The following is a 112,729-nucleotide window of genomic DNA, read 5'->3' as shown; positions in this document are numbered from 1 at the left end:
GGCGAGGCCGCTGCGGTCGGTGGCGTTGAGAACGTTGACCTTGACCGAGGCGGGCTCGGGGAGTTCGGCGTTCTTGACGCCCTGCTTCGCCGACTTCGCGGACTTCGCGTCGGTGGCGCAGCCTCCGCCCTCCTTGCCTTTCGAACTGCTGCCGGCGGCGTTGGCGGAGCTGCCGCCCGAGAAGATGTCGATGAGTTGGAGAGTTCCCCACCCGCCGAGAGACAGGGCGCAGACGGCGGCGAGAGAGGCGAGCACGATCCTGCGACGGTTTCGGGGGCGGCGCATGCGGGGGTAGCGATTTCCCGTGATGCGGTACTTTCCGCCCATGCCGGGGGGAGTCAGCATGCTCATGGGCGCAGAGTAGTGCGGTATGGAGGCAATGCCTACTAGATGATCAGCGGTTGTGACGTGGCGACCCTGAAAGGGCTAGGGGCTGTCCGGCGGATCCTCGCGGGCTCCTAGATCCGCTGCATACCCCGTCGCGACGGGGGTGTCGCTTCAGTCGAGCTCCAACACGCGCGCGTGCAGCACTTGTCGCTGCTGCAACGCCGCTCGTACGGCACGGTGCAGACCGTCCTCCAGATAGAGGTCGCCGCTCCACTTCACGACATGGGCGAAGAGATCTCCGTAGAACGTCGAGTCCTCCGCCAGCAGGGTCTCGAGATCGAGCTGCCCCTTCGTGGTGACGAGCTGGTCAAGGCGCACCGGCCGTGGGGCGACATCCGCCCACTGGCGGGTGCTTTCCCGGCCGTGGTCGGGGTACGGCCGCCCGTTTCCGATTCGCTTGAAGATCACACGGAAAGCCTACCGGGCCACCGGCTCCGGGCGCAGCTTCCCTTGGTTCTTACAGGTGCCCGTGGCCGCCGTCCGTACGGCACCGCGGCGGCCGTACGGACGGCGGCGGAGCGGCCTCCCGGTGAGGCGGAATCAGACGGCGGCGCCGGAGCATGACGGGGCGTACGCGCCCGGTGCCCGCGCCGCGCGAGGGGTTTCGAGGTGTCGCGCGGGCGGGGCACCGGACGGGGTACGGCGGGACGGCGAACGGACGCGCCGGTCACCGGCTCCGGTGGTCACCGGTTCCGATGCTCAGGCGCGTCCGTTCCCGCGCGGGGCGTTTCCGTTCCCGTGCGGGGCGCCTCCGTCAGGGGAGGTCGCTGACGTCCTGTGAGTAGTGGCCCACGGCGTCGGCGATCACCTTGACGTTCAGGTCGAGCGCCTTCTTGTTGACGTTGCCGAGGTCGTCGCATTCCTGGTGGTAGCAGCCGTCGTACGCGGCACCCGCCTCGCCGCCCCACAGCTTCTGCTCCTCGGCGGACTTGATGCCCTCCGCACCGGTCTTCGAGCCGCCGGCCGGGATGCCCGCGTCGATGAACGGACCGTAGTCGGAGCGGCCGTCGAAGTCGGCGCCGCGGGTCTCCTCGCCCTGCGACTCGATGAAGTCGACGATGCCGCGCTCCAGTTGACCCGAGCCCTCCGGGCCGGGGCCGGAGCCCTCACCGTCGGAGTCGTCGCCGTCGTGGACGAACAGGCCGTAGTTGGGGGAGGCGATCATGTCGAAGTTGAGGTAGAGCGAGATCTTGTCGCGTTCGGCTTGGGAGAGTTCGGAGACGTAGTGATCCGCGCCCCGCAGGCCGACCTCCTCCGCCGTCCACAGCGCGAAGCGGACCTTGTTGCCGTCGTGTCCGCCGCTGCCCTGTCCGCCGCCGTGCCGGGTGCCGCCCGCGGCCGCGAACTGGAGGGCGGTCTCCAGGATTCCGGCCGAGCCGGAGGCGTTGTCGTTCATGCCGGGGCCCTCGGACACCGAGTCGAGATGCGCGCCGAACATCGCCACATGGTCCTCGTCGCCGCCGGGGGTCTCGGCGATGACGTTGGGCGTGCTGCGCTCCTCCTGGAACTCCCGCAGCTCGACGTTGGCGGTGACCTCCTCCGAACCGGCCTGCTCGGCCAGCGCTTCGCCGTCCTCCTGGCTGATTCCGCCCGTCGGGATGCGCCCGTTGGACGGGTCCTCCAGGGTGCCGCTCAGTTCGCCGTCCGTGTTGTTGTAGACGACCGCGGCGACCGCGCCGGCGTCGGCCGCCGCCGCCTGCTTCTCGGCGAAGGTGCAGCCGCCGCGCTGGATCAGCGCGATCTTGCCCTTGTAGTCACCGGACTCGTAGTCGGCCGCCGTGCAGCCCGACGTGGCGTCCTCGTCCTCCGGGACGGGGGCGACGACCGCCTTCGTGCCGCCCTCGGGGGTGCTCTTGGTGTACGTCATCACCTTGACCGGCACGTCGCGCTCGTCGGGCGAGGTGACCGTCATCTTCTCGGCGAGGGTCTCGCGGTAGACGAAGTCGAAGTTCTGGTAGGTGACTTCGTAGCCCGCTGCCTTGAGCAGCGTGCCGGCGTACTTCGCGGAGAGCTCGTGTCCGCGCGAGCCGGCGGCGCGGTTCCCGTCCGTGTGACGTGCGATGGCCTGGAAGGCCTTGATGTGCTTCATGGCCCCCTTGCCGCCCGTACGCCGGACGAGCTTCCCGGCCAGCTCGTCGCCCTCCTTCGCCGCGGAGGCGGACGCCGGCCCGGACGCCGGGTCTCCACGGGACGGGTCCGCCGCCGCGGGTGAGGCGGCGGCGAGGAGCAGCGGCGTGGCGAGCGCGGTCGCGGCCAGCGCGGCGAGGGACCGGCGTCCGGGCCGTCGGCGCGGTCCGGGGGCGGGTCTCGCGGTTGAACCGGCTGTTCGGGGCGGTACGAGCACTGTCGGGGTCCTTCCGGTGCGTACGGCGGCAGGGCGGCACACAAGCGTCCGGTGTGTCCGGCCTGATGTGTGCCATGTCCGGGTTGCGGACGTGTGGTACCGGAAAGCTAGCGGGCCCGGCGCCAACAGGGAACGGATGTGCCGCAGTTGGCGGCAGCCGGCGCCGGGGCCGCTTGTTGCCCGTGCGGGCGGTGGGGCGCCGTACGCCCTGTCAGCCCGTCAGCCCTTCTCGTGCTGGCGTTCGCGTGCTGCGGCCGACGGGTCCTGCCGGAACGCCCACGGCATCCTGGGCTCCATGGAGAAGCGGAAGATCCGCTGTACGGGCCGAGTGCACAGGGCGGTGATCACGCCCGCCGCGAGGCAGGTGACACCGATCGCGCCCAGCGGCGTGTGCACCCAGTCCGCTTCGTACCAGTCCCAGAAGCGCGAGCCCTTGGCGGCGAAGCCGTGCAGGAGATAGCCGTAGAGCGTGCCGGCCCCCAGCACCGTGAACCACATGTGGCGGCCCGGGACCCACGCCAGGAAGCATGCGGTGAGCACCATGGAGCAGCCGAAGAGCGCGAAGGTCATGATCACGCCGATCCACCACGGAGCGCCCATCTCCTGCGCGCTGTTGTAGTGGTAGAACCAGGCGGCGTTCATCCGCTCCACCGCCCAGTAGGCGAAGACGAGCGCGACCGCCGCGACCGGCAGTGCCAGCAGCCGGGCGGAGCGGCGCCGCACCAGGTCGAAGTGCCCGGGCTGGAGGAAGAGCCCGATGACGAAGAACGGCAGGAACTGCAGTACGCGTTGGAGGTCGAGGTCGTCGCCGATGTCCGGGGAGACGCTCGCCAGGACGGCGATCGCCAGCGCCAGCGGGACGGGCCAGCGCACGGCCTTCCACAGCGGCGTCGTCAGCCGCCAGATGAACAACGCGGCCAGGAACCAGGTGAGATACCAGGGGTCCAGCAGGCTGACCGGGTACTGCGGGTCGTCGTCGGCCCAGCGCTTGAAGAGGGTGTAGGCGCCCTCGAAGAGGACGTAGGGCACCGCCACACCTGTCAGCAGCCGCTTGATCTGGTGCGGTCTGCCCTCGAAGCTGCGCGAGAAGTAGCCGGAGATCACCATGAACGCCGGCATGTGGAAGGTGTAGACGAAGATGTAGAGAGCGCCCGCGGCACGCGAACCGTCCCGCAGCGGCTCCCACGAATGACCGAGCGCGACCAGCACGATCGCCAGGTACTTGGCGTTGTCGAAGAACGGGTCGCGCTGCTTCTGCTTGGGCCGTTCCGGGGCCGCCTGCTTGGGCTTGCCGTGCTTCGGTCCGTCCGGCTTCCGGCCGTACGGACCGGCCGGCCGGGCCGGGGGGAGCGGCGTGCGGGCCTTGTCGTGCGTCTGCAGTTCCTGGCTCACGGGACCTCCCGGGGAGGCCGTGACGGACGGGACGCCCGAGCGGGGCAGGTCTGAGCGGGGCGAGTCTGAGCGGAGCCGGCCTGAGCGGGGCAGGCCGGGGCGGAGCGTGGGGAGGGGAGGAGCATCGGCTTCACTGTATTGGCGGCGCAGATGTCCGCAAATTCGCCGCGCCCCGCCGCCTCTTGACGGCCGGCCAGTCGCGCTGCCGCGGCCTCGGACGGGCGGCGGGGCGGGCGTGCGGGGACGGATCGGGTGCGTCTCTTCCGGGGACTGTGGGTTCGTCGCACTCGTGTCAGGGTCATGCAGAACGGGTTCCCCTGAACGCCCGTTCCGTGCACCGCTGTTCAGCCGGCGATCCCGCCCGGGTCAGGCGGCTGCCACCGTCTCCTCGTCTGCCCGGTCCTCACCCTCCGGCGTCTCCCGCGCCCGTGCGAGGCCGAGTTCCGACCGTGCGCTCTCCGTCAGCCGGCGGGCGTGCCGCAACCCGATTGCTTCGAGGGCGAGTTGGAGCTCATCCAGATCGGCCGCGGTGCGTGCGGGCTCGCGCCCGAGGCGGGCGTGTGCCTTGACGAGCCCGAGACGGGCCAGCGCCTCGCCCCTCGGCTCGCCCATGGCGCGGAACTCGGTACGGGCCCGCTCGTACATGTTCCGGGCGGCGGGGTAACGGCGCGCCCGGTAGAGGACGTTGCCCCGCATCTTGTGGTTGTAGGCGAGCGCGCTTGTGAGGTCCATGGTCCGGCACAGCTCGGCGGCCTCGGAGAGCAGGGCGAGAGCGCGTTCCGTGTCGCCGTCCCGTACGGAGACGAGGTCGGCGACGCCGCGCAGCGCCCACGCACGGCCCCGGCGGTCGTCCGCCGTCTCGGCTATCGCCGCGGCCTCTTCGAACATCGCCAGAGCGGAGTCGTACGCCCCGGTGTTGCGCCGCATCTGCGCGATGCCCTCCAGCGCCCACACCATGTGGCGGGCCTCGCCGCGCTCGCGTGCCTCGGCGAGCAGCTGTTCGTGCAGCGCGTCGACCGCCTCGTAGTCGCCCTGGATGCGCCCGGTCTCGGCGAGGCCGGCGAGAGCGTAGCCGCGGGCGAGGACGTCGCCGTCACGTTCGCCCAACTCGGCCGCGAGCGCGAGCAGTCTGCGGGCCAGCGGCATCGCGCCGCGCTGGCGGGCGAGGGTGCCGCCGCTCCATGCCGCCCATGCCATCGCGCCGTGGTCGCCGGCGCCGCGAGCGGTGCGGTAGCTCGCCTTCCAAGCCCGGTCGGCCTCACCGGTGTTGCCCAGCCGCCGGTGCGCCTCCGCGACGGCGAGCGAACAGCGGGCGGCCTCCCCGGGCGTCCCTTCCCGTTCGGCGGTGCGCAACTGCTCCGTCGCACGGGCGAGTACGTCGGCCAGCGAGGAGTTGACCGACAGCGAGCCGAGCGCGCCCTGGTATTCGGGCGCGAATGCCTTGCCGTACATGCGCTTCCCTTCCGCGGTCCTGCTGGGACCGGACAGCCACCTATACACGGCGGGTATACATTGCGTGTATAGACGTCTTCAGGGACGGACGGGTTGCGTGGGGCGGGTGTGAATTTCCAAGTGCCGTACGCGAGTTGGCTCAGGGCGGAGCCATTCCGGCACGGGGTTTGTATGACTGTTTTCCGGGATGGATAGGGCCCTCCGGCGTCGGGTAGTGCTGAGCCGACCTGAGGCGGGACGCGGGCACTGCGGGCCCGCAACAGCCGTGCCGCACGGGCCACTTGGCGCGTCCGGCGCGCCGGGCCGGCCCGGCAGCCCGCGGTGCGGCCCCGTACGAAGCGCGACGTGGGAAAGGCCGGGGCTGATCGGTGACAGCGGGAAACCCCTTCGAACTGCCGGACTTCTACATGCCGTATCCGGCGCGGCTCAATCCGCATCTGCAGCAGGCGCGCGAGCACTCCACGGAGTGGGCACGGGACATGGGCATGCTGGAAGGCTCCGGCATCTGGGACGAGCGTGATCTCGAAGCTCACGACTACGCGCTGCTGTGTGCCTACACACACCCAGACGCGTCGGCCGGCGATCTCTCCCTCGTCACCGACTGGTACGTGTGGGTCTTCTTCTTCGACGACCACTTCCTGGAGAAGTTCAAGCGCACGCCCGACCGCGAGGGCGGCAAGGCGCACCTGGACCGGCTCGCCGAGTTCATGCCGATGGACACCTCCGCCGCGCTGCCCGAGCCTGAGAACCCGGTCGAGGCAGGTCTCGCGGACCTCTGGGCCCGTACGGTGCCGCGCATGACGGACGGCTGGCGGGCCCGGTTCGCCGAGAGCACCGCGAACCTGCTGGGCGAGTCGCTGTGGGAGCTGTCCAACATCGGCGCGCACCGCGTCCCCAACCCCGTCGAGTACATCGAGATGCGCCGCAAGGTCGGCGGTGCGCCCTGGTCCGCCGGCCTCGTCGAATTCGTGACGGGCGCGGAGGTGCCCGTACCGATCGCTGCGTCACGGCCGATGCGCGTGCTGCGTGACGCCTTCTCGGACGCGGTGCACCTGCGCAACGACCTCTTCTCGTACCAGCGGGAGGTCGAGGACGAGGGGGAGAACAGCAACGGCGTGCTCGTGCTCGAACGATTCCTGGAGTGCACGACGCAGGAGGCGGCCGACGCCGTCAACGACCTGCTGACCTCGCGGCTCCAGCAGTTCGAGAACACCGCACTCACCGAACTCGCCCCGCTCTTCGCCGAGTCGGGCCTCGACCCGCAGGCGTGGGCGGGTGTGCTCGCGTACGTCAAAGGGCTCCAGGACTGGCAGTCCGGCGGGCACGAATGGCACATGCGCTCCAGCCGCTACATGAACGAGCGGGGCGGAGCCGGCGACGACGGCGCCCGGAGCGGCGCGCTCGCCCTGCCCGAGCCCTGGCTGCGCCCGGCCGGCCTCGGCACATCCGCCGCACGGCCCGCCACGTTCGCCGGCGCCGTACACACGACCCCGCGGGCGGAGTCGGCCCGCGCACGCAGCTTCACCCACGTCCCGCACCGCAGGGTCGGCCCGTCCCGGCTGCCGGAGTTCTTCATGCCGTTCACGGCCCGGCTCAGCCCGCATCTGGACACCGCCCGCCGCAACGTCGTGGCGTGGGCGCACAGCACCGGAATGCTCCAGCCGCAGCCCGGCGTGCCCTTCTCCCATGTGTGGGACGAGCGCAGGATCACCGACATCGACCTGCCCCTGTGCGCCGCGGGCATCCATCCCGACGCGTCACCGGACGAACTCGACCTCAGCTCCGCCTGGTTGGCGTGGGGCACATACGGCGACGACTACTACCCGGTGGTCTACGGACGCCCCCGCGACCTGGCCGGTGCCAAGGCCGCCACCGACCGGCTCCCGGCTTTCATGCCTGTCGAGGATCCCGCCGCGACGCCGCCGCCCGCCAACGCCCTGGAGCGCGCGCTCGCCGACCTGTGGACCCGTACGGCCGCGCCCATGACCCCGGACGCACGCCACGCGCTGCGCCGGTCCATCGAGGACATGACGGGAAGCTGGCTGTGGGAGCTGGCGAACCAGGCGCAGAACCGCATCCCCGACCCCGTCGACTACATCGAGATGCGCCGCCTGACCTTCGGTTCCGACCTGACGATGAGCCTGTGCCGCCTGGCGCACGGCGCGGGCATCCCGCCGGAGATCTACGGCAGCGGGCCCATGCGCTCCCTGGAGCACGCCGCTTCCGACTACGCGGCCCTGCTCAACGACGTCTTCTCGTACCAGAAGGAGATCGAGTACGAGGGCGAGATCCACAACGGGATCCTCGTCGTGCAGAACTTCTTCGACTGCGACTACCCGGCGGCACTGGCCGTCGTCGACGACCTGATGACCTCACGGATGCGGCAGTTCCAGCACGTCGCGGCCCACGAACTCCCCGTCCTGTACGACGACTTCGGCCTCGACGCCCAGGCGCGCGGCACCCTCGCCTCGTACGTGACCGACCTGGAGAACTGGCTCTCCGGCATCAAGGTCTGGCACGAGGGCTGCCGCCGCTACCGCGAGGAGGACCTCCGGCACGCCCCGGACCCGCAACGCCGCCCCGGCGCCGTCACCGGCCTGGGCACCTCGGCGGCCCGCATCCCCCAGCTCGCGGGTCGCGGGACGTGACCGGAAGCCGGACCGGCTCCCGTACGTCGTGGCGGCCGCCCGTCCGGCTGGGACGGGCGGCCGCGGCTCCCCCCGGCTCCGTTGGCGCCGGCGGTCAGCCCTCGCCGCCCTCGCCGCCGCCGTTCTTCTCGCCCTTGTCCTTGTCGAAGTCCTGCGTCGCGCACCAGGCGCGGACCTTCTTCAGGCCTTCCTCGCGCTCCTTGAGCCTGAGCTTCCGCTCGCCGCGGTCATCGAGGCGTTCGCCGAGGAAGTCCGCGATGACGTCGTGGTTCGCCTTCTTCGCGTTCTCGACGCGCTGCTCCAGACGTTCGATGGAACCGCGTGTCTTCAGACCCCCGTCGAGCCGGCGCTGGACCCGGTCGATCCTCTTGTCGATCTTCGGTGCGCGCTTGCACAGGGCCTTCGAACCGTCGCCCTTCGGCGGATGCTTCGCGTGGCGCTCGGCCTTCGCGTGGCGCTTGGACTTCGCGTGGGCGTCCTTGCCCTTGTCCTTGTCCTTGTCCTTGCCCTTCTGCGCCTGGGGCTGCGTCTGCGAGGTGTCGGCGGACGCCGGGCTCGCGTCGCTGCCGGTCATGGCGACCGCCGTCGCGGCACCTCCCGTCGCGAGCAGTGCGGCGACGGTGGACAGGGCGACGACGGTGCTCTTGGTCTTCCTCATCACGGTCTCTCCTCCTTGTCGGGACGGCACGAGTGCGGATCGCCCGCGCGGCCGCCGACGCTAGAGACCGTCTTTGTGAATTCCTTGTGAGCCGGAGGCCGTTCCGATCAGCCAGTCCCGCTGGGCAGGCAGACGCGGGTCCGCGGTGGTCTCCTCGCGGGGTGCCAGCGGGATGCGTACCTCGACGCGGGTGCCGTGCCGGCCGTCCGGTCTGTCCCGTATCTCGACGGTGGCCCGGTGCAGCGCCGCCTGCTGTGCGACGAGAGTGAGGCCCAGCCCCGACCCGCTGCTGCCAGGGCCGCGCAGGAAGCGCCGGAAGACGGCCGCCCGACGGTCCTCGGGGATGCCCGGCCCTTCGTCGTCCACGGTGAGCACCGCGACGGGCCCCGCGTGCGAGGCGTACGGGCGCACCGCGACCTCGACGGAGGTGTGCGGGCTGCCCTCGCCCGCCGGGGCGTCCACGCCCGCCGGAGCGTCCGTCCGGCCACGGCCGTACGTGCGCCCGTGCGTGAGCGCGTTGCCGATGAGGTTGTCGAGCATCGAGCGCAGACCGGGCTCCCACCCGTGCACGGTCAGTCCGGGCTCGGCGGCCGCCAGCCGCACGCCCGCCGTACGGTCGCGCCGCCGTGCGTCCGCGACCGCCGCCTCGGTCACCTCGCCCAGATCCAGTGGCCCGAAGGCGTCCGCCTCGACGAGGTCGCCCTGGCCCAGTTCGCGCAGCATCACCAGCAGGCCGAGCAGCCGGGAGTGCTCCAGCCGCAGGTCCTCCAGCACCTCGTCGCGGTCGTCACCGGCGAGTTCCGGGTGTGCGGAGAGGATCTCCAGATTGGTCTGCATGCTCATCAGCGGAGTGCGCAGTTCGTGCGCGGCCGCCGAGGAGAAGGAACGGGCGGTGGCCAGCGCCTGTGTCGTACGGGAAGCCTGCTCGTCGTATCGCGCGAGCACCGTGCGCAGGGTCTCGGCGAGGTCGTCGACCTCGGTGATCCTCGTCGGGGCGTGTTCGAGCCGCGAGGTGTCGGAGCGCGGATCGAGACCGCTGGTGCGTTGCTGCAGCCTCCGCAGCGGGCGGCTCGCACGCGACGCGGCCGCCCACGCCAGCAGCGCGGAGACCGGGGCGGCGACGATCGCGACGGCGACCACCCGCTGCCGTACGAAGGCGAGTTGGGCCCTGCCCGTCGTGTCCGGGGCGAACAGCCACAGCGTGCCTTCGACGGCGGGCCGGTCGCCCTGCCCGCCCTGCCTGTCCTGGCCGCCCTGTCCCCCCTGCCTGCCCGGTTTGCCCTTCACCTCCACCGACAGCACGCGCCAGCGCTCCACCCTGCGCTCGCGCGGCATGCCCTCGGGCGTGCCCTCGCCCCGCTCCCGCACGGTGACGGGGCGGGGTGCCGAGTCCGGAAGCCGCGTACGCGCGTCGGGCTGCGGTCCGCCCGAGAAGGTGCCGTGCGGGCCGACGACGCGGATGCCGACGTCCAGCGCCGCCGCGTACAGCCGCCGCTCACGCGCCTGTTCGGCGCGCGGACGGTCCTTGGCCGTCACCCGCAGCAGCCGCCGCGCGTCCTTCTTCACCACGGCGGCGCGCTCGCGCAGATGTGCGTCCTGCTCGGCGTGGAGGTCGCGCGCGACCAGCGCGAACAGCAGCCAGCCGGAGGCCAGTACGAGCACGGGCACGGTGAGGCCGACCGCCAGCGCGATACGTGTGGAGAGCTTCATCTTCACGGGCCTGCCCCTCACTTCTCCTCGCGCAGAACGAAGCCGACGCCCCGCACGGTGTGCAGCAGCCGCGGCCCCCCGCCGCTCTCGGTCTTGCGGCGCAGATAGCTGATGAAGGTGTCCACGGCGTCCGTACGCACCTCGAAGTCGTAGCCCCATACGCGTTCCAGGAGCTGGTCCCTGGTCAGGACGATGCCGGCGTTGCGGGCGAGTACGAGGAGGAGCTCGAACTCGCGGCGGGTGAGGGGGAGGGGTGCGCCGTCGCGGTGCGCCTCGCGCGTCGCGGGGTTCAGGACGAGGCCGCCGACGCGGACGGCGTGGGCGGAGCCAGGGGGACCGGCAGGCCCGTAGGCATGGCCGCCGGGCGGCGACCCGTGCGCTGCGCCGTACGCCCGGCCGTACGCGTGGCCGTCGGCCGCCCCGCCGTCCGACATGCCTTCCGCCCCGGCGTCCGTGCCGGCGCCCGTGACCCTGCCGGGCGTCCGTCTGCGCAGCAGCGCGTCGAGTCGCAGCACCAGTTCCTGCAGTGCGAAGGGCTTGACCAGATAGTCGTCACCGCCCGCCTGCAGGCCCGCTATCCGGTCAGCGGTCTCGTCGAGGGCGGAGAGCATCAGCACGGGTACGTCGTCGCCGTCGTCGCGCAGGGCCTGGCAGACCTGGATTCCGTTCACATCGGGCATGGAGATGTCGAGCACGACGACGTCGGCGGGCTGCTCCCGCATGAGGGACAGGGCCCGGCCGCCGCCCTCGGCCAGCTCGACGGCGAAGCCGTTGAGCCGCAGTCCGCGGCGCAGCGAGCGCCGGATCGCCGCGTCGTCGTCGACGACCAGCACGCGGCCACGGTCACCGGCTGCGGTCTGCGCTGCCCCCGCATTCGCCCCGCCAGGCCTGCCAGGCCCGCCCGGCACACCCCGTCCACCCGCTCCGTTCACGCTCATCCGTCCTCCCTCACCGCCTCCCGCCCCCTCGCCTGCCGCGTCCCGCTCGTCGCCTGCCGCGTCCCGCTCGTCCGTGCAGTCTGGCGTGCGCACCCCGCGCCCCGCGAGCCCCGGTCGCCCGCCCTTCCCCTTGATCGACGTTTGCCGCACCACGATCGTGCGTACAACGGGTTTACTGGACCCGCACCGCTTGCCCGCGAGCCACCGGCCTACCGGCCTACCGGCCGCGCACCCGGAGCGCGCTTCAGGCGCGCCTCAGGCGTGCGGCAGGCGCGCGGCGCGGTGACGGCGTGAGCGGTGGCCGGGCGCACGCACGGCGGCGGACTACAGGCGGCGGAGGTTTTCGGGATGGCAGCAGGACCGCGCGTACTGGGCATCGTGCTGGCGGGCGGTGAGGGCAAGCGGCTGATGCCGCTCACGGCGGACCGCGCCAAGCCCGCCGTCCCCTTCGGCGGCGTCTACCGGCTGATTGACTTCGTACTGTCGAACCTCGTCAACGGCGGGATCACGCGGATCTGCGTCCTCACCCAGTACAAGTCGCACTCGCTGGACCGGCACATCTCCACGACCTGGCGGCTCACCGGCCTGCAGGGCGACTACGTGACGCCCGTACCCGCGCAGCAGCGGCTCGGCCCGCGCTGGTTCATGGGCAGCGCGGACGCCATCTACCAGTCGCTCAACCTCATCCACGACGAACAGCCCGACTACGTCGTCGTGTTCGGCGCCGACCACGTCTACCGCATGGACCCGCGCCAGATGCTCCGGCAGCACATCGCGGGCGGCGCGGGCGTGACCGTCGCGGGCATCAAGGTGCCGCGGGAGCAGGCGAGTTCGTTCGGTGTGATCAGTACGGAGCCGGGCAGCGACCGCGTCAACCAGTTCCTGGAGAAGCCCGAGGACCCGCCCGTACTCGCCGGCGACCCGGACAACGTCTTCGCCTCGATGGGCAACTACATCTTCTCCACCGACGTGCTCCTCGACGCCCTCCGCCGGGACGCGGAGGACGAGGAATCCGTGCACGACATGGGCGGCAGCATCCTGCCGCTGCTCACCGACCGCGGACAGGCGCAGGTCTACGACTTCGACGCCAACGAGGTCCCCGGCGAGCGGGAACGCGACCACGGCTACTGGCGCGACGTCGGAACCCTCGACGCGTACTACGACGCGCACATGGACCTCATCTCGCCCGAGCCCGTCTTCAACCTCTACAACCGCGCCTGGCCCATCTTCACCAACCAGGCGCAGCTGCCGCCCGCGAAGTTCGTCGCGGGCGGCATCGCGAGCGAGTCGATGGTCAGCACGGGCGCGATCATCGCGGGCCAGGTCACCGGCTCGGTGCTGGCGCCGGGCGTCGTCGTCGAGGAAGGGGCGGTGGTGCAGGGCGCCGTGCTGCTTCCCGGCGTACGGGTGGGCCGCGGCGCCGTGGTGCGGCAGTCGATCCTCGACAAGAACGTCGTGGTTCCGGAAGGCGCGACCGTCGGCGTCAACAGCGAACACGACGCCGAGTACTGCACGGTGTCGGACGAGGGCATCGTGGCGCTCGGAAAGGGCCAGCACGTGCGGCTGTGAACCGACGGGCGCGCCCTCGCCGTCGACCCCCAACCTTCCGTGTACGAAGCAGAGTTGACGGTACGAAACGGGGCAGGCGGCGGGCCGCCGTTGCCGCCGCCCGTGTGAGTGCCCGGGCACGTTACCTTCACCGTCCCCCTTCACGGACAGCCCTTTCGTGATCACCATCCGTGGCCCTAAACTGCCGTAACCGCCGGTAAACACCGGTGTCTTCGCAGCCGTTCCGTGTCTCGGTTCCTCAGGCTGCCCGCGTTCACCCCCACTGGAGTACCTTTTGACTTTCGCCCGTCGCCCCGTCATGTCTGCACACTCACACCGCCGTGCGCCGCAGACACTCCGCAACGACTCCGTGCACCAGGGGAGTTCGGGGTTCCTCCGACGGGATTCCATGCGACCGGCCTACCGTACGGGTTCCTCCAGCGAGGCCCTCAGCGCCGCCAGGCGCACCCAGCTCAACCGGGGTCTCGGCCTCGTCCTCGGCGTCTTCGCGCTGTACGCGCTCGTCTCCTGCTTCATCCCCGGCCTGCTGCCCGTGGAGGTCGTCGGGGGCTTTCGCGTCGGCGAACTGGCCGCTTTCGCACAGGTGTTGGTGATCACCGCGGGCGTACTGACCCATGACCGCCACGCCCGGCGGCACATCGAACCCCTCGCGGCGCGCGTCGCGACCCGCGAACCGGCCTTCCACGCCGACGAGTCCCACCGCCCTGTGACCGCTGCATCCGCATCCGATGCGGATGCCGACGTGGCCGCAGAGTTCAACGCCTTCGACTCCTCCCGGGCGTTCGGCGGCCGGCAGACGGGTCGCGCGGTGAGGGCGACCACGTGACGCCACTCGCCGACGAAGGCGCGCTGGCGATCTCCGTCTTCCTGGTCTTCCTCGCGGGCTGCCTCTTCGTCTCCATGCTCGCCAGTCCGGATCTGCACGAGGGTGCGGACGACTTCCTCGCGGAGCAGGGCAACAGGCACCCGCTGCCCCAAGGGCTCGCCCTGACAGGCGACTTCATCTCAGCGGCCGGTGTCCTCTACTTCTGCGGAATCGTCGCGGTCGGCAGCTATGACGGCATCCTCGTCGTCGCCGCGGCCGCACTCTCGCCTCTGCTGCTGAAGGTGCTGCTGGCCGAACGGTTGCCCGCCGGCCCGGGCTGGTCACTCGGCGACGCCTTCGCGCGCCGCCTGCCGGCCGGTCCCGCCCGCCGCGCCGCCGGAATCGCGACGCTCGTGGTGTCCGTACCGCTGCTGATCGCGCAGCTCGTTCCGATCGGCCAGATCACGGCCACGCTGATGGGGCTGCCGGGGCAGCATGGCCAGATCGCAGGAATAGCACTGGTCGGCATCCTGATCGTCTCCTGCGTGGCGATCGGCGGCGTGCGGGGTTCCACGCGTCTCCAGATCGTCAAGACGCTCGGGTTCCTGCTCATCGCGCCGCTGCTGTGCGTACTCATACTCGCCCGCTTCGACTGGGACTACGGTGAGGTGCTGGCCCAAGCCGCGCAGGGCAGCGGCGTCGGCGACGCCTACCTCGCGCCCGGCCGGCTCTTCGGCAGCGACCTCACCGGACGCCTCGACACCCTCAGCCTCGCCGTCACCGTGCTCCTCGGCACAGCCTTGATGCCGCACATGGTGACGCGCCTCTCGACCAGTGGTACGGCGGAAAGCGCACGCCGCGCGACCAGTTGGGCCGTCTTCGCCAGCTGTCTGCTGTGCGTCTCGGCCGCGGTCATCGGGTACGGCATACAGGCTGTCGTCGGCGCGAAAGGGCTCAGCGAGGCAGGCCCGCGGGGCGGCAACAACCTGCTGCTGCTCGCTGCGGCCTTCGACGGAAGCGACCCCAACAGCCCTGGCGATCCAGGCACGTTGCTGACGTTCATCTCCTGCGCGGCCTTCCTCACCGTCCTCGCCTCGGTGTCCGTACTGCTGCTGGCAGGCTCCGCCGCGATCGTCCACGACATGGGACGCGACCGGCACGTGCCCGCGGGGGCGGCGCAGCCCGGGCCCCAGGGCGCAGGGGGAGGCGTCCCGCGCAGGCCGCTGCGGGCGAGAGTCGCCCTCGTGGCCGTGGGCGCGGTCTGCATCGTCATGGCCGTCCTCGGACGCACGGCCGACGCCCAGTTCTGGCTCACCCTCTCCTACACCGAAGCCGCCACTGTCGTACTCCCCACGCTCGCCTGCGCGCTGTTCTGGAGAGGCTTCACTCTGCGAGGGCTGCGCTGGTGCGTGTACGGGGGCACGCTCGTCACGCTCGGGCTGCTGGCCCTCTCACCGGCCGTCTCCGGCAGCCGGGACTCCGTCTACCCGGACGGGGACTGGGCCGTCTTCCCCCTGTACGCCCCGGGCCTGATAAGCATCCCGGTCGCGTTCCTGCTGGCCTGGGCGGGCACCCGTCTCACTCCGGCGGCTCGGGTCACCCCGGCGGCACCCTCCCGGCCTCAACAACCGGGCCCCGCCCACGACTTGTTCAGCGGCAGCGGAGCACCCCGCCGCTGACGGCGTCGACGAATGAGGCCCAGCTCCCGGCGGGGAAGACGAGGGCGGGCCCGTCCGGCACCTTGCTGTCGCGTACGGGCATCACACCGGGGAAGCCGTCGGCGACCTCGATGCAGGCCCCGCCTTCACCGTTGCTGTAGGAGGACTTGCGCCACGCTGCGTCGGTCAAGCCGTGTGAAGTGCTCATGGTGTCGAGTAGTCCTTCATCGCCGATGCGATCACGGGGAGGGATGCCACCGGTGACAGCGCGGCGGCCCTCGCGTGATCGTATGACCTCTGGAACTTGGCGACCAGCGGCGGTTCGTCGACGAGTTGGCCGGTGTGCGCACCCTCGGTGTAGGCCACGGGCGGTGCGTCATCGAAGGTCATGAGGATCGTCGTGCCGTACATGAGTGGATGCGGCCCGGCCGAGAACGGGACGACCTGCACCACTACGGCCATATGACTGTCGGCCAACTCCGCAAGCCGGTCGAGCTGTTCACACATGACAGGTGATCCGCCGACCGGCACGCGCAGCGCAGCCTCATGGATGATTGCCCACAACTCCGGAGTTGTTGGGTCGGCCAGCAGCCGCTGGCGGTCGAGCCGGGCTCGCACGTGCTCCTCGATCTCGTCCCCTGGCGCGAACGGCAACGTCGCCCGCGTCAGCGCCCGCGCATACGCCTCGGTCTGCAGCAGCCCCGGTACCAGCATGGGTGCGTACTCGCTGATCGTGGTGGCGAGCTTCTCCAACTCCGCCGCGTCCGCGAAGTAGTCGGGGTGTTTGGAGCGGCGGGCCAGCCGGCACAGGCGCTGGATGTGCTGTCCGCTGCCCAGCACGTCGTCGAAGAGCTTGGAGACGTCCGTCTGCGGACGGCGTACGGCCGACTCGAACTGCCCCACGTACGTGCCGGAACAGAACACGCGCTCGCCCAACTGCTCCTGCGACAGGCCCGCCTGCTCTCGCAGACGGCGAAGTTCCGCCCCGTAGAAGGCGCGTGGCGAGGTGTAGGGGTCGAGGTTCTTGGGCTGGGTCATGGCCGGTGTCCCGTGGGTCGAGCAGATCGCCTGCTGGGTCGGATTCCCTACTCAGCGTAGCCGGGACGGGTGACGCTATGAGTGCGAGTTGTGACAACCGGCAACCAGTGAAGAGCAACCGGCGAAAGGCGATCACGTCCCATGCACTCCGTACACCCCGACTCCTTCGACGACCGCGCGGTCGAGGCCATCACCACGTCCACCGAAGCCGTCGCCGGCCTCCAGGACGCTCTGACGGAACTCGGCATCACTCTCCCCTCCCTCGGCATCGACCTGCTCTCGTGCAGCCGCCCGGTCGACCCCCGTCCGCTGATCGAGCTGGGCCGCTGCAACCTGGAGACGGCCGCCGCTCTCACCGCCGCCCTCCGCCGGGCGCAGGCGAGTTGAGCCGGGAGACCGCCCCGCCGCCCGCCAGGGGAACCGTCGTCGTGGACGAGGAGCGCGGCCGGGTCGGCGAGGTGATGGACCGGGAAGGCGGGCGGCTGCAGCTGCGCCCCGTACGCGGCGGCCGCGAGTGGGACGCCGACCCCGCCCGCGTACGTACGGCCACACCGGCAGAACGCCTCCACGCCACCCTCGCCGCGGTCAACGCGGCCAGCCGCTGGGAGCCGACGTGAGAGACGTGAGAGGGCCGGCGGGCGGCGGCTCCCATGACGGCGGCGGACCGCCCCGCGGTGTCACGGAAGGGCCGCGGGACGATCCGCCGCCGGGTCCGGAGCGCCGGGCGGTCCCCGGGGCGTGCCCCGAGAGCCGCCTCGGACGGAGGTCCGGACGGGACGCCGGCACGCTCAGTAGGCGTGCCGGTCGGGCTTGTTGGTCCACGCCTCGTACGCCTGGAGGCCGAGCTCGGGGTGGACCTGCTCGATGTGGACCCGCCGTTCGTCCAACGGCTTCTGGAAGTCCTCGTACTGGAAGGAGTCATCGAAGCCTATGCGCCGCGTGTCGTCGAGATCGCAGCTGTAGTACACGTTGTCGATCCGCGACCAGTAGATCGCGCTCATGCACATCGGGCACGGGGCGCCGCTGATGTAGATCGAGCAGTCCTGAAGCATGCGCGCCCGCTCCGGCACGGGGTCGGGCGAGCCCTCGGGACGCGACACGTACTCCAACGTGCTCTCGTTCTGGTGCTTTTCGGAGATGGAGGGCGCCTCGGGATTGAGGTACTGAATCGCTCTGCGTATGGATTCCATCTCGGCGTGCGCGGTCGGGTCCCCGGTCAGCAGTACGCGGTTCTGTCCGCGAGCGATGACATCTCCGTTGTGGGTGATCACGGCACCGAAGGGACCGCCCCAGCCCATTTCCACGGACTCTGTTGCCAGTCGCACGGCTTCGGCGATGAGGTCCTTCTCGCTCGTCTTCTCCTTCTGCTTCATCTTCATGCAGGAACTCCGATCTGCATCGAATTCGCTCTGTGTGATCGTCGGTATTCGCAGGGATATGCCCGAGTTGCACCGAAAATCACATTTGCCTACGCTACCTGAAATGAGCGACCACGCAAGCCGTGATTCCACGGCAGAGAGCGCCACTGTGGTGACCTCACAGAAAGTGCGCACAGGCCGAGTTGACGACTATCAGCGCTGGCAGGACAGGACCAACGACGCGGCCCGCCGGTTCGACGGATTCGAGGGCGCCGAAGTCTTCCCGCCGGAGGGCGGTAACGGCGACGGTGACGGAAACGAATGGGTCGCGGTCTTCCGGTTCTCCGATATCGATCACCTGACGACGTGGCTGGATTCAGGCACTCGGCAGGAGTTGCTGGACGAGGCGCGCCCGCTCTTCGAGGAGTCGCCGACCCAGGAAGTGCTCCGTGGCGGCAGCCCCGTACAGAAGGAGCCGGAGGGCGTCACCGCCGTCATCTCCCATGAGGTGAGGCCGGGGAAGGAAGACAGCTTCGCGCGCTGGCAGGAGAAGATCGAGAAGGCGCAGGAGAGATTCCCGGGGTTCATGGGTTCCGAATCGTTCAAGCCCGTCGAGGGAGTCCAGGACAACTGGGTCGTCGCTTTCCGCTTCGACTCCCGCGAACACCTCGACGACTGGCTCGGGTCCGGCGAGCGCGAAAAGCTCCTGAAGGAGGGAGAGCCGTACATCGTCTCCTACGACGTACGCAAGGTCGGCTCCGCCTTCAGCGGTTGGTTCCGCTTCGACACCGACGCGGAACAGGGCGCACCGGCCAACTGGAAGCAGGCCATGTGCGTCCTGCTCGCCCTCTTTCCCACCGTCTCTGTGCTGAATCTGTCGGTTGGATACGAGCTGAACGAACTCGGAGTGCCCGCGTATCTCGGCCTGTTCATCGGAAACGCACTGAGCGTCAGCGCGCTGACGTGGCTGCTGATGCCGCTGGTGAACAGGGCCCTCGCCTTCTGGCTCGTGCCGGGCCGCGCGAGCAGGCGCCGCGTCCAAGTGACGGGCGTCGCTGCGGTGTTGCTGTGCTACGCCGTCTTCCTGGTGGTCTTCGGTGTGTTCACCCCCGAGTACTGACCTCGGGCAGGCCTCCGGCCGGACCGGGCGCGTTCGCCAGACGAAGCGAGGACATGATGAGCAGCAACCGGAACCGGGAGAACGCGGCGTCCGCGGCACCCGGGGACTCCACGCCGGGCCTCGTCGGCACCGAGGAGGAAGTGATCAGACGCGGCGAGCCGGGCTACGAGAGCGCACGGGCGGAGGCCGTCTGGAACGGGCTCACACCGGACCGGTTCCCCGAGGTGATCGTGCGTGCCGCCGCCGAGCGGGACGTCCCCCGAGTCCTCACCCGTGCACGCGAGGAGGGCCTGCGCGTCTCCGTCCGTTCGGGCGGGCACAACTGGTCCGGATCGCAACTCCGCGACGGCGCCCTGCTGCTCGACCTCTCCCGGCTCCAGCACTGCGCGATCGACCCCGACTCGTCGACGGCCACGGTGGGCCCGGGCGTCACCGGAAGCAACTTCGCCGCCGAACTGTCCCGGTACGGGCTGGCGTTCCCCACCGGACACTGCCCGACCGTCGCCCTCGGCGGCTATCTGCTCAGTGGCGGGCTCGGCTGGAACTCCCGTGAGCTGGGCCCCGCTTGTCAGTACGTCGAGGAGATCGAGGCCGTCACCGCGGACGGCAGCACCGTCACCTGCAGCGAGACCGAGAACGCCGACCTGTTCTGGGCGGCGCGCGGCGCCGGCCCCGGCTTCTTCGCGGTCGTCACCCGCTTCCGGCTGCGGCTGCTCCCGCATCCCGGCGCGATCATGACCGCGTCCTTCACCTTCGCGCTCAACGAGGCCGAGCAGGTGGGGGAGTGGGCGCTGCGTACGGCGCGTGAGTCGCCGCCGAACGTCGAGACCAACCTCGTGCTCATGGCCTCCGGCCCCGCCAGGGGCTCGGCCGGCCCCGGCCCCAGGATCAGGATCGAGGCGACCGCCTTCGCCGCGACGCGGGAGGCGGCAGGGGACGCCCTGGCGCCGCTGGCCGCCTGCCCGTTCGCCGAACGCGCTCTCGACTTGCAGCCCTCCCAGCCGACGGCCTTCAGGTCCCTGTACGAGGGCTCGGGTTCCACATGGCCGCCGGAACACCGCTACGCCGTGGACACGCTGTGGTCGGCGGAGCCGTACGAGACCCAACTGGCCCGCAGCGCAAGGCTGATCGCCCGCTCCCCGTCCGAGCACTCGCTCGTGCTCATCCCCTTCGAGCCGGTCGCCCCGGACCCGGACGGCCTGCGGGACATGGCCTTCTCGGCGCTGGGCGAGTCCTATGTCGCCCAGTTCGCGGTATGGGAGGACCCGGCGGCGGACGAGACCAACACACGCTGGCTGCGCGAGGGCATGGACGAACTGGACCCGAACGGCACCGGCAGCCACTACATCGCCGAGGCGGACCTGGGAGCCGGCGCTTCCCGTTCGCGCCGCTCCTTCGCGCCCGCCGACTGGGAACGGCTGCGGCAAGTACGGGCGCGCTGGGACCCCTCGGGCCTCTTCCAGGACTACCTCACCCCCTGAGCCGCCGTCCGGTGAGGGGAACCGGGGCGGCGGCCCTCTTTCGGCCACGCCCGAAAGGGGCGTGCCCCCGCGCCCGCACACGGCATCCTCCAGGAAGGGCAGCGGTGCTCCGGCGGTTGTCCGGGGGAGGCCGGAGCACCGCGCCCTCGGCCCCCGCGCCGTCGTGGCGGCAGGCGGCTACGCTCGTAACCGCCGGCGGATTCGTCCCTGACGCACCTGTTCCCCCTGATGCCCCGGCTGCCGGGATTGGCGGTGGACGGCATGCCCGAACTGCCTGACGTCGAAGGCTTCCGCAGGATCCTCGACTCCTGCGCCCGCAACCGGCTGATCCAGCGGATCGACGTGTACGACACGGGCGTGCTGCACGGTGTGAGCGCCCCACGCCTCCGCCGTGAACTGGAGGGCCGCAGATTCACCGGGTCCGCCCGCCACGGCAAGTGGCTCCTCGCCCGTACCGGCGGCCCCACCCTGCTGCTGCACTTCGGCATGACCGGACAACTGGTGTGCAGCCGCCCGGCTGACGAGCGGCACGCGCACGACCGCGTCGTCTTCACCGTCGGCCGCGACCGCCAGCTCCGCTACCGCGACCAGCGCAAACTCAAGGGACTCTGGCTCGCCGACGAAGCCGCACTGGCCCGCACCCTCGACGCCCAGGGCCCGGACGCCGCCGCTGTCGGCCGTACGGACTTCGACGCCCTGCTCCGGCGGCGTCGCGGAGCCGTCAAGTCCGCCCTCACCGACCAGTCGCTGATCGCCGGAATCGGCAATCTGCTCGCCGACGAGATCCTCTGGCGCGCCCGCCTGCACCCCTCCCGCCGGGCCGACGGCCTCACCGACCGCGAACGCGCACGCCTGTACAGGGACATGCGCGCCGTCCTCCGCTCCTCGGTACGCGCCGAACGCGTACCGCCCCGCACATCCTGGCTCACCGGCCACCGCGACGACCCGCACGGCACCTGCCCCCGCTGCGGTACGGACCTCAGCCACAGCCGCACCGCCGGCCGCGGCACCGTCCAGTGCCCGCACTGCCAGCCGAAACCCGTCTGACTCGTCGAGTTGCGGAATCTCCGACGGGAATCCCGCAGCTCACAGGCGGTTTCAGCCCTCGACTGGCCGAGTCGCGCAGGGTGCTCCAGACTGCCACGAGGGGATGAAAGCGCCCATACGCATTGCCGGAGGGACATTTCATGAGTGGAAACAAGGCAGTCGCCTACATAGAGCCCGGCGTCGTCGAAGTACAGACGATCGACTACCCCGACCTGGACCTGCACGACGGTCCAGGGGTCGACCCCCACAATGTGGGCCGCCACTGCCGCCACGGGGTGATCCTCAAGGTCCTCGCGAGCAACATCTGCGGCAGCGACCAGCACATGGTGCGCGGCCGCACCACCGCGCCCTCGGACCTCGTACTCGGTCACGAGATCACCGGCGAGGTGATCGAAAAGGGCCCGGACGTCGAATTCATCAGCGAAGGCGACATCGTCTCCGTGCCGTTCAACATCGCCTGCGGGCGCTGCCGCAACTGCAAGGAGCGCAAGACCGGCATCTGCCTCAACGTCAATCCCGCCCGTCCCGGATCCGCCTACGGATACGTCGACATGGGCGGCTGGGTCGGCGGCCAGGCCGAATACGTGATGGTGCCGTACGCGGACTTCAACCTCCTGCGTTTCCGCGACCGCGAGCAGGCACGGGAGAAGCTGCTGGACCTGACGATGCTCTCCGACATCTTCCCGACCGGCTACCACGGCTGCGTCAGCGCCGGCGTCGGCCCGGGCAGCACCGTCTACATCGCCGGCGCCGGTCCTGTCGGCCTCGCTGCGGCGGCATCGGCCCAACTCCTCGGCGCCGCCGTTGTCATCGTCGGCGACCTCAACGAGCAGCGCCTCGCCCAGGCCCGCAGCTTCGGCTGCGAGACCGTCGACCTCACACGCGGCTCCCCGAAGGACCAGATCGAGCAGATCATCGGCGAGCCCGAGGTGGACGCGGCGGTCGACGCCGTGGGCTTCGAGGCCAGGGGCCACGGCAAGGGCGCCGGCGAGGCTCCTGCCACCGTCCTCAACACGATCATGGACGTGGCCAGGGCGGGCGCCTCCCTCGGCATCCCCGGCCTGTACGTGACGGAGGACCCCGGCGGCGTCGACAGCGACGCACAGACCGGCTCGCTCAAGATGCGTCTCGGCCTGGGCTGGGCCAAGAGCCACAGCTTCACCACGGGCCAGTGCCCGGTGATGAAGTACCACCGCCAGTTGGCCATGGCGATCCTCCACGACCGCGTTCAGATTGCGAAGGCGGTCAACGCCCAGGTCATCTCCCTGGACGAGGCCCCGCGCGGTTACGCCGAGTTCGACAAGGGCGCCAGCCGCAAGTACGTACTCAACCCGCACGGCGCGCTGGACCGCTTCAAGAAGGCCGCATAGCTGCTCTCTGACGCCCCGTCGGAAACGGCACGTGCGACGAAACGGCCCCGGAGGGTCTCCCGCCTCGATGCGGCGAGCCCCTCCGGGGCCGCAGACGGCCCGCGAGCATGAGAAAAGGCAGTCCCGGGACCGAGCTTGGGGGCCGGTCCCGGAACTGCCCGAAGGGGCTGTCGCAGACGCTCAGAGAACGCCGATGCTGCCGATGGCGCCGCCGAGACCGCCCTCGCCTTCTCCGGCCTCGTTCTCGGCGTCCTCGTTCTCGAGGCCGCACAGCTGCTGGTTGGCGCTCGAGTCGCCAAGACCGCCGACGAGGGGGCCGTTGATGTTGACCAGGCCGACCTGCTCGACCCCGGAGTCGTCCCCGAGATTCTGAACGCACTTGATGTAGACCGGGCCGTGGTGCTCGTCGTCATCATGAGCGGACGCGACGCCTGTACCGATCATGCCGACGCTGCCGATCATGGCGGCCACAATTGCAGCTTCGCGAAGCTTGGCCATTTCTTCTCCACTTCCGTGAGGGCTTGACACGACCCGTAGCTGATCGTGTGTAGGCAGTGACAGACAGTATTCGGGAAGTCTCCAATCAGGCCCGCAACACGCCGCATTGCGCTGATTATCGAAATCGTGCGGCCGTAGACGCAGTTCAGGGACCGAGTCCATGTACTCGGTCCCTGAACTGCTTTTCGGTTCGGCCCGTGATCAGAGCCCGATGCCGATGTCGCCGATGGCGCCGCCGGCGCCGCCGGTGGCGTCTCCGGCCTCGTTCTCGGCGTCCTCGTTCTCGAGGCCGCAGAGCTGCTGGTTGGCGCTCGCGTCGGCGTCGCCACCGTTGAGGGCGTCGTTGACGTTGATGGTGCCGCTCGTCTGGTTGGTGAGGGTGTTGTCGCCGGTGTCCTGCGTGCACTCGATGCTCACGGAGGGCGGCGGCTCTTCCTTCTCGCCACAGGCGGCGGCGACGCCGGCGCCGATCATGCTGACGCTGCCGATCATGGTGACTACGGCAGCAGCTTCGCGAAGCTTGCGCATTTCATCTCCAGTTCGATGGGGGATGCGAACAGTGTCAGTTTGACTACTCTCGGTGAGAAACAGTATTCACGAAGTCAGCTTTTGTCCTGCAACACGCCGTATTGCCTCATTCATTGAGTTGGGCGGGCAGGCACGGCTCGGGGGCCGAGCGCGCTGGCCCGGCCCCCGAGTGTTTCCGGAGGGCTGTTTCGAGCGATCAGGCCCCATCCTCGATGGGAGGCGCCACCACTTCGCCCACGGAGATGTCGCCGACTCCACCGCCGGCGCCGCCCGTCGCACCGGAAGGCGGTGCGGTGGTGCCGTTGGAGGTGGGGGTGTCGTTCTCCGAGGAGTTCTCGGCGCCGTCGTTCTCGAGGGCGCAGAGCTGCTGGTCGGCGGTCTCCAGGGCGTCGCCGCCGTTGAGGGCGTCAGCGGCGTTGACGGTGCCGCCTTCCGTGTTCGTCACGGTGTTGTTCCCGGCGTCCTGTTCGCAGGTGATGGGGAGTCCCGACTCGCCCTGGGCGGCCGCGATCCCGACGCCGATCACGCTGACGCTGCCGACCACGGCGATCGCGACAGCGGCTGTGCGAAGCTTGTGCATTTCATCTCCAATTCCTGAGGGCGTGAACGCGATCGAATACGGATCGCATGCAAGCGGTGACAGATGGTATTCGCGCCTCTAGTGCTTTTTTGCGGTGCAACACACGGTTTTAGGCTGATTGTTCTCGTCGGAATGGGGCTCGCTCCGTACGTATCGCGGCTTCCACCAATGAGTGGCGCCGCCCGGCTGCCGCCATGGCGGGACAGCGGTACGTGCGGATTCCGGGATGCCGGTTGGAGCGACATGACTGAGGGACCGAGCCATGAGCTCGGTCCCTCAGTCATTTTCTTCCGACAGGTGCCGGTGATCAGACCGCTGCGCCGCCGATGGTGATGCCGGCGATCGCGCCGCCATCGCCGCCGGTGGCGTCTCCGGCGGTGTTCTCGGCGTCTTCGTTCTCGAGGCCGCAGAGCTGCTGGTTGGCGCTCGAGTCGGCGTCGCCGCCGTTGAGGGCGTCGTTGATGTTGGCGAGGCCGCTCGTCTGGTTGGTGGCGGTGTTGTCGCCGGTGTCCTGTGTGCACTCGATGCTCACAGAGGGCGGCGGCTCCTCGCCGCCGGCAGCTGCAACGCCGGCGCCGATCATGCTGACGCTGCCGATCATGGTGACTACGGCGGCAGCTTCGCGAAGCTTGCGCATTTCTTCTCCACTTTCCCTGAGGCTTGACGCGATCAGTGGTCGATCGCATTCAGTCAGTCATCGACGGTATTGCCGGTTGTGCACTTTCAGTCCGCAACACGCCGAATTGGGCGCATTATCCGTGAATGAGCCGGGGGTACTGCCGCTGCTGGTGGGCTCCCGGGCGCCGTACGACGCGACCGGGGGACCGGGCTGAGTGCCTGGTCCCCCGGTTACGGCTTCTCGACTGGCGTCAGTGATCAGAGGCCGATGTCGATGGCGCCGATGGCGCCGCCGGCGCCGCCGGTGGCGTCTCCGGCCGTGTTCTCGGCGTCTTCGTTCTCGAGGCCGCAGAGCTGCTGGTTGGCGCTCGCGTCGGCGTCGCCGCCGTTGAGGGCGTCGTTGATGTTGGCGAGGCCGCTCGTCTGGTTGGTGAGGGTGTTGTCGCCGGTGTCCTGCTCGCAGGTGATGCTCACCGCGGGCGGCGGCTCCTCGCTGCCGTGAGCGGACGCTGCGCCGGCGCCGACCATGCTGACGCTGCCGACCATGGTGACTACGACTGCAGCTTCGCGAAGCTTGCGCATTTCATCTCCACTTCCCTAGGGGCTTGACACGATCTGTAACAGATCGCATGTGAGCAGTCACAGACGGTATTGCCGCATGTCGGGCCTTCCCGCATAACACGCCGTAAAGGGAGAATTCAGCATCTAATGGCGCTGGTCGCGGCTCAGCGCCTGGAGTGACGCAGGGGATCCCGGTGATCATCTCGGGGTGGGCGCGTGGAGGGGTCGACGCGAAGCGTGGACGGGCCAGCAGTGCAGCCCGTCTCAGACTGCGCGATGCGGAATCCGTCTCCCGAAGGGGACTCAACACGGCAGGTCGCGGGGGAAGTTGGGAATCCGCTGGCCGATGTAGGGAGTTCAGGGCCCTGCTTGTGCGCCGTACTGCGCAGGGAACGACGAAGGCCCCGGCCGGCAGCCCGGTCCGGGCCTGAATTCCTGAACTCGGCCGGTGGAGATCTTGAAGGACTCTCTGCGGTGTGGCTGCGGCCCGGATACCTGCCAGATCCGCGGAACAGTCGACTGCGCCAAGCCAACTTCCCTGGTCATCACGCGCGTTGACGGATGAGCGGCGTTGTCCGGCCGCTTCTCCAGCGTCGCGACATTTCACTCGTAGCAGCGCGCGGACGCCCGCTCGAATCTCCTCGGGCGAGAGTTCATAGCACGTCAGTCGAGTGAGGAGAGCGCGGCGCGGGTGCGTTCGGTTGCCGGATGGGTGTGGCCCAGGGCCTCGATCTGGAGGGGAAGCAGAGATGTCAGAGCCTGGTGTGCGGTGAGGTGGTCGCCGCGCCTGAGAGCCAGCGAGGCCAGTGCGTAGCGCGTCGTGAGGGTGTCCGGGTGGGTGGAGCCCAGCGCCTCGGTCTGGGCCGACAAGACTTCGGTGTGGGCCCGTTCGGCCTCGGCCAGATTGCCGGTGGAGCCCTGCAGCTCGGCGATCGCGAAGCGCGTGTAGAGCGTGTTCGGATGAGCGGGGCCGAGCAGGCGCAAACGGGCCTGCAGTACTTCCTGGAACAGGGCGTCGGCCTCGGAGACGCGGCCTCGTGTCACCAGAGTCTCGGCGATCCGGTAGTGCGTGGTCAGGGTGTTGGGGTGGTCCGGGCCCAGGATCTGCAACTGCCGGTCCAACAGGTCGCGGTAGAGCCGCTCGGCTTCGTCGGGGAGACCTAGTTCGCACAGGGTGCGAGCGAGTTCCTGCTGAGTGAAGAAGCCTCCTGGGTGGTCGGGGCCCTGCGTGGCGGTCCAGACCGGCAGCAGCGTCTCGTATCCGGCCCTCGCCTCGGCCAGGCGGCCTTGCTCGGCTGCGCAGCGGGCGAGCTCGTGCCGGGTGAAGAGAGGGTCGGCGTCATCTGAGCCGAGAATGCGGAGCTGATCGGCGAGTACTTCCCGGAAGACCGGTTCGGCTTCGGCATAGCGGCCCCGGAAGCGCAGGGAGACGCCGCGCTCGTACCGCAGTCCGACTACGGAGGGATGGACGGCCGAGAGCTGCGCGACGGCCTCCAACGACCTGACCGCCAGCTGGTCCGAAGACTGATAAAAGCCCCGCCAGACCTGGGCACGTACGAAGAGTCGGCAGGTTTCGGCGAGCACGCTCAGCGCGGCGGGAGTGAGCTCTGGTGCAGCGTGCCGGAGCAGCTCGTCGAGATGGGGCAGCAGGGCGATCCAGGCGGGCCAGTCACGCGGGTTCAACGGATCGAGCGGCCTTATCGCGTTACGCATCAGATCGACGGCGACGGCAGCCGTGGGTTGCTTGGCATCGGTGAGCAGCCGCATCGCTTCGGCCACCAGCGGATGCAGGACCACTCCTTGGCTGTCGGGGCCCGAAGCGTTGCTCATGAGCCCCATCGCCAGCAGCGCTCGCAGCCCGGCAGCCACCCCGTCGGGACCTCGCTCCGCGCACAGGTCCTGCAGTATGTCCAGGTTCAGCAGACTGTCGGGTACCGCAACGGAACCGGCGAACCAGGACACTGCCGCCAGCAGGGACGAGGCGTGCGGCAGATCCCGTGCAGCCAGTTGCTCCAGGGAGATGGCCCAGGTGCTGGTCAGCGAATCGCGCGGGTTCTCCGTGCCGCCGAGCAGGGTGGTGAACCGGCTGTCGAGGGCTGTCCTGTAGGCGGTGAAGGTCCGCTCCCGCGCGAATTCGGAGGCGAGGTAGGAACCAGCCTGGTACAGGGCGAGCGGAAGCCCGCCGAGGCGACGGGACAGCCTGGCGGCCTCCTCGCGCGAACCACAGCGCGGAGCCAGGTCGAGGAGCATCTCGGAGCCGCTGGCTTCGTCGAGCCAGCCGACGGTGTGCACGCGCACCCCTCTGCCCCACGATGCGGCATCGGTGTCCCTGCTGGTCACAAGTACCGTGCCGGCACGGGTCGGGCGCAGCCAGCCGTTGCCGTCCCGTGCTGGTCGCTCCCCTGACCGCAGTGCCAGGACATCGTCCAGGTTGTCCAGCACGAGCATCCAGTCGCTACGTTCCTCGAGCTGGCGCCAGAGCACGTCGGAGGGGTCGCGGCGGCCGGCAAGCGCGGCCTCCACGTCGGAGGTGGACGCACCGAGCTCCTGAGCGAGGAGCAACAGCGACGATGTCAGCGTCGCACTGTCCACGCCCGTGACCCACCAGACCGGATGCCCGAGCCGCATCGCCTCGTCGCACAACTGGAGCGCGATCGTCGACTTGCCCGTGCCCCCGAGGCCGGCGAGTACATGTGTGCGGCCGTCAGGGTCGGTGCGTAATCCGCTGAGTGCCTCGACCAGTTCTGCTCGGCCACGAATCCGCTCCGGGAGACGGCCGAAGGGCGGCGGCATGACACCCCTGAGCGGAGTGCGTTCAACTGACTTGTGAGGCAGATGGATGTGGAGATCGCCGCCCGCGGTGTAGGCGTCGCGACTTGCGGTGATCCGCTGTCCGCGCGGGTTCGGCGAATCCCGCATGCGCCTACCCGGCCCTGCCGCCGCGGTCGATGGTCATGTCGCGGCCTGCGGTGTAGGCGTCGCGCCCTGCCTCGATCCGCTGGTTCACGGCCTGAGCGGGCGCATGGCGACTGGCCCAGTCGGTGAGCTCACTCCCGAACTCGGGATCGCGTTCGGCATACCAGGCGAGTGCGTCGGCGAGCCGGGCAAGGCGGATCGGGTCCTCGGGATCGTCCACCGCATCGGTGAGAGCCGCTGTCGATCTGTTGTCGCCGGTGAATGCGGCAGTGATCCGCGCGCGGATCCGCCCGACGAGGCTGCGGGCACCGTCCTCACTCAATCCCTGAATGGCCCCCGTGGCGGCGATCAGCGCCACAGCCTCGGAGACTCCAGCAACGTCCATGGAAGTCAGCCTAGCCTCGCGCGAAGAGTGCGAAACAGGCCCTGGGCGATTCTCAGCGAGCGTCGTGCGCGGCGGTCACGGCGTTCACATGCGATGCATGCCGAGCACTGTGCCGCGACCGGAGTTGCCTTGCCGGCTTGCTTGCTCTGACCAGACTTCCGGGTGCTACGGGTGACCCGCAGTAGCTCAACTCCCAGCAGGGGGAGGGGAGTCGGCTGGAGGCTGAATCCCCTTCTCGGCTGACTCCTGATCAGGTGCCTACGGACGGCTTCCCTGTTGCAGGTACTGCTTGGCCAGTCGCACTTCCTCGTCCACCTCGGCAGGCGTCCGACGCCGCAGCAGCGGCTCGGCGAGCCACCTCAGCACGGGCCGGAACCGGAAGTTCAGCGTTCGTACCAGTCGTGTCCCGCCTTCGACGGGCGTACAGACAAAGCTGGCGTCGAAATCGGAGGCAAGCCGAGTCAGCCGGTTGGCCGGCGGCGGTGCCAGCACGATGTCTACGCGCTCACCGGGGGTGAGCCGCATCTGCGCCACCGCTGGTGGCGCCGGAAGGCCCGCCAACCTGGGGCGGAAACAGAACTCAGTGAGGCTGCCCTCCCGTCGGGACCACAGAACAGGGCGGATCTTGTGGTCGACCTGTGCGTACCGCTCGACGTCCATCACGAACTCAAGCAACTCATCCGGAGTGCAGGAGATCGTCTCGGTGACCTGGACCGTGAGCATCCCGCCAGGCTAGCCAGCCCAGTACGCGCAGCAAAACCCTTGCTGCACCACCACAGCGATCAACTCGCCGCCGGGGCCGAGAGGCAGCAAGGGCCATGAAGCCAAGTGGTGTACCAAACACGTGAGATGGCACAGGTAGCAGGCCAGCGCCCCCGGACGGTACCGACGGCTCGCTGCCGGGCGCGAGAGGCCGGCCGCGCCCTGCGCGACGAGGGTCTCCCGGTCGCCCGGAAGGGCCGATGCGGATACTCAACGCCGGCTGCATGCCAGTCGACTGGTCATCATGGCGGCAGGGTTGCCCGGCGCAGCGTGGCGATGGTCTGTCCTGTCTCCTCGCGCAGCACCCGGTAGAACTGGGGGTAGCTGCCAAATCCCGCCCGCAGTGCCGCCGTGAGCGCGGGGGTCTGCCGGCCGTGCCCGTAGATCGCAAAGAATCGCTGAAGGCGTTGCTGGTTGCGGTAGCGACTGATCGGCATGCCGACCTGAGCCCTGAACAGCCGGCTCAGGTGTGAAGGACTCAAGTCCACAGCCCTGGCCAGGTGGGGCAGGTCCATCGTGTCCGCCTCGGAGCGCAGGAGTTGGACGGCCTTCTCCACGCCGGGATGTACGACGACGCCTTCCACGGGGCTCCGGCTGTCGAGGAATGCCCGCCAGCTGGTCGCCAGCAGATAGGCGAGGCCCGTGTTGACGACGGCGCTGTCGACTCCCTGAGCTGCTTGGACCTCTTCGAAGAGGGAGCCGAGCCGCTGCGTCTGCGGGTAGTCCAGCCGACGCGAGAACTGACCTGGCGGGTCGTCGTCCAGCAACGAAACGCTCTGCGACGCCTTCGCGATCCGCGCGACGAGGCGGGGACGGAAGACCGCCCACCACAGCACGTGGTCAGCGGACTGGTCGACCAGCACGTGCTCCTGACCCGGGAACAACCACGTCAACGCGCCGGGCGCGAGGTCGTAGCAGCGATCGTTCACCAGGTAGCGGGCGGTGCCCCGCACGACGAGGTTGACCTCCAGCTCCTCGTGACGGTGACGCCGCAGCAGCACTTCGCCCGCACCGTGCCGTACCACCCGACCGTCCAGACCGGGATCGAGAAGCAGGTCTTCGAGCATGGCGCGAAATGATAAGTCACGTGCGGGACGGTGAAAGGACATAGCTGTTCACCACGGGCGATCCTGTGGCGGTCGGTGACGAGAGGAGCACGAGATGACCACCATGAGCCCGCGTATCACGCCTGAGCACCTCCGACGCTTCCGCGATGACGGGTTCTTCGTCCTGGAGAGCGTGCTGACGCCGCCAGAGTTGTCAGCTCTCCGTGAAGAGTGCCGGCGGTTCATCGACGAACGCCACGTGGAGATGGAGCGCCTGGGAGTCGACGTCCTGGACCTCGATCACCGGGGACGTCGCTACTTCGTCCACGCCTACGACGCGAGCCCGGTCGTCCGCGCGTTCCTGAGCGGTGATCTGATGGCCGGCATCGCGAAAGCGGTGCTGGGCGACAGCGTGTACCTGTTCAACGAGCAGTTCGTCGTCAAGGGCGCAGAGCAGGGCATGCGCTTCTCCTGGCACCAGGACTCCGGCTTCATCGACTACCCCCATCCGCCCTACCTGACCTGCTGGATCGCCCTGGACGACGTCACTGAGGCCAACGGAACGGTCTACCTGCTCCCCTATCCCCGCGCCGGGACGCGCGAGGTCGTCGCCCACGTCCACGAAGAGGCGACCAACGACAGGGTCGGCTACTTCGGCGACGACCCTGGCGACCCGGTGATCGTCCCGGAGGGCAGTATCGCCTGCTTCTCCAGCACCGTTCTGCACCGCAGCGGACCCAACACCACGGACCGCATGCGCCGCATCTACCTCGCCCAGTACTCCACAGAACCGATTCTCGACGCCGACCTCGTCCGACCCCGGCACCTGGCCGAACCCGTCGTCCGCAACGGCACGCGCGTGAAGTGACGGCGGTGGCCGGTCTCGGAGACCTGCGACCGAACACGATGGCGAACTGCCGCTGGAGTACTACTGGCTGGTGCCCGCGACGGCGGCGCCCACGGCCGCGGCGCCCACGACGGCGACGAGTTCGTACTGCATTGCCTCCAGGGCCCTGCGTACCGCGGGAGCGGCCCAGTTGTCATGCGCCAGCTTCGCCGTGAGCCGTTCGACCTCCCGGGCCGGGACCCCGGGGAAGGCGCACTCGTACAGACCGGCAGCACTCAGCACAACCGCCAAGCCGACGGTGCGTTCATCCGGTGTCTCGCCCCGTAGCAACACACCGGCCAACCGATCGCGGAGCGCGACCTCCACGGAGCTGTCGAGCGTGGGATAGCGGCGTGTGGTGAACAGCCCCAGCGTCCTGCTCACCTCCTCGCGCACCGTCCCCCTCTCCCGAAGCCGGTCAAGTGCCTTACCCCGAGCGCTCTTACGGAGCTCACGCACCCAACTCTGCGCGGTGGCCGGCTTCTCGCGTGCGGCCAGCACCGCAAGCACGTCGTCCAGTACGGCAGAGCCCACGGGTGTCCGGTCGGCTACGACGACCTTGTGGTCGTCCACGTCGAGCCGCCCTGCCAAAGTCAGTTCAAGGAGGACGGCTCCGGCGGCGGCGCAATCTGTCTGCCACGGCTTCGGAAAGCGCCCCCGAGCGTCAATGGAGAGCAGAACTACCTGCTCATCTAGTGTCATTCGCATACTCACAACACTCCCACACGGCTGGCGGCCTAATGGAGGCCCGATGCTGCCGTGTGCGAGGCAGCAAGATGCCACCAAAATCCCTTCGTTCGGAGATTGACGCATGCCATCGTTTGTGATGCCGGAAGCGAGCAGCCGAGGAATCCAATCGCCATGCTGATGAAGGGATTCCAGATCGCGATTTCCGCGCACTCGGCTTCCGAGTCCGGTGCCACACGAGAAACCACGAAACCACGAAAGACGAGAAAGAAGGAGACACACCCATGCTGCTTGAGAAGGTCAACAACAGTCACCTGCTGGACACCGTACTGAAGGACGCCGCGGACGTGGAGAACCTGTCGCCGGCCGAGCCCGTCCTGTCCACCCCGGCTGCCGTTGCCGGCGGAGCCCTGGTCACCGCGGGTGCGTTCGGAGCCGGCGTCGGGCTCGGGGTCACCCAGGCCCAGGCCGGCTGACAACCGCCACATCAGCGCCCCAAGCAGAATCAAACCGTCGCTCAAGGAGTAAACGTGACTGCAATCTCCACCAAGGTCAACGCAAGCCAGGAACTCAACGGCGTCTCGATCCACGCCGGTGAGAACGAGTGGATCGGCCGGATGTCTCCGGTCCTCGCCACTCCTGCCGCGGTCGGCGCCGGGCTGGCCGGCGCAGCCGCCGTCGCCGGTGCGGCAGCCGGCGGCATCGCGGTCGGAAACGCCGCCGGGCAGGCCGCGGGCGGCTGACCCATGTCGCGCGACGACGCCTCTCGATAACCACCTGCCATCCACGCCGGTGAGAGGCGGCACATGACTCCTATGGCCGGGGAAGGGAAAGGGAAAAGCAAAAATGAACATCTCCTCTGCGGCACGGAGATTGCTCTCCTCCCCGGTCATAGGCCGGGAGCGCGCACTGACCACCGCGGAACAACTCAGTGCGACCGCATATCTCATGAGCAGCCTGGAAATACTGGCAGCCGAACGCGACCGCCAGAAAGGCGGTTTGAACAACTGGGATCTGGCCCGGGACAATTACACATGGGCACCGCCGAAGGTGCGCGAGTCGCTCGACTTCCTCGCCAGGCCGGACGTCACCCGGTGGATCCACGGGGCCCGCGCACTCGCCAGCGCCTCGCTGCTCGTACCGGGCACCAGCCGGCGCCACCGCGCTGCCGCGAACGGCTTCCTCGCCCTCACCTCGGTCGCCACCTACCCGAGGCACCACTACGGCACCGACGGATCGGACCAGCTCTCCTTCCTCGTGCAGTCCGCAGCCATGATCGCCCGACTCGGCCAGCGGCAGCCCGCACTCGTCGACAGCTGCCTGTGGTACGTGGCGCTCCAGGCCACGCTCTCGTACGCCACATCGGGCTATGTGAAGATCGCCAGCCCCGTCTGGCGCTCCGGCGACGCCCTGCCGGGCATCATGCGCACCGAGACCTACGGCGACGGCAAGGTCTACGACCTGATGAAGCGCCATCCCAAGGCATCCCGGAAGCTGGCGCACGCGGTACTCGCCATGGAGTGCGCCTTCCCCGCGGTATTCCTCGCCAAGGGACGGCTCACCCCGGCGATGCTCGCCGGACTCGGCTCGTTCCACGTCGTCAACGCCCGGGTGATGGGTCTGAGCCGTTTCGTGTGGGCCTTCCTGGCGACCTACCCCGCGGTCCTCTACGTCACCCAGAGCCGCGAGTCCACGAAGCCCGGCGGAGGCAGCCGATGACCGCAACCGCGAAGATCACGACGCACCCCGTACGCAACGACGCGCTCCCTCGCATCGCCGGCGGCCTGCTGAGCGCCGTCGTCGCGACCGGGCTGACCGTCCAGCAGCTTCGCCACCGCAGGGTGCTGCGCGGCCAGGGCGACGAGTCGTTCTTCGAGACGTCCACGGGCAACGTGCTCGCCTACCAGCTCACCGAGGCCGAAGGACCGGACTCGTCGCCGGTCCTGGTCTGCGAGACCGGCCTGTGCTCCACCGTGGAGCACTGGATCTGGCTACGCCGCATGCTCGGCTGCGACCACCCGGTTCTGGCGTACAACCGGGCCGGGTACGGACGAAGTGAGTACCGGATGCGGGAGCCCTTCTCCCTTGCCGCGGCCGTCGCCGACCTACGCGACCTGGTCCGTGAGGTCTGCCCCTCCAGGCCGGTGGTACTCGTCGGACACTCGCTCGGCGGCCATCTCACGCTCCGGGCGATCGAGCCGCTGCGCGACCTGGTGACCGGCGTTGTGCTGCTGGACCCCAGCCACCCCGCCGAGCTGCTGCGGTCGCGCATGCAGGCCGACGGCGCCAACGTGTTGACCTCCGCTCTGGCGCTCATGCCGGAGTCCGCCCGGCTCGGTCTGGGCAGCCTGCTCACCTCGCCTCCCTGGCTGCGATGGCTGCCTGAGGATGTGCGGCCGCTGATTCTGGACCAGTTCCGCGACTGGAAGCTGTGGAAGACCACCGTTCGTGAATGGCGCGCGACCCACACCGAGTTCCTCAATCACGACGGCGTGCTGCCGAAGGTCGGTGTACCGCTCCGGCTGGTGGCCGCGGCCACCACGCACGCCAGGGACCCGGTCCACGCCGAGCTGCACCGGGAGCTCGTCGGCACGTCGCCCGATGGCGACCTGTGCCTGATCGAGGACGCCAGGCACGACGAGCTCGTGATGAACGAACAGCTCGCGGCCCAAGTAGCGGAGCTGATCCGGGAGTTCACCGTCGGACTCCGCACGAGCGGGCTCTGCACGAGCGGGCTCCGCCCGACACCCGACGCGCCGGAGGTGCGCTGATGCTGCTGCCCAGGACCAAGAGCGAAGCGATAAGGCTGGCGGTGGAGCTCGGCTTCGCGAGCTGGCTGACGATCACGATACTCAGCCAGCACCCGAACACCGCCTTCGACCGGCTTCGGACAGCCGACAAGGTCGGGCTGCTCATACCCAACTGGCGGTTCTTCGCCCCGACCCCGGCCCAGCACGACTTCCACCTGCTGTACCGGACGCTGGACACCGACGGCGAGCAGTCCGCCTGGCAGTCGGCATCACAGATCAACAAACGGAAATGGGCCCACGCCGTCTGGTTCCCCGGACGCCGTCAGGAGAAGGCCATCTTCGATCTGTGCGGCGAACTGGGCCGGTTGATCGGCCGTAAGGATGTGAAGGTCGCCGACAGTGCGGCGTACCGGCTGCTTCGCGACTTCGTCATCCGGCACCTCGACGAGTCCGACCCGCGACGGGTCTCGCTCACCGGCTTCCAGTTCCTGGTGGTGCTCTACAGCGGACACGACGACTCCGAGGACCCGCAGTACTCCTTCATCTCTCCCTTCATCCGGCTGCCCGAGCCAGACCCCACGGACCACGCCGCCGACGCCGATCACACCGGTCACGCAGACCGATTGGAGCGCGCGGCATGACGAAGAGCGAGGCCGCGCCGCAGGTCGACGATCCCGGCTACGGCCGCAGGTTCGCCGACTTCTACGACAAGCTCTTCCCCAAGAACGCCGGTGCGGAGGGGATTGCCGAGGCTCTCGCCGCCATGGCCGGCGGCGGTCCCGCCCTGGAACTGGGCGTGGGCACCGGGCGGATCGCCATACCGCTCGCCGAACGCATCGGCGCTGTCATCGGCGTCGACTCCTCCCCGGAGATGCTCGATGAACTGCGCCGCGGCGTGGAACGCGCCGGCGCTCCGGTCCAGGCCGTCCACGGTGACCTGCGCACATACGAGGACGAGTGCAGCTATCCCCTCGTCTACCTGGTGTGCGGGACCCTCTCGATGGTGCTCGAACCCGAGCAGCAGCGGCAGGCGGTCGCCAGGGCCGCACACCGCGTCGCACCGGGCGGCCGCCTGGTGATCGAGAACTTCAACACCCCGGGAATCCTCGCCATGAGCCAGGACAACGGGCACTTCACCTCCTTCGCTCCTTACCCCGACCCCAACACCGGGCTGCTCACCTCCTGGTTGGTCGAGAAGGACACGGGTCTGTGGCAGTCGTCCCACGTCTGGTTCGAGGACAACGGCTTCCGCATCGCCTCCGACGTCAACCGGCTCATCCCGCCGGAAGAGGTCGACCGCTACGCCACCGTGTGCGGGCTGGAACTGGTTCACCGCTGGTCGGACTGGCAGGGCACGGCATACGACGAGCGCGGCGCGATGTACATCGCCGTCTACGAGGTGCCCTGACGGGATGGTGAGACGGGCCGGCGAGCCCGGCGCGGAGCCCAGCAGCCACCGAAGCACGACCCACCAACTCCGGGACACGACCCACCAACTCCGGGAGGAGCCCGCAATGACCGCCACGCGGTACACCGATCGTCGGCGGGGCCGCGGACGGCACAGCCGCAAGACCGACCGCACCACCTGGGAGGCGACATGCGGCAAGCCGGAATCAGTCTGGACCGTCTCTCTCCAGCACCGGGCGCTGCTGATCACGGGCATGCTGCTGGGACTTCTCGGTGTGGTCGCCTCGCTCGCCCAGCCCTACGCCATCGGCAAGCTGATCCGGACTGCCCAGCTGGACCAGTCGCTCGCCGGGCCGATCGCTCTGCTCGTCGTACTCTTCTGCGCGGACGCGGCCTTCTCCTCACTCCAGGCCTACGCCATCGGACGAACCGGGGAGAACATCGTCTTCGACGTCCGCCGGATCCTGATCGAACGGCTGCTGCGGGCCAAACTGACGTCGGTCAACAAGCAGCCGCAGGGCGACATCCTCACCCGGACGGTGACCGACACCTCCCTGGTGAAGATCGCGCTTTCGCAGAGCCTGGCGCAGCTCTTCATCAACGGGGCGACGATCATCGGCGGTGTCGCCCTGATGTTCGCCATCGACATCTGGCTCATGCTGATCACGCTGGCCTGTCTGGGAGTGGCCAGCCTGGTTTCCATCGGCCTCGCCCGCAAACTCCGGCAGGTAGCCGTGCAGAACCGCGAGGACACCGGTGCGTTCGGCACCGATGTGCAGCGGGTGCTCTCGGCGCTGCCCACGGTCAAGGCCTCCCGTGCGGAGGACCGGGAGTTGCTGCGGATCTGCCAACAGGCGCACCTCGCACGTACGTCGGGGATCCGGGTCAACGCGTTCAACGCGCTGCTGATGCCGTCCATGAACGTCGGTACCCAGGCGGCGCTGGCCATCGTGGTCGGCGTCGGGATGACCCGCGTGGCCGGCGGAGCGATGTCGATCGCTGACCTGACCGCCTTTGTGATGTACCTCTTCTACCTGGTGTCGCCGCTGGTGCTGTTCTTCATGGCGATCGGCCAGTTCGTACAGGGGCGCGCCGCGGTACAGCGGGTGGACGGGCTGGCCGTACTGCCCCAGGAGGGACAGGAGGAACGGGTCCAGCAGCAGCCCGCGCTCGTCGGGTCGCTGATCCAGGACCGGGGCGCGATCGAGTTCCACGACGTCCGGTTCGGGTACGACGGACAGGGTGCGGAGGCGAACGCGCTGGCGGGCGTGTCCTTCCACGTACCGACGCGCGGGCTGACCGCGATCGTCGGCCCGTCCGGAGCGGGCAAGACGACCCTGTTCCAGCTCATCGAGCGCTTCTACCGGCTGGACGGCGGGAGGATCCTGCTCGGCGGCCAGAACATCGAGGCACTGCCCCTGGACACCGTCCGCGGACTGGTGGGCTACGTACAGCAGGACAGCGCGACGATGCGCGGCACCATCCGGGAGAACCTCACCTACGCCAACCCGGAGGCCGCAGAGGCCGACATCCGCGAGGCCGTGGAGATGGCCGGTCTCTCGGATGTCGTCCAAGGTCTGCCGCAAGGACTCGACACCGATCTGGGCGATCAGGGCAGCGGGCTCTCCGGCGGTCAGCGGCAGCGGCTGTGCATCGCCCGCACGCTGCTGCAGAAGCCCGCGATCACGCTGTTGGACGAGGCCACCTCCCATCTGGACTCCGACTCGGAGCGGGACTTCCGGCATGTGCTCCAGCGGATCTCGCGCCACTGCGCGGTCGTCGCGATCGCGCACCGCATCTCCACGGTGATCGACGCGGACCAGATCGTCGTGCTGGAGAACGGCAGGGTCCGTGCGACCGGAGTCCATGACGATCTGATGGAGCGGGACGACCTCTACCGCCGTCTCGCCGGCTCCCAACTCCACGCCGAGTCAGGGCTCGTGGGCGAGCCGGTCATTCCGCATCTGGAGCAGCAGCACCCGGCCTACGAGGCGTTCGAGCACCCGCCGCAGCAACTCAGGCCGGATGCGGACGCGTTCGAGCACTCGCCGCAGCAACTCAGGCCGGATGCGGACGCGTTCCAGCCGCAGAGCGCCGAGGGCACCTCGGACGTCCAGGCCGGTCAGCAGTTCCCGGAACCGGTGGGCGGCACCGTATGACCTCCGCCGACGTGGCGGTTGTGGGTACTGGGCCCAACGGGTTGGCGGCGGGGGTGACTCTGGCCCGGGCGGGTTTGAAGGTGGAGCTGTACGAGGCGGCCGACACCATCGGCGGCGGACTGCGCACCCAGCCGCTCTTCGAGCAGGACGTGGCCCACGACATCTGCGCCGCCGTCCACCCCATGGCCGCCGCCTCCCGCTTCTTCCGCGAGTTCGACCTCGCCGCCCGCGGCGTGGAACTCCTGCACCCAGAAATCTCCTACGCCCACCCGCTGGAAGGCGGCCGGGCCGGACTCGCCCACCACGACCTGGCCGCCACCTGCAAGGAACTCGGCCCGGACGGCGAACGCTGGCGGACACTGATGCAGCCACTGCTGAACCACAGCCAGGGCGTGGTGGACCTGATCCTCTCCGGCCAGCGCACCCTGCCCCACGACCCGGCCGCCGCACTGGCACTGGCCACCCGGATACCGGTACACGCCAGCCGTCTCGGCGCCGCCCGTTTCGCCACCGAAGAAGCAGCCGCCCTGCTCACCGGCGTCGCCGCACACGCCATGGGCAAACTCCCCAGCCTCGCCTCCGCAGGCGTCACGATGCTGCTGGGCCACCTCGCCCACGGCACCGGCTGGCCACTGCCACGCGGCGGCAGCGCCCGCATCGCCCGGGCCATGGCCGCCGACATCACCGCACACGGCGGCACCTTCCACACCACCTGCCCCATCAACAGCCTGGACCAACTCACCAGCGCCCACACGATACTGCTGGACACCAGCGTCAAAGGACTGCTGACCCTCGCCGAGGACCAACTGCCACCGCGCTACACCCGCCGCCTCAGGCGATACCGCTACGGCCCAGCTGCCGCCAAGGTCGACTTCCTGGTCACCGAACCCATCCCCTGGGCCAACCCCAGCGTCGGCAGAGCCGGAACCGTGCACCTCGGCGGCACCCACACCCAGATGACCCACCAGGAGACCCTGACCGCCCGCGGCATACCCACCCAGGAACCCTTCGTACTGCTGGTCGACCCAGCCGTCACCGACCCCGGCCGCGCACGCCCCGGCAAACGCCCGGTATGGGCCTACGCCCACGTCCCCAACGGCGACCTCAGAGACCCCGCAGAACTCGTGCGCTCCCGCATCGAGCACTACGCCCCCGGCTTCACCGACACCATCCTCGCCCACCGCTCCATCACCGGCGCCGGCTACGAGACCTACAACCCCAACTACGTCGGCGGCGACATCGGCTGCGGCGCCATGACCCTGACCCAGTCCCTCGCCCGCCCCATCGCCGGCATCGACCCCTACCGCACCCCACTACCCGGCCTCTTCCTGTGCTCCGCCGCAACCCCGCCAGGACCCAGCGTCCACGGGATGTCCGGCTACCTGGCCGCACAATCCGCACTACGCACACGCTTCGGCATGACCACCACACCCTCACTGGCGCCCGAGCCGGCTGCGGCGGAGGGCATGGGCTGACCCGGGTTCAGATCCAGCCCCGCTCGCGGGCCAACAGCGCCGCCTGCGCCCTGCTGTCAGCCCCCAGGTGCTTCATCACGGCTGCGAGTTTGCGCCGGAACGTACGCACCGATACGCCGATGCTCCGTGCGGCGGCCTCGTCCTTGTCGCCCGAACACATGGCCATGAGCACCTCCCGCTTGGTCGCGGAGATCAGCGCTTCGTCGGCTGACTCCTCGTCCGTGGCCGGGAGTTCCCCGGCCTGTTCCCAGATCCGCCAGAAGAGGGCGACGATGCTGGAGACCAACCCGCTCTCGTGGGCTATCAACGCTCCGCGTGACGTTTCCGCGGGATCCAGGGGCACCACGGCGACGTTCCGGTCGTAGGCCAGGATGCGTTCCGTGGTCTCGTCGACCACCCGGATCTGTGCTCCTTGGCCCGCCAGTTCGCGCAGATAGGCGGCTGTGGGGGGATGATCGAGCGCAGCGCGCAGCACGATGCTGTGCAGCCGGATTCCCCTGCGCAGACAGCGCAGGTCCAGGCGGCGTGCGTACTCGATGCTCTCCGGTCGCAATTCCTCGTAAGGCTCGACGGAGAGCACTTCCTCCCGCGCGAAGAAGGAGAGGTCGTCTATCCGGTTTCGCATCTCCGCCAGATCCGTGAGCTGCTCGACATCACACGAGGCGGTAGTCCGTGAACTCTGCTCGGGACGCAGCGAATCGGCGATCTGCCGACACCCGGTGACCTGCTGGAGTTCGCTGTGCAACGCTCCCAGTCGCTGGTCCGCCAGCCGCGCGATGGCGATGTCCGGATCGGTAGGGATCAGGCGGCACCCGCCGATGATGCGCAGCATGCCCAGGTCCAGCAACCTGTCGACACAGTCCGGTACTGACTCCTTGTCGAGGTTCACCTCCGCGTGGATCTCCTCAACGGGGGTGTTCGGGTTGCGGAGGAAGTACCGGTAGACCTTCTCTTCGGCCGCGCTCACACCGAGCACTGCCATCGCATTGGTATCCAACCCGCGCCCACGTTGCTCTTGGGCCGGCTGGGGGCGACGACCTGCTCTGATGCGCGACGGACGGCGCGGTGGTGTGGGAGCAGGGACGCTGATAAGCACATCACGCATGGGAGTTGGACTCAGAGCTCCTCATTCAGGGGCCAGGTTCACGTGGACAGGCCACACTGCTCACCGGTGTCGGCTGTACGTGAACTCTCTTGGCAGTTGGCAAGTGACCCCGGCGGTCTTGGTGGAGGGCGCGCTGCTCGCACTGCTCGTGGGCCCGCGCGCCCGTGTGTCGGGTACTGCCCGACGCGACCGGCCGGTCGATATCGAGGTTCACAGAATCTGTGGCGGCGTTTCAGGTGGGCTGTCTTCGGTAGCTGGAGGTCTGCCCCCAGTCCGGTGACGCCGACCGGCTTCGACCCGCATGCCGCGCTTGTGTGTCCTCTGTGGCGTGGATCTGAATGGTCTGGCTCATCGCAGTCATCTCTGGGTTCTACAGTCATTTTCTTCGGCCCGAAGCGTGTGTACTACGCGCCAAAGTGATCTGCCCCATCACCTGTCTTTCGATCCTCACCGGCTGCTGACTGAGTGTGCATCGGCAGATCGTGCAGCGATGAGGGGGTACAGATTCGCACCCGCACGAACTGACCAGCCGCTACCGGACGCCGGGGGCGACAGGGGGCCACCGGGGGTGACCGGAGGACGCCCGGGGCGTACCGATCCGGTACGGGAGCCGCATGACGGATAGCACCCCCACACATGCGGAGTGGAACGCAAAGAACGGCATCAAACACCACTCGACTTCTCACAAATCCCGTTCTGGTTCTTGTCACGCAAGCACCATGAACTCCGCGTACTTCGCGGCCACATGCATGCTGAGGTGGTGAGCCATGAGCAGGATGCTTCCGCTTCCCTCCACGCTCTTGTGAGCAACCTGGTGCGCCTGGAGGTAATGGCGCGGACATCTCCGAATGGCGTAAGCGGGAAGGATCAGGCCTCGGTACTGGCCGAACTGCAGAGGACCAGTGGCTGGGCCCTGCGAGCCGCTGTGGCACGTGCCCGGCAGCGGGGAGCGAGCTGGCGTCAGCTCGCCGCCACACTCAACATGCCGGCGATGACGCTGCACCGGCAGTTCTACTCCCGGCACGGCGTCTTCGCGATCGGACAGCACCGCGGCGGCCCGGCGCCCACGGAGACGAACACGGAGACGGGAGAACGACCGGCGGACGCGGCCGGACAGCCCAAGTCCGCCGTCGCCCCGGCCACCTCCCCAGGAGCGCCGCCACGCCAGCAGGACGGCGATCCCCCGGCCGTACTGGACCAGCTCGTAGGGCGGGAACGCGAACTCGCGGACCTGCGTCCGCTACTCGCCAAGAGCCGCCTGATCACCCTGACCGGTCCGGGCGGCGTGGGCAAGACACGGCTGGCGCTGGAATGCCTCGCGAAGATCCGCGCTTCTTACGGCGGTGGTGTGCGGTGGGTGAACCTCGCGCCCCTGTCGGATGGTTCGCTGGTCGCGCCCACGGTGGCATCGGCCGTCCTTGGCGGATCCGTGCCGACCGGCTCCGTCGAGGATGCCGTCGCGGACGGCTGCGGCTCCCGGTCCGCCCTCATCGTGCTGGACAACTGCGAGCATGTGATCGAGAGCTGCGCGGAACTCGTCGAACCGCTACTGGAGCGATGTCCCCGGCTCAGCGTGCTGGCGACCAGCCGTGAGGCTCTGCAGATCACCGGTGAGACCGTCTTCCCCGTCACACCCCTGCCCGTACCCGGATCCGGCAGCGGTACCGCGGCCCGCTCTGGCGCCGCCGTGCAACTGTTCGTGCACCGGGCGCGCTCGGTGCAACCATCCTTCGCCCTCACGGACACGATGGCCGAAACCGTCGCGGCGGTGTGCATGCGTCTCGACGGCATCCCACTCGCCATCGAACTGGCCGCGCGGCAGACCGCGTTCCTCTCTCCCACCCGTCTGCTGGAGGACGCCGACCGGCGGCTCGACCTGCTGGTGGGCGGTCTGCGCACCGCGCCGCACCGCCACCAGAGCCTGCGATCCGCCATAAGTTGGAGCTACGACCTGCTCGACGCGGAGCAGCAGCAGGTGTTCCGTCGGCTGTCAGTGCTCCCAGGCGGCTTCGAGGAGCCATTGGCGACGGCTCTGTGCGCCGGTCTCGGACTGTCCGGACACCGTGTGTGGTCACTGCTGACCGCCCTGGCCGACAAGTCCCTGCTGGTGAGTGACCAGGCAGCCACGGGTCGATTCCGCATGCTGGAGTCACTGCGGGTCTTCGGCGGGGAATGCCTCGACGCGGCAGACGAGTCCGAAGAGGTGCACGAGCGGCTGCTGGCCTGGATGACGGATTTCTCGGAGAGGCTGTTGCTGTGGACCAGCAACCCCGCCGTCGACCTCGCCGGACAACTCGACCGGGAACGCCACAACCTGCACTACGCCGTCACCACCGCTGAACGTCTCGGCGATCCGCGAACACCTCTCCTCGGCGCCGCGCTCACGTCCTGCTGGAACAGGCGCGGCGTTCCCCGCCAGGCCGAGAGGCTGGCGGAGAGGCTGCTCGCAGCCCACCCATCCCCCTCGGTAGGTCGCGCCTGCCTGTCCACCATGCTGTCGGACGCACTCTGCCGGCGAGGGCATCACGCGGACGCCGTCGCCCCCGCGGACGAAGCTCTTGGCATCGCCCAGACCCGAGAGCACCCCACGCTCATCGTCCGCGCGCTCGGTGCGCTCAGCAGAGTGCGCAGCTGCCTGGGCGAGCACGACGTGGCGCTCGGGATATATCAGCGGCAGGTGGAGCTGCTCCGCACACTGGAGCAGCCCACACTCCTCGCGATGGTCCTGAACCGCCTCGCCTGGAAGCTGCTGATGATCGGCCGGGCCGACGAGGCGACCGGGCACATCGACGAGGCGCTGTCGTTACTTGACAGCGACAACGCGCCCGAGGCACTCAGCGCCACCCTGCACACCGCGGCCGGCGTCTCCATCACCCGGCAGCGGTTCGAAGAGGCCGCCCAGTACTTCACGATGGCGCTCACCATGCAGTCCGTTGACGCCGAGGGCAAGCTGTACAACCTCGAAGGCCTGGCGCTCGTCGCCATGACCGACGGCCAGCCCGAACGCGGACTGCGCCTGCTCTCCACCGCGAAAACGATCCGGGAAAAATCACATCTGGTCGCTGACGCATGGTGGAAGGACATGGTGCAGACGGCCGCGGAGCGAGCCCGCCAGGACCTGCCGCCGGCCCGTGCCGCGGCCGCGCTGGCGGACGGGGCGGAGCTCAGCCATGACGAGGCCATCCGCTACGCCCTGCACAACGCCTGGCCGCTGGGCCCCTGCGACCACCCCGATTCGGTTCTCACCTCCCGCCAGTGGCAGGTGGCCGAACTCGTCGCACAGGGCCTGACGAACCAGCAGATCGCCGCACGTCTGCACATCTCCCCACGTACCGCTGCGAGCCATCTGGAAGCCGTGAAGATCAGACTGAACCTGCAGACCCGAGCACACGTGGTCACCTGGGTAGCGGCCCACCGAACACACTCGCAGGGAACAGCCACCACACAGCCGGAGATCCTCCCGCCCACGGAACGGAATGGCCTCTGACCTGCTACGTCTCTGTGGAACTGAGACTGGGCATGACGAAGAGCCCGACCGCCTGAGCGGTCGGGCTCTTCGTTCAGCCCGGTGAGGCTGGGCGGAGGATACGAGATTCGAACTCGTGAGGGGTTGCCCCCAACACGCTTTCCAAGCGTGCGCCCTAGGCCACTAGGCGAATCCTCCGCCGCAAACACTACAAGACGCCGAGGAGTGCTTGCGAACTCGATCCTCAGTGCGGGCATCGGGTACTGTTGGGCGCAGCCCCTCACGTGGCGCTATCTCTCTGAACTCCCCCAGGGCCGGAAGGCAGCAAGGGTAGGAGGGCTCTGGCGGGTGCGTGGGGGGCGTTCACGTTTCCGGGCTCAAGATCGTTGCGGGGTCCGGGAATCGGCCTCGTGTACGGGCAGGGTGTACGGGCGGGCGGAGCTCGGCGTGACTTGTCGGTCCGCACCGATATCGTCAGGGGTGTGTCGTCCCTCGCCCTGTACCGCCGGTATCGCCCCGAGACCTTCGCCGAGGTCATCGGTCAAGAGCACGTGACCGATCCGCTGCAGCAGGCCCTGCGCAACAACCGCGTCAATCACGCCTATCTCTTCAGCGGCCCGCGCGGCTGCGGCAAGACGACCAGTGCGCGCATCCTCGCCCGCTGTCTCAACTGCGAGCAGGGGCCGACGCCTTCACCATGCGGTGAGTGCCGCTCGTGCCTCGACCTGGCGCGCAACGGGCCGGGATCGATCGACGTGATCGAGATCGACGCGGCGTCCCACGGCGGTGTGGACGACGCGCGGGAGTTGAGGGAGAAGGCCTTCTTCGGGCCGGCTTCGAGCCGTTACAAGATCTATATCGTCGACGAGGCGCACATGGTCACCTCGGCGGGCTTCAACGCCCTGCTCAAGGTCGTCGAAGAGCCGCCGGAGCACCTGAAGTTCATCTTTGCGACGACCGAGCCGGAGAAGGTCATCGGCACGATCCGCTCGCGTACGCACCACTATCCGTTCCGGCTCGTGCCGCCGGGGACGCTGCGTGATCACCTGGCCGAGGTGTGCGAGCAGGAGTCCGTTCCGGTGGAGGAGACCGTGCTTCCGCTGGCCGTACGGGCGGGTGCCGGGTCGGTGCGGGACGCGATGTCGGTCATGGACCAACTGCTGGCCGGAGCCGGCGAGGACGGCGTGACGTACGCCATGGCCACGGCACTGCTCGGCTACACCGACAGCGCGCTGCTGGACAGCGTCGTCGAGGCCTTCGCCTCGGGGGACGGGGCACGGGCGTTCGAGATCGTCGACCGGGTCATCGAGGGCGGACACGATCCGAGGCGCTTCGTGACGGATCTGCTGGAGAGGCTGCGCGATCTGGTGATCATCGCGGCCGTTCCGGATGCCGTGGACAAGGGGCTGATCGACGCCCCGGCCGACGTGGTCGAGGGAATGCAGGCCCAGGCGCGTGCCTTCGGTGCCGCGGAGCTGAGCCGCGCGGCGGACGTCGTCAACGAGGGGCTGACGGAGATGCGCGGTGCGACGTCGCCGCGGCTGCAGCTGGAGTTGATCTGTGCCCGGGTGCTGCTGCCCGCGGCGTACGGGGACGAGCGCTCGGTGCAGGCGCGGCTGGACCGGCTGGAGCGGGGGGCGGCCTTCGCGGGCGGTGCCCCGGCGGGTTCGGCGGCCCAGCCCGCGGCACCGGCACCGGCACCGGCACCGGCGCCTGCGGCACAGGCACAGGCACCCGCGCCATCGCCGGCGCCGGTTCAGCGTTCTGCGCCGGGGCCTGCGCCCGAGGCCGCTCAGGCGGCCGGAGGGGGTGGCGAGCCGGCACCCTCGGCCGAGTTGCCGAGCGGCGGCGCGGGCGCTCCTGCCTCGGCACCGCCCACCGGCGGCGCGGGCCGGCGGCCGGGCGCGTGGCCGACGGGAGCCGGGGCCGGGACCGCGGGCGAGGAGGCCGGAGCGGTGTCCGGCGCACCAGCGGCGCAGAAGGACCAGGAGGACCGGAAGGAACAGCCGTCAGGGCCGACGGGCCGTCCGCCCGGCGCCTGGCCGGGCGGCGGCGAGCGGAGCACCCCGGCCGAGCCTGTCCCGGCCGAGCCTGTTCCGGCTGAGCCTGCCCGGGCAGAGGGCGCCGGCCCGGCCGAGCATGCCGATTCCGCCGATTCCGCCGGTTCCGCCGGTTCCGCCGAGCCCGCGCCGCCGCAGCACGCGGATGCCGAGTCCGCTCCGGCACCGGCCGCGCAGGATCCGTCCCAGGGAGCCGCACAGGTGCGGCAGATGTGGCCGCAGATCCTGGACGCGGTGAAGAACCGGCGCCGCTTCACCTGGATCCTGCTGAGCCAGAACGCACAGGTGATCGGCTTCGACGGCGCCACGCTCCAGCTCGGATTCTCCAACTCCGGCGCGCGCGACAGCTTCGTGGGCGGCGGCAGCGAGGACGTACTGCTGCAGGCCCTGAACGACGCCTTGGGCGTCCAGTGGAAGGTCGAAGCGATCGTGGATCCGTCCGGGGGTGGCGGCACGGGCGCGAGAGGCCCGGGCGGGCCGCCCGGCGGAGGTGCTGCCCCGGGCGGTGCCGGCTTCGGCGGCGGCGGTGGCGGTGCGGGCAGCGGTCCCTCGGGCCCCCCGGGCTCCGCGGCCTCCGCCGCGCAGTCGGCTTCCTTCCCGTCCGCGCAGTCGGCGCCCGGCTCCTCACCAGGGCCGGGTACGGACGGTGGCGGACGGCATCCCCAGGGTCAGAGCGCCCAGGGTGGCGCGGCCGCCGGCGCACGCCAGGCGCTCGCCACGGCGCAGGCAGGGCCGGCGTCGGGCGGGGTGACGGCTAGGGTTCCCGGCCCCGCGGGTCCGCATGGCTCCGGTTCCGCATCGGCGGCCCCGGCGGCTGCCGCGTACGACGGTGCGCTGGAGGACGACGTGCCGGCGGAGGACGATCCGGACCTCGACGAATCGGCCCTCTCCGGTTACGACTTGATCATGCGCGAGCTGGGGGCCACGGTGATCGAGGAGTTCGATCACGAGTGAGCTCTCCGTGCCCGTTCCGGGTGCGTGGCGGGCGGGATGAGGACAGGTTCAGCGGGCTCCGCACAGAGCACGTAGGCTCATCTACGAGATGAAAAGTACGCGTACGGCACCTGCGTGGAGCACGTGATGCAGGCGTACGGCGCGGACTGCGCGAAGTGCATGCGCCGCACGCTCGCCGCGTACGGCGGGCACAGCGCGCGATGCGGACAAGACATCGTCGACGAGCCAGGAGCCAAGTCGTGATTCCCGGTGGTGGTGGGGGCCAGCCCGACATGCAGCAGCTGTTGCAGCAGGCCCAGAAGATGCAGCAGGACCTCGCCGCGGCGCAGCAGGAGCTGGCGGAGACAACCGTCGACGGCTCCTCGGGCGGCGGCCTTGTCAAGGCGACCGTGAACGGTTCGGGCGAGCTCCAGGGTCTCGCCATCGACCCCAAGGCGGTCGACCCGGAGGACACCGAGACGCTCGCCGATCTCGTACTTGCGGCCGTGCGGGACGCGGTCGGGGGCGCCGAAGAACTCCAGCAGCAGAAGCTCGGCCCGCTCGCACAGGGTCTGGGCGGAGGCGGCGGCATGCCAGGCCTTCCGTTCTGACGACGCTGTCGTTCTGGCGACGCTGTCGTTCTGACACCGCTGTTCCGCCGGCGCCGCTGACGCCGGCGAGCGGCTGATGGAACGCCCGCGGGGTCCGGCCTCGTTCACGTTGTGAGTGCCGTTACGGGAGAGGCGCCCCGGCGGCCTCGGGCGGGCCCGGGCCGGGCCCGGGACATGCGGGCGTAAGGGCAACTGCCGTTCCGCGGCGGCCGGGAGCGGCGTCGCGGAAGGAGCGGTACACAGCGGTACGCAGCGGCAAACAGGACAGACCGGCGGCCCGGATCCGGCGGCAGAGACGGGAGAATCCGTGTACGAAGGCGTGGTTCAGGACCTCATCGACGAACTCGGCAGGCTGCCGGGCGTCGGTCCCAAGAGCGCGCAGCGGATCGCCTTCCACGTCCTCCAGGCCGAGCCCGCCGACGTGCGCCGTCTCGCGCACGCACTGACCGAGGTCAAGGAGAAGGTCCGGTTCTGCGCGGTGTGCGGCAACGTCGCGCAGGAGGAGAAGTGCCGCGTCTGCCTGGACACGCGCCGTGACAGCAGCGTCATCTGCGTGGTCGAGGAGCCCAAGGACGTCGTCGCGATCGAGCGGACGCGGGAGTTCCGCGGTCGCTACCACGTGCTGGGCGGCGCCATCAGCCCCATCGAGGGCGTGGGGCCGGACGATCTGCGCATCCGCGAGCTGATGGCGCGGCTCGCGGACGGGGCCGTCACCGAGTTGATCCTCGCCACTGATCCCAATCTCGAAGGGGAGGCGACGGCCACGTACCTCGCGCGTATGGTCTCAAGCATGGGGCTGAAAGTGACGCGCCTGGCAAGCGGCCTCCCCGTCGGGGGAGACCTGGAGTACGCGGACGAGGTCACGCTGGGGCGGGCCTTCGAGGGAAGAAGGTTGCTCGATGTCTGAGGCCACACTGAACGCGATCAAGGACAATCCCGACGACTTCGCCGTCCAGATCTCCGACCAGGTCGAGAGCTTCATCGTGTCGGTGACCGAGGTGGCGAAGGGCGACGACCCGGACAGCGCGATCCCGTATCTGCTGCTTGAGCTGTCCCAACTCCTGCTCGCGGGCGGCCGGTTGGGGGCCCACGAGGACTTCGTGCCGGTCGAGCGTTACGAGCCGGACATCGGTCCCGAGCCCGACGTGGACGAGATGCGGCTCAAGCTCGCCGCGCTCCTCGACCCGGTGGACGTCTACTCCGAGGTCTTCGACCCGTACGAGCCGCGCACCGCGCCCGTCGCCTGCCGCATCTCCGACGACCTCGCCGACGTGATCACCGATCTGCGGCACGGCATGGCTCACTACAGCGAGGGCCGGGTCAGCGAGGCCCTGTGGTGGTGGCAGTTCTCATACCTGTCGAACTGGGGCCCCACGGCGTCCGCCGCCCTGCGCGCCCTGCAGTCCCTCGTGGCGCACGTGCGCCTCGACACCCCGCTCGACTCGCTCGACGGCCTGGACACGGACAGTCACGCCGACGGTGACGACGCCTCGCTGGAGAAGGAAGCGGGCGCCGTGATGGCCGCCGAGATCGGTGTGCCGCTGGGCATGCAGCCGGAGCGCGGCGGGCGCTGAACCGCTCGGCGGCCGGCGCGTGCGATGAGTTTGTCCGTCGTTCGCGGTCCCCATTGGCAGGACCGGTGAAGCGGACGACGAGGAGGCTGCCGATCATGGACAAGCGGTTCACCGCCATGCTGCGCAAGGGCCCCGACGTGGGCGGCTGGACCTATGTCGTCTGGCCCGACTCCGTCGAGTACTTCGGTACCCGCGGCCTGGTGAAGGTCCTGGGCACCATCGACGGGCATCCGTTCCGCAGTTCCTTCATGGCCCTCGGCGACGGCAGGCACAAGCTGCCCGTGAAGTCCGAGGTGCGTAAGGCGATCGGCAAGCAGGCGGGAGAGACGGTGACCGTGCACCTCGAGGAGCGGGTGGACGGACGCGAGTGAACCGGAGCGCCCCGGGCAGGGCCGCCGCGCAGGGCCCAATTTCTGCTCAACGCCCGCCGAACTGGCTGGTTGTAGCGTTGCGGTGAGTGACCGCAGTTCTTACACTCCGTAATTGACCGGGAAACCGATCGATGGCGGAGGCGGGCTGATGGCTCGAGTGTGGGAGGCGGACCCGTCCGCGTTATTCACGCGGAGGCTGGGCAAATCGGCGGCGGAGCTGGGCGTCACGGAAGACGACGACGGCTGTCCCGACATCTGGGAGCTCGACAACGGCGACATCGCCGTGATCGGCCGGGATCTGACCTCGGCCTACGAGTCGTGTCTGCCGGCCGACGCCACGATCGCCTCCGGTGAGCGCCTTGTCGTCATCCCCGGCAGCACGCTGCGCGCCGCGAAACCGGACATCGCCGATGAGTGAGGCAAGCGGTCTCGCGCTCGACCCTTCGCTGGGAGTCAGGTTCGAACTCGCCGCATACAGAAAGGACTTCCGGCTCCGGCGGAACGCTGCGGCCACCGTCCGCCACCCGGGGTGGAAGTTCGAGCGGCGGCAGCACTTCCAGGAGCAGTCCTCGCCCAGCTGGGAGGCCTTCCGGCGGGGCGACTGGGCGGAGGCACTGCGTCTGACCGGCGAACGGCGCGGTCACTGGCAGAGCATCGCCCGGGAGGACAGGGAGCGGGAGAACGTGTTCCACCGTGTGCGGGTCGTGGAGAAGCCTCTGACGCCGTACATGCAGTGGGAGTTGCACGCCTTGCGGGTGCAGGGCGAGAGCGGCATGCCCGTACGGGTGGTCGACGGCGACGGGCTGCGGTCCTTGGAGGCGTCCGGGCCGTTGCCGGAAGTCGTCGTGCTGGGCGGGCAGGTGCTCTACGAGGTTCTCTACACGGACGAGGGACTTCTCGACGGAGGCGTCCGCTACACGGACCCGCAGCTGATCGGGCGCTGGGAGAGGTTCATCAAGCGGCTGTACGAGGAAGGCGAAGACGTCGTCTCGTACGTCGACCGGTATGTGTCACACTTGCCCGCCCCGTTGACGACCAGGTAGCAGATCATCAGTAGCAACAGCAGCGGCAGCGAACCGGACTCCGGCGGCACGCACTCGGACCTGTCGGGGTCATCACGCGATGTGGTGCAGGCGGGGCAGGTCAGCGGCGGTGTCCACTTCCACGGCAGGCACGGCGAGCCGGGCGGCCCCTCGTCCGGCCACGGCCCACCGCGCCAACTGCCAGGAGATCTGCGGCACTTCGTCAACCGCACCGCGGAGTTACAGAGCCTCGACGCGACGCTGACCACCGGCGGGGACCCCTTCGTCCCGCCCGTGTGCGTGATCGCCGGCACGGCCGGTGCCGGCAAGACCGCGCTGGCCCTGCGCTGGGCGCACCAGGTCAAGGACCGCTTTCCCGACGGCCATCTGTACGTCAATCTGCGCGGCTACGACCCGGGTGAGCCCGTCGCCGCAGAGGAGGTGCTGCCCCGCTTCCTCACGGCACTCGGTGTCGCGCCGAGCGCGGTCCCCTCCGACCCTGACAGCGCCGCGGCCCTGTACCGCACGCTGCTGGCGGACCGGCGGATGCTGGTCTTCCTCGACAACGCCGCGACGGTCGCCCAGGTGCGTCCGTTGTTACCCGGCAACGCCCACTGCCTCACCATCGTCACCAGCCGCAGCCGGCTCTCCCCGCTCGCCGTGCGCGACGGCGCGGACCGGCTGACCCTGGGCACCCTGAACGAGCCGGAGGCCGTGGCTCTGCTCCGTACCGTCACAGCCGGTCACCGCACCGATGACGACTCCGCCAAGCTCGCCGAACTCGCCCGTCTGTGCGCCCACTTGCCGCTCGCGCTGCGCATAGCGGCCGAACGAGCGGCCACACACCCGCACATGAGCCTCGACGAGCTGATCACGGATCTGTGCGACGAGTCGGCGCTGTGGGACGCCCTCAGCACGGGGGACGAGGAGGGGGCCGAAGCCGTCAGCGCGGTCTTCGCCTGGTCCTACCGGGCGCTCACGCCGGAGGCCGCCCGGCTCTTCCGCTTACTGGGGCTGCATCCCGGGCCGGAGTTCGGGCTCGGCGCGGTGGCAGCCCTGGCCGGGGTGAGCGTGCGCAGGGCGCGGCAGCTGCTCGATGTGCTGGTGGGGGCGCATCTGCTGGAGCAGACGGCGCCCGACCGCTTCGAATTCCATGATCTGCTGCGCGCGTACGCCGGTGACCAGGCCCAGCGTGAGGAGTCGGACGACGAGAGGTCGGCCGCGCTGCGACGAGTGATCGACTGGTATCTGCACACGGCCGGATCGGCGCAGGGCTGGATCAGGCCCGACGAGGATCATCTGCCGGCACAGCCGCTCGCCGAGGACGTGGCCCCGGTGTCCTTCGCCGACTACGACCAGGCGGTGGACTGGGCGGAACGGGAGCACGCGAACTTCCTGCCCGCCGTACGTGCCGCCGCGAAGGCCGGACTCGACGCGCACGCATGGCAGTTGGCGGCCGTGCTGTGGAACGCCAAGGCGCCCTCCTCCCTGACCGCCGACTGGCTGCCCATGGGGCAGACGGGGCTGGCCGCCGCCCGCCGGCTGGGGGACAGGACGGCACAGGCGAGGCTCCTGGAGAGCTTCGGTTTCGGATACACGAAGCTCAACCGTCCCTCTGAAGCGCTCGAATGCCACGAGGAGGCGCTGGGCATCCGCCGCCGGGCGGGCGACCGGGAAGGCGAAGCCGATTCGCTGAACGCTCTCGGCCTCGTACACCTGCGCGTACGGGAGTTGGGTCCGGCCGAGAGGCGGCTGGCGGAGGCTCTGGATCTCTTCGTCGAGCTGGGCCAGGACCACCGTCAGACCGTGACGCTCGCCAACCTCGCGCTGGTGCGCTTCCGTTCGGGGGAACTGGAGCAGGCCGCGCAGGACATCGAGCAGGCCCTGGCGGCCCACCGCCGGCGCGACAACACGCGCGGCACGGGCAACGCCCTGTGGGTGCTGAGCGGAATCCGGCTCGACCTCGGAGAGGCGCGGGAGGCGCTCAACGCCGCCGAGGAGGCGGTGAAGCTGGCCCTTGATCTGCGTAACCACGTGGCTGAGGGATGCTGGCTGCTCGCGCTCGGGGACGCACAGCAGGCGCTGGGCGAGCACGGTGAGGCGCTCACCGCGTACAACCGCTCGGCGACGCTCCACCGGCGGCTGGGAGACCGCAGCCGCGAGGCGCTGGCCTGGCACGGAACGGGCGAGACGTACCGCCGGCTCGGCCGCGCGGACGAGGCCGCCGGTTTCCACCGCAGGGCCGCGGCGGCGCACCGCGAACTCGGCGACGCCTGGGGCGAAGCCGTCGCCCTCGACGGACTCGCGTGCGCCGTGCACGAGCAGGACCCGGAGGCGGCCCGGGAGCACCGGGCCGAGTGCCTGCGACTCCTGGACGGTTACGACGACGCACGTGCGCGGCGGATGCGGGACGATGTGGAGGCGCGGCTCGGCGGGGGCCCGGGCAGCGCAACGGGGCCCTCTCCGGGGGCCGGTCCGCCGCGCTGACGGACCGCGGGCTCAGCGGGGCAGGATGCCGGCTTGGCGTGCCGCCGTGAGCCAGGTGGGGAACTCCCGCATGAGCGCCGCGTAGAGGACGTCGTCCGGGACGGACTTGGGGTCAGTACCGGCGGGGAAGAAGCCCGCGTTGTCCACAACGCGCTTGGCCGGCACGGGCAGTTCGTCGAGCTTCCGCAGGAAGTCGAACTGCTTGCCTGCCGGTTCGCCGAATCCCACGAACTGCCAGAACAGCGGGAGCCGCGCCGCGGTGCAGAGCACGTGTTCGGCGGCGGTACGGGACGTGGGGCCGCCGTCCGTCTGGAAGACGACGAATGCGGGATCGGTGGCGCCCGAGGCCGTGTAGTGGTCGATGACCGCCTGCATCGCGACGTGGTAGTTGGTGCGGCCCATGTGGCCGAAGCTGTCGCTGAGCGCGGCAATGCGGTTCTCGTACGCGTCGAGGCTCACTTCGGCGGCGCCGTCCACATCTGTGGAAAAGAAGACGACGGGCACCGTGCCGTCGTCGTCCAGGTTCGCGGAGAGGCCGAGCGTCTGCTCGGCGAGCTGCTGGACCGAGCCGTCCCCGTAGTACGGGCGCATGCTCCCGGAGCGGTCCAACACCAGGTAGACGGCGGCCCGTTGGGCCGACAGCCCGGCCTTTTCCAGCGACACGCGCGCCTTCTTGTACAGGCTGACGAGGCCGGGAGCCGAGGCGCTGATCCGCTCCTGACTCACCGCCGGGCCACGGGCGTCGCCGGACTGAGCGCCGGCCGGGCGCTTGACGTAGTCGATGGCCACCTGGTCCTCCAGGGGTGTGCGGTGAGCGTGCGGGTGCGCACGGTGCGTGTGCGTACTGGAAGGTTACGGCCGGCGGGTGCCGTTCCACGCGGTCGCGTGGACGGAGGGGGAGGGGCCGCGTGCCGTCGGCGGCACTTGCACTGGGAGTGCGATTGCGCGCCCTGGCAGGTACGAAATGGACGGGTGTATCCTGGATTGTGCATCGGGTGAAAGCCCGGTGAGGTGGACCCGGCAAGTCAGCCGCAAGGTTGACCCGCCGGGTTCCGCTGTGTCCGGGGCCGAGGGGCGGGGCGGGGATCGGGGCGTGGGCGGATCCGATGCCGGTGTCCTTGCGTGATGTGGTCGTATGCTCGACCGCGGACGCGAGTGGTCTCCTCCGTGAGCGGCGTAACACAACGTGTGAGCGCCCCGGGTGCGCATCGATCGGAGCGGCATGGATGAGCGAGGGCTGGCAGACGAGCTGGACCGGCGCATCCGCATGGTGCCCGAGCCGACGACGGAATCGGTCCGCCGCGTTCGGCGCGAGTACTCGAAGCGCCTGCGGCCCGAATCCGGCGAGAGTGTCGTGTCGCTGGCGAAGGCCCTGGTGGACCGGCACCGCTGGGTCGCCTACGAGTTGATCTACCACCACCCGAGTGCGCTGACCTGCCTCAGCGTTGAGGACGTCGAAGGCCTTGGCCGCGGGCTCGACGGCTGGGCGTCGGTGGATGCCTTCGGCTGCTGCCTCTCCGGTCCTGCGTGGCGGCGGGGGGTGATCCCCGATGAGTTGATTCACCGCTGGGCGGCGTCGGAGGACCGGTGGTGGCGCCGTGCCGCTCTGGTTTCGACCGTGCCGCTGAACCTGCGGTCCCGTGGCGGCACCGGCGACACGGAGCGCACCCTCGGCGTCTGCGTCCTGCTCGTATCCGACCGCGACGACATGGTGGTCAAGGCGCTGTCCTGGGCGCTGCGCCAGCTGGCGACATGGGATCCCGAGGCCGTGCGGAGCTTCATGCGGAGCCACCGGGAGGTACTGGCCGCCCGCGTCGTCCGGGAGACCGGCCACAAGCTCACGACCGGCCGCAAGAACCCTCCGCGGACACCGCCGCCTCGCTGAGCGGACGTCCGGGGCCCGCGCCGACTGCTGTGCCGGGCAGGTCAGTTCGGCGACTCCACGGAAGCGGCGACGTCTTCGAGGTCCTTGGACAGCGACTTCGCGACCGCCTTGGAGCCGATCCCGCCGAGGAACTTCCCCATCGTGCCGCTCAGGCTCTTCTTGTCCGTCTCGGACTCGAAGGTCAGACGTACCGTGGTGGCGTCGTCCTCCTCGGGGGTGAGTGTGAACTCCGAGGTGTAGTGGACGCCGCGCGAATCGGACTCGACCACATAGCGCTTCGGTTCCTCGGAAGCCGTCACCCACATCTCCTCGGTGGCCTCCTTCCCGAATATGCGGCGGGTCTCCCGCCAGCGGGTGCCGGTCCCGAAGGGTGCTTCGCTGAGCATCTCGACGCGCTCGATGCCGTTGATCACGCGAGGGGAGCCCTCGATGTCGGTCAGCGCTTCCCACACCCGACCGGCCGGAGCCGCGATGCGACGCTCCACCGTCACCTGCCACGTGGTCATGAACGAGCCCTTCCGTAGGGGACCGGGGTCGGCATCCGGCCCTTTGGCCGGAATTAGACCAGTAGTCTCCGGCAACAGACCCCGGGCGTCGAGAGATCGGCAGGCTCCGGCCGTCCGGAAGAGACCGAGTGACGCACCACCGGCCCGAGTGAGGCACCACCGATCGACGCCGGCCCTCGGCGTCACCGGACGCCGAGCGCCCGCGCCGGCGGGCCGCGGCTCGTGAGCCTCGGCCCGTGAACGCGGTGCCGGGAAGCGGGAGTTGCCGGCCCGGACCGGCCCCGCCCGTCAGGGCCCGCTGTCAGGCGTCGCCCTCCTCGCGAGGCGGTGCGTAGAAGGCTGTGGTGTTGCTGACGGCTGCGGCCGCCACGTCGGCGGGTGCGCCGGAGGCCTCGTACGCAGCGCCCCAGGCCTCGCTGCTGCGGGTCATGAACTCCCTTGCCTCGTCGGACTCCCGCCAGGCGGCCAGATCGTCGACCGGGTCGCCCAGCAGGTGGAAGTGGAGGCCGAGCGCCGTCAGATCCCAGACGAGGCCGACCGCTCCGGGACCGAAATGGTCCGATACCTCCTCGGGTACGACGGCGATGTGCTCCAGTTCGAGCACGGTCCGCTCCTCGCCCCGGGCCGTCAGCCGCACCTCGACCTCGCCGAGATCGGGGTCGTCGCCGAACAGCCAGCTCACCTTGAGCAGTTCGGGTGCCTCACAGTGCAGGATCTCGCCGTGCGCGTTGCCCTCCAGCTGGAACTGCCCACCGGGCTTCAGGTCGCCGCTGACGGGCACGAACCACCGGCTGACGCGCTCGCGGTCGGTACACGCGTCCCACACGTCCGCGATGGCCGCGTCGTACGTGCGCCGCAACATGACCCTGATCGCCGCTTCCTCGCCCACGCGCCGGGTGCCGACTTCGCGGTGGATGTCGTTGATCTGGTCGACGATGTCGCTCATCGATGCTCTGCTCCTCACTGCCACGGCCGCTGAGTCATCGACGCCACCGCTGGGCGCCCGGCGCCGTTCGTGCTGTTCGGATATGGGGCTCACCGGGCACCCGGGCCCACACTGTTCAGCCCTCCCCCTCCTCGCGAGGCGGTGCGTAGAAGGCTGTGGTGTTGCTGACGGCTGCGGCCGCCACGTCGGCGGGTGCGCCGGAGGCTTCGTACGCAGCGCCCCAGGCCTCGCTGCTGCGGGTCATGAACTCCCTTGCCTCGTCGGTCGATTCCCACTCGGACGGGTCGCCGACCGAGTCGCCCCGCAGGTGGAGCCCGAGACCGAGCAGGCCCATGTCCCAGCCGACTCCGACCGCTCCGGGGCCGAACTGGTCCCAGAACTCCGGCGGTACGACCGCGACATGCTCCAGCTCGAAGACCGTCTCCCCCTCGCCCTCCGGCGTCAGCCGCACCTCGACCTCGCTGAGGCCCGGGCTCTCGCCCATCACCCAGCTCACCTTCAGCAGCCGGGGCGGTTCGCACTTGAGGATCTCGCCGCCCGCGTTGCCCTCCAGCTGGTAGTGCCCGCCGGGCTTCAGGTCGCCGCTGACGGGCAGGAACCAGCGGCTGATGCGCTCCTTGGTCGTGCAGGCGTCCCAGACGTCCGCGACGGCCGCGTCGTACGTGCGCCGCAGCAGGACCGTGCGGGCCTCCTCCTCGCCCACGCGCCGGCTGCCGACTTCCCGGTGGATGTCGTTGATCTGGTCGACGATGTCGCTCATCACTGCTCCTCGCTGTTGGGATCCGCGCCCGCGGCTCCGGCGTCTTTCCTGCGGCGTTCGCGTTTGCCGCGCGCCAACTCCGTGCCGAGCGCGTCCAGCCTCTGTTCCCAGAAACCGCGGAAGCGCTCCAGCCATGTGTCGATCTCGCGCAGGGGAGCGGCTTCGACGGCATAGAGCCGCCGGGTGCCCTCGGCCCGTACGGAGGCGAAGCCCGACTCGCGCAGCACCCGCAGGTGCTGGGAGACGGCGGGCTGGGAGATGCCGAACTCGGCCTGGACCACCGCGCAGACGGCACCCGAGGTCTGCTCGCCGTCGGCCAGCAGCTCCAGTATCCGGCGGCGCACCGGGTCTCCCAGGACATCCAATGCGTGCACGCGGCCAATATCCCAGCAGCTGCTTATATAAGCCAGAGCTGATACAGGAAAAAGTGCGGAGTGAGTGCCCCGGTCCCTAACTCCTCGGCGGCTGCGGGGACTCCAGCGACGCGGCTACGTCCGCGAGGTCCTTGGTGAGGGCCTTGGTCACGGCCCTGGAGCCGAGTGCGCCGAGCATCTTCGTCACGGCTCCCTTGAGGCCGCCCTTGTCGTCCGCCCTGGAGCCGAAGGTCAGGCGTACGTCGGTGGATTCGCCGTCTGCAGGCGTGAGGAGGAACTCCGAGGTGTAGTGGACGCCCCGCGATTCGGCCTCGATGACGCAGCGGTCCGGCGGCTCGCTCGCCGTCACCCACATCTCTTCGGTGGCTGCCTTGCCGAGCATGGTGCGGGTCTCCCGCCAGCGTGTGCCGACGTCGAAGGGGCCTTCGCTGAGCATCTCGATCCGGTCGATGCCGCTGATCACCTCGGCACCGTGCTCGATGTCGGTCAGTGCCTGCCAGACGCGGCCGGCCGGGGCCGCGATGCGGCGCTCCACTGTCACCTGTGCTGTGCCCATGACGTCCTCCAACGGCCCGGGCCGGACCCGAATGTCCGTCCCGCTGCCCGGAATTGGAGCAGAGGGCACTGACAACGGGTCCACGGACACAGACAGCGGCCCGCCCCGGGCACTGACGGCCGCGGCGGCGGGCGTGCCGGTCACGAGCCGGAACCGGCGGTCCCCTCCGTCTCCTTCGGCCGGCGTACGGCGGCCGCCGCCGCAGCGACGAGGAAGAGGACGGCGGCGCCCCAGAGCACGGCGCCGGCCTCCTTCACCACCAGCGACATCAGTACGGAGGCCGACATCAGAAGGATGAGCGCGGGCACCGGGTTGCGCCGTGTGGACATCGGTCTTCACCGTTCCTGTGCTGTGTGCGGAGTTCAGTCGTCGTGCGGTGTCGCGTCGGGCCTGCCTCGTGAGATCACGCGGCGGGACGGTGCCCGCCATGAAAGCGGGTAGGCATGCACCGGTCAACCGAATGGGGAGGCGGCGGGGAGCCCGCCGGGGACGTGCGGGGAACGGTGGCCTGCTAGGGGGTGTCTGGCCACGGCTCCGTGCCGCCCTCGCGGCCCCCGCCCCGCGTGTGAGCTGTCTTACGTTCCCGTGTGGGCGCCCGGACAGCGGGCAGGTTTGCCTGCTGGACGAGAGGGCGGGACGCCTTCTCGGTAAAATGAGCCGACCCGTGGATTCCCGGACGGGAGTCCCCCCGGCAGCCCAGGCAGGCGGGGGAAGGGCGCGAAGACTTGAGAATCGAGGAGCGAGCACACGTGGGCCTTGTCGTGCAGAAGTACGGCGGCTCCTCCGTTGCCGATGCCGAGGGCATCAAGCGCGTTGCCAAGCGGATCGTCGAGGCCAAGAAGAACGGCAACCAGGTTGTCGTCGTGGTCTCGGCGATGGGTGACACGACGGACGAGCTGATCGATCTCGCGAAGGAAGTCTCCCCCGTACAGACGGGGCGCGAGTTCGACATGCTGCTGACCGCCGGAGAGCGAATCTCCATGGCACTGCTGGCGATGGCGATCAAATCCCTCGGGCACGAGGCACAGTCGTTCACCGGAAGCCAGGCGGGCCTGATCACCGACTCCGCGCACAACAAGGCGCGGATCATCGACGTCACACCCGGCCGTATCCAGACCTCCGTCGACGAGGGCAACATCGCCATCGTCGCCGGCTTCCAGGGCGTCTCCCAGGACAGCAAGGACATCACCACCCTGGGCCGCGGCGGCTCCGACACCACCGCCGTCGCGCTGGCGGCCGCGCTGGAGGCGGACGTCTGTGAGATCTACACCGACGTCGACGGCGTCTTCACCGCCGACCCCAGGGTGGTCAAGAAGGCCCGCAAGATCGACTGGATCTCGTTCGAGGACATGCTGGAGCTGGCAAGCTCCGGTTCGAAGGTGCTCCTGCACCGCTGCGTCGAGTACGCCCGCCGCTACAACATCCCGATCCATGTCCGCTCGTCCTTCTCCGGGCTGGACGGCACGTGGGTCAGCAGCGAGCCGCCGGGCGGATACGAAGGCCACGGAGAGGGCACCCCGGGTGCACAGGCCGCGCTGAAGAGCGGGCAGAGCAAGGACAGCGGGCAAGGGGATCAGTCGATGGAGCAGGCGATCATCTCGGGTGTCGCGCACGACACGTCCGAGGCGAAGATCACGGTTGTCGGAGTGCCGGACAAGCCGGGCGAGGCTGCGGTGATCTTCCGCGCCATCGCGGACGCCGAGGTCAACATCGACATGGTCGTGCAGAACGTCTCCGCGGCGTCGACCGGTCTGACCGACATCTCCTTCACCCTCCCCAAGAGCGAGGGGCGCAAGGCGATCGCCGCGCTGGAGAAGGCACAGGGGCCCATCGGCTTCGACTCGCTGCGCTACGACGACCAGATCGCGAAGATCTCGCTCGTCGGCGCCGGCATGAAGACGAACCCGGGTGTGACGGCGACCTTCTTCGAGGCGCTCTCGGAGGCCAAGGTCAACATCGAGCTGATCTCCACCTCCGAGATCCGTATCTCCGTCGTCACCCGCGAGGACGACGTCAACGAGGCGGTGCGCGCGGTGCATTCGGCCTTCGGGCTGGACAGCGAGAGCGACGAGGCCGTCGTCTACGGAGGCACGGGGCGGTGACGCCCGCCGCCCGTGCGGCCCGCCCCGGCGGCGGGCGCACGGGCAAGCCCGTCCTGGCGGTCGTCGGTGCGACCGGTGCCGTCGGGACGGTGCTGCTCACCCTGCTCTCCGAACGGGCCGACGTCTGGGGCGAGATCCGCCTGATCGCCTCGCCGCGCTTCTCGGGGCGCGTGCGGGACGTACGGGGTGAGGACGCCGCCGTACGTGCGCTGAGTGAGGAATCGCTCACGGGCGCGGACGTGGCGGTCTTCGCCGTACCGGACGAGGTCGCCGCGCGGTGGGTGCCGGTCGCGGCCGGTCTGGGCGCGGTCGTCGTCGACGGCTCGCGGGCCTTCCGTATGGCGCGGGACGTGCCGCTCGTCGTGCCCGAACTCAACGGGGACGCCGCCGCGGAGCGGCCCAGGGGCATCATCGCGAGCCCTGGCTGCACCACTCTGGCGATGATCGTCGCGATGGGTGCGCTGGACGCGGAGTGGGGGCTGGCGGAGCTGGTCCTCTCCTCGTACGAGGCGGTGTCCGCCGCGGGGCGTTCCGGAGTGGAGGAACTGCGGGGCCAGTTGGCGGCCGTCACGTCGGCGGAGGCGGCCGGGGCCGAACTCGGCAGGCATCCCGGCGACATCCGCAGGGCCGTGGCGGACGGGCGCGGGAGGGCCGTCGCCGCAGGTGCCGCCGGTGCCGCGGGAGCCGCCGGGCCGGGCGATCCGCACGGCACGCCAGTAGCGCTCAACGTGGTGCCGTTCACGGGGGAGATGGGCGAGGGCGGCTGGACGTCCCAGGAGCTGACCGTCCGCGAGGAGACGAGGAAGGTGCTCGGGCGGCCCGGCCTGCGCGTCGCTGCGACCTGCGTGCGGGTGCCCGTGCTGACGGCCCATTCGACGTCCGTGCACGCGCGGTTCGGGACCGAGGTGTCGGTGGGGCGGGCCCGCGAGGTCCTGGCGAACGCACCGGGCGTGGTGCTGTGCGACGACCCGGCGCAGGGCGACTTCCCGACGCCCGCGGATGTGGCCGGGACGGACCCCACGTGGGCGGGGCGAGTACGTCAGTCGCCGGACGACCCGCGCTCGCTGGAGCTGTTCCTCTGCGCGGACAATCTGCGCAAGGGCGCCGCACTGAACATGGCGCAGATAGCGGAACGGGTCGTGGTGGAGAAGGCCGCGTCCTGACGGGCCAGACTGCTGCCGCGCCTCGAAAGCCCCTCACGGACCAGACTGCTCGTCCTCCTCGTACTCGCTCAGCACAGCGTCGAGGGTGGCCGCTGCCTCGGCGCGGTTGTCGTCGTTCTCCGACCAGGCGAGGGTGATGAGCGCCTTCCACAGTGCCCAGCCCCGACCGCGCGCCCACGTCGCGGAGTCGGCGTGGCCGCCCGCGTACATCCTCTGACGGAAGGTGCCTCGGCTCTCGCCCGACAGCAGCGTCCACGCGACCACCAGCTCGCAGGCGGGGTCGCCGACGCCCGACGTTCCGAAGTCGATGACGGCGGCGAGACGCCCGTCCCTGACGAGCAGATTGCCGTACGCGATGTCGCCGTGGAACCAGACGGGCGGACCGTGCCAGTGGGCTCCGAGTGCCGTCTCCCAGACGGCCGTCGCGGTCCTGGCGGGAATGCGACCCTCCAGCGTCTCGATCGCGCGGCGCGTCTCGGCGTCGTACGTCCTCAGCGGGGCGCCGCGGAAGCCGCTGTGCGCCCCTGCGGACGGTCCGCCGGAGGTGTCGATGCTCTGGAGCGCGGTGAGGAATGCGGCGAGGTCCGCGGCGAACTCCGTGAGATCGCCGATCCGTTCGGCCCTCGCCGTCTCGCCCTCGATCCACCGGTTGACGGACCAGTGGAAGGGATAGCCCGCGGCCGGCCGGCCCTCGGCGAGCGGTGCCGGTACGGGCAGCGGCAGCTGTGGCGCGAGAACCGGCAGCCACGTCTGCTCCTTGGCGGCCTGCGGCGCGTAGCCCTCGGCGCTGGGGAGGCGGACGCTCATGGCGTCCCCGAGGTGGAACGTCCGGTTGTCGACCCCGCCGGCGGCGACGGGCACGACCGGCAGATCCGCCCAGTGCGGGAACTGCGCGGCGATCAACTTCCGTACGAGGGCGGCGTCGATGACCGGGGGTGCTGTGGTTTCGCTCACCCGGAACAGGCTGGCGTCGCCGCAGGCCGGGGGACAACCGGATTTCCGCGGGGCGGGGCCGGCGCGCGCGTCCCCGGGAGGACTGTCGACGGTCTGCTGTATCCATCGCCGAATCCGCTCCGCGCACGCGAATCCGTGCAAGTTCTGGCCCAAGGAAGGCTCTTGGCACTGGCGGGCACGGGACGCCTGGACGAGAATTTCCCTCTCCGGCCGATGCAACCGGCGGCCGGGAAGGAGGCGTCTCTGTGTCCACTGCCTGGCTTCGGGGCCTGGATTCGAGAGGCGCTGTGACTATAGGGGCATCCGGGAAGAGCTGGTACGCATGAGCGCGTTCGAACGATCGTCGACGGCGATGCCAGACGCGTACAACCCTGCAGGGGGAGTGTGTGTCCAACAAGCGTGGCGGAAGCATTCGGATCGGTACTCGCGACAGCACCCGGCACCTCCGGCATCAGCACCGGGGGCATGCCGGTGATCTCGCCGTGGTCTGCCACTCGTCCCACGCGCGTCCCGGCCCAGGGCGCGGAATCTGACGACGCGATGACAGCGGGCACGACGATCGACCACCTGACCGAGACGTACCGCGTCCACTACAAGTCGCTGCTCGGGCTGGCCGCCCTTCTCCTGGACGACACCGCTTCCTGCGAGGACGTCGTGCAGGAGGCCTTCATCCGTGTCCACTCGGCACGCAAGCGCGTCCGGGACCCGGAGAAGACTCTCGCGTACCTGCGGCAGACCGTCGTCAACCTCTCTCGTTCCGCGCTGCGCCGGCGGATCGTCGGTCTGAAGCTGCTCTCCAAGCCGATGCCGGACATGGCGAGCGCCGAAGAGGGAGCCTACGAACAGCTGGAGCGGGACGAGCTGATCCGGGCGATGCGCGGACTGCAGCGCAGGCAGCGCGAGGTGCTGGTGCTGCGCTACTTCGCGGACATGACCGAGGCGCAGGTGGCCGAGGTGCTGGGGCTGTCGCTCGGTTCCGTGAAGGCGTACGGCTCGCGCGGCATAGCCGCGCTCCGGGTCGCGATGGAGGCGGCCTGATGAGCGCCTACGAGCAGGACCAGGTGCTGAGCGAGCGCCTGCGCGAGCTGGTGCGTCTGGCGGGCGCCGGCGAGCTGGCCGACGTCTTGTCCGAGCCGGGTGGTCCGTACGAACAGGGTCTGCACCTGAGCGGCAGGTCGCCGGCCCGTCAAGGCAGTCAGGACGGAGCGCCGGTCGCGGCGCACGATCAGAGCGACGGCGGCGGCACCGGCCCGGAGGAGCCCGCTCTGCCCGACGGGCCGCACGCACCGGAGACTCCGCACGCGCCGGACGCCCCCGATCTTCCCGACAGCCCTGACCTGCCGCCGCACGAGGCGCCCGAGGCACCCGATCTGCCGGATCTTCCGGGCGTTCCGGGCGCCCCGGATGTGCACGGGCCGGGTGAGATGCCCGCCATCCCCGAAGCGCCCGACATCCTGCAGAGCCCTGAGATCCCGCCTACTCCGGACATTCCGCCGGCGCCGCGGATCCCTGAAATGCCCGAGTTCCCGGAGGCTCCCGAGGTCCCCGAGAGCCCCGGCATCTACGACGAGCCGGAGATCCCCGACCCTCCCCAGATCGAGGAGCCGGATCTTCCGGAAGTCGACCTGCCTGCCCGACTCCCCGGTACGCCGGGAGGTCCCGCGTCCCCTGACGCGCCGGACCTGCCCCGCGGGCCGGACCTCCCTGACCCTCCGCATCCCGCCCCCGGGGCGCCGGACGCGGTCCGAGACGCGGTTACAGCCATGCATTCGCACCACACGGACAATTCGCAATTCCCGGACGGGCCGGGGCGGTTCGGTCACGAGAAGCCGACGCGGCCCGACGGCCCCGCGAGTTCGGATCTGCCCGTACCGGGCGGGGGTCCGGAGCAGACCAGGGCCGACGGCGCCTCAGTTCCCGCTTCCGCTTCCGTGCCGCCGCCCGCACCGGGCGGTCACGGCGGTACGGGCGGCTCGGGTGGCGGCCCCGCGGCACGGGCGGTACGGGCGGTGGCGGCCGCGGCGGTGACGGGGGCGCCCACGGCGGCTCTCACGGCGACGGCACCGGTGACGGCGGCGACGGCGGCGGCCACGGCGACAGCGAAGTGGAAGCGGCCCTCCGCCGGATGCTGCACCAGAGCGTTGGCGGCATCGAGCCCGCTCCCGAATCCCTCGACCACCTGCGGCACGCGGTCCCCGCCCGCCGGGCGCACCGCCGCCGCGTCCTCGTCGGCGCCGCGGCCGCGGTCGTGCTCGTCGGGGTGGGCGTTCCCGGCCTGGTCGGCACCGGCCTGGTGCCGGGGCTGCCGGGCGACTCCAACTTCAACGCAGGCAGCGGCCAGGACCGGTCGCAGAGCGCCGGCGGCACCCAGGGCTCCGGCGCTACGCAGGGCCCGGGCAGCGCCGCGGGCGGCGCGGGCGGCGAGTCGTCCGGCGCCGACGGTTCGGCGTCCCCGTCCCCCACGAAGGGCAGGGAGTCCGAGGGCGCCGACTCGAACGACGACATCGCGACGAGCGCCCCGAGTTGTGGCCGTCAGCAGCTCGGCGACGGTTCGGCCCACGAGGGCAGGCCCGACACACAAGGAAAGGTCTACGGCAGCTTCCGGGTCGTCAACACCTCCGGCGAGGCGTGCACGGTCGAAGGCGAGGGCGTCGTCGGCGCCTCCGCGCGCGGTGTCGCCGACGTCGACCGGATCAACGTCCTCGACCACACCGCGGGCGACGCCGCCACGGGGCTGCCCGACCCCAGCCTCGCCGCGAGCCAGCTCGTGCTGAAGCCGGGACAGGCGTACGAGGTCAAGTGGGCCTGGGTGCCCAGCGCTTGCCCATACGTGAATTCCGAGACGACATCCGCCGACGGCGAAGGGCCCGGGGGCAGCCAGGGCGGGAACAACGGCACCCCGGGCGGAAACAGCAGCGGCGGAAACAGCAACGGCACCGGCACCGGTGGCAACAGCAGCGGCGGCGACGACGACGGCGGCGAAGACGGTGGTGACGACGGGGGCGACGACGGTGGTGACGACGGCGGCGGTGACGACGGCGGCGGTGGCTCCGAGGAGCGGGCCAGCGTCGTGCTCAGCCACACCCCGGACGTGGGCGACCCCGTGGCGGCGGGTACCGAGCTGCAGGGCGCCTGCGCGGGCACGCTGTACCGCACGGGCGTTCTGGCGGCCGACTGACCGGTCCGCAGGCCACTGACCCCGCCCGGTCCGCCCGCGACCCACGCACGCCGCCGGCTCCGCGGCCCCGTACCGTGGAGCCGTGTACCGGTTTCTGCTGACCCCGCGGTGGTGGGGAATCAACCTCTTCTCCGTGCTGGCGATCCCGGTCTGTCTCTTCATGGGCAGCTGGCAGCTCTCACGCTTCGAGGCACGCGTCGAGAGCCATGAGGAGCAGCAGAGGACGGTCTCCGGCGCGGAACGTGCCGAGCCCGAGCCGCTGTCCCGGCTGCTGCCCGTCTCCGTGGAGACCAGCGGCCGCGCGGCGGAGGCCACCGGGCGTTACGACACCTCGCGGCCGCTGCTCGTGCCCGGCCGGAACCTCGACGGCAAGCGGGGCTTCTACGTGCTGTCCCTGCTGCGCATGGAGGCCGGCGACGGGCAGGGCAAGGAGACCGGCAGCGGCAAGGAGACCGGCAGCGGCGAGGAGACCCGCACCGGCAAGGCGCTCCCCGTGGTACGCGGCTGGCTGCCAGGTGACGCCGACGCCTCCCGCGTCCCCCCGCCCCCGCGCGGCGAGGTGCGCGTGACCGGTGCGCTCCAGGCGTCCGAGTCCCAGGGCAGCCCGGGCGTGCAGGCGGGCGGCGGCCTGCCGGAGGGGCAACTCGGCATGATCAGCGCTGCCTCGCTCGTCAACGTCGTGCCGTACGACGTCCACGACGCATGGATCACCGTGCAGCACGTCCCCGCCGGCTCGAAGCTGAAGCCGGTGCCGCCGGTACATCCCGACAACACCGGCCTCGACATGAAGGCGTTCCAGAACCTCGGTTACACGGCCGAGTGGTTCGTCTTCGCGGGCTTCGTGGTCTTCATGTGGTTCCGGCTCTTCCGCCGTGACCGTGAGCTGGCGAAGGACGCCGAGCTCGGCATCATCCCCGGGCCGCAGGAGCAGGAGCAGGAGCGGGAAGGTGCCTCAGAGCAAAGTCGATCTCCAGCCTCAACTGCTTGATCCGTTCCTCGACCACGAGTGAGCCGTGCCCCGCGTCGTAGCGGTAGACCTCGTGCGGTGCCCCGCGGCGCTCCAGCCGCTCCACGTAGTTCTCGACCTGGCGGATCGGGCAGCGCGGGTCGTTGACGCCCGCGGAGATGAAGACCGGCGCCCGTACGTCGTCGACGTACGTCAGCGGTGACGAGAGCTCGTACCGCTCCGGCACCTCCTCCGGCGATCCGCCCAGCAGAGTGCGGTCCAGGGACTTCAGGGCCTCCATCTCGTCGTGGTACGCGGTCACATAGTCGGCGACCGGCACCGCGGCCAGGCCCACGGCCCATGCACCGGGCTGCGTCCCCAGGCCGAGCAGCGTCAGATAGCCGCCCCACGAACCGCCGCCCAGGACCAGCCGCCGCGGATCGGTGAGACCGGAGGAGACGGCCCACTCCCGTACGGCTGCGATGTCCTCCAGCTCGATCAGGCCGACGCGGTGCTTGAGGGCGTCCGTCCAGGCCCGTCCGTAGCCGGTGGAGCCGCGGTAGTTGACGCGTACGACGGCGAAGCCGTGGTCGACCCACGCGGCGGGCTGACCGGCGAAGGAGTCGCTGTCGTGCCAGGTCGGGCCGCCGTGCACATCGAAGACCGTGGGGAAGGGACCCTCGCCTTCCGGCTTCTGCACGAGGGCGTGGACGGAGCCGCCCGGGCCCTCCACCCATGCGTCCTCGACCGGGACGGAACGCGGGGCCGCCATTCCGGGCGGGTCGAGGACGACCGCGCCGGCCGCGGAACGCACCTGCGGCGGCTGCGCGGCGGAGGACCACAGATACTCGATCTCGACGTCGACGGGTGCGCCGCCGGCCTCGCCTGCGGCGTCGCCGGGGGCCCGCCCCGGCGTTCCCGCGGAGGGACGGACCGTCGCGTCGGCGACCGAGCCGGGCGGGGTCTCGACCCTGGTCAGCGTGCGCGCGCCGAGGTCGTAGCGCCAGAGGTCGCTGCGTGCCTGGTGGCTGTGGGACACCAGCAGCGAGCTGCCGTCGGGATACCAGTCGGCACTCACGTCCCCGGGCAGATCGACGGCGAGTTCGGTGACGGCGCCCGTGAGCGGTTCCCAGATCACCGGCTCCCAGCGCCCGGTGCGCTGGTGCGCGATGAGCAGCCGCGAGTCTCCGGCGACGGGCGCGAACCCGAGTGCGGACAGGCCCAGTTCCTTCGTGCCGCCCTCGCTGTCGTCGAGTTCGGCGACGGTGGTGCCGTCGGGGCGCATCACGCGCAGCGCGGAGTGCATAGCGTCGCCGTGCTCGGTGTGCTCGACGACCAGCAGCGTCCCGTCGTGAGAGAGATCGGCGACACCCGCGGACTCGCGGTGCCGGTAGATCTCCGCGGGCTTCTCACCGGGGCGGCAGAGGTGGATCGTCGTCCCGTCCTCGTCGGTCGAGCGGCCGACGACCGCCGTACCGTCCCGCCCGATCGCCAGCCCCGCGGGAAAGGACGGGGCGAGGCCGGGGACCGCGGCCTCGTCGTCGCCGCCCTTGAAGGGCTGCCGCATCCAGATCCCGAACTCGTCGCCGTCGGTGTCCGAGAACCACCAGATCTCCTCCCCGCCGGGCGTCAGCACGCCGTCCGTCGTCCCGTTGGGGCGGTCCGTCACCTGGCGGTGTCCGTCTGTGGCCCGGTCCCACGCGTACAGCTCGAACGTGCCCGTCACGTTGGAGACGTACAGCGAGCGGCCGGGTGCGTCCTCGGCCCAGTCGGGCAGCGAGACCCGCGGCGCCCGGAAACGCTTCTCCCATTCGGGCATGCCATCCGTGTTCTGCGTCATGTGCCCATTCTGCGCCGCGGGATGGGGCAGCGGTGGTGCGGGATGCGGTACGGGCGGCGCTCCGAGCTCTTCTACGTGGAGCACGGATGTGCTGAAGACCGGACGGTAGCGGGCCGCTCACGCGGGGTCTTAACGTCTGCTCATGCCGATGAACCGAGCACACCGCAGGCTGTGCAGTTCCGAGAAGTGGGCGCGGGGCGTGCGCGACCGGCTGCTGCCCTGGGCCCTGGCGGACGTCGAACTGGGCGACGACGTACTGGAATTGGGCCCCGGCTACGGCGCCAACCTCCGCGTACTGGTCGAACAGGTCCCCGCCCTCACCGCAGTCGAGATCGATGAGGACACGACGCGGCTGCTGCAGGAGAGCTGGGGCGAGCGGGCCCGGATCATCCACGGCGACGCCTCCGCGCTGCCGCTGCCGGAGCGGAGCTTCTCGTCCGTGGTGTGCTTCACGATGCTGCACCACGTACCTGCGGTCTCCACGCAGGACGAGATCTTCCGGGAGGCGTTCCGGGTGCTGCGCCCCGGCGGGATCTTCGCGGGCAGCGACAGCCAGCCCAGCCTCCGCTTCCGGCTGCTGCACATCGGCGACACCATGAACACTCTGCGCCCGGAGACGCTTCCGGGACGGCTGGAGGCGGCGGGCTTCGCCGATGTGGCCGTGGACCGGCACCCGGAGTCAGGGGGCCTCCGCTTCCGGGGGCGCCGTCCCGAGTGACGACTGGCCTTCGGGCCCGGGACCCCCACCGGCCGGGGCGGGCCGGTGGCGGCCAGGGCACCGCCGGGCTCTCGTGTCCGCTCCGGGAGACCGCGATGCGGCGGGCGGAGCAGGGTGCGAGCGCACCACCAGAGTCTCCGCGGGCCGTACGGGCGGTCAAAGCGAACCTCGCTATCGCGGCATAGCCGGTGCCTATGACTCGAGGTGGGTGCTGAGCAGCTCGTCCAGTGCGTCCCGTACGCCTGCCCCTGCCGCCACCTCCAGCAGGGCCCGCACCATCGCCGGGCGGGGCTCGTGCGCGGCGAAGACCAGGCCGACGCGCGGCCTGCTCCCGCCGTCGCCGTGCAGCCGCACCACGCGCATGCCTGCCGGAATCCCGAACATGTGCAGCCACGCGTGGGAGATCACACTCGACCAGCGTCCCGAGGCGAGATGCGCGTAAAGGCCGTCGACCGTGTCGGACTCGACGGCCGGGGACACGGCCGCGCCGTCCGCCGCGAACAGCCCGTCGAGGATGCGGCGGTTGCGCATGCGCGGCGAGAGCAGGCACAGCGGGAGCCGTGCGGCCTGCGACCAGCTCACCTCGTCGTGGGCGGATTGCGGCTCGTCCTCGGGTGTGAGCAGTACGTAGCGCTCCTCGTACAGCGGCAGTCTGTGGACGCCCTGCAGGTCCTCGTCGTCCAGGTACGTCAGTGCGGCGTCGATCTCGAACTCGGCCAGCCGGCGCATGATCTCGCTGGACGAGAGCGACTCCAGACGTACGCCCGCCTGGGAGTGCCGTTCGCAGAACGGCGTGGTCAGCAGCGAGGACACGGTGAGCGCGGTGGGGATGGCGCCGAGGCGCAGCGTGCCGGTGAGCCGGCCGTGCATCGCGGCGACCTCCTGCTGGAGCGCGTCGCGGTCGCCCAGAATGCGGTGCGCCCACAGCAGTACGCGTTCGCCCTCGGGCGTCAGGCCCTGGAAGCGGGGGCCGTGCTGGACTATCGGGATGTCCAGCTCGCGTTCCAGCTTGCGTATGCCCGCCGAGAGCGACGGCTGTGAGACGAAGCACGCGGCCGCCGCGCGGGCGAAGTGACGTTCCCTGGCGAGCGCGACCAGGTATTCCAACTGGCGAAGCAGCATGCCTCACCTTGACCCGGCGGGCGGGGAAAGGTCCACTTTCCGGTCCCGGATCAGCCTGCTCGGCCCGTCCGCCCGTCCGCCCGTCCGCCCGTCCTGTCCCGCCGCAGCCCGCCCTCAGCCCTCCCTCGGCACGACCGTCATCGGCAGGCTCTCGGGGTGCGCGACGGCCGAGGCGACCTCGCGGACGGTGTGGCCCGGCACCCGCTGGAACCTCCAGCGCCGCAGGACGGTCGCCAGCGTGATCACGATCTCCGTCCAGGCGAAGCCGTCGCCGATGCACTTGCGGTTGCCCGCGCCGAAGGGGATGTAGCCCTCGCGGGGCACGCTCGCGCTCCGCTCCGGCAGCCAGCGGTCCGGGTCGAAGCGCTCCGGGTCCTCGTACAGGCGCGCGTCGCGGTGGAGCGCGTAGAGGCTGAAGGCCAGCTCCGTGCCGACGGGCAGCTCCGCGCCGCCCAGCTCGACGGGCGCGGTGGCCTGGCGCATGAGCAGCGGTACGGAGTGCATGCGGGAGATCTCGCGCAGCACGCGGTCCATGTACCCCAGCTTGGGGACGTCCTCGAACGTGACGGGACGGTCGCCGATCACCGATGCGATCTCGGCGAGCAGTTCCTCCTCGACCTCGGGGTGCGTGGCGAGTTCGTGGAAGGTCCAGGCGAGCGTGGAGGCTGTCGTCTCGGTGCCGGCGAACATGATCGCGACGAGTTCGTCCCGCACCTCGCGGTCGCTGAGCCTGTCGCCGGTGTCGGCGTCGCGGGCGGCGAGCAGCAGCGAGAGCAGATCCGCGTTGTGCTCGTCGCCCTCCTGGTGGGAGATCTCGATGACGTCGTCGATGACCTTGCGCAGCCTGGTCGCGGCGGTGTCGAAGCGGCGGTTGGCGGGGATCGGCATCTTGTCGAGGAGCCTGGGTGTCACGGCCCGTATCAGCGCGGTCTTCAGCAGGATCGGTACGTCGCGGATGACGGCGTCGGCGGCGGGACGGCTGATCTCCGCGGAGAACATGGTCTCGGCGAGCGTGGCGACCGAGAACTGCGCCAGTTCCTCGTCGACGGCGACCGTCTGCCCGGGCTTCCAGGAGTCGGCCATGGCCTGTGCCCGGGTGGCCATGACGTTCGCGTATCCGGCGATGCGGGCCTGGTGGAACATCGGCTGCATCAGCCGGCGGTGGGTGCGGTGGATGGTCGAGGGCGCCGTGGGCAGGGAGTCCCCGACGAGGACGCGTGCCCGTACGAAGAACCTGCCCTTGTCGAAGTTGCGTGCCTTGGTGACCAGCAGTTCGTGGGTGAGCTCCGCGCTGGTGACGAAGTAGATCGGGAGGGTGCCGACGTCGACGCGTACGAGGTCGCCGGTATCTCGGAGCGACTTCATGAAGTCGAGGGGATGCCTCAGCAGGGGGAGGGCGTGACCGATCAGCGGGAGGTGTTTGGGGGCTCGGGGAACAGCCTTCAGTGCAGCACTCACGTTCGCAGCTCCTTCGGGCGAGGGGTGGGGGGTCCGGGATGGAGGTGCAGCCGGTGTGAAGTTCGGTGATCCGTGGAGCGGGGCCGCTGCGGCCCAGTGGCAGGTGGGGAGTCGGGGGTCAGGCGGGGCTTCGGACGGATGCGGTCGCGGAGGGCTCAGACCGTCGCGGACGTACGGAATTCGCCATACGCAGGCTGAAACGTTTCCCTCTCCGGGAGCACGTCCCACCACCAGGCGACGGCCGGGATGTCGAGCGCCTCGTCGCTGTCGTCGGTGGGGGTGTCGCGGAACGTCGAGGGCAGTTCGGCGGGGTCGTCGGGGGTCGTGTAGCGGTGTGAACTGATGCCCCAGTCCTGGGCTCCGCGGATGAACGTCCCGAGGTTCTCCAGGTACTGCCGCAGCTGAGGGCTTCCGGTGGCGGCGAGTTCGTCCCGCAGCCGCAGGAACAGGCACATCACGCGGTCGCGTTGGGCGACGGCACGGGTCAACGCCTCGGCGGGGGTGAGCTGTTGCTCCTGCTCCAGCACGCGCAGCACGTTGAGGTAGTAGTGCTGGGCCCGGCTCTCCTTGTGGTACGAGAAGAGGTCGTTGTCCCAGGTGATGATGAAGTACGCCATCTCGGCCGCGGCGCGGACGGCGGTGCTGTCCCGCTCGTTGGGGTGCAGCTCGTAGCCGTGACCCATCTCCAGCAGCGGCAGTACGACGGACGTGGCGCCGTCGTACAGGCGCATCAGCGTGTAGTCGTTGAGGTCTGGGACGGTCTCGTGGCTGCGGTGGGAGGCCTCCCACACCACCGAGAGGAAGTACTCGCGCAGCGCGTCCACCCAGCGGGCCTCCTGGCCCGGCGTCGCGTACCGGGAGACGCGGTGGCGCAGATCTCGCAGGCCTGCGGCCAGCGGGTTGTGGGAGAGCATAGGCACGTCCGGGTTCTGTGCGACGCGCAGCATGCGGGAGAGTTCACCGACCAACTCAGCCGGGTCCTTGCCGAGTTCGCCTTCCTCGCAGAGGCCGTCGTCGACCCCGAAGAGCCAGATGATGAAGTCCGCGAGTATCGACACGACGTCCTCGCGCCCCTCGGGCAGGACCCGGGCGGCGAAGGTGCCGATGTCGTGCACGACCAGCTTCTCGCGCAGCTCCGGCGAGCCGATGGAGAAGGCGTTCGCCCAGGCCGTCGTACGTTCGTTGATCGCTTCGTGACGGGGATGGATTGCGGGCGGGATGGGGGAGAAAACGGGTGGCACGATCAAGCCGTGCTCCACTGTCGATCACCTCAGTCGTCGGGCGGCACCTGGCCGCCATCCACTCGGCCTCTCGGCAGTCGGCCGACCCGCGACCTCCTGCACCGGGGCAGAAACCAGCCAATACCACGCACTGCCTGCGGAGACGACGCGCTCCCGCAACCGGCGGGGACCGGATCGTCACCGTCTGCTACATGGACATCACCACTTCATCAAGGGGCTATCCGGCCACGGAGAGCAGGCGTGGCACGCTGCGTAGCGGTCAAGACCACATGGAGCCTTCCCCCAGGTCACCCGCGATTACACGTTCAACTAATGCTGCTACGAGGCGAGTTGACGCCAGTGGCTGAATGAGGCCGGGCAATGCAGGCATCCCGGGCGAGTGCGGACTTCTGCCGTCAGGTCACCGCCCCCGCAACTTCCGCTTCAGGGACGTCCACCAGGAGGTGTGCACGGTCGGCGGCGCCGCCGGCGGCATGGGCACCGAAGCGGGCTCCTGCGGCCGCAGCGGCGGGAGTTCGACGGAGGGCACGCCCGGGCCCTGCCGTGTGCCGCCGGAGCTGCGGCGCGCCGCGAACTCCACCGGAAGTGCCACGAGCCGGCGCGACATCAGCGCGGTCTCCCAGGTCAGCCGCTCCTCGGGCACGGACAGGCGGAGATCCGGCAGCCGCGCGAGCAGCGTGTCGATCCCGGTGTCCACGATGGCCCTGCCGAGGTCCTGTCCCGGGCACTCGTGCGGGCCGCCGCTGAAGGCCAGATGCGAGCGGTTGCCGTGCATGGGCGCGGACTTGTCGGGACGGATGGCGGGGTCGGAGTTGCCGGCGGCGAGGCCGAGGAGCAGCATGTCTCCGGCCTTGATCGTCTTGCCCGCGAGCTGCGCGTCGCCGGTCGCCCAGCGGCCGATATTCGTCGTCATCGGGGGCTCGTCCCAGAGCACCTGTTCCAGGGCGTCGGGCAGCGTCATATGCCCTCCGGCCAGAGTTGCGCGGAAGCGCTTGTCGGTGAGGACGAGGCGGAGCGTGTTCGCGATCAGATTGACGGTCGGTTCGTTCGCCGAGACGAGCACCACCCGCAGGTGTTCGCGCACTTCGTCGCCCGTCAGCCGGGCCGGGTGCTCCAGCAGCATGGACGCCAGGTCGTGGGCCGGCGAGGCACGCTTGCGGTCCACCAGGTCCTGCAGTGCCTCGGTGATGTAGTCGTTGCTCGCGACCGCCGTCTCCGAGCCCCGGATCATGTCCTTGGCGGCCTCGATCAGCCGGGGCCCGTGGTGTTCGGGCATGCCGAAGAGCTGGGTGATGACGCGCAGCGGCAACTGGTCGGCGAACTGCTCGACCAGGTCGGCGCGGCCCTTCGGTTCGAACTCGTCGATGAGCTGGTGCGCGAAGCGCGTGACGTACCGGCGTACGCCCCGCGACTCGAATCGCGCCAGGCTCTCCGTCACGGCCCTGCGCAGCCGCTCGTGTTCCTCGCCGTCGGCGAAGACGCACAGCGGCTGCCACATCGTCAGCGGCGCCAGTGGATGGTCCGGCGGGACCTTGCCCTGCTGCATGTCGTGCCAGAGGCGGGAGTCGCGGGAGAAGAGCGAGGGCGTGCGGGAGACCTCCAGATTCTCCCGGTGCCCGAGCACCAGCCACGCGGGGCGGTCGCCGGGCAGCAGTACGGGCGCGACGGCTCCGTGCTCGCCGCGCAACCGCTCGTACAGCGCGATGGGATCGGCGTCCGCCTCGGGCCCGTACAGCCGGCGCAGCCCGTCGGGGCCGAGACCGTGCGCGGGACAGCCGGGCGGCGGGGCGGCGGAGGCGTCGAAGCCGGTGGCCGCGAAGGATTCGGGGCCGGTGGCGCCGGAGGCGGCGGCGGCAGGGGCGTCGAAGCCCTGGTCCGCGGGGGACGCCGGGCCGGGGCCGGACGGGCCGCGGGTGTCCGGGACTTGAGTGTCCGGGCCGTGGGTGTCCGGCCCGTGGGTGTCCGGGTCGGGGGGTGGAGAGGTCACTTCGCCTCCGAGGTCAGAGCAAGGGAGCGCAGGTAGTGCATCAGCTGCAGCAGGACGTCCTGGCTGGAGGACCGCTGACGCGCGTCGCACACGATGATCGGGACCTTCGGGTCGAGGTCCAGGGCGCCGCGCAGCTCCTCCACGGGGTAATCGGGGGCCTCCGGAAAGGCGTTGACGGCGACGACGAACGGGACGGCGGACTCCTCCAGCCGCCCGATCACGTCGAAGCTCACCTCGAGACGGCGCGTGTCGACGAGGACGACGGCGCCCAGAGCACCGTCGAACAGGCCGTTCCACAGGAACCAGAAGCGCTGCTGGCCCGGCGTCCCGAACAGGTACAGCACCAACTCCTCGTTGAGGCTGATGCGTCCGAAGTCCATCGCGACGGTCGTGGCAGTCTTGCGCTCCACGCCGGCGGTGTCGTCGACGTTCTCGCTCGCCTGCGTCATCGTCTCTTCCGTCGTCAGAGGACGGATCTCGCTGACGGAACGGACCAGGGTCGTCTTGCCGACACCGAAGCCGCCGACGATGACGACCTTCACCGCGGAGCTGGCCGAGGAGGGCAGTCTGTCTTCGCTCCGGGGCCCCGTGGTCGTGTCAGAGATTCCGGAGTCCATGGATCACCGCCTCAATAAGTTCGATGTCGGGAAGAGACGGGGAAGGCGATCGCGCCTCGACCCGTTCCTCGGTCAGCAGGTCCGCCAGCAGGACGGTGATCACGCTCACGGGAAGCCCGAGATACGCGGAGATCTCCGCCACGGAGAGCGGGGAGTTGCACACGCGTAGAATCGATGCGTGCTCGGGCTGCATCCCCACCTGCGGGTCGGCCTTGGCCACGATTAACGTGACCAGGTCCAGGCCCGTCAGCTCAGCGGGGTCGCTGCGTCCACCGGTGATCACATAAAGCCGCTCGGGGCCGTTCTCGTCCCACCCCGGCACCTCCTGGCTCATACGGCCAATCCGCCATCGCGCGGGGGACTGGTCAGATGCTCGCCGATGCGGGCCACCAGGTCCCTCATGCGCCCGCCGACCAGCCCGGCGTCGACACCCTCGTCCGCGAGCACGGCGAGGTGCGCACCGGCACCGGCGGCCATCAAGTACATGAAACCGCCGTTGACTTCGATGACGACCATGCGCATCCGCCCGTCGCTGTGCGGGAATTCGGCGGCCACGGCGGAGGAGAGACTCTGCAGACCGGACCCGATCGCGGCGAGCCGGTCGGCGGTGTCGGTGTCGGTGCCGTGCTTGGCCATGCACAGCCCGTCGGAGGAGAGCACGATCACGTGGCGGGTCTGCGGAACGGTCTCCGCCAGATCCTTCAGCATCCAGTCCATGTCGGCACGTCGTTCCATCGTTCACTCACCCTCATCCGACGACGTGTCCTGGTTGCTGTCCGCGCTGCTGTCCGCCTTGGCGTCCCCGTCCGTCCTGCCGGACAGTCCGCTCTGCAGGTCGGCCATCCACAGGCCGGGTGCCGGTTCGTCCGCCGCGTGCTGTGCGGGTGGCGGGGGCGGGGCGGAGGCCCGGCCGGCGGCGCTGCCCGGGCGCGCGTTCGGGTTCGGGCTGCGGCGGCGGCGCTGGGGCAGCCCGTTGGCGTTGCGCTCGACCACTGGCGGTGTCTCGTCCTGCACTTCGTCTTCCTGCCGTGCGGGGCCGGTTTCCGGAAGCCAGGGCTCGTGACGCGGCATCCGGTGCGCGTCCGCGGGACGTCCGCTGTCCGAAGAGTTCGGAGACGTGCCCGCCGCCGGCGGCGCCGGGGTGAGGCCCGACGGCATGGGGTGTCCCCTGCCCGAGGAGCTCGGGGAAGCGCCCGGTGACGCCGCGTGGGGTGCTTCCTGCCCGGCGGACGCGGATGCCGGCGCGGGTGCGGATGCCGGCGCGGGTGCGGCCTGGCCGGGCGCTGCCTGACCGAGGGAGGCCTGACCCGGGACGTCCTGGCGGGCGGCTTCCTGTCCCGGGCCCGCTCCGATGCCGTGGGCCCGTCCCGTCGCCGGTGCGGTGGTGATCAGCTTCTTCGGTACGACCAGGACGGCACGCACACCCCCGTACGCCGAGGGCGGCAGCGACACCTGGAAGTCGTACGCCTGGGCGAGCCGGCCGACCACGGCGAGACCGAGGCGCGGCGACTCCCCGAGGTCGTTGAGGTCGATGCCCGCCTGGGCTTCCTTCAACCTCAACTCGGCCCGTGCGCGCGCCTCTTCACTCAGCCCGACGCCGCCGTCCTCGATCTCGATGGCGATGCCTGCGTGCACCTCGCCGGCGGTGAGATGGACGCGTGCCCTCGGCGGCGAGTAGCGCGTGGCGTTGTCGAGCAGCTCGGCGAGCGCGTGGATGAGCGGCTCCACCGCGGGTCCGACGACCGCTACGTCGGCGACGGAATGCAGCTCGACGCGCTGGTAGTCCAGTACGCGCGACATCGCGCCGCGCAGCACGCTGTAGACCGGGACGGCCTTGCTCCACTGCCTGCCCGGCCTGGCGCCGCCCAGCACGGCGATGCTGTCCGCGAGGCGGCCGATGAGCGCGGTGCCGTGGTCGAGCCGCAGCAGGTCCGCGAAGAAGTCCGGCTGCTGGCCGTGCCGGTCCTCCATGCCGCGCAGGTCGGTCGCCTGCCTGTGGACGATGGCCTGGACACGGCGCGCGACGTTCACAACGCCGCGCTGTGCCGAGTCGCGCATCGTCTCCTCCGCGTGGACGGCCTCGACGACCGAACGCAGCAACTCCTGGTGTGCGGCCTGGAATTCGCTGCTTAGCCCTTCCGCGCGGGGCATTGACTGCAGCACGTCCTCGGCGAACTCGCCCTCCTGGAGGCGCTCCACCGCCTCGGGCAGCCGTTCCTTGGCCAACTGCACCGTCGCGAGCTCCTGTTGGTGCATCCGGGCCTGGAGTACGGACAGCTGCTCGGCATGCTGTGCCCGCAGAGCCGTCAGCGCCCGTCCGCGGCGGGCCACTTCGGCGGCGATCACCGCGACCGCGACGGTTGCGACCAGGCCGCAGACGGTGACCGCGATCCGGGCGTTCTCCGGCAGCAGGGGGACGGCGATGCCTGCGGCCAAGGCCGTTGCGAGGGCGGGCAGCAGCCAGACGAGTACCGGGCCGGACCCTTGATCTCCGGGTGACGATCCAGCACGAACCATCAGGATCCTCAAATCAATCGAAAAAGCTGGTGAGCAGGCGGTGCGGGGGCTGCAGCAGAAGGTCCTGGGGAGGTCGCCTCGCCGCACACGTGGTCCCAAGTCGGCGGCAGGGCAGGAGATTTGGTCCGGTCCACTGAGCCCCGGGCAGCATAGCCGGAACCGATCACTTGTGACACAGAGTCTTCGGGTATGCGCTCTTGACAGTCCATCTCGGTGCCGAAACTGAGCAGGTCAGGACAGTACGGTCGCGGCTCGCACAAATGCGAGCCAGGCGGACAGTTGCCCGCTGCACCGAAAAGCGGAATGCGGCGAGGGAAGGTGAGATGGAGAGAAACGACCGCATCGCCGGGAAGCGGCCGCGACGGGCCGTATTGGGCACCGCTCCCTGAGGCCGGTGGAGGGCTGTCGGGCAGGTCAAGACGGCCGGGTCACGCTCGAACCTTTCAGTTGCGGAGATTCTGTGCGGATATCGAGCTCGGTGAGTGCGCGCTGAAGGAGGCTGACGCAGCGTCACTTTCGGTGGCCCCGGCCCTCCGTGGGCCGCGGCCCGGCGCTTGTGTAGGTTGGCCGACGGTGTACCGGTATCCCGGCCGGCAGGCGGGGGCACGAGGCGGTTCACCGATCGGGGGCGCATGGTGTCCGTCATGTGTGCGCGTGGAGCCCGCAGTTGTGCGCGGCGCAATCCGCGGTCGCAGGTCGCAGGTCGCAGGTCGCAGGTCGCAGCGGTGCCTGAGCGCCGCGATGCACTGACCGGCATACGGCACCGGCACGGCACCGGCGTACGGCCGGTACCGGTATCCGTACCCCCCGCATCGGCACCCGCGTCAACACCACCGGCCCCGGCACCCGGCGGCCGGACAGCATGCGAAGAGGGGGAACGGCGTGAGCCAGAGCGTGAAAAGGGCCGCGAAAGCGGTCGCGGAGAACCCTGAGCTGCGGGAAGCAGCCGAGGGCGAGTTGCGGCGCCGCGGCGGTGCCGTGGTGGAGCAGCGGTCGAAGGGCGGGCGTGACGGCGGCGGTTCGGACGGACCGCGCGGCGACGACGGGCTCGACCCCGCCGACTTCCCGGCCGCCCGCGAGCAGGGCGGGGGCATCGACACGGTGATGACGCAGCAGACCGTGTCCATGGACGAGGCGCGTGAGGTGCTCAACCGCAGCGAACAGCGCCGGGAGGAGGGCCGCAAGGTCCACGCCATCTGCCCGATGGCCCTGCCCCGCGGCCGCTCGTTCGTGAGCATGCTCCCCGTACTGATGCTGCTCGTGCTGGGAGCCGTCGGCAGCGCCGTCGCGTCCGCCGCGGGCAGCCCGCTTCTCACTCATCCCGTCTTCGGCGTCCACTACTGGGTCCTGTCGCTGGCCGCCGTCGGCTTCGTGTGGTGGCGGCAGGGCATGGTGATGGTGCCGGACGGCTGCCAGGCCCTGATCACCCGCTTCGGGAAGCTGGAAGAGGTGGTCGGCCCGGGCCGGGTGATCCTGCTCAACCCGTGGAAGCGGGTGTCGTACATCATCAACACCACCCGCGAGTACCCGTTCAACGCTCCGGTGCGCGAGGCCCCCACGAAGGGGGGCGTCAAGGCGTCCATCGACCTGTTCATCCAGTTCCGCATCAGCGACCCGGTGGAGTTCGTCTACACGCTCGGTGCCGTACGGGGATTCGAGGAGAAGCTCAGCAACGCCGTCAGCGAGACGATCCGCAGCCTGATCTACGAGCAGGAGGCCGCGGAGATCTACGACATGGTCGGCGAGGACACCGGCCGCCTGCTGGAACAGGTCAACCAGCAGTTCCGGCCGGCGGTGGAGCTGACCAACGCCAACATCACGCACGCCGAACCGTCCGACCGCGGCTACCGGATGGACCTTGCCTCGCCGGAGATGGTGCGCGTCGCCAAGGACGCCTACACCCACGAGTACGCGCTGCACCTGCGCAAGGAGCAGGACGAGGGCGATCTGACGAAGGAACTGGCCTCCCGTCAGGAGACGCTCTCGGCGATCATGGCGGACATCGCGCAGTACCAGGCGCAGATGGACACCGCAGTGGAGCGTGAGACCAACCGCGCCGAGGCGACGGCCCGCCAGCGCTACGTACAGGCCGAGTCGGAGGCCAAGGCCAACGCGGCGCTGCTGGAGGCCCAGGCCCTGGACATCCGCGCGGTGACCGCCGCCGAGGCGCCCGAGATCCTTCAGTACCGCTATCAGCAGCAGGTTCTGGACACCCTGGAGCAGGTCGCCGACCACCTTCCGCGGCTGGTGCGGATCGGCGGCGGCTCGGAGGCCGACGGCAGCGGCGTCGGCGTCGACTTCCTCGCGCTCGCACGGGAGTTGGTGGGCGAGCACGGTACGGAGCTGTTCTCCGAGGAGGACATGGCGGCCGTGCGCACCCGCCTCGAGGAGGTCTCGGAGCGCATCCGCGCCCGCGAGGGCGAGATCGACGCGCTGCTGGAGGCGGAGCGCCCGACCGTACCGGCGGCCGAAACGCCTCCGGCGGACGAAACGCCTCCGGCGGACGAAACGGCACCGGCAAACGGAACGACACCGGCGGACGACGAAACGGCACCGGCCTCCGGACAGACACCGGCCACGGCCGCATCCGAGGAGGCCGCAGAATGAGCGCCACACGCAACCGCAGGTCGGTCATCTCCGAAGAGGTCGCGCCCTGGAGCGAGATCCGTCAGCTGCTGCGCGGCGGCGAGACGGACAAGCTGGTCCCCGTCATCATCCCCAAGCACACCCGCAGGCTGTGGTGGCTGCTGCTGATCTGGCTGGGGCTGTTCGCGCTGCTGTCCGGTGTGATGCTCACGCTGAAGGAGTCCGGCGACGGCGGCGCCGCCGACATCGCCTACGGCGCGCTGGCCACGCTGAGTTACGCCGGCGGCGCCTTCCTGGTGCTGGCCGGGGCGCTGTGGTGGTGGCGCTCCTCCATCGCCGAGATCGAGCAGGGCACCGCAGGCGTCCTGACCCGTTACGGAGCCGTCAACCGGACCCTCGACCCCGGGCGCCACTACCTCTGGCACCCCTGGTCCCGCGTGGACTTCGTGGTCGACACCGCCACCGAGATCCCGTACTCGGCACCGGTGATGGCCTGCCCGACCCGGGAGAACGTGCCGCTGCGCTCGATCGAGTTCTTCCTGAAGTTCCGCATCACCGACGCGGTCCTGTTCGTACGGACGATCGGTGCCGGCAACTTCGACCTGGTGCTCTCCCAGGCGGTGCAGGACGCCATCCGGCAGCGCGCGCGTCTGGTGCAGACGGAACGGGCGTACGACCTGCGCGGCTCCGACGTCGCCGACATGCAGGAGCTGCTCAACCGTCAGCTCGCCCGCTACGGGGTGCGCATCACCGGCTCCAACATCCCCGACGTCCAGCTGCCGGCCCAGTATCAGCAGCATCTGGCCACGCGGGAACGGGTCGCCAAGGAACGCACCGCGTACGACCAGGAATGGGGCCTGACGCGCAAGCGCCGTATCGACAGCCTGCAGATGGACATCGAGCGGGCGAAGAAGGTGCGCGACGCGCGCATCGTCGAGGTGAAGGCCGCGCTCAACAAGGCGCGCGAGGACGTCGCGCAGCTCCTGGAGGAGCAGGAGACCAACGCGCAGAAGGTCCGCTTCGAGATCGAGACGCGCGGCCGCAGCGGCCTGATCTCCGCCGAGAACGAGTCGCGCGCCCAGCGCCGTCTGGCGCAGGCCTACCGCGACAACCGTGCGGTGCTCCAGTACGAACTGGCCCGCAGGCGGCTGGAGGTGGGCGCGATCCTCGCCGGCCGTGCCCCGCAGCCCGTCGTCGTCCGCACGGACGGGGGTGGCGGGGACAACTCGGCGCTCTCGACGCTGCTCACGGCTCAGCTGATGCCGAAGCTGAACGGTTCGCTGACGTCCGGTCCGGCTGCCGCCGGATGGGGCCTGCGGAACGGCGCCGGCCAGGGAGACGGCGAAGGCTGACCGGGGCCGGGCGCCGGCGGCCGACCGACGTCGCCGCCCGGCTCCGGCCGCCCGGCTCCGGTCCCGTCAATCGAGCCGGAACCTGGTCGCCCGGGCCCGTGTCACCACCGCTCGGCGGGAGGGCACGGGCCCGGGCCTTTGTCCGGCGTGCCCGCTCTGCCGCGTGCGTGCGCGTGCCGCGCTCGTCCGCTCAGCCGCGGGCCGCGAGCTCCCGTACGCGGGCGATGACGGGGGCGAACGCCTCGGCGTACGGGCCGTGCACGGTGTAGTGCGTGAAGCCGTACCGCCGGCGGTTCCGCATCACCTGTCCGGCCATCTCCTCGACCGTGCCGATGAACACGAAGGGACACTCCAGGAGTTCGTCCGGGCTCATGACCTGCCCGAACCGCTCCAGAAGCCGCTCCGCCTCCGCGTGCCTGTCCTCCGTCACCACGGCCGTCTGTGTCAGGGCCTGCCACTCGATCCGGTCCGCCCGCGCCCCCGCACGCTCCCGTACGTGACGGACACGGTCGTCGGCCTCTGCGGCGGTACCGAGCCGCATCGTCCCGGGCGGCTCGCCCTTGATCTGGTACACGCCCGCGATGCCGACGATGTCCGCGTACTCCGCCGCGACGTCCAGCACCCGGTCGCCGGTACCGCCCACGATGAGCGGCGGACCCGCGCCGTCGAACCCGGTCCGCTGTACGGGGCGCAGCGCCGGAAGGCCGAACCTGGTCCGCATGCCGGCCTGCTGCTCATAGCCGTCCGACGCGAAGAGCCGTCCCAACTCCCGTACGGTGTCGCGCAGATGATCCGCTCGCTCGCCGAACGGCCGCCATGGGATGCCCGCTTCGTCGAACTCCCACTTCATGTGCCCGGCACCGATGCCGAGTTCGAGTCGTCCGCCCGTGAGGATGTCGGCCGTCGCGGCCTCCCGGGCCAGCAAGGCCGGGTTCCAGAAGGCCGCGTTCAGCACCAGCGTCCCCACCCTCAGCCGCTCGGTGGCCTGTGCGGCGGCGACCAGCAGCGGGAAGGGGGCCGCGACGCCGAGGTGGTCCGCGGCGTACACGGCGTCGTATCCGAGCCGTTCGGCCCTGCGGCACTCCGCGACGACCGCGTCGTACGACTCGTAGCTCTCCAGCCCATGTGAAAACCGAAACTCCCGCAGCATGCGCCGAAGCTACCCATCGCGCGGGCCGCTCATGGCCCTGCGGCGCCGGGCGGCACCCGAATCTGCCGAGGGCAGAACGGGGCCCAGCCCTTCAGCGGCGTGCACCGGGGGTTGCCGGTGCGCCCGGCCGTTCGTACGGTCATGGTCATGGCACGCATGGTCATGGCACGCGTTGCCGCTGACCGCCCCAGGCGCCGCAAGGCCCCCGGACTGCTCGCCGCAGCCCTCCTCGCCACGGCCGTGGCCTGCTCGGGCTGCTCCGATGAGCCGCCGGAGAAGCCCCCGCCGAAGAGCAGCCCGGGCGGGGCCCCGGCCGAGCGCGACGTCGAGGGGCCGGGGAAGGGCCCGTACGAGGTCCGTACCCAGACCTTCTCGTCCGGCGACGTGAACGGCGGCTTCGGCAGCGGCACCGTTCACTACCCGGACGACGACAGCCGCGACTTCGGCGTCATCGCCGCATCACCGGGGCTCGGCGCGGACGAGTCCATGGTCACGCCGTTCGGCGGACTGCTGGCGTCGCACGGCTTCGTGGTGATCACCTTCAACACGAAGACGCTGGAGGACTCGCCGCCCCAGCGGGGCCGCCAGCTGCTCGCCGCCCTCGACTACGCGAGCGGACGCAGCGGCGCCGCGGACCGCGCGGACGACAAGCGCCTCGGTGTACTGGGCCACTCGATGGGTGGCGGCGGGGCGCTGTTCGCCGCGTCCCGCAACCCGGACATCAAGGCGGCGGTGCCGCTGACTCCGTACGAGACCCGCAGCGACTGGCCCCGCGTGAAGGCGCCCACGCTCGTCATCGGCGGCAGCACCGACGAGATCGCGCCGGTCACGGACCACGCCGAGGCCTTCTACGAAGGGCTGAGCGGCGCCGACGAGAAGGCGTATCTGGAGCTGCAGGGCGACCACTTCGTCGCCACTCCGCCCGACGGACTGGTCTCCCGCCAAGTCGTCGCCTGGTTCCGCCACTTCGTCGCCGGCGACTCCGACTCCGCCGCCCTCCTCTGCCGTCTCCCGCGCACCGACCGCATCACCGAGTCCCGCGACACCTGCCCGGTCGGCTGACCGCAGGGCGGGAAGTGCGGCCGCAGCAGGGGGAGTCCGGTACGGGAACGCGGACCGCCCGGCGCCGCAGCTGCCGGCCCTCTCAGCGGCGTGGCCGCGTGCCGAGGTCCTGGACGTAACCGGGGTAGGGGTCGTCGCCGATTTCGGCGAGCCGGTCACCGATGCCCCGGGCGGCCGCGAGCACGGGCGGAGCCAGCCGGTCCAGCTCCAGCCTGCTGGAGCGGACGACCACGCCGACGGCTGCGACCGGCTCGCCGTCCACCAGTACCGGGCTCGCGACCGAACAGCTGCCCAGCGTCATCTCCTCGCGCGTGGTGGCGAATCCGCGCCGCCGCGTGCGCCGCAGGTCGCGCCGGAGCCGGCCCGGCTCGCGGATCGAGTACCTCGTCGGGCGGCTCAGCTGCCGGCCGAGATGGCGGTCGATGTCGGCGGGCGACGCCCAGGCGAGCAGCGCCTTGCCGACGCCGGTGGTGTGCAGCGGCAGCCGTCCGCCGGTACGGGAGATGATCGGTACGGACCGGTGGCCCGTGAGCTTCTCCACGTACAAGGCCATCTCACCGTCGCGTACGGCGAGATGGACGTTCTCCCGGGTGGCCTCGTACAGCTCCTGCATGAACGGCATGGCGACGTCCCGCAGGCGCGTGTGCAGACCGCTCAGCAGCCCCAGCTCCAACAGGTGCAGCCCCACTCGGTACTTGCCGTCGTCCTCCCGCTCCAGGCCACGCCAGCGGGTGAGTTCACCGACGAGCCGGTGGGTGGTGGGCAGGCTCAGGTCCGCCCGCCGGGCGAGCTCGGAGAGGGAGAGCCGCGGGTGCTCGAAGTCGAACGCGTCGAGGATCGCCAGCATGCGTGAAGCCACGGTTCGGCCGGGCTGACTGCTGTTTCCGGACATGTGCTTCCGCCCAGTGAAAGACAGTGCTGTGCGTGGAGTGTGCCACGCACCACGATGTCGGTCACCCCGACAAGGAGAAACACCATGTCGTCAACGTCCCCGAGTTCCCCGGTGTCCCCTTCCGCCTCGGCGTCAGGCGCCGCCACCGCCGCCCAGGGCGGCTTCTGGCCGGTCCTGCTCTGCTGGCTCGCGGTCGCGCTCGACGGGTTCGACCTGGTGGTGCTCGGAGCGGTGATCCCCGCGCTCACCGAGTCCCACGCACTCGGATTCGACGCCGGATCCCTCACGACCGCGGCCACGGTCGGCCTGGTCGGGGTCGGAATCGGCGCGGTGGCGATCGGCCCGCTCACCGACCGGTTCGGCCGCCGTGCCAGCCTGCTGACCTGCATCGCGGTCTTCTCCGTCCTGACCCTCGCGATCGCCTGGGCCCCGGACATCGCCACCTTCGTGGCCCTGCGGTTCCTCAGCGGCCTGGGCCTGGGTGCGTGCCTCCCGACGGCACTGGCGTACATGACCGAGTACGCCCGGCCGGCACGCCGCGGATCGGCCGTCACGCAGATGATGACCGGCTACCACGTGGGCGCGGTGCTCACCGCCTTGCTGGCGATCGTGGTCATCCCCCGGTTCGGCTGGGAGGCGATGTTCGTCATCGGCGGAGTCGCCGGGCTGCTGACGCTGCCGTTGATGTGGATCAAGTTGCCGGAGTCGCAGGCGTTCCTGGAGGCGCGCGCCAAGCCCGCCGCCCCGGCCGACCCGGCGGCCGTCCCACCGGCCGAAGCGCCCGTACGGCCCTCCGCCCTCATACGCGGCCGGCTGCTGCGCGTGAGCCTCGGCATCTGGGTCGCCTCGTTCATGGGCCTGCTCCTCGTGTACGGGCTCAACACCTGGCTTCCGCAGATCATGGGCGCGGCCGGCTACTCGCTAGGTGCCTCGCTGGGCCTGCTGCTCGCGCTCAACCTCGGTGCCGTGGCCGGTCTGCTGATCGCCGGGCGGGTCTCGGACGCGCGCGGCAACAAGCGGACTGTGCTGCTCTGGTTCGCTGTCTCGGCGGTCTTCCTGGCGCTGCTGTCGGTCAAGATGGAGTCGACGGCGGTCGTGTACGCGGCGGTCTTCCTCGCCGGCGTCTTCGTCTTCAGCGCCCAGGTGCTGGTGTACGCCTTCGTCGGCCACCTGTTCGCGGCGGAGGTGCGGGGCACCGCGCTGGGCCTGGCCGCCGGCGTCGGACGCCTCGGTGCGATCGTCGGCCCGTTCCTCGGCGGCCTGCTGGTGAGCGCCGGGATCGCCTACCCCTGGGGTTTCTACGCCTTCTCCGTGGCAGCGGTTCTCGCGGTCCTGGCCCTGCTGGTCGTGCCGGCGCACCTGCGCGGGAGCAGTTCGTGAGGACGACGCGCACACAAGTGGTGATCATCGGGGCCGGTCCGGCCGGGCTGCTGCTGTCCCATCTGCTGGGCCGTGAAGGTGTCGAGTCGGTCCTGCTGGAGAACCGCAGCCCCGAGTACGTACGAGGCCGCATCCGTGCCGGAATGCTGGAGCACTCGACCGTCGAGCTGCTCGGCGAAGCCGGCGTCGGCGACCGGCTGGAGCGCGAGGGCATGGAGCACCGCGGGATCTACCTCCAGTTCCCGCACGAGCGCCACCACATCGACTTCCACTCGCTCGTGGGCCGGTCGGTGTGGGTGTACGGGCAGACCGAGATCACCCATGACCTGATGCAGGCGCGTTCCGCCGCAGGTCAGCAGGCCCATTACGAAGTCAGCGAAGTCGCCCTGCACGGCATCGGAGGTGACAGCCCCGCTGTGACCTTCCTCGACGCGGACGGCCGTCCCCACCGCGTCCAGTGCGACGTGGTCGCAGGCTGCGACGGCTTCCACGGCCCGGCGCGCCGGGCCGTCCCGGACGGCGCGCGCCGCTCGTTCGGCCGGGACTACCCGTACGCATGGCTGGGAGTCCTGGCCGACGCCGCCCCGTCCACCGACGAACTCATCTACGCCTGGCACCCCGAGGGATTCGCGATGCACTCCATGCGCTCGCCCTCGGTCAGCCGCCTCTATCTGCAGGTCGCCCCGGACGAAGACGTCGCCGAATGGTCCGACGACCGGATCTGGGACGCGCTGGCGCGGCGGCTCGGCCACGGACAGGACGGCTGGCGACTGCGGCCGGGGCGGATCACGGACAAGTCGGTTCTGCCGATGCGGAGCTTCGTCTCGACGCCGATGCGGTACGGCCGGCTCTTCCTGGCCGGCGACGCCGCGCACATCGTCCCGCCGACCGGCGCCAAGGGGCTGAACCTCGCCGTGGCCGACGTGGCGCTGCTCTCCCGGGCGCTGGTCGCCCTGCTGTGCGAAGGCGACCCACGTCTGGCGGACCGCTATTCCGAGACGGCGCTGCGACGGGTCTGGCGGGGCACCCACTTCTCGTGGTGGATGACCAGCATGCTGCACGTAACCGGGGATCCCTTCGACGCCCAGCTGCAGCGCTCACAGCTGGAATGGGTGGTGCGCTCCCCGAGCGCCGCGGCCGGCCTGGCCGAGAACTACGCCGGCCTTCCCATCGGCTACTGAGCCCCGGCCGGACTCGGCAGCCTGATCCGTTCTCCGTTCGGTCATGGCCTCGACTTGGTGAAGTGCTCAGCCGTTTCCACCGATCGAGGAACGAACCTGTCCGCAACGAGCGGCAGGCTGGACCCATGACGGACCAGAACTGGAACTTCCAGCTCCGAGACCAGATCGCCTGGCACTGGACCAACCAGCTGCGCGACCGCCTCGACGGGCTGACCGACGACGAGTACTTCTGGGAGCCGGTCCCCGGCTGCTGGAGCGTGCGGCAGCGGGGCACCGGCTCCGCACCCGTGCAGGCCGGGTCCGGCGCGATGACCATCGACTTCGCCATGCCGGAGCCCGATCCGGCGCCGCTCGCGACCATCGCCTGGCGGCTCGGCCACGTGATCGTCGGCGTGCTCGCGATGCGCAACGCCTCGCACTTCGGCCGCGAACCCACCGACTACCAGTCGTTCGAGTACGCCGGGACCGCGGCCGGGGCCCTGGCCCAGCTCGACGCGGAGTACGCCACGTGGCTGGCCGGGGTCGAGTCCCTCGGCGAATCCGGCCTCGACCGCCCGTGCGGGGACGCCGAGGGGCCGTACGGTGAGCGTCCGCTGGCAGCGCTGGTGCTGCACATCAACCGCGAGCTGATCCACCACCTCTCAGAGGTGTGCCTGCTCCGCGACCTCTACCTGCACACCCACCGGCAGACCCAGTCCCTGTCCCAGAACCAGACCCGGACCCGGACCCAAGAGGAGGCGAGCTGAGATGGCCCGCGACATCCAGATCACTTTCGACTGCGCCGACCCGGCCGGGCTGTCCGCCTTCTGGGCCGAGACCCTCGGCTACCGGCTGCAGGACCCGCCCGAGGGTTTCGAGTCGTGGGATCAGGCCCTGGAGGCGTTCGGCGTGCCGGCCGAGAGCCGCAACGACGCCTCGGCCGTGGTCGACCCCGAGGGCTCCGGGCCACGGCTGTTCTTCCAGCGGGTCCCGGAGGGCAAGCAGGCCAAGAACCGCGTGCACCTCGATGTGCGAGCCGCCCCCGGACTGGAGGGCGACGCGCGGATGGCGGCCCTGGAGGCGGAGGCCGAGCGGCTCGTCTCCCACGGCGCCACCCGGCTCCTGCGGCACGAACCCGCTCCGCCGCTCGGCACCGGCCACATCGTGATGGCCGACCCCGAGGGCAACGAGTTCTGCCTCGACTGATCAGCCGCGTACGACGGGGCGGGTGAAAAACCCCGAGGTCGCTGAGGCCCGCCCTCGTACGCTTGACGGCATCCGCTGAAGATCACACTGGGGGAATCACGGTGGACGACGTCGAGATGCGGCACCTGCGCCGCTGCGTGGAACTGGCGACCGAGGCCCTGGAGGCGGGCGACGAGCCGTTCGGTTCCGTGCTCGTCGCCGCGGACGGAACGGCGCTGGCGGAGGACCGCAACCGCGTGGCCTTCGGCGACCGGACCCGCCACCCGGAGTTCGAGCTGGCGCGCTGGGCCGCGGCCAACATGACCCCCGAGGAGCGGGCGGCGGCGACCGTCTTCACCTCGGGTGAGCACTGCCCGATGTGCGCCGCCGCGCACGGCTGGGTCGGACTGGGCCGGATCGTGTATGTGAGCTCTTCCGAGCAACTGGCGGCCTGGCTCGCGGAGTTGGGGGTCCCCGCGCCTCCCGTACGGACCCTCCCGATCCGGGAGATCGCCCCCGGCGTTGTGGTGGAGGGCCCGGTGCCCGCCCTCGCGGAGCAGGTACGAGACCTGCACCGCCGCTGCCACGGCCAAGGCCACGGCCCGTCCTGAGAGCAGGAACCCGGCCGCCCAGGCCCGTCGTTGCCGGTACGTGTGCCGGTAGGTGTGCCGGTCTCTTCGCGAACTCCGCGGATGCGGGCGGCGGTTGGGGCTCACTCGGGCTCACCCGTGAGCCCGCGGTTCTCAGGGCCGGAGGACGTACTTTCCGCGCACGCCGCCCTTCGCGACGGCGCGGTGCGCGGCGGCGACCTCGTCCAGCGGTACGACCGCGTGCACCCGAACCGGCAGACGGCCCTTCGCGGCGGCGTCGAGAAGCCGGGCGAGCCGGGCGCCGTCGGGCTGCGCCACCACCACGCGCACGGTGACGCCGCGCTCTTCCGCCGGCGCCGCACCCGGCTGGACGCCCACGAAGAGACCGCCGTCGCGGACCAGCGCGATGCCCTGCTCCTGGAGCGCGGCGCCATCGGCCACCGCGTCCCAGCCGGGCGCCGCCTGTGCGGTGAAGCCGGCGCCGAGGCCGCGTACGAAGTCCTCGTCCTCGGCCCGGGCCAGTCCGGTCACCCGCCAGCCGCGTTCCTGGGCGAGCGTGACGACGTACCCGCCGACCGCGCCCGCGGCCCCGGTGACCAGCAGGCTCCGGCCCGCCCCGTCGCCGAGCAGATCGACCAGCTGGGCCGCGGCGAGCGTGTTGAGCGGGACCGCGGCGGCCGTGGTCAGGTCGAGACCGCCGGGCACGAGGGCGGTGTCGCTCGCCGGAACGACCAGCTGTCCGGCGTAGGTGCCGAAGTCGCGGTCGAACCCGCCGACCAGCCCCGCGACGCGGCTGCCGACCGGGAGCTCGACATCAGGACCGGCCGCGGCGACCGTTCCGGCGAAGTCCCAGCCCAGTCCGGTGTGTTCGGGCTGGTCGACCAGCCCGAGCCCGTGGAACACCCCGGCCGCGAGCGCCAGGTCGACGGGGTTGACCGCGGCCCCGGCGATCTCGACCCGGACCTGGCCGGGCCCAGGCTCGACGATGGGCACGTCGATGATCTCGATCGAGTCGGGACCGCCCGGGGTGCGGACGACCGCGGTGCGGAAGGTGGTGGACATTTTCGCCTCCTGTGGAGATGCGGGTGCTACTCCTCCACAATGGAGTGGTAGCTCTCCAACAGGAAGTACGCACCTCGAAGTGCGTAACCCACCGCACGGTAGGAAGGAGCGGTCGATGCCGACGAGGACGGCGGCCCAGAAGCGGGCGCGGGCGAAAGCGGACTACGACGCGTTCCTGGCGCAGTGTCCCAGCCGCCGGCTCCTGGACCGGATCTCGGACAAGTGGGTGGCTCTGGTCCTGGCCGCGCTCGGCAGCGACGGCCCGGACCTCGGGGAGGACTGCGCCGGCGAGCCGCGGCCGATGCGCTACTCCGAGCTGTCCCGCCGGCTGGCCGGGGTCAGCCAGAAGATGCTCACCCAGACGTTGCGCTCCCTGGAGCGCGACGGCCTGCTCACCCGCACGGTGACGCCGACCGTGCCCGTAACGGTCACGTACGAACTGACCGACCTCGGGCTCTCGCTCCACGACGTCATGCGCGGAATCAAGGCATGGGCGGAGGCGCACATGGACGAGGTGCTCGCCAGCCGCGAGACGTACGACAGCCGCACTGCCTGACCGAGGGCTGCGACCGAGGGCAGTGTCCGAGTGCTGGGACCGGGGGCTGGGGCCGGGTGCTGGATCCACACGGTCGCACCGGCCGGCCTTCGGATAACCCTTTGCCGAGGAGCCGACGGGCCGTCAAGGTTCTCCCAGCCGTCCGGGTCGTCCGGAGCGGCACCGTCGACGAGGAGGTGTGGAGCAGATGCGCAGGAATGCCCGGCAGCCGAGCCCGCGTACTGACCTCGTGCACCTCGTGCACCTCGTGCACCACTTGCACCTCCTCACGACGGAGACACCTTGTCGCTTCACATCACCCCGCTGACCGGTCCCGGGCACGGGCCGGACAGCCGACGTCTCGCATGGCTGGCGTCCGACGCCGATTCCAACCCCGTCGGGACGGCCTTTCTGCGCCTGTTCGCCGATGCCGGACGGGCGCACCTGGCCGAACTGGCCATCCACGTCCACCCCGTGGAGCGGCGCAAGCGCGTCGGTTCCCGGCTCCTCGACGCCGCCGTGGCCGCCGCCCGGGACGACGCCAGACGCTGCGTCATCGCACGGGCCGCAGCGGGATCGCCCGGCGACCGCTTCCTGGCGGGCCGCGGCTTCCGCAAGGTCCTCACCCTGAGGTTCGTCCACTTGCCGCTCGCCGGCGTGGCCACCACCGCCCTCGCCGAAATTGTCGGGCGTCCGCATCCCGGCTACCGGCTGGCGTCATGGCAGGGAACCGTCCCCGACGACCTCGCCCGGACGTTCGCCGCCGCACGCCGTGCCATGGACGACATGCCCGTGGACGACGCCGACCACGGCACCGTGACCTGGGACGTGGACCGGGTCCGGGCCGCCGCGGAAGCCGTAGAAGAGCGCGGCGACCTGCTGCGTACCGTCGTCGCCGTCGACATCTCCGACGGCTCGGTCGCCGGGTTCACGGAACTCGTCGTCCCCGGGAACGGCACGGGTGACGGCGTGCACTACGGCACCGGCGTGCTGCCCGAGCACCGAGGGCACGGCCTCGGCCGGTGGATGAAGGCCGAGTCGATCCGGCAGGCCCGTGCGCACCATCCGGACCTCGCCGGACTCCTCGCCGACACCGCCGAAAGCAACACGCACATGAGACGCATCAACGACGGCCTCGGCTACGCACCCACCCACACGGCACTCGACTACCAGCTCGACCTGTAGAGACGAACGGACGGGCCGGACCTGGGACTTGGGATCGCCTGGTCCGGCCCGCCATCCCGCCGGCACTTCCGCGGGGCCCTGGAACGGAGCGGGACTACGGGCGGGAGCGGGCGCTGCCGGCGTCGGCAGCCACCCGGACGATCGAACGGACCTGGCGGATGATGTCCCGCCGGTTCTCAAGGAACTCCGGGTCGGTGATCGTGCCCGTGGCCGGGTCGGTGTTGCCCTTGCCGAACTCGAGGACGGGGGTGTGCACATGGCCGCCCGGGATGTTCAGGCCGAGCCGGTCGCGCAGCAGCGTCGCACGGTAGGCGATCTCGTTGGACAGGTAGTCCCCGCCGCCTCCCTCACGCGCGGTGGACCCTTCGGTCGGACCGTCCGGGCGCGTCACCGGCTCACTCGCGCCCGCCGGGATCTCGACGACCTCCGTGTTGTCCTTCACCGGGAAGCGGCCCGTCGGGGCGGACACGATGTCCTCGTACGGAAGCGTGGTGGTCGTCCACTGCGGCTGCGTAGCGGGGTCGGACACCGGGACGGTCCCGGAGGCCGAGATGTTGTCGTTGTCGGGGAAAGTCCCCCGCCAGGCCCCGTTGTTGCGCTCGATGTCGAACCGGCCGGGCCGGCCCTGGCTGACCGTGGTGAACAGATCCACCTCCGGCAGATTCGGCCGCAGCGTCTGCTCGACCATGCCGCGGGTGAAGTCGGCCCAGCGTACGGGGAACATGGCGGTCTCGATCCGGACCGGACCCGACTTGGTGCGCAGCACCGTGCCGTCCAGCGCCAGCGCACCCGCTCCGGACGGATTGCTGATCCGGATGTCCTCGTCCAGCGTGAACGGGTCGAAGCCGGTGACCAGCACCCGCTTCAGGCCCTTCTTCTTCCCGCTCCTCTCACCGTCCGGGAAGCGGATGGCGTCCTGACCACGCGAGCTGCGCTCCAACTGGTCACCCAGAGCCGTGCGTTGAGCGTCGGAGAGCTCGAAGCCGGGCCGCCACTGCCGCAGCGCCGCCGTCATCCCCAGCCGCGCCCAGTACAAGGGCCGGTCGTCCGCGCGGCTCAGGTCCCCGTCCGCCGGGCCACGCCCCTGGGCCCGGTCGACCGCGCGCTGCCACAGCCGCTGCCCGTGCCGCTCAACCGTCTGCTGCGCCTCGCGGTAGGAGTGCGCACCGCACAGAGCCCGGGTGAAACGCGAAGCCACGGGGTCGAAGCCGGAACGCTCCAGGATCTCCTGGGGGACGGGCCCGTCCAGGCGCTGCTCCTCCACGGTCAGCGGCACCGAGGCATCGGCGCACCCGGCGGGCTCCCCGGCCAGCGCAGGCGTCGCGGGCAAAGCGATGCTCACGACAACCACCGCGGCCAGTTGTGCGCGCAGTCTCCGCATCCGGTTCTCCTCCGTTTGGCATCGTCGGCTTGGACGAGGGTGAAAGGTCGAGCAGATCCTGCTCCCGATCACCCGGTCCCGCAACTGTCCGTCCGCTGTGCGGCTCCAGGCCACCGGGCGTTGTTCACGGCTGCGGACCGGGTTACCGAACAATCCGTGCCGCCGTTGAACTGGGCATGCGGTGCCGGCGTCCGGCCCGCGTGTCAGAAGACGCGTCAGAAGGCGTGCCAGAAGACATGTTCAGAGGACGTGTTCAGAGGCCGGAGAGGGGTCGTTGGATGCTCAAGAGGGAGAGTCTCGCGGTGGTGGCCGCCGGGCTGGTGCTGGCCGTCGCCGGCTGCGGGAGCGGGGCGGAAGGGAAGGCCGACGCGTCGGGCGACGGATCGGCCGATGCGGCGCAGGCAGGTCAGCCGTCCAAGAAGCTGGTGAAGTGGGTCGGCGCCATGTGCGAGTCGACGTCCGGGCTCAAGACCGTACGGAAGGACAGCGCGGCTGATCTCAAGGAGATCCGGAAGCCGAAGGAGCCCGGCCCGCCCGCCGAACACCTCGCCGCCGGCTACATCTCCCGGACGTCGCTGCCGGTGGAGGAAGCCGAACGCGACCTGGAAGACCTCGACTCGTCGGGCGTCCCCGCCGCCGACCGGCTGCGCGACGCCTGGCTGAAGAAGCTGAAGGGCGTCGTGCCCGAACTCGACGAGATGTCACCTGCCGACGCCTTCGAAGACGCCGAGGGCAGTGCCGCGGACGTCGACAAGCTCATCCAGTCCCTCACCCCGCCCGAGCCGGGCCTCCCCGCGCTGACGAAGAAGGACCGGCGGCTCGCTGCCGCGTACGAACGCGCGAAGCAGTGCGCCCCGGGCTGGAAGCCCGAGCAGGAGACGGGCCAGCCCGCGCCCGACCCCACCGGACCGTTGCCGAAGGCGGCGGACGGCAAGAAGACCGGTGCCTGCGCGGACGGCAAGTGCGAGGTCCTGGTGACCTCCTCGGTGAACATCACGGCGAACGGGCTGAGCGTGCACGTCACCGCGGCGGACGACTCCGTCACCTTCCAGTCGGCGGGCAGCATCATGCGGCTGGGCGGCCAGGGCGGTGTGGCCAAGTTCGGCGACGAACTCAAGGTGACCGTCGTCGCGCAGAACGAGGACGGTGCCGTGCTGAAGTTCTCCATTCCCTGAGCGATTTCCTGACTCCCCGTCCCACACGGCCGCCCGTGCACCTCGCCTCCGAGGCCTCCGAGGCCTTCGACGCCTCCGTGTCCTCCGAGGTCCCTGAGGCGCACGGGCGTCCGGAGTCAGTGCGTCTCGCACGCCTGGCGGTAGCCGAGTTGCGGCAGGTGCTCCTCCCACTCGTCGCGGGTGAGCACGCCGCCCGTGCGGTCGCAGACGTAGTCCGCCGCGCGATCCGCGTCCAGGGTCCACACCCGGGCCGTCAGGTCGTAGCCGGCGGAGGTGAGGGCGTCGCCGTCCGGGCTGAACGCGACGGAGGTGACGGTGTCGAGGTGGCCGGTGAGTTCCTGCCCGAAGGGCTCGGCACGGGCGGGGTCGGCCACGTCCCACAGCCGGACCGTACTGTCGCCGCTGCCGGTGGCCAGCGTCTTCCCGTCCGGTGCGAAGGCCACGGACCTGACCGGCCCCCGGTGCCCGGCCAGTTCCTCGCCCGCCGCACGTACGCGGTCCGTCCGCCGTACGTCCCACAGCCGCACCGTACGGTCCTCGCTGCCGGTGGCCAGCGTCTCCCCGTCCGGTGCGAAGGCCACCGAGTTGACCGGCTGGTCGTGCCCGGTGATGGCATCGCCCGCAGGCCGCGCCCGCGCCCGGTCGCCATGGGGTATCCCCTGCTCGAAGAGCTTGGGGACCTGCCACAGCCGGGCCGTGTCGTCGTCGCTGCCGGTGGCGAGCGTCTTCCCGTCCGGTGCGAAGGCCACGGAGGTGACGGCATCACCATGGCCGCGCAGCGGTTCGCCGAGCGGACGTACACGCTCCGCCCGGCGTACGTCCCACAGCCGCACCGCGCCGTCGGCTCCGCCGGTGGCCAGGGCGCGGCCGTCCGGGGCGAACGCCACGGCGGGGGCGCCGCCGTCGCCCACGTCCAGCGGTTCGCCGAGCGGAGCGGGACGCCCGGGCCCGGCCACGTCCCACAGCCGTACGGTCCCGTCCTTCGAACCGCTGGCCAGGATGCGGCCGTTCGGGGCGAACGCGACGGCAAGCACCTCGTCCTCGTGCCCGGCGAGCGTCCGCGGGTTCCGGCGCGGCCGGCCCGCCTCACCGACGCTCCACACGCGGACCAGCGCGTCGTCGGTGCTGGCGGCGGCCAGCAGCCGGCCGCCGGGGCTGTAGGCGACCGCGGTCAGGGGGTTGGTGAAGTCGGTGAGAACGGTAGGCGGCCGGTGCCAGAGACGGACGCTGCGGTCGGCACCGGTGCTGGCGAGAGTACGGCCGTCGCGGCTGAAGGCCACCTCCCACACGGCGTCCGTGTGGCCGGTCAGCGGCTGCCCGAGCTGCTGCGGGTACGCGGGGTTGGCCACGTTCCACAGGATCGGGGAGTCGTCCTCGCCCGCGGTCGCGAGGGTGCGGCCGTCGGGACTGAAGGCCACCGAGAGGACGGCCGAGGTGTGCTCGGTGAGCGGTTCACCCAGCGGCCGGGGGCGGCCCGGCCCGGCCAGGTCCCACAGCCGCACGGTCTCGTCGTAGCCGGCCGTGGCCAGGGTCTTCCCGTCGGGGGAGAAGGCCAACGTCCAGACGGGGGCGGTGTGTTCGCGCAGCGGCTTGCCGAGCGGCTCGGTCCCGTCGTCCTCGCTGAACCGCCACAGCCGTACGGTCCCGTCGTAGCCGGCCGTGGCGAGCGTGTCCCCGTCCGGGGCGAACGCGACGTCGCGGACGCTGCCTTGCTCGGACTCGTCGGCCTCGGCGGGCTCGCCGAGCGGCGCGGGGCGTGCCGGGTCGCGCAGGTCCCACAGCCGCACCGTCCCGTCGTCGCCGGCGGTGGCCAGCGTCCTGCCGTCCGGGGCGAAGGCGACGGAGGTGATGTTCTCCTCGTCGTGGCTCACCAGCGGCCGGCCGGCGGCGCGGGGCCGCTTCCTCTCGCGTACGTCCCACAGCCGGACGGCGCCGCCGTCCCCGGAGGCCGCCAGCAGGTCGCCGTCCGACGGGGAGAAGGCGACCGCGCCGACCCGTCCGGTGCCCAGGCGCAGCGGTTCGCCCAGCGACTTCCCCACGTCCTCGGGCCGCTGGGCCGACCCCGGCCGCGCGGCGGTGTCCCACAGCCGGACCGTGCCGTCGTGGCCGCCGCTGGCGAGGGTGCGGCCGTCGGGCGTGTACGCCACGGAGCTGCCGACACCGCGGTGGCCGGGCAGCCGGGTGGGCAGCGCCCGGCCGGCGTCCGAGGCCAGCCGGGTCCGCAGGTCCGGTGTGGAGCGCATGCGGTGCGCGGCGACGTCGAGCCGGGCCGCCAGTCCGGACCGGGTCTCGCGGACCCCGTCGGCCTCGGCGGTGAGGCGGCCGAAGACGGCGTCGTCCCGTTCGGCCTGCGCGGTGGCGCGGGCCTGGAGGGCGACGACGGCGGTGCCGGTGGCGAGCAGCACGAGCGCGGCGAGCACGGCCACGACCGTACGGCGCAGCAGCGCGGCGCGGTGCCGGCGCCGGAGCGAGGCGGTGAGGAACTGCCGCTCCGCCGGGGTGAGTTCGTCGTCGAGTTGGTCGGTGAGGTCGCGGGTGAGGTCGCGGGTGAGGCCGCCGGCGAGTTCGGCGGAGCGGGAGCCCTCCTGGTCCTCCTGCGCGGCGCCGCGCGGCCATACGGTGCCGCGCGGCGGTATGCCCTCCTTCGGCCGTAGCGCGTCGCGCGGGAAGGCGTCGCGGGCGGCGTCCAGACGCGAGCCGGCGTAGAGCGCGGCGTTCTCCCGGCCGAGTGCCTGCCAGGTACGGGCCGCCTCGGAGAGCGAGCGGTGCACGCGCAGCCGGTCCCGTTCGGCGTCGATCCATTCGCGCAGGCGGGGCCAGGCGCTGATGAGAGCCTCGTGGGCGAGGTCGACGGTCCCGTCGTCGAACGTGACGAGGCGGGCGCGGACCAGGCGTTCCAGTACGGCTCGGGTGTCGGCGGGGCTGCCGAAGTCGAGCTCCGCGTGCTCGGTGGGGCGACGCGTGTCGGGTGTGCCTTCCCCTGGCTCCCGGCCTCCCTCGAACAGGGGGGACCCCGAGCCGGGGGTGACGAGGCGCAACAGGATTCGGCGGGCCAACTCGGCCTGCGGCGCCGTGAGTTCGCCGTACACCTGCTCGGCCGTACGGACGACGGCGCCGTGCAGCCCGCCCGCCGCCTCGTACGCGGTCCCGGTCAGCGCGCGTCCCCTGCGGTGGCGCCAGGTCTCCAGCAGGGCGTGCGACATCATCGGCAGTGCGCCCGGGGCGCCCTCGACCTCGTCCAGCAGGCGCTCGGTCAGGGCACGTTCGACGATGAGGCCGTCGGCGGCGGCCGGGCGGACGATCGCCTCCCGAAGCTCCGCGCGGCTCATCGGCCCGGCGAGCAGCGTGGCGTCCTGCAACGCGGCGGTGAGGCCGGGGTGTTCGGCACAGCGGCCGAGGAAGTCGGCCCGCACAGCGATGACGACGCGCAGCCGGCTGCCGTCCCCGGCGGCGGCGACGAGGCGGTCGATGAAGGCGTCCCTTTCGGACGGGTCGGCGCCGAGGGTGTACAGCTCCTCGAACTGGTCGACGATCAGCCAGGTGTCGCCGTCGGTGTCTGCCGCGGGCGTCAGCCGGCCGGCGTGCGTGCGCAGCGGGTCCGCGCCGGGCGTGAGGATGCGTACGGCCGCGGGAGCCGCCTCGCGGGCCTCGCCGCCCTCGTCCTCGTGCGGGGTGCGCAGCCGGGGGATCAGGCCGGCGCGCAACAGCGAGGACTTGCCGCTGCCGGACGGTCCGAAGACGGCGGTGAAGCGGTGCTTGCGGTTCAGCTCGGTCAGCCGCTCCACGAGCTGGTCGCGGCCGAAGAACAGCCCCGCGTCGCCCGGTTCGAAGCGGATCAGGCCGCGGTACGGGGGCCGGGAGGCGCCGTTTTCGGCGTTCCCGGCGTTCCCGGCGTTCCCGGCGTTCTCGGCGGCATCGGCGTTCTCCGCCGCCAGCTCGGCCGACGCCTCGCGCCAGCGCCGCTCCCATTCGATGACGTCGCCGCCGCACGCCTTCACATAGGCGAGCGTCACCGCGCGGGTGGGCAGCTGCTTCCCCGCCGCCGCCTGCGAGAGGGTCGTCACCCCGTACCGCGCCTGCCCCGCCATCGCCCGGTACGTGGGCTTCCCGGCGGACTCGCGCAGCGCGCGCAGCCCGGCGGCGAACCGCGGAACCGCACCGGCCTCCGGGTCCAGATCGCCCTCGCTGCGCCCCGGCCCTGGTTGTCCCGACACGTGCTCGCCCTTCCCCCGTACGCCCAAGTCCCCCAGGCCGGCACCCAGCGCATCCGCTCGGCCGCCCACGGTAGGCAGCCGCGGGGAGGGCCCGCAACCGAACCTCCGGCCTGTCGGCGGGCGGGGCACGGGCGTTCACCCGACCTTCACAACCTCCCTGCCGGAGCCTCCAGTCGGGACCTCCCGATTGTTCGGCACCGGGAGAGGGCCTGCTGAACAACGGCGTACGGCGGTCGAATACCCGAGCGTGCGTGACGCCGCAGCCGCGGGGCACCGGAAATCCCGGTCCGGTACTCCGGGTTATCCGAACTGGCCGGGCTGGTAGTCGCCCGCGGGCTGCTGGACGATGATGTTCGCCCGGTTGAAGGCGTTGATGAGCGCGATCCCGCACACCAGGGCAGCCAGCTGCTCCTCGTCGTAGTGCTTGGCGGCGTTCGCCCAGGCCTCGTCCGAGACCCCACCGGCCGCATCCGCGACGCGCGTGCCCTGCTCCGCCAGCTCCAGCGCGGCCCGCTCGGCCTCGGTGAAGACCGTGGCCTCCCGCCACGCCGCGACCAGGTTGAGACGTACCCACGTCTCACCGGCGGCGATGGCGTCCTTGCTGTGCATGTCGGTGCAGAAACCGCACCCGTTGATCTGGCTGGCGCGGAGCTTCACCAGCTCCTGCGTCGTGGCCGGCAGCGTCGAATCCTGAAGCACCTTGTCCGCGCCCATGAGGTGTTTCAAGACCTTGCCTACGGTCGGGCTGCTGAAGGCGTTCAAGCGGGCGCTCATGGTGATCTCCTCTGCCGCTGTCAGTGATTGCACACGTACGACGGCGCAGCGCGGCAGGGTGTGACACGCACACCTGTGACCTGTGTCTCCCCGCCCGGGACCGAGCAGACGCCACTCGACGAGCCGGGCCCGGTGATCACTGGCCCACTCGGCCGTCGATCCGCTCACGCAGGAGATCGGCGTGGCCGCAATGTCGCGCGTACTCCGCGATCTGCGCCACCAGGATGTCGCGAAGCTGCACATCCCCACCGGGTTGGGCACCGAGGTCGGAGAACCCGGCGTTCCGGGTGCCGAGGTCGGTGACGCCGGCTGTGAACCGGTCGGCGAGTTCCATCTCTGCCCGCCACTGCCGCCAGGCGTCCTCCACGACCGCCGGGTCCCCGACCGCGCCGTTCCAGTCGCCGTCGCGGTCTTCGTCGGTGCGGTACAGCTTCGGCGCGTCATCGCCCGCCATCACACGGCGGAAGTGCCGCTCCTCCTCGGCCATGTGCCGCAACAGCCCGAGCAGGGACATCGTGGACGGCGGTACGGAGCGCCGGGCCAGCTGTTCGGCATCCAGGCCCGCGCACTTCATTTCCATGGTGAGGCGGTAGTGGCGAAGGTAGTCGAGCAGCATGCTGCGTTCATCGACAGCCTCGACATCGGCCTCGCGTGGGTCGTCGTCCGGGTCAACCCACATGTCCTGATAGATGGTTGACTGCGTCCAACGACTCACCGACGGTTCACTGACGTGCTCATCCGAGGCCATGTGAGCATCCTGAACCCCACCGGAACACGCGGCCACTGAATATCCGTGCACCGGCTCAGCGCCGCCCGCTGAGTTTCTCCGCCACCCGGCCGCGGAGAAGCTCGTACTCCTCGCGCAGCCGCACGACGGCCGGCGGCCGCGGGACGACGACACCCCCGGTGACGATCTCCTCCGGACGGAACTGTTCACGGGTGAGGTCGACCTCCACTCCCATGCCCAGGCGGTTCCACCAGTGGTAGTCCGTGCGCTCGCCCTTCACCAGGACCTCGCCCCGGATCAGCTCGCCGCCCAGCAGGTCGTTGAGCACCATGGCTGTGACACCGCACTGATCCCTGGCTGGGTTCTCCGGGCTCCAGTGCGGCCGGAACTCCGGCGTACACGTGTCGGCGCCCCAACTGCGGCGAACGGCACGTTCGATGTCCATGAGAAGCAATGACGTCATGGCGGACATCTTCGCCGCGTGCACTGACAACCGCCGACGAGATTCCTGGCTCAACTTCCGTGAAGCGCCCACCGAGTTACGGCTGACGCTCGGGAGGCCGGTCAGCCAGACTGGCTCAGTGCGTCAAGATGAAGAACTGCCGCTCTCCGGCGGCAACGTCAGCGAAGGCGTCGTCCGCGTCGGCGACACCGTTCGCCGCCCCGCAGGGCCATGGACTCCGGCCGTGCACGCACTGCTCACGCATCTCCACGAGGCGGGCTTCAAGGCCGCCCCTCGCCCCCTTGGGATCGACGATCAAGGCCGAGAGGTACTGACCTTCGTCCGTGGCGACGTGCTCTGGCCCGAGCCGTTCGCCTGGCTGGAGCCCACACAGCGGCTGGCTCGCGTCGCACGTCTCATCAGGGAGTTCCACGACGCCGTGCAGGGTTTCACGCCACCGCCCGAGGCCGACTGGCAGATCCTCATCCCGGCTGAGGGAGACGACATCATCGGCCATCAGGATCTGGCGCCGTGGAACCTCGTGGTCGGCGACGAGGACGAGTGGGCCTTCATCGACTGGGACACCGCCGCCCCTGGTTCCCGCCTGTGGGATCTCGCCTATGCCATGCACGGCTTCGTCCCGCTGTCCGCGCGTCCCGACTGGCAACGCACCGATGCGGCGGACCGCCTGCGGATCTTCGCCGACGCCTACGGGCTCGACGAGACCGAACGCCGTGAACTCGTGCCCATGTTGGGCCGGCGCACGCGCGCCATGCATGACTTCCTGCGCAACCAGGCGGCCCGGGGCAACCAGCCCTGGGCAACTCACTGGGCGGAAGGCCACGGCGACGCATGGCGAAGCGACGCCGAATACACCGAGCAGCGCGAAGAACAGTGGGCGCGAGCCTTGCTCGTCGGCTGAGAGCCGGTCTGGCGGCCGCAAGCGACAGCCCCGGCCCGTTCATGCGCCCCCGATCATGCGCCCGACCATGAGCCCCGACCTGGTGACCAACTGTCCGCTGACACTGACTTCAGGTCCGGATGTCAGGTTCCGTCTCGCCGTTCACGGCCGTCGCACTGTGCTGCTGCACGGCGGCTCCCTCGGCGGGCGGGACCGTGTCGGCGCTGCCGTGGTCCTGGGTACCAGTGTCCGTGCCCGTGCCCGCGACCCGCTGCGGCAGCTTCGCCGCGACGGCGATCGTCACCAGGGCGAGGGCGGTCGCGACGCCGAAGGCCAGCTTCATCCCGCTCACCTGTGCGGGCACGGCGGCGACGCCGTCGGCGACCAGGTGGCTGGTGCGCGCGGACATCACGGTCACCACGAGCGCGGTCCCGAACGCCGCGGCGACCTGCTGCAGCGTGCCGAGCATCGAGCTGCCGTGCGAGTACAGATGCGGAGGAAGCCCGCCCAGGCCAAGCGTGAAGACCGGCGTGAACGTCGCCGCCAGGCTGACCATCAGCAGCGCGTGCAGTCCCAGCACCTGCCAGTACGGCATCGTCATCGAGACCTGGGTGAACCCGCCGAGGGCGAGGAACGTGGCGATCGAGCCGGGCAGCACCAGTGGCCGGCTGCCGAACCGGTCGAATATCTTTCCGACGGTCGGTCCCAGCAGGCCCATGGCCAGACCGCCCGGCATGACCAGCAGGCCGGTCTCCAGCGGGCTGAGCCCGCGCAGGTTCTGCAGGTACAGCGGCAGCAGGATCATCGATCCGAGCATCGCAAGGAACCCGATGGACATCAGGACCAGGGACAGCGTGTAGGTGCGGTGCCCGAGGATGCGCATGTCCATCAGAGGCATACCGGTGCGCTGCAGCTTGAGCTGGCGGATCACGAAAAGCGCGATCGTCGCGACCCCGGCGACGACGAAGCCGATGCCGAGCCCGACTCTGCCGTCGCTGTCGCCGAAGAGGCTCAGGCCGTACACCAGGCCGCCGAAGCCGAGTGCCGCCACGCCCACGCTGAGCCAGTCGATGGAGCTCACCTGCGGCTCGCTGATGTTGTCGATCTTGCGCAGCCCGAACAAGGTCACCAGAGCCGCGATCGGCAGGACGACCAGGAACAGCAGCCGCCAGGAGCCGAGCTGCAGGATCAGCCCGGACACGGCAGGTCCGAGCGCGGGCGCCACCGAGATCGCCAGGGTGACGTTGCCCATCACCCGGCCGCGGTCGTGCTCGGGCACCACGATCATCAACGAGGTCATCAGCAGGGGCAGCATCACGGCCGTGCCTGCGGCCTGCACGATCCGGCCCAGCAGCAGCACCTCGAAGGACGGCGCGACGGCCGACAGGACGGTTCCCGCGAGGAACACGCCCATCGCCGTCGCGTAGGCCTGGCGGGTGGTGACCCGCTGCAGGAACCAGCCGGTGATGGGAATCACGGCGGCCATGGTGAGCATGAACGCGGTGGTCACCCACTGCGCCGACTGCTCGGTGATGCGCAACGAATCCATCAACCGCGGAATGGCGTTGATCATGATCGTCTCGTTGAGGATCACCACGAACGTGGCCAGCACCAGCAGCCGCACCACCGTCGGTGTGCGGCCCGCCTGCACGGCCGGTCGTTCCTTCATCGCAGTTGACATTGCGGCACCTCGTTGGGGTTCCTGGGCACAGTCGCCTCGCAGCCAAGGGCCGTCGGCACGTACGTGGGTATTGGCACCGGGTGGAGACCGGCACGCCTGACACAACTCATCGGTCGGCAAGAGTGTTCCGCATAGTCGAACAGATCTCCTCCGAATTCTCGGCTGCTCAGCGCAGCATCCGTCGGCCACCCACCCCGACGCTCCTGACCGCTCCTGGCGTCGCGACGCTTGATGCCGAACGCCGCCCGGACCTTGATCGGGCCGAGGCCCGCGCTGGTACCCCCGCGGCAGACTGGGCCCCCTCGGTCCCTCGGCCTCGGTCCCTCACACGACCGATGACTTCCGCCTCGCCCCGTCGTCTGCATGTTGGGTGTCCCCCACGCCTGAGGGAGGCCCGGGCTGAGATCACAGGGAGGGTGCACACCGTGTCCGAGGAGAACGTGAGCGCCACCCTGACCGTCGCCGTGCCCGCCGCGACGGTGTTCGCGGTGCTGGCGGACCCGACGACTCATTCCGCGATCGACGGCACCGGCTGGGTTCACGAATCTGCCGACCGGGCGCCGCTGACCGAGGTTGGGCAGATCTTCCGGATGGACATGTACCACGCCGACCACCCCGACGGTGATTACCGGGTGGCCAACAAGGTCCAGGTGCTCGACCCGCCGCGCGCCATCGGCTGGCTGCCGGGGTACCGCACGGACGACGGTCGACTGGAGTTCGGCGGCTGGCTCTGGCGTTACGACCTGACGCCCCTGGGGCCCTCCGAGACTGAAATCACGCTGACCTACGACTGGTCGGCGGTGCCGCAGTCCATCCGGGAGTACCTCCACTTCCCGCCGTTCGGCCCGGAGCATCTCACCAACTCGCTGCACCACCTGGCCGCCCTTGCCGCACCGACGTCCCCGGCCTGAACGCCCGGCGGCCAGACACCTGGCGGGCGCCCGTTGCGCCCGTAGCGGCCGACTCGAACGACGATGCCGGCCATGCCCGACCAAGCCTCACGCGGACAAGGGCTACGACTTCTGGGAGCAGCCGTACCGGAGGGGACCGTTCTCGAGGGCGTGGCCGGCGATGGACCGTAGGGCCGAGACCAGGGGCTTGTCGCGGTTCTTGGGGAGCCAGGCCAGGACTGCCGTCCAGGGTGGGAGGTCGGCGACGTCGACGTACGTGATGCCGGGGCGGGGGTAGAGGGTGCGGGCGGAGGCGGGGGGAAGCTGGATGCCCTCGCCCAGGGCGATTGCGGCGAGGGCGTCTTCGTAGTCGGCGACCTCGTGGGCGGTGTAGCGCACGGGTGTGCCGTCGGGGCGGGGGTCGGCCGCCCAGAAGTCCCGCCAGATCTTGGGGATGGCCGGGGACCAACCGATGACGGGGTGGTCACTCAGATCGGCGAGGGTCAGTGCGTCGCGAGCGGCGAGGGGGTCGGTGCCGGCCAGAGCGGCGCAGCGGTAACCCGTGACCAGGGCCAGGGTCTGGACGTCGGGCGGCACGGGCTGGAAGAGGAAGGCGGCGTCGACATCCTCGTCGAGCAGGGCGCGGGGGGACTCGGCGAAGTCGTGCCGGCGGACCCGGATGTCGAGGCCAGGCACGCGGTGGCGCAGCTGCTCCAGGACGGCCGGGATGGGCGCAAGGGCGGTGACGGCTCCGAATGAGCCGATGGTGATCCGGCCTGTGGAGGGGTGGAGTTGGCGTGCCGCGTCGTGAAGGGTGGCATGGGCGGCGACTACGGCCTGGGCGTGGGGGATGAGGGCCGTGCCGGCAGGGGTGAGGTCCACTCGCCGAGTGGTGCGGTCGACGAGTTGGAGGCCGAGGCGGCGCTCGAGAGCGGCGATCTGCTGGGAGAAAGCCGCCTGTGAGATGTAACTGCGCTGAGCGGAGCGGCCGAAGTGGAGCTCTTCGGTGAGCGTGAGGAAGAAGTTGAGCTGCTGTGCCGTGGGCGCATTCTGATGGCCTGTCATGCGCGCTGTCCCCCTGGTCGTTCACGGGCATGCTATCGATCGACCGGCGCTGTGATCACGGAAATACTTGGCAACGGACGTGTGTGCAGGGTGACTTGATCGTCATGACTGTGAACAACCACACCCGGCCGATTGATAACCGACGGGTTGTCAATGAACGCGTGGACCGAATCGATCTTCCCTTGAGACGGACCATGCGGCGACGTCAGCATCGTCAATGCGGGGGGCGCTGCTGCCTCAGGGCTTCCTGCGAGCACTGTTCGAGTTCCTTTCACACGGGGAGAAAGTCAATGCGCAAGGTCATGACCACAGCTGCCACGCTGCTGCTCGCCACCGGAACCCTGACCGCCTCCGGGACCGCCGCCGCCAGCGGTCAGCAGGCGGCGAGCGATGCGGAGGCCCGGGCTCAGCAGAACTGCCCCGCAGAGCACGTTTGCTTCTACCCGGGCAAGGACTACACCGGGACGCCGCAGAACGTGGACCCGGCCAACCTGCCCGTGTGCGGGGCGACGCCCCTCATCGCGTACTCGGTCTACAACAACTCCCGTGACGTCTACACGTTCTACAGCGGTGCTGACTGCACAGGGGGCGGGCAGACGATCAACCCCGCCACGGGTGTGAAGAACTTCGACTCGATCGGCGAGCGCGTCTCCAGCTGGCGGTGACCATGGCGCCGCCGCGCCCGGCGGCCGGCTGAACGGCATCCACGGCACCGACAGGGCCCGCACCGGAAACCGGTGCGGGCCCGTTGCGCTCGTATGGGCAGTGTGGGCGCGGCAACTCGTCGCGGTCACCGATGAGGTGGACCTTCGACCCACCGTGCCTCGGCCACTCGGCCCGATGACGTCAGGCTCGACAACCCGGAGCTCACCGAGTGGCTGTGACTGAGTTCGGTAGTTGGCGGGCACCCCGCAGCATGGTCGACCGGCAGTTCCGGCTCGTTCCGATGTGGCTGCCGCCAACTCCCGCTGGGGATACAGGTGTCCGGCGGAGCATGAGTATTCGCGGCACCGGAGTCGCTAGATGTCGCGAGCGGCCAGTTGGTCCGCGTCGCCTCCGCGCCATTCGAGGAGGAAGAGGGTCGCGTCATCGCTGGTGGTTCCGCCCCGACCCCGCATGAGTGCTCGCGACATTCGGCGTGCCGTCTGGCTCACACCAGCCGTGGGCGGGATGGCTTCAATGGTGTCGATCATGCGCTGTACGCCGAATTGGTCCCCGTCCTCCCCGTGTTGCTCAATGAGGCCGTCGGTGAAGAACAGCACCCGGTCTCCCTCGGAGAGGGACGTCTCCGAGACCTGCGGGTCGGCTCCGCCGAAGCCGACGGGCAAGGTGGTGGGACTCTCCAGCCTCTCAACGACTCGGTGGCGGCGAACGAGCATGGGGGCCGGGTGGCCGGCGTTGGTCCACTGAAGGAACCCTGTCTCCACGTCCAGGCGCGCCATCTGCGCGGTCACGAAGTTCTCCATCCCGAACTGTTCATCGATGGCGCGGTCCATGAACGCATACAACTCGCCGAGGCCGGCATCCGCGCGCCGAGCGTGTCGGTAGGCGCCGATCGCGGCGGTCGCCAGCAGGGCGGCGTTCAGTCCGTGGCCCATTGCGTCGATGATGGCCATGTGGAGGATGTTGTCGTTGAGGGCGTAGTCGAGGCTGTCTCCGGCGATCTCGTAGGCGGGCTCCAGCACGCCGGCGACGGATACGCGTGGGGTGTTCATCGACAGCGGCGGCAGAAGTGACCACTGGATTTCCGCGGCCGGGGTCAGGGGTGGCCGCGCCGCCGGACCTTGGAGAAGTTGTCGGTGTAGCCGGCTTTGACGAGCAGCAAAGCTGAGGTCAGCGCGGCCAGCCTTCCCAGCAGCCGCCGGTCCTGGCGCTCGACGCTGTCCAGCGTGAGGGCGAGCACCCCGATCTCGTCCCTGCCATCCAGCAGCGGCAGATACATCCGTACGCCGTGCTCCTGCTGCTCCTCCACTACACGGCCGCCGAGAAACGCCTCGCCCGCCAGGGAATCAATGATGGACAGCGGCACACCGCCGACGAGTTTCCTTCCTGGCAGCGGCACCAGCGTCAGCTGCTCGTAGTCCTGGAGCAGGATCGACACGTCCCGCCCGCCGATCTTGGCAACCTCGTCCGCCACCAGTGGGGCGACGAGGTGTGGCGGCAGCATGTAGGACCGGCCCAGCAGCTGCCCGAGCAGCCGCTCACCGAATCCCTCAGACAGGCCCGCAGCGGACCTGCGGTCATTGTCCTGGCGCTCGTTCACCGGTGCGACGCCGCCTTCCTGCTCGCCGACCCAGCTGTAACCCATGATCGCTCATCGCGGGCGCCGTAGCTCAGCGAAGCTGCGCCATCGGGTTCCCCACGCCGTCACCATTGAGATGAGCACCGGCTCGTCAGCTGTCACGCCCGCCCGCCGACCATCGCGCTCGGCAACAGTGGCGCCGGGCGGGCCCGACGTGGCTCATTGGGCCACGACTCCTGCTGTGGCACTGGCAGTCCCCTCCGCCTACTCGTACGAGTGCCTCAGCTCGCCCGGCCCAGCGGGCCCACTGCGAGCCCGGACTTGGTGCCGGGGCCCACGACCTCTTCGTCCCGAATGAGGTCAAGTCACGTTGCTCAACTGGACGTTCGTATGGTCTTGCTGGTCACGGCCTTGGCCTGACTTGGTGCAGGTTGCGTAGCGGAACCTCGATTGGCGTGGTCTTCGCCAGGATTTCGCCAGGAGCCGCACCGTCCAGTCCGACGGCCGAGCGGTCACCTCCGCGTCGTAGGACGCGCGTACCGGACACCTGCGTCGCCGCCCCTCTCCAGAACGGATGTTTGTCGAGGTTAAGGGCGGCATTTAGAACTCGTCTCATTTGGCGAGTCTGCGGTAGCAGATGAGGATGCAGGCGATGCTGGTGAAGGCGAGGAAGTGGTCAGCTTTGCGTTCGTAGCGGCGGTGGAGGCGGCAGCCGGCGAGCCAGGCCATCGTGCGTTCGATGACCCAGCGGGAACACGGCCAGACCAACTGAAAGTTGGTGAGATCACCTCACTTGCGTCAGCTCAGGCTTTCCGCCACCGACAGGTAATCGGTGTAGATCTGCGGTGAGCCGGAGAACGAAGCGAGCTGCTTCCATTCCTCGTACATCTGCTTCGTGTCCCGATAGGCCTTGGCGAATGCAGCAGCCTCAGCAGTCGCGATGTCCGCATCAGGATAGAACGCATGGAGTGCCGCGAGGCTGGCAATCTCCATCAGCACTACATACTGATCCAGCCGGTTTCCGCGCTCGCCTTTCAGCAGGCGAAATTTCCAGTCGGGATAGTCCTCGATGCGATGATGATTTTCAGCGATGAAGCTTTCGAAGGTATCTGCCCGGACACCGGGGCGCAGCGCGAGATTGTGGATGCCGATCACCCGGGCGAGAGGTTCTTCTCCTGGGCCGCGCTCCTGATAACGCGGCCCATCGGCGACGGTGCTTTTCTTGTTTTCCGCCAGCAAGCGGTAGTCGGTATAGATCGTGGGCAATTCGCTGAATGTGCCGTATTTCTTCCATTCGCGGACAAGATCCCGGGCCTCGCGACGATCGCGCCAGAACTGGCGTGCCAATTCTGTTTGATTGCCGTCAGCCGCCAGGTAGCGGTCGCGCTGCCCGGCGTCATCGATTTCGAACAGCATCATGTATTGGCCGGCTCGTTCGCCACGCAGACCGCGCAGCAGCGTCCAGCGCCATCCGGGGTAGCAGGGAATGTGCACGCCTTTATGGCGAACAAAGGCTTCGAATTGCTCCGGCGTCACGCCGGCTTCGGTATCGATAGCGATGTAGTACAGACTGAAGACCGGCGCGTTTGACGTGTCATGGCGTGGCATTGAATGCTCCATGGGTCTCGACTGCTATTGGGCGAATCTGCTGGTCTAAGTCATATTTGATTGTTCCGAAGTTCGACAACAAGTCAAGCGCGCCCGACAAGGGCTACGACTACGACCACCTGCGGAGCTGGTTACGCGGACGCGGCTCACCCACCGCATCGCCCGCAAAGGTGTCGAGACCTCCCAACGGCTGGGCCGCCACCGCTGGGTCATCGAACGCACCATGGCCTGGCTCGCCGGCTGCCGCCGCCTCCACCGCCGCTACGAACGCAAAGCTGACCACTTCCTCGCCTTCACCAGCATCGCCTGCATGGGGAATGAGGATGGCTCGGTACGGGCGCGCTACTCACACAGCACGGCGCGCATGAGGAATCGGCTCATGAGTGAGCTGACCGAACGGTGGGAGGAGGCATTGGACGCGCGGTTGGCCATGCATCCGCGGTCCCCGGTGCGTGCGCTCGATTCCTTCCTGAGAGCGCGTCAGGGGTGACGCCTGGGGAGTGGATTTCCTTGATCCACTCCCCAGCTCACTCCCCGGGGTGTCAGACACGAGTCAGGGCCAGTCTTCGGTGAAGAAAGACCGGCCCTGACCTGCGATTTCATCTGTTGGGGTGGCGGGATTTGAACCCACGACCTCTTCGTCCCGAATGAGGTACCCGGCAAGATCATCAACTGGCCGGACAGCGGTTGCGCTGGTCAGAGGTTCAGTATCGAGGGGTGTGGCGTGGTATCGGGGGGCTTCTGGGAGTGATTCGGCTCCCAGATGGCTCCCAGGAAAACTCACGACTGCTTCCCCTCACAGGCGAGAGCCCGGCGTGCATCGCAGTCACTGCCCCAGGGGTGTCGTGTCCTGTCTCGACGCCCAGTCATCGATCCTACGCATTACGAGGCCCGCAAGACCGTGACGGGCCTGGTGGCTCAGCCCTGTTGGGCACGATGGAGCGATCGTCGGCAGCCCGCACCAACTGCTGTGTCGAAAAGTAGAGTTGCTGCACAGTGCGGTGCTGTGACATCAGGGCGTGTTGGTGTTTCATACCAGCTTCCGCCGGAACAAGTGCACTTCGTCGATCGCGGGACGAGCAGGAACGAGCAGGAACGAGCGTCCCGCGGGATGGTGTCATTGGACGAGGGGCAGTCCCGGCCGCTGTTCTTCGCGCTCGTCGGACCGGGCGGGACGGGCAAGACGGAGCTCGCTTTCCGCCTCGCCCGTGTGCTGCGGAGCCAGGGGAGCGACCCTGGGAGCCAGGGGAGCGACCCTGACAGATTCGAAGGGATCCTCTGCACCGACCTTGACGACCTGCGCTGCGGCGGAGGGGTGGAGCCCGCCGATGTGCTGGCCGACCTCCTCCGCTCACTCAAGGTTCAGCCGGACTGGATCGAGCGGTCCTTCGCAGCCCGCAGGAAGCAGTATTGGGATCAGACCGATGGAAGGCGGCTCATGGTCATCCTCGACAAGCCCGCTACGGGCGGAGGTCGAGCCGCTGCTGCCCTCCTCCGGCGCGAGTGTGCTGATTGTCGCCAGCTACGGGCCTCTGTACGACCTGCAGGACGGCGTGGCCACCGAGTTCGTGCTGGACCCGCTCGATGAGTCGCATGCCGGAGAGCTGCTGCGGCTCATCGCCGATGATTCACGACTGGAGGCTGAGCCGGAAGCGGTGCGCGGACTGCTGGACTTGTGCGACGGCCTTCCGATAGCCGTGCACGTCGCAGCCCGCTGCCTTCGCAGGCACCGCCGAAGGCCGCTGTCTCGGATGCTCGACGAACTCACCGCTGAACTGCACGACAGAGGTATGCCCGTGGTCGAGCAGGTGTGGGACGCGGGCATGCGAGAGCCTCGGCGCGGAGGCCGCCGGGCTCTACCGGCTGCTGGCCGACGCAGTTGGCCCGAGCCTCCCGCTTGAGGGCGTCGCGGCTCTCCTCGGCCGCGGCCGGGACGCTGCCTGACCCGGAATGGTGCATCGACGAGCATCGAGCAGCTGCGAACAACAGTGCCTGAGCATCGGAGTGGGCCCGCACCGGGATCATTTTGCCGAGGAGTTCTACGAGTACGTCACTTGTGGTCCTTCCTGCTGAGCGCTGGAGTCATGAGCGACGGGCCGACCCCGGCCGACCGGTGACAAGGAACCGCAGGTAGGGGAAGGTAGACAATCGGCGACGTCTCTGGAGGGCCGCGGTGAGGGCGGCATCCAGTCCAGGGATATCGGCGTCCGCCTGCTGGATCTGCAACATCTGGCGTGCGAATTCCTCGCGTTGGGCGCGTGCCGAGGTACGTGCCTGTTCGGCCTCTCGGTGGAGACGTCCGCGGGCTTCCTGCAGGTCCTGCTCGGCCCGCTGCCTCGCTGTTTCCGCCTGGGATCCGACTTCGCTGATGCGACTCTGCAGGCCGTCCTTGCGACGCTGGAACTCAGCCTGAGCCGCTTGTCGCTCCTGCACAGGCAACGTCGCTGGGCAACGAGATCGAGCTGCGGCGATCTGTTGGTCTCGCCATTGTTCCAGCGCTTTAGCCTTGGCTGGGCCGATTCCCTTGACATCGACCCTGCCGCCATTGATCAGATCAATGTACGCGGTGACGTTGTTGTATCTGCCCCCTGCACTCACCAGCGTGATGCCGCGGAAGTCCGCGGCAGTCAATACCCCACGGGTGGCCAACGCGTCCTTCAACGCCCGCCCTACGCCAGGGATCTTGGCCTTCTCAATGAGCGCATGCCCCAACTGCTCATCGACATACCGTTGCTGGTGGTGTCGGAGGCGTTGGTCG

103 protein-coding genes, 1 tRNA gene, 1 other RNA gene and 3 pseudogenes (2 of these 108 only partly in view) are annotated in these 112,729 nt (G+C 70.1%); 53 read left to right on the top strand and 55 right to left on the bottom strand.

Annotation, left to right across the window (positions count from 1 at the left end):
* The 5 genes from ACSMXX_RS14265 to ACSMXX_RS14245 form a co-directional block, all read right to left on the bottom strand.
* A protein-coding gene (locus ACSMXX_RS14265) for a LytR C-terminal domain-containing protein (protein ID WP_473184398.1) crosses the window boundary here: on the bottom strand, positions 1–351 show its 5' portion. The gene continues 321 nt to the left of window position 1, outside the view; the window shows 351 of its 672 coding nt (coding positions 1–351); it begins with the start codon at positions 349–351; its stop codon lies beyond the left edge, outside the window.
* 147 nt (positions 352–498) lie between these two features.
* Positions 499–795 (bottom strand): type II toxin-antitoxin system VapB family antitoxin, encoded by a 297-nt coding sequence (locus tag ACSMXX_RS14260; protein ID WP_028438603.1) that lies wholly within the window; start codon positions 793–795, stop codon positions 499–501.
* 346 nt (positions 796–1,141) lie between these two features.
* Complete coding sequence (locus ACSMXX_RS14255; RefSeq protein ID WP_473184397.1) at positions 1,142–2,731, bottom strand: M28 family peptidase; 1,590 nt, start codon at positions 2,729–2,731, stop codon at positions 1,142–1,144.
* A gap of 219 nt (positions 2,732–2,950) precedes the next feature.
* The gene (locus ACSMXX_RS14250) at positions 2,951–4,123 is read right to left on the bottom strand and encodes an acyltransferase family protein (protein ID WP_473184396.1); all 1,173 of its coding nucleotides are present in this window, start codon (positions 4,121–4,123) and stop codon (positions 2,951–2,953) included.
* Positions 4,124–4,489: 366 nt separating this feature from the next.
* Positions 4,490–5,575: a tetratricopeptide repeat protein gene (locus ACSMXX_RS14245; protein ID WP_473184395.1), complete on the bottom strand. Its 1,086-nt coding sequence runs from the start codon at positions 5,573–5,575 to the stop codon at positions 4,490–4,492.
* A gap of 407 nt (positions 5,576–5,982) precedes the next feature.
* On the opposite strand from ACSMXX_RS14245, the gene ACSMXX_RS14240 reads away from it, so the two are divergent.
* Positions 5,983–8,223, top strand: coding sequence for a terpene synthase family protein (locus ACSMXX_RS14240; RefSeq protein ID WP_473184777.1), 2,241 nt, complete (start codon positions 5,983–5,985; stop codon positions 8,221–8,223).
* Positions 8,224–8,317: 94 nt separating this feature from the next.
* Here the strand turns inward: ACSMXX_RS14240 and ACSMXX_RS14235 are convergent, their stop codons facing one another.
* Genes ACSMXX_RS14235 through ACSMXX_RS14225 form a run of 3 tightly spaced genes read right to left on the bottom strand, consistent with a single transcriptional unit; the run spans position 8,318 to position 11,529 of the window.
* The gene (locus ACSMXX_RS14235) at positions 8,318–8,881 is read right to left on the bottom strand and encodes a hypothetical protein (protein ID WP_473184394.1); all 564 of its coding nucleotides are present in this window, start codon (positions 8,879–8,881) and stop codon (positions 8,318–8,320) included.
* 60 nt (positions 8,882–8,941) lie between these two features.
* On the bottom strand, positions 8,942–10,591 hold the full coding sequence (locus ACSMXX_RS14230; protein ID WP_473184776.1) for a sensor histidine kinase: 1,650 nt from the start codon (positions 10,589–10,591) through the stop codon (positions 8,942–8,944).
* 17 nt (positions 10,592–10,608) lie between these two features.
* Positions 10,609–11,529: a response regulator transcription factor gene (locus tag ACSMXX_RS14225; RefSeq protein WP_473184393.1), complete on the bottom strand. Its 921-nt coding sequence runs from the start codon at positions 11,527–11,529 to the stop codon at positions 10,609–10,611.
* A gap of 348 nt (positions 11,530–11,877) precedes the next feature.
* Between ACSMXX_RS14225 and glgC the strand changes: the two genes are divergently transcribed.
* From glgC to ACSMXX_RS14210, 3 genes are all read left to right on the top strand, one after another.
* On the top strand, positions 11,878–13,098 hold the full coding sequence (gene glgC / locus ACSMXX_RS14220; RefSeq protein WP_473184392.1) for a glucose-1-phosphate adenylyltransferase: 1,221 nt from the start codon (positions 11,878–11,880) through the stop codon (positions 13,096–13,098).
* 388 nt (positions 13,099–13,486) lie between these two features.
* Positions 13,487–13,924, top strand: a complete 438-nt coding sequence (locus tag ACSMXX_RS14215; protein WP_473184391.1) for a DUF485 domain-containing protein — start codon at positions 13,487–13,489, stop codon at positions 13,922–13,924.
* Positions 13,921–15,582: a sodium:solute symporter family transporter gene (locus tag ACSMXX_RS14210; RefSeq protein ID WP_473184390.1), complete on the top strand. Its 1,662-nt coding sequence runs from the start codon at positions 13,921–13,923 to the stop codon at positions 15,580–15,582. Before ACSMXX_RS14215 ends, ACSMXX_RS14210 begins: the two co-directional genes overlap by 4 nt.
* Here ACSMXX_RS14210 and ACSMXX_RS14205 read toward each other — a convergent pair.
* Together ACSMXX_RS14205 and ACSMXX_RS14200 are read right to left on the bottom strand one after the other, a co-directional pair.
* On the bottom strand, positions 15,554–15,769 hold the full coding sequence (locus ACSMXX_RS14205) for a DUF397 domain-containing protein (RefSeq protein ID WP_473184389.1): 216 nt from the start codon (positions 15,767–15,769) through the stop codon (positions 15,554–15,556). The two genes, ACSMXX_RS14210 and ACSMXX_RS14205, sit on opposite strands and share 29 nt — an antisense overlap.
* Positions 15,766–16,599: a helix-turn-helix domain-containing protein gene (locus ACSMXX_RS14200; RefSeq protein ID WP_473184388.1), complete on the bottom strand. Its 834-nt coding sequence runs from the start codon at positions 16,597–16,599 to the stop codon at positions 15,766–15,768. The genes ACSMXX_RS14205 and ACSMXX_RS14200 overlap by 4 nt, the downstream gene beginning before the upstream one ends.
* Positions 16,600–16,740: 141 nt before the next feature.
* Between ACSMXX_RS14200 and ACSMXX_RS14195 the strand changes: the two genes are divergently transcribed.
* Positions 16,741–16,986 (top strand): hypothetical protein, encoded by a 246-nt coding sequence (locus ACSMXX_RS14195; protein WP_473184387.1) that lies wholly within the window; start codon positions 16,741–16,743, stop codon positions 16,984–16,986.
* Positions 16,983–17,216 (top strand): hypothetical protein, encoded by a 234-nt coding sequence (locus tag ACSMXX_RS14190; RefSeq protein WP_473184386.1) that lies wholly within the window; start codon positions 16,983–16,985, stop codon positions 17,214–17,216. The genes ACSMXX_RS14195 and ACSMXX_RS14190 overlap by 4 nt, the downstream gene beginning before the upstream one ends.
* A gap of 171 nt (positions 17,217–17,387) precedes the next feature.
* Here ACSMXX_RS14190 and ACSMXX_RS14185 read toward each other — a convergent pair whose 3' ends face one another.
* Positions 17,388–17,978 (bottom strand): nucleoside deaminase, encoded by a 591-nt coding sequence (locus tag ACSMXX_RS14185; protein ID WP_473184385.1) that lies wholly within the window; start codon positions 17,976–17,978, stop codon positions 17,388–17,390.
* Between the two features lie 103 nt (positions 17,979–18,081).
* On the opposite strand from ACSMXX_RS14185, the gene ACSMXX_RS14180 reads away from it, so the two are divergent.
* The 4 genes from ACSMXX_RS14180 (at position 18,082) to fdhA (ending at position 22,975) form a co-directional block, all read left to right on the top strand.
* Positions 18,082–19,077 (top strand): antibiotic biosynthesis monooxygenase, encoded by a 996-nt coding sequence (locus tag ACSMXX_RS14180; RefSeq protein WP_473184384.1) that lies wholly within the window; start codon positions 18,082–18,084, stop codon positions 19,075–19,077.
* A gap of 53 nt (positions 19,078–19,130) precedes the next feature.
* The gene (locus ACSMXX_RS14175; protein ID WP_473184383.1) at positions 19,131–20,558 is read left to right on the top strand and encodes an FAD-binding oxidoreductase; all 1,428 of its coding nucleotides are present in this window, start codon (positions 19,131–19,133) and stop codon (positions 20,556–20,558) included.
* Between the two features lie 261 nt (positions 20,559–20,819).
* On the top strand, positions 20,820–21,605 hold the full coding sequence (locus tag ACSMXX_RS14170; protein WP_473184382.1) for an Fpg/Nei family DNA glycosylase: 786 nt from the start codon (positions 20,820–20,822) through the stop codon (positions 21,603–21,605).
* A gap of 140 nt (positions 21,606–21,745) precedes the next feature.
* Complete coding sequence (fdhA, locus tag ACSMXX_RS14165) at positions 21,746–22,975, top strand: formaldehyde dehydrogenase, glutathione-independent (RefSeq protein ID WP_473184381.1); 1,230 nt, start codon at positions 21,746–21,748, stop codon at positions 22,973–22,975.
* 180 nt (positions 22,976–23,155) lie between these two features.
* Here fdhA and ACSMXX_RS14160 read toward each other — a convergent pair whose 3' ends face one another.
* The 9 genes from ACSMXX_RS14160 to ACSMXX_RS14120 all read right to left on the bottom strand — a co-directional run bounded on the left by ACSMXX_RS14160 (position 23,156) and on the right by ACSMXX_RS14120 (position 30,890).
* Positions 23,156–23,473 (bottom strand): hypothetical protein, encoded by a 318-nt coding sequence (locus tag ACSMXX_RS14160; protein WP_473184380.1) that lies wholly within the window; start codon positions 23,471–23,473, stop codon positions 23,156–23,158.
* A gap of 201 nt (positions 23,474–23,674) precedes the next feature.
* On the bottom strand, positions 23,675–24,001 hold the full coding sequence (locus tag ACSMXX_RS14155) for a hypothetical protein (RefSeq protein WP_473184379.1): 327 nt from the start codon (positions 23,999–24,001) through the stop codon (positions 23,675–23,677).
* A gap of 196 nt (positions 24,002–24,197) precedes the next feature.
* Positions 24,198–24,581, bottom strand: a complete 384-nt coding sequence (locus tag ACSMXX_RS14150; RefSeq protein ID WP_473184378.1) for a hypothetical protein — start codon at positions 24,579–24,581, stop codon at positions 24,198–24,200.
* A 307-nt stretch (positions 24,582–24,888) separates the two neighbouring features.
* Positions 24,889–25,218, bottom strand: coding sequence for a hypothetical protein (locus ACSMXX_RS14145; protein ID WP_473184377.1), 330 nt, complete (start codon positions 25,216–25,218; stop codon positions 24,889–24,891).
* 239 nt (positions 25,219–25,457) lie between these two features.
* Entirely contained in the window at positions 25,458–25,781 is a 324-nt protein-coding gene (locus ACSMXX_RS14140) for a hypothetical protein (RefSeq protein WP_473184376.1), read from the bottom strand.
* A gap of 642 nt (positions 25,782–26,423) precedes the next feature.
* Positions 26,424–28,679 (bottom strand): tetratricopeptide repeat protein, encoded by a 2,256-nt coding sequence (locus tag ACSMXX_RS14135; RefSeq protein ID WP_473184375.1) that lies wholly within the window; start codon positions 28,677–28,679, stop codon positions 26,424–26,426.
* Between the two features lie 4 nt (positions 28,680–28,683).
* The gene (locus ACSMXX_RS14130; protein WP_473184374.1) at positions 28,684–29,061 is read right to left on the bottom strand and encodes a hypothetical protein; all 378 of its coding nucleotides are present in this window, start codon (positions 29,059–29,061) and stop codon (positions 28,684–28,686) included.
* A gap of 258 nt (positions 29,062–29,319) precedes the next feature.
* Complete coding sequence (locus ACSMXX_RS14125; protein WP_473184373.1) at positions 29,320–29,784, bottom strand: SRPBCC family protein; 465 nt, start codon at positions 29,782–29,784, stop codon at positions 29,320–29,322.
* A 281-nt stretch (positions 29,785–30,065) separates the two neighbouring features.
* Positions 30,066–30,890, bottom strand: coding sequence for a helix-turn-helix domain-containing protein (locus ACSMXX_RS14120; protein WP_473184372.1), 825 nt, complete (start codon positions 30,888–30,890; stop codon positions 30,066–30,068).
* A gap of 94 nt (positions 30,891–30,984) precedes the next feature.
* Here ACSMXX_RS14120 and ACSMXX_RS14115 point away from each other — a divergent pair, with 94 nt between their 5' ends.
* The gene (locus ACSMXX_RS14115) at positions 30,985–31,737 is read left to right on the top strand and encodes a phytanoyl-CoA dioxygenase family protein (RefSeq protein WP_473184371.1); all 753 of its coding nucleotides are present in this window, start codon (positions 30,985–30,987) and stop codon (positions 31,735–31,737) included.
* Between the two features lie 60 nt (positions 31,738–31,797).
* Here the strand turns inward: ACSMXX_RS14115 and ACSMXX_RS14110 are convergent, their stop codons facing one another.
* A complete protein-coding gene (locus ACSMXX_RS14110; RefSeq protein ID WP_473184370.1) occupies positions 31,798–32,457 on the bottom strand; it encodes a GOLPH3/VPS74 family protein in 660 nt (219 codons plus the stop codon).
* A 269-nt stretch (positions 32,458–32,726) separates the two neighbouring features.
* On the opposite strand from ACSMXX_RS14110, the gene ACSMXX_RS14105 reads away from it, so the two are divergent.
* From ACSMXX_RS14105 to ACSMXX_RS14070, 8 genes are all read left to right on the top strand, one after another.
* Complete coding sequence (locus tag ACSMXX_RS14105) at positions 32,727–32,918, top strand: hypothetical protein (RefSeq protein WP_473184369.1); 192 nt, start codon at positions 32,727–32,729, stop codon at positions 32,916–32,918.
* A gap of 54 nt (positions 32,919–32,972) precedes the next feature.
* Entirely contained in the window at positions 32,973–33,185 is a 213-nt protein-coding gene (locus ACSMXX_RS14100) for a hypothetical protein (RefSeq protein WP_473184368.1), read from the top strand.
* Positions 33,186–33,288: 103 nt separating this feature from the next.
* Positions 33,289–34,161: a hypothetical protein gene (locus tag ACSMXX_RS14095; protein WP_473184367.1), complete on the top strand. Its 873-nt coding sequence runs from the start codon at positions 33,289–33,291 to the stop codon at positions 34,159–34,161.
* On the top strand, positions 34,158–35,213 hold the full coding sequence (locus ACSMXX_RS14090; protein ID WP_473184366.1) for an alpha/beta hydrolase: 1,056 nt from the start codon (positions 34,158–34,160) through the stop codon (positions 35,211–35,213). Before ACSMXX_RS14095 ends, ACSMXX_RS14090 begins: the two co-directional genes overlap by 4 nt.
* Positions 35,213–35,833 carry a hypothetical protein gene (locus tag ACSMXX_RS14085; RefSeq protein WP_473184365.1) on the top strand — a complete coding sequence of 207 codons (621 nt, stop codon included), beginning with the start codon at positions 35,213–35,215 and terminating at the stop codon, positions 35,831–35,833. Before ACSMXX_RS14090 ends, ACSMXX_RS14085 begins: the two co-directional genes overlap by 1 nt.
* Complete coding sequence (locus ACSMXX_RS14080) at positions 35,830–36,600, top strand: class I SAM-dependent methyltransferase (RefSeq protein ID WP_473184364.1); 771 nt, start codon at positions 35,830–35,832, stop codon at positions 36,598–36,600. Before ACSMXX_RS14085 ends, ACSMXX_RS14080 begins: the two co-directional genes overlap by 4 nt.
* Before the next feature lie 106 nt (positions 36,601–36,706).
* Entirely contained in the window at positions 36,707–38,758 is a 2,052-nt protein-coding gene (locus ACSMXX_RS14075) for an ABC transporter ATP-binding protein (protein WP_473184363.1), read from the top strand.
* On the top strand, positions 38,755–40,233 hold the full coding sequence (locus ACSMXX_RS14070; protein ID WP_473184362.1) for a phytoene desaturase family protein: 1,479 nt from the start codon (positions 38,755–38,757) through the stop codon (positions 40,231–40,233). Before ACSMXX_RS14075 ends, ACSMXX_RS14070 begins: the two co-directional genes overlap by 4 nt.
* Positions 40,234–40,240: 7 nt before the next feature.
* On the opposite strand, the gene ACSMXX_RS14065 is transcribed toward ACSMXX_RS14070, so the two are convergent.
* A complete protein-coding gene (locus tag ACSMXX_RS14065; RefSeq protein WP_473184361.1) occupies positions 40,241–41,215 on the bottom strand; it encodes a helix-turn-helix transcriptional regulator in 975 nt (324 codons plus the stop codon).
* Positions 41,216–42,329: 1,114 nt separating this feature from the next.
* Here ACSMXX_RS14065 and ACSMXX_RS14060 point away from each other — a divergent pair.
* Entirely contained in the window at positions 42,330–44,825 is a 2,496-nt protein-coding gene (locus ACSMXX_RS14060; RefSeq protein ID WP_473184360.1) for an ATP-binding protein, read from the top strand.
* Positions 44,826–44,917: 92 nt separating this feature from the next.
* Here the strand turns inward: ACSMXX_RS14060 and ACSMXX_RS14055 are convergent.
* A tRNA-Ser gene (locus tag ACSMXX_RS14055) sits at positions 44,918–45,002 on the bottom strand.
* Between the two features lie 73 nt (positions 45,003–45,075).
* Here ACSMXX_RS14055 and ffs point away from each other — a divergent pair.
* The 10 genes from ffs to ACSMXX_RS14005 all read left to right on the top strand — a co-directional run bounded on the left by ffs (position 45,076) and on the right by ACSMXX_RS14005 (position 53,862).
* Positions 45,076–45,174: signal recognition particle sRNA small type (ffs, locus tag ACSMXX_RS14050), an RNA gene on the top strand.
* 112 nt (positions 45,175–45,286) lie between these two features.
* Positions 45,287–47,818, top strand: a complete 2,532-nt coding sequence (locus ACSMXX_RS14045) for a DNA polymerase III subunit gamma and tau (protein ID WP_473184359.1) — start codon at positions 45,287–45,289, stop codon at positions 47,816–47,818.
* A 114-nt stretch (positions 47,819–47,932) separates the two neighbouring features.
* The gene (locus tag ACSMXX_RS14040; protein WP_473184358.1) at positions 47,933–48,061 is read left to right on the top strand and encodes a hypothetical protein; all 129 of its coding nucleotides are present in this window, start codon (positions 47,933–47,935) and stop codon (positions 48,059–48,061) included.
* On the top strand, positions 48,058–48,408 hold the full coding sequence (locus tag ACSMXX_RS14035) for a YbaB/EbfC family nucleoid-associated protein (RefSeq protein WP_473184357.1): 351 nt from the start codon (positions 48,058–48,060) through the stop codon (positions 48,406–48,408). The genes ACSMXX_RS14040 and ACSMXX_RS14035 overlap by 4 nt, the downstream gene beginning before the upstream one ends.
* A 307-nt stretch (positions 48,409–48,715) precedes the next feature.
* Positions 48,716–49,315, top strand: a complete 600-nt coding sequence (gene recR, locus ACSMXX_RS14030; RefSeq protein WP_473184356.1) for a recombination mediator RecR — start codon at positions 48,716–48,718, stop codon at positions 49,313–49,315.
* Positions 49,308–49,982, top strand: coding sequence for a DUF5063 domain-containing protein (locus ACSMXX_RS14025; RefSeq protein ID WP_473184355.1), 675 nt, complete (start codon positions 49,308–49,310; stop codon positions 49,980–49,982). The genes recR and ACSMXX_RS14025 overlap by 8 nt, the downstream gene beginning before the upstream one ends.
* Positions 49,983–50,077: 95 nt before the next feature.
* Complete coding sequence (locus ACSMXX_RS14020; RefSeq protein ID WP_473184354.1) at positions 50,078–50,353, top strand: DUF1905 domain-containing protein; 276 nt, start codon at positions 50,078–50,080, stop codon at positions 50,351–50,353.
* A 148-nt stretch (positions 50,354–50,501) separates the two neighbouring features.
* Positions 50,502–50,771 (top strand): hypothetical protein, encoded by a 270-nt coding sequence (locus ACSMXX_RS14015; RefSeq protein WP_473184353.1) that lies wholly within the window; start codon positions 50,502–50,504, stop codon positions 50,769–50,771.
* Entirely contained in the window at positions 50,764–51,396 is a 633-nt protein-coding gene (locus ACSMXX_RS14010) for a DUF6879 family protein (RefSeq protein WP_473184352.1), read from the top strand. The genes ACSMXX_RS14015 and ACSMXX_RS14010 overlap by 8 nt, the downstream gene beginning before the upstream one ends.
* 84 nt (positions 51,397–51,480) lie before the next feature.
* Positions 51,481–53,862, top strand: a complete 2,382-nt coding sequence (locus ACSMXX_RS14005; RefSeq protein WP_473184351.1) for an ATP-binding protein — start codon at positions 51,481–51,483, stop codon at positions 53,860–53,862.
* A 12-nt stretch (positions 53,863–53,874) separates the two neighbouring features.
* Here the strand turns inward: ACSMXX_RS14005 and ACSMXX_RS14000 are convergent, their stop codons facing one another.
* A complete protein-coding gene (locus tag ACSMXX_RS14000; RefSeq protein WP_473184350.1) occupies positions 53,875–54,651 on the bottom strand; it encodes a VWA domain-containing protein in 777 nt (258 codons plus the stop codon).
* Between the two features lie 433 nt (positions 54,652–55,084).
* Between ACSMXX_RS14000 and ACSMXX_RS13995 the strand changes: the two genes are divergently transcribed.
* Positions 55,085–55,747, top strand: coding sequence for a DNA alkylation repair protein (locus tag ACSMXX_RS13995; RefSeq protein WP_473184349.1), 663 nt, complete (start codon positions 55,085–55,087; stop codon positions 55,745–55,747).
* A 41-nt stretch (positions 55,748–55,788) separates the two neighbouring features.
* Here the strand turns inward: ACSMXX_RS13995 and ACSMXX_RS13990 are convergent, their stop codons facing one another.
* From ACSMXX_RS13990 to ACSMXX_RS13965, 6 genes are all read right to left on the bottom strand, one after another.
* Positions 55,789–56,253, bottom strand: a complete 465-nt coding sequence (locus ACSMXX_RS13990) for an SRPBCC family protein (RefSeq protein WP_473184348.1) — start codon at positions 56,251–56,253, stop codon at positions 55,789–55,791.
* Between the two features lie 301 nt (positions 56,254–56,554).
* Positions 56,555–57,199 (bottom strand): SRPBCC domain-containing protein, encoded by a 645-nt coding sequence (locus ACSMXX_RS13985; RefSeq protein WP_473184347.1) that lies wholly within the window; start codon positions 57,197–57,199, stop codon positions 56,555–56,557.
* A gap of 115 nt (positions 57,200–57,314) precedes the next feature.
* Positions 57,315–57,959 (bottom strand): SRPBCC family protein, encoded by a 645-nt coding sequence (locus ACSMXX_RS13980; RefSeq protein WP_473184346.1) that lies wholly within the window; start codon positions 57,957–57,959, stop codon positions 57,315–57,317.
* Complete coding sequence (locus ACSMXX_RS13975) at positions 57,959–58,342, bottom strand: ArsR/SmtB family transcription factor (RefSeq protein WP_473184775.1); 384 nt, start codon at positions 58,340–58,342, stop codon at positions 57,959–57,961. The genes ACSMXX_RS13980 and ACSMXX_RS13975 overlap by 1 nt, the downstream gene beginning before the upstream one ends.
* Positions 58,343–58,409: 67 nt before the next feature.
* Complete coding sequence (locus ACSMXX_RS13970) at positions 58,410–58,889, bottom strand: SRPBCC family protein (RefSeq protein ID WP_473184345.1); 480 nt, start codon at positions 58,887–58,889, stop codon at positions 58,410–58,412.
* A gap of 140 nt (positions 58,890–59,029) precedes the next feature.
* Positions 59,030–59,218 (bottom strand): hypothetical protein, encoded by a 189-nt coding sequence (locus ACSMXX_RS13965; RefSeq protein ID WP_473184344.1) that lies wholly within the window; start codon positions 59,216–59,218, stop codon positions 59,030–59,032.
* A 420-nt stretch (positions 59,219–59,638) separates the two neighbouring features.
* Between ACSMXX_RS13965 and ACSMXX_RS13960 the strand changes: the two genes are divergently transcribed.
* Positions 59,639–60,991 carry an aspartate kinase gene (locus tag ACSMXX_RS13960; RefSeq protein WP_473184343.1) on the top strand — a complete coding sequence of 451 codons (1,353 nt, stop codon included), beginning with the start codon at positions 59,639–59,641 and terminating at the stop codon, positions 60,989–60,991.
* On the top strand, positions 60,988–62,154 hold the full coding sequence (locus ACSMXX_RS13955) for an aspartate-semialdehyde dehydrogenase (protein WP_473184342.1): 1,167 nt from the start codon (positions 60,988–60,990) through the stop codon (positions 62,152–62,154). Before ACSMXX_RS13960 ends, ACSMXX_RS13955 begins: the two co-directional genes overlap by 4 nt.
* Before the next feature lie 33 nt (positions 62,155–62,187).
* On the opposite strand, the gene ACSMXX_RS13950 is transcribed toward ACSMXX_RS13955, so the two are convergent.
* A complete protein-coding gene (locus tag ACSMXX_RS13950; protein WP_473184341.1) occupies positions 62,188–63,108 on the bottom strand; it encodes an aminoglycoside phosphotransferase family protein in 921 nt (306 codons plus the stop codon).
* Between the two features lie 465 nt (positions 63,109–63,573).
* Here ACSMXX_RS13950 and ACSMXX_RS13945 point away from each other — a divergent pair, with 465 nt between their 5' ends.
* Entirely contained in the window at positions 63,574–64,146 is a 573-nt protein-coding gene (locus ACSMXX_RS13945) for a SigE family RNA polymerase sigma factor (protein WP_473184774.1), read from the top strand.
* A 916-nt stretch (positions 64,147–65,062) separates the two neighbouring features.
* On the opposite strand, the gene ACSMXX_RS13940 is transcribed toward ACSMXX_RS13945, so the two are convergent.
* A complete protein-coding gene (locus tag ACSMXX_RS13940) occupies positions 65,063–65,242 on the bottom strand; it encodes a hypothetical protein (protein ID WP_473184340.1) in 180 nt (59 codons plus the stop codon).
* Here ACSMXX_RS13940 and ACSMXX_RS13935 point away from each other — a divergent pair.
* Both ACSMXX_RS13935 and ACSMXX_RS13930 read left to right on the top strand, forming a co-directional pair.
* Positions 65,234–66,286 carry a hypothetical protein gene (locus tag ACSMXX_RS13935; protein ID WP_473184339.1) on the top strand — a complete coding sequence of 351 codons (1,053 nt, stop codon included), beginning with the start codon at positions 65,234–65,236 and terminating at the stop codon, positions 66,284–66,286. The genes ACSMXX_RS13940 and ACSMXX_RS13935 overlap by 9 nt on opposite strands.
* Before the next feature lie 82 nt (positions 66,287–66,368).
* Positions 66,369–67,274, top strand: a complete 906-nt coding sequence (locus tag ACSMXX_RS13930) for an SURF1 family protein (protein WP_473184338.1) — start codon at positions 66,369–66,371, stop codon at positions 67,272–67,274.
* Here ACSMXX_RS13930 and ACSMXX_RS13925 read toward each other — a convergent pair.
* Positions 67,195–69,072, bottom strand: coding sequence for a S9 family peptidase (locus tag ACSMXX_RS13925; RefSeq protein WP_473184337.1), 1,878 nt, complete (start codon positions 69,070–69,072; stop codon positions 67,195–67,197). The genes ACSMXX_RS13930 and ACSMXX_RS13925 overlap by 80 nt on opposite strands.
* A gap of 142 nt (positions 69,073–69,214) precedes the next feature.
* Between ACSMXX_RS13925 and ACSMXX_RS13920 the strand changes: the two genes are divergently transcribed.
* Complete coding sequence (locus tag ACSMXX_RS13920; RefSeq protein WP_473184336.1) at positions 69,215–69,790, top strand: class I SAM-dependent methyltransferase; 576 nt, start codon at positions 69,215–69,217, stop codon at positions 69,788–69,790.
* Between the two features lie 192 nt (positions 69,791–69,982).
* On the opposite strand, the gene ACSMXX_RS13915 is transcribed toward ACSMXX_RS13920, so the two are convergent.
* The 8 genes from ACSMXX_RS13915 to ACSMXX_RS13880 all read right to left on the bottom strand — a co-directional run bounded on the left by ACSMXX_RS13915 (position 69,983) and on the right by ACSMXX_RS13880 (position 78,732).
* Complete coding sequence (locus tag ACSMXX_RS13915; protein ID WP_473184335.1) at positions 69,983–70,912, bottom strand: LysR family transcriptional regulator; 930 nt, start codon at positions 70,910–70,912, stop codon at positions 69,983–69,985.
* 114 nt (positions 70,913–71,026) lie between these two features.
* Positions 71,027–72,370, bottom strand: a complete 1,344-nt coding sequence (locus ACSMXX_RS13910; protein WP_473184334.1) for a cytochrome P450 — start codon at positions 72,368–72,370, stop codon at positions 71,027–71,029.
* Between the two features lie 155 nt (positions 72,371–72,525).
* Complete coding sequence (locus ACSMXX_RS13905; RefSeq protein WP_473184333.1) at positions 72,526–73,629, bottom strand: selina-4(15),7(11)-diene synthase; 1,104 nt, start codon at positions 73,627–73,629, stop codon at positions 72,526–72,528.
* 382 nt (positions 73,630–74,011) lie between these two features.
* Positions 74,012–75,355, bottom strand: a complete 1,344-nt coding sequence (locus ACSMXX_RS13900) for a cytochrome P450 (protein WP_473184773.1) — start codon at positions 75,353–75,355, stop codon at positions 74,012–74,014.
* A 239-nt stretch (positions 75,356–75,594) separates the two neighbouring features.
* On the bottom strand, positions 75,595–76,215 hold the full coding sequence (locus tag ACSMXX_RS13895) for a GTP-binding protein (RefSeq protein ID WP_473184332.1): 621 nt from the start codon (positions 76,213–76,215) through the stop codon (positions 75,595–75,597).
* Positions 76,196–76,549 carry a DUF742 domain-containing protein gene (locus tag ACSMXX_RS13890; RefSeq protein WP_473184331.1) on the bottom strand — a complete coding sequence of 118 codons (354 nt, stop codon included), beginning with the start codon at positions 76,547–76,549 and terminating at the stop codon, positions 76,196–76,198. The genes ACSMXX_RS13895 and ACSMXX_RS13890 overlap by 20 nt, the downstream gene beginning before the upstream one ends.
* A complete protein-coding gene (locus ACSMXX_RS13885; protein WP_473184330.1) occupies positions 76,546–76,950 on the bottom strand; it encodes a roadblock/LC7 domain-containing protein in 405 nt (134 codons plus the stop codon). The genes ACSMXX_RS13890 and ACSMXX_RS13885 overlap by 4 nt, the downstream gene beginning before the upstream one ends.
* A 3-nt stretch (positions 76,951–76,953) precedes the next feature.
* A complete protein-coding gene (locus ACSMXX_RS13880; RefSeq protein WP_473184329.1) occupies positions 76,954–78,732 on the bottom strand; it encodes a sensor histidine kinase in 1,779 nt (592 codons plus the stop codon).
* Positions 78,733–79,614: 882 nt separating this feature from the next.
* On the opposite strand from ACSMXX_RS13880, the gene ACSMXX_RS13875 reads away from it, so the two are divergent.
* Complete coding sequence (locus tag ACSMXX_RS13875) at positions 79,615–81,339, top strand: SPFH domain-containing protein (RefSeq protein WP_473184328.1); 1,725 nt, start codon at positions 79,615–79,617, stop codon at positions 81,337–81,339.
* On the top strand, positions 81,336–82,670 hold the full coding sequence (locus tag ACSMXX_RS13870; RefSeq protein WP_473184327.1) for an SPFH domain-containing protein: 1,335 nt from the start codon (positions 81,336–81,338) through the stop codon (positions 82,668–82,670). Before ACSMXX_RS13875 ends, ACSMXX_RS13870 begins: the two co-directional genes overlap by 4 nt.
* A gap of 190 nt (positions 82,671–82,860) precedes the next feature.
* Here the strand turns inward: ACSMXX_RS13870 and ACSMXX_RS13865 are convergent, their stop codons facing one another.
* A complete protein-coding gene (locus ACSMXX_RS13865) occupies positions 82,861–83,820 on the bottom strand; it encodes a TIGR03621 family F420-dependent LLM class oxidoreductase (protein WP_473184326.1) in 960 nt (319 codons plus the stop codon).
* A gap of 147 nt (positions 83,821–83,967) precedes the next feature.
* Here ACSMXX_RS13865 and ACSMXX_RS13860 point away from each other — a divergent pair, with 147 nt between their 5' ends.
* A complete protein-coding gene (locus ACSMXX_RS13860; RefSeq protein ID WP_473184325.1) occupies positions 83,968–84,882 on the top strand; it encodes an alpha/beta hydrolase family protein in 915 nt (304 codons plus the stop codon).
* An 82-nt stretch (positions 84,883–84,964) separates the two neighbouring features.
* Here the strand turns inward: ACSMXX_RS13860 and ACSMXX_RS13855 are convergent, their stop codons facing one another.
* Complete coding sequence (locus tag ACSMXX_RS13855; protein WP_473184324.1) at positions 84,965–85,741, bottom strand: IclR family transcriptional regulator; 777 nt, start codon at positions 85,739–85,741, stop codon at positions 84,965–84,967.
* Between the two features lie 117 nt (positions 85,742–85,858).
* Here ACSMXX_RS13855 and ACSMXX_RS13850 point away from each other — a divergent pair, with 117 nt between their 5' ends.
* The 5 genes from ACSMXX_RS13850 to ACSMXX_RS13830 all read left to right on the top strand — a co-directional run bounded on the left by ACSMXX_RS13850 (position 85,859) and on the right by ACSMXX_RS13830 (position 90,110).
* Positions 85,859–87,154, top strand: a complete 1,296-nt coding sequence (locus tag ACSMXX_RS13850) for an MFS transporter (protein WP_473184323.1) — start codon at positions 85,859–85,861, stop codon at positions 87,152–87,154.
* Positions 87,151–88,335 (top strand): 4-hydroxybenzoate 3-monooxygenase, encoded by a 1,185-nt coding sequence (locus tag ACSMXX_RS13845; protein WP_473184322.1) that lies wholly within the window; start codon positions 87,151–87,153, stop codon positions 88,333–88,335. The genes ACSMXX_RS13850 and ACSMXX_RS13845 overlap by 4 nt, the downstream gene beginning before the upstream one ends.
* A 125-nt stretch (positions 88,336–88,460) precedes the next feature.
* The gene (locus ACSMXX_RS13840) at positions 88,461–89,081 is read left to right on the top strand and encodes a DinB family protein (protein WP_473184321.1); all 621 of its coding nucleotides are present in this window, start codon (positions 88,461–88,463) and stop codon (positions 89,079–89,081) included.
* A 1-nt stretch (position 89,082) separates the two neighbouring features.
* The gene (locus ACSMXX_RS13835) at positions 89,083–89,520 is read left to right on the top strand and encodes a VOC family protein (protein WP_473184320.1); all 438 of its coding nucleotides are present in this window, start codon (positions 89,083–89,085) and stop codon (positions 89,518–89,520) included.
* Between the two features lie 116 nt (positions 89,521–89,636).
* Complete coding sequence (locus tag ACSMXX_RS13830; protein ID WP_473184772.1) at positions 89,637–90,110, top strand: nucleoside deaminase; 474 nt, start codon at positions 89,637–89,639, stop codon at positions 90,108–90,110.
* Between the two features lie 132 nt (positions 90,111–90,242).
* Here ACSMXX_RS13830 and ACSMXX_RS13825 read toward each other — a convergent pair whose 3' ends face one another.
* The gene (locus tag ACSMXX_RS13825) at positions 90,243–91,151 is read right to left on the bottom strand and encodes an NADP-dependent oxidoreductase (protein ID WP_473184319.1); all 909 of its coding nucleotides are present in this window, start codon (positions 91,149–91,151) and stop codon (positions 90,243–90,245) included.
* 115 nt (positions 91,152–91,266) lie between these two features.
* Between ACSMXX_RS13825 and ACSMXX_RS13820 the strand changes: the two genes are divergently transcribed.
* Positions 91,267–91,707 (top strand): winged helix-turn-helix transcriptional regulator, encoded by a 441-nt coding sequence (locus ACSMXX_RS13820; RefSeq protein WP_473184318.1) that lies wholly within the window; start codon positions 91,267–91,269, stop codon positions 91,705–91,707.
* A 282-nt stretch (positions 91,708–91,989) separates the two neighbouring features.
* Positions 91,990–92,871, top strand: a complete 882-nt coding sequence (locus ACSMXX_RS13815) for a GNAT family N-acetyltransferase (RefSeq protein WP_473184317.1) — start codon at positions 91,990–91,992, stop codon at positions 92,869–92,871.
* A 94-nt stretch (positions 92,872–92,965) separates the two neighbouring features.
* On the opposite strand, the gene ACSMXX_RS13810 is transcribed toward ACSMXX_RS13815, so the two are convergent.
* Complete coding sequence (locus ACSMXX_RS13810) at positions 92,966–94,252, bottom strand: pyroglutamyl-peptidase I (protein ID WP_473184316.1); 1,287 nt, start codon at positions 94,250–94,252, stop codon at positions 92,966–92,968.
* A gap of 278 nt (positions 94,253–94,530) precedes the next feature.
* Between ACSMXX_RS13810 and ACSMXX_RS13805 the strand changes: the two genes are divergently transcribed.
* A complete protein-coding gene (locus ACSMXX_RS13805; RefSeq protein WP_473184315.1) occupies positions 94,531–95,427 on the top strand; it encodes a hypothetical protein in 897 nt (298 codons plus the stop codon).
* A 116-nt stretch (positions 95,428–95,543) separates the two neighbouring features.
* On the opposite strand, the gene ACSMXX_RS13800 is transcribed toward ACSMXX_RS13805, so the two are convergent.
* The 4 genes from ACSMXX_RS13800 to ACSMXX_RS13785 form a co-directional block, all read right to left on the bottom strand.
* Positions 95,544–99,641 carry an nSTAND1 domain-containing NTPase gene (locus ACSMXX_RS13800; protein ID WP_473184314.1) on the bottom strand — a complete coding sequence of 1,366 codons (4,098 nt, stop codon included), beginning with the start codon at positions 99,639–99,641 and terminating at the stop codon, positions 95,544–95,546.
* Between the two features lie 300 nt (positions 99,642–99,941).
* Entirely contained in the window at positions 99,942–100,415 is a 474-nt protein-coding gene (locus ACSMXX_RS13795) for a carboxymuconolactone decarboxylase family protein (RefSeq protein WP_473184313.1), read from the bottom strand.
* A gap of 136 nt (positions 100,416–100,551) precedes the next feature.
* The gene (locus ACSMXX_RS13790; RefSeq protein WP_473184312.1) at positions 100,552–101,163 is read right to left on the bottom strand and encodes a DinB family protein; all 612 of its coding nucleotides are present in this window, start codon (positions 101,161–101,163) and stop codon (positions 100,552–100,554) included.
* 55 nt (positions 101,164–101,218) lie between these two features.
* Entirely contained in the window at positions 101,219–101,605 is a 387-nt protein-coding gene (locus ACSMXX_RS13785) for a YunG family protein (RefSeq protein WP_473184311.1), read from the bottom strand.
* Here ACSMXX_RS13785 and ACSMXX_RS13780 point away from each other — a divergent pair.
* Positions 101,604–102,506, top strand: a complete 903-nt coding sequence (locus ACSMXX_RS13780) for a phosphotransferase enzyme family protein (RefSeq protein ID WP_473184310.1) — start codon at positions 101,604–101,606, stop codon at positions 102,504–102,506. The genes ACSMXX_RS13785 and ACSMXX_RS13780 overlap by 2 nt on opposite strands.
* A gap of 109 nt (positions 102,507–102,615) precedes the next feature.
* On the opposite strand, the gene ACSMXX_RS13775 is transcribed toward ACSMXX_RS13780, so the two are convergent.
* Entirely contained in the window at positions 102,616–104,166 is a 1,551-nt protein-coding gene (locus tag ACSMXX_RS13775) for an MDR family MFS transporter (protein WP_473184309.1), read from the bottom strand.
* Positions 104,167–104,591: 425 nt separating this feature from the next.
* Here ACSMXX_RS13775 and ACSMXX_RS13770 point away from each other — a divergent pair, with 425 nt between their 5' ends.
* Positions 104,592–105,077: an SRPBCC family protein gene (locus ACSMXX_RS13770; RefSeq protein WP_473184308.1), complete on the top strand. Its 486-nt coding sequence runs from the start codon at positions 104,592–104,594 to the stop codon at positions 105,075–105,077.
* A 102-nt stretch (positions 105,078–105,179) separates the two neighbouring features.
* Here the strand turns inward: ACSMXX_RS13770 and ACSMXX_RS13765 are convergent, their stop codons facing one another.
* Complete coding sequence (locus ACSMXX_RS13765; protein WP_473184307.1) at positions 105,180–106,121, bottom strand: LysR family transcriptional regulator; 942 nt, start codon at positions 106,119–106,121, stop codon at positions 105,180–105,182.
* 290 nt (positions 106,122–106,411) lie between these two features.
* On the opposite strand from ACSMXX_RS13765, the gene ACSMXX_RS13760 reads away from it, so the two are divergent.
* Complete coding sequence (locus ACSMXX_RS13760; RefSeq protein WP_473184306.1) at positions 106,412–106,786, top strand: peptidase inhibitor family I36 protein; 375 nt, start codon at positions 106,412–106,414, stop codon at positions 106,784–106,786.
* A gap of 354 nt (positions 106,787–107,140) precedes the next feature.
* On the opposite strand, the pseudogene ACSMXX_RS13755 reads toward ACSMXX_RS13760, so the two are convergent.
* The 3 genes and pseudogenes from ACSMXX_RS13755 to ACSMXX_RS13745 all read right to left on the bottom strand — a co-directional run bounded on the left by ACSMXX_RS13755 (position 107,141) and on the right by ACSMXX_RS13745 (position 109,971).
* Positions 107,141–108,288: pseudogene (locus ACSMXX_RS13755) on the bottom strand (PP2C family protein-serine/threonine phosphatase).
* A 687-nt stretch (positions 108,289–108,975) separates the two neighbouring features.
* A pseudogene (locus ACSMXX_RS13750) lies at positions 108,976–109,113 on the bottom strand (IS5/IS1182 family transposase); the annotation flags it as partial.
* Positions 109,114–109,161: 48 nt separating this feature from the next.
* On the bottom strand, positions 109,162–109,971 hold the full coding sequence (locus tag ACSMXX_RS13745; RefSeq protein ID WP_473184305.1) for a hypothetical protein: 810 nt from the start codon (positions 109,969–109,971) through the stop codon (positions 109,162–109,164).
* 95 nt (positions 109,972–110,066) lie between these two features.
* Here ACSMXX_RS13745 and ACSMXX_RS13740 point away from each other — a divergent pair.
* Positions 110,067–110,278, top strand: a pseudogene (locus ACSMXX_RS13740) (transposase); the annotation flags it as partial.
* A gap of 1,117 nt (positions 110,279–111,395) precedes the next feature.
* Complete coding sequence (locus tag ACSMXX_RS13735; protein WP_473184304.1) at positions 111,396–111,872, top strand: hypothetical protein; 477 nt, start codon at positions 111,396–111,398, stop codon at positions 111,870–111,872.
* Positions 111,873–112,053: 181 nt separating this feature from the next.
* Here ACSMXX_RS13735 and ACSMXX_RS13730 read toward each other — a convergent pair whose 3' ends face one another.
* Positions 112,054–112,729, bottom strand: partial view of a protein kinase family protein gene (locus tag ACSMXX_RS13730; RefSeq protein WP_473184303.1) — the end only. 1,514 nt of this gene lie beyond the right edge of the window; only the last 676 of its 2,190 coding nucleotides appear in the window; the start codon falls outside the window, past its right edge; its stop codon occupies positions 112,054–112,056.

The sequence above is a fragment of the Streptomyces sp. DSM 116795 genome (assembly GCF_055792905.1).
Note: the sequence above shows the minus strand (reverse complement) of the source record. Positions and strands in the feature narration are given on the sequence as shown.

Coding starts and splice junctions, on each gene's coding strand:
- ACSMXX_RS14245 (WP_473184395.1), bottom strand. CDS start 5,575: ATGTACGGCAAGGCATTCGCGCCCGAATACCAGGGCGCGCTCGGCTCG.
- ACSMXX_RS14240 (WP_473184777.1), top strand. CDS start 5,983: ATGCCGTATCCGGCGCGGCTCAATCCGCATCTGCAGCAGGCGCGCGAG.
- ACSMXX_RS14235 (WP_473184394.1), bottom strand. CDS start 8,881: ATGAGGAAGACCAAGAGCACCGTCGTCGCCCTGTCCACCGTCGCCGCA.
- ACSMXX_RS14230 (WP_473184776.1), bottom strand. CDS start 10,591: ATGAAGCTCTCCACACGTATCGCGCTGGCGGTCGGCCTCACCGTGCCC.
- ACSMXX_RS14225 (WP_473184393.1), bottom strand. CDS start 11,529: ATGAGCGTGAACGGAGCGGGTGGACGGGGTGTGCCGGGCGGGCCTGGC.
- glgC (WP_473184392.1), top strand. CDS start 11,878: ATGGCAGCAGGACCGCGCGTACTGGGCATCGTGCTGGCGGGCGGTGAG.
- ACSMXX_RS14215 (WP_473184391.1), top strand. CDS start 13,487: ATGCGACCGGCCTACCGTACGGGTTCCTCCAGCGAGGCCCTCAGCGCC.
- ACSMXX_RS14205 (WP_473184389.1), bottom strand. CDS start 15,769: ATGAGCACTTCACACGGCTTGACCGACGCAGCGTGGCGCAAGTCCTCC.
- ACSMXX_RS14200 (WP_473184388.1), bottom strand. CDS start 16,599: ATGACCCAGCCCAAGAACCTCGACCCCTACACCTCGCCACGCGCCTTC.
- ACSMXX_RS14195 (WP_473184387.1), top strand. CDS start 16,741: ATGCACTCCGTACACCCCGACTCCTTCGACGACCGCGCGGTCGAGGCC.
- ACSMXX_RS14185 (WP_473184385.1), bottom strand. CDS start 17,978: ATGAAGATGAAGCAGAAGGAGAAGACGAGCGAGAAGGACCTCATCGCC.
- ACSMXX_RS14180 (WP_473184384.1), top strand. CDS start 18,082: ATGAGCGACCACGCAAGCCGTGATTCCACGGCAGAGAGCGCCACTGTG.
- ACSMXX_RS14175 (WP_473184383.1), top strand. CDS start 19,131: ATGATGAGCAGCAACCGGAACCGGGAGAACGCGGCGTCCGCGGCACCC.
- ACSMXX_RS14170 (WP_473184382.1), top strand. CDS start 20,820: ATGCCCGAACTGCCTGACGTCGAAGGCTTCCGCAGGATCCTCGACTCC.
- fdhA (WP_473184381.1), top strand. CDS start 21,746: ATGAGTGGAAACAAGGCAGTCGCCTACATAGAGCCCGGCGTCGTCGAA.
- ACSMXX_RS14160 (WP_473184380.1), bottom strand. CDS start 23,473: ATGGCCAAGCTTCGCGAAGCTGCAATTGTGGCCGCCATGATCGGCAGC.
- ACSMXX_RS14155 (WP_473184379.1), bottom strand. CDS start 24,001: ATGCGCAAGCTTCGCGAAGCTGCTGCCGTAGTCACCATGATCGGCAGC.
- ACSMXX_RS14150 (WP_473184378.1), bottom strand. CDS start 24,581: ATGCACAAGCTTCGCACAGCCGCTGTCGCGATCGCCGTGGTCGGCAGC.
- ACSMXX_RS14145 (WP_473184377.1), bottom strand. CDS start 25,218: ATGCGCAAGCTTCGCGAAGCTGCCGCCGTAGTCACCATGATCGGCAGC.
- ACSMXX_RS14140 (WP_473184376.1), bottom strand. CDS start 25,781: ATGCGCAAGCTTCGCGAAGCTGCAGTCGTAGTCACCATGGTCGGCAGC.
- ACSMXX_RS14135 (WP_473184375.1), bottom strand. CDS start 28,679: ATGCGGGATTCGCCGAACCCGCGCGGACAGCGGATCACCGCAAGTCGC.
- ACSMXX_RS14130 (WP_473184374.1), bottom strand. CDS start 29,061: ATGGACGTTGCTGGAGTCTCCGAGGCTGTGGCGCTGATCGCCGCCACG.
- ACSMXX_RS14125 (WP_473184373.1), bottom strand. CDS start 29,784: ATGCTCACGGTCCAGGTCACCGAGACGATCTCCTGCACTCCGGATGAG.
- ACSMXX_RS14120 (WP_473184372.1), bottom strand. CDS start 30,890: ATGCTCGAAGACCTGCTTCTCGATCCCGGTCTGGACGGTCGGGTGGTA.
- ACSMXX_RS14115 (WP_473184371.1), top strand. CDS start 30,985: ATGACCACCATGAGCCCGCGTATCACGCCTGAGCACCTCCGACGCTTC.
- ACSMXX_RS14110 (WP_473184370.1), bottom strand. CDS start 32,457: ATGACACTAGATGAGCAGGTAGTTCTGCTCTCCATTGACGCTCGGGGG.
- ACSMXX_RS14105 (WP_473184369.1), top strand. CDS start 32,727: ATGCTGCTTGAGAAGGTCAACAACAGTCACCTGCTGGACACCGTACTG.
- ACSMXX_RS14095 (WP_473184367.1), top strand. CDS start 33,289: ATGAACATCTCCTCTGCGGCACGGAGATTGCTCTCCTCCCCGGTCATA.
- ACSMXX_RS14090 (WP_473184366.1), top strand. CDS start 34,158: ATGACCGCAACCGCGAAGATCACGACGCACCCCGTACGCAACGACGCG.
- ACSMXX_RS14085 (WP_473184365.1), top strand. CDS start 35,213: ATGCTGCTGCCCAGGACCAAGAGCGAAGCGATAAGGCTGGCGGTGGAG.
- ACSMXX_RS14080 (WP_473184364.1), top strand. CDS start 35,830: ATGACGAAGAGCGAGGCCGCGCCGCAGGTCGACGATCCCGGCTACGGC.
- ACSMXX_RS14075 (WP_473184363.1), top strand. CDS start 36,707: ATGACCGCCACGCGGTACACCGATCGTCGGCGGGGCCGCGGACGGCAC.
- ACSMXX_RS14070 (WP_473184362.1), top strand. CDS start 38,755: ATGACCTCCGCCGACGTGGCGGTTGTGGGTACTGGGCCCAACGGGTTG.
- ACSMXX_RS14065 (WP_473184361.1), bottom strand. CDS start 41,215: ATGGCAGTGCTCGGTGTGAGCGCGGCCGAAGAGAAGGTCTACCGGTAC.
- ACSMXX_RS14060 (WP_473184360.1), top strand. CDS start 42,330: ATGACGCTGCACCGGCAGTTCTACTCCCGGCACGGCGTCTTCGCGATC.
- ACSMXX_RS14025 (WP_473184355.1), top strand. CDS start 49,308: ATGTCTGAGGCCACACTGAACGCGATCAAGGACAATCCCGACGACTTC.
- ACSMXX_RS14020 (WP_473184354.1), top strand. CDS start 50,078: ATGGACAAGCGGTTCACCGCCATGCTGCGCAAGGGCCCCGACGTGGGC.
- ACSMXX_RS14015 (WP_473184353.1), top strand. CDS start 50,502: ATGGCTCGAGTGTGGGAGGCGGACCCGTCCGCGTTATTCACGCGGAGG.
- ACSMXX_RS14010 (WP_473184352.1), top strand. CDS start 50,764: ATGAGTGAGGCAAGCGGTCTCGCGCTCGACCCTTCGCTGGGAGTCAGG.
- ACSMXX_RS13995 (WP_473184349.1), top strand. CDS start 55,085: ATGGATGAGCGAGGGCTGGCAGACGAGCTGGACCGGCGCATCCGCATG.
- ACSMXX_RS13990 (WP_473184348.1), bottom strand. CDS start 56,253: ATGACCACGTGGCAGGTGACGGTGGAGCGTCGCATCGCGGCTCCGGCC.
- ACSMXX_RS13985 (WP_473184347.1), bottom strand. CDS start 57,199: ATGAGCGACATCGTCGACCAGATCAACGACATCCACCGCGAAGTCGGC.
- ACSMXX_RS13980 (WP_473184346.1), bottom strand. CDS start 57,959: ATGAGCGACATCGTCGACCAGATCAACGACATCCACCGGGAAGTCGGC.
- ACSMXX_RS13970 (WP_473184345.1), bottom strand. CDS start 58,889: ATGGGCACAGCACAGGTGACAGTGGAGCGCCGCATCGCGGCCCCGGCC.
- ACSMXX_RS13965 (WP_473184344.1), bottom strand. CDS start 59,218: ATGTCCACACGGCGCAACCCGGTGCCCGCGCTCATCCTTCTGATGTCG.
- ACSMXX_RS13945 (WP_473184774.1), top strand. CDS start 63,574: ATGCCGGTGATCTCGCCGTGGTCTGCCACTCGTCCCACGCGCGTCCCG.
- ACSMXX_RS13935 (WP_473184339.1), top strand. CDS start 65,234: ATGCTGCACCAGAGCGTTGGCGGCATCGAGCCCGCTCCCGAATCCCTC.
- ACSMXX_RS13925 (WP_473184337.1), bottom strand. CDS start 69,072: ATGACGCAGAACACGGATGGCATGCCCGAATGGGAGAAGCGTTTCCGG.
- ACSMXX_RS13920 (WP_473184336.1), top strand. CDS start 69,215: ATGCCGATGAACCGAGCACACCGCAGGCTGTGCAGTTCCGAGAAGTGG.
- ACSMXX_RS13915 (WP_473184335.1), bottom strand. CDS start 70,912: ATGCTGCTTCGCCAGTTGGAATACCTGGTCGCGCTCGCCAGGGAACGT.
- ACSMXX_RS13895 (WP_473184332.1), bottom strand. CDS start 76,215: ATGGACTCCGGAATCTCTGACACGACCACGGGGCCCCGGAGCGAAGAC.
- ACSMXX_RS13890 (WP_473184331.1), bottom strand. CDS start 76,549: ATGAGCCAGGAGGTGCCGGGGTGGGACGAGAACGGCCCCGAGCGGCTT.
- ACSMXX_RS13885 (WP_473184330.1), bottom strand. CDS start 76,950: ATGGAACGACGTGCCGACATGGACTGGATGCTGAAGGATCTGGCGGAG.
- ACSMXX_RS13880 (WP_473184329.1), bottom strand. CDS start 78,732: ATGGTTCGTGCTGGATCGTCACCCGGAGATCAAGGGTCCGGCCCGGTA.
- ACSMXX_RS13870 (WP_473184327.1), top strand. CDS start 81,336: ATGAGCGCCACACGCAACCGCAGGTCGGTCATCTCCGAAGAGGTCGCG.
- ACSMXX_RS13865 (WP_473184326.1), bottom strand. CDS start 83,820: ATGCTGCGGGAGTTTCGGTTTTCACATGGGCTGGAGAGCTACGAGTCG.
- ACSMXX_RS13860 (WP_473184325.1), top strand. CDS start 83,968: ATGGCACGCATGGTCATGGCACGCGTTGCCGCTGACCGCCCCAGGCGC.
- ACSMXX_RS13850 (WP_473184323.1), top strand. CDS start 85,859: ATGTCGTCAACGTCCCCGAGTTCCCCGGTGTCCCCTTCCGCCTCGGCG.
- ACSMXX_RS13840 (WP_473184321.1), top strand. CDS start 88,461: ATGACGGACCAGAACTGGAACTTCCAGCTCCGAGACCAGATCGCCTGG.
- ACSMXX_RS13835 (WP_473184320.1), top strand. CDS start 89,083: ATGGCCCGCGACATCCAGATCACTTTCGACTGCGCCGACCCGGCCGGG.
- ACSMXX_RS13830 (WP_473184772.1), top strand. CDS start 89,637: ATGCGGCACCTGCGCCGCTGCGTGGAACTGGCGACCGAGGCCCTGGAG.
- ACSMXX_RS13825 (WP_473184319.1), bottom strand. CDS start 91,151: ATGTCCACCACCTTCCGCACCGCGGTCGTCCGCACCCCGGGCGGTCCC.
- ACSMXX_RS13820 (WP_473184318.1), top strand. CDS start 91,267: ATGCCGACGAGGACGGCGGCCCAGAAGCGGGCGCGGGCGAAAGCGGAC.
- ACSMXX_RS13810 (WP_473184316.1), bottom strand. CDS start 94,252: ATGCGGAGACTGCGCGCACAACTGGCCGCGGTGGTTGTCGTGAGCATC.
- ACSMXX_RS13805 (WP_473184315.1), top strand. CDS start 94,531: ATGCTCAAGAGGGAGAGTCTCGCGGTGGTGGCCGCCGGGCTGGTGCTG.
- ACSMXX_RS13795 (WP_473184313.1), bottom strand. CDS start 100,415: ATGAGCGCCCGCTTGAACGCCTTCAGCAGCCCGACCGTAGGCAAGGTC.
- ACSMXX_RS13790 (WP_473184312.1), bottom strand. CDS start 101,163: ATGGCCTCGGATGAGCACGTCAGTGAACCGTCGGTGAGTCGTTGGACG.
- ACSMXX_RS13780 (WP_473184310.1), top strand. CDS start 101,604: ATGGCGGACATCTTCGCCGCGTGCACTGACAACCGCCGACGAGATTCC.
- ACSMXX_RS13785 (WP_473184311.1), bottom strand. CDS start 101,605: ATGACGTCATTGCTTCTCATGGACATCGAACGTGCCGTTCGCCGCAGT.
- ACSMXX_RS13775 (WP_473184309.1), bottom strand. CDS start 104,166: ATGTCAACTGCGATGAAGGAACGACCGGCCGTGCAGGCGGGCCGCACA.
- ACSMXX_RS13765 (WP_473184307.1), bottom strand. CDS start 106,121: ATGACAGGCCATCAGAATGCGCCCACGGCACAGCAGCTCAACTTCTTC.
- ACSMXX_RS13760 (WP_473184306.1), top strand. CDS start 106,412: ATGCGCAAGGTCATGACCACAGCTGCCACGCTGCTGCTCGCCACCGGA.
- ACSMXX_RS13745 (WP_473184305.1), bottom strand. CDS start 109,971: ATGCCACGCCATGACACGTCAAACGCGCCGGTCTTCAGTCTGTACTAC.
- ACSMXX_RS13735 (WP_473184304.1), top strand. CDS start 111,396: ATGGAAGGCGGCTCATGGTCATCCTCGACAAGCCCGCTACGGGCGGAG.